The sequence below is a fragment of the Erysipelotrichaceae bacterium 66202529 genome (assembly GCA_017161075.1).
GTDB lineage: Bacteria > Bacillota_I > Bacilli_A > Erysipelotrichales > Erysipelotrichaceae > Clostridium_AQ.
This window is the reverse complement of sequence record CP046174.1, coordinates 749,729-865,071: the sequence shown is the minus strand read 5'-3', so window position 1 is coordinate 865,071 and position 115,343 is coordinate 749,729. Positions and strand designations below refer to the sequence as shown.

The window sequence follows — 115,343 nt, the reverse complement described above, 5'->3', positions numbered from 1 at the left end:
TTTTCCATTGTACTTTTTCGCAGCCTTTACAGCTCCCAGAATGGTCTCATCATTACTTGCTCCCAGCACGGTAACGATATCTGCTCCTGCCCGGAATGCTGTTTCCGCTTCCAGCTCTCCTGCATCCATAATCTTTGCATCTGCCAGAATTTCAATGTCTGGGAAATGCTGTTTAAATTCTCTCACCGGGCGCATACCTTCCTCGATGATAAACGGTGTCCCAACCTCCGCAATATCAACACTGCCCTTTGTTTCCGCAAGCAATGTCATGCACTCATCGAGTGTCAGGGTATCCAGTGCCAGTTGTAATTTCATAATCCTAGTTCTCCTTTACCATAATCAGTTGTCCGACCTCGCTCACGCACTCCTGCTGTCCCTCCTGCAGCTCGTTGGTAATCATGACATCATAGTCTGAAAACTTTGCGAACTGATATGTGGCTGTCTTTGTGAATTTACTGGAATCACAAAGCAGGATGTTTTTTCTGGAATGCTCCAGAATATGGCGGTTGACTTCCGCATGCTCCATGGAAAAGGTCATTGGCCCATCCATGTCCATAAAGCCGTCACAGCCCATAAATGCGATGTCGATCCGAACCGTATCAATAACATTGGTGGCATAGTAGCCGACAAATGCACGTCCTTTTTTCTGAAGCTTTCCACCTGTCATAATCAAATCCAGACCGCTGTCGCAGATAATATCCGCAATCGGAAGGGAATTGGTCAGTACGGTGATGTTTTTCTTCAGACGAAGCAGCTTTGCCAGCTGCAGACAGGTACTTCCCGGATCCATATAGACAATGGCATCATCCTCAATGAACTCCAGAGCCTTGCGGGCAATCAGCTGCTTCTCCAGCGTATGCTCCTGCAGCTTTACATCGAAGGGAAGCTGATAATAGGCATTGCGTACGACAGCACTCCCATGCTTTTTCGTCAGCACACCGCGCTCCTCCAGCACCTTGAGATCCTTGCGAATCGTTTCCGTTGTCACATCCAGCTGCCGGGCCAGCTCCCCGACCCGTACCCGGCCTTCACCGAGAACCCGCTGATACAGCGCATTGCGTCTTGCCTCACTTGCCTTTGACATGCACTTCACCACCTTTGCACATGGTTAGTGTACGTTTTTCTCTGCATATCGTCAATCTGATTTCGCAGATTTCCAAAAAAAGAAGCATAAAAATTTGGTTTTAAGACGAAAAAAAGCCAAAAATCGCAAAGTTTTGGTTTTTGTCCTTTGAAACATAATCTTTTTTGTTGACTGTGCTATAATACTCTTGGTTTAAAGGAGGAAATCGCATGAATTCTTTTGACTTACATATGCATTCCTGTTACAGCAATGATGGTGAATTTTCACCGGAGGTGCTGATACATATGGCCAAAGAGGCCAAACTGACAACGATCGCTTTGAGCGATCATAACACACCGAAGGGAATTGATGAAATGTGTTCCTTTGGAAAAGCTGCAGGCATCCGTGTGATTCCTGCTATGGAGTTTGATACGCTGTTTGAGGAGCTGGAGGTCCATGTGCTCGGCTATGGAATCGATTATACACAGCCGTATTTTCAGGAGCTGTATGCCGTATTGGATGAACGCAAGAAGGCAGTGCACTTAAAACGGGTGGAAAAAATAAAAGAGGTTTTCGACCTGGATATCGATGCACAGGCGCTGTTAAAGCAGTATGCAGGGAAAAATCCGTTTCCGGATATCGTCCATCACATCATGGAGCAGTATAAGGATAAAGAGGAATTTAAGGAGTATCAGCCGGGCGGAAGACGCGCTGATCCGCAGCCGGTAAATTTTTACTGGGATATGTGCAGTGCCCAGAAGCCGTGCTATGTCCGTGTGGAATATCCTTTCCTAAAGGATACCGTACAGCGAATTCACGAGGCTGGGGGAATTGCCGTTCTTGCACATCCCTGGCTGAATTTCTATCAGGAGGAGGGACGCCTTGAAAGGGCGTTAAAAGAAGGCATTGACGGAATTGAGGCCTACAGCAATTATCATGAACCAAAGCATAACCGCTATTATGACAGCTATTGCAGAAAGCACGATGTCCTCATGACCTGCGGCAGTGATTTCCACGGTAAAATGAAGCCGAAAATCCGTATGGGAGAATACGGCTATGAAAAAGAGGATGGAGAGGAGCTTCTGCAAGCCTTTCTAAAGCGCCTTAACCTGCACGACTGACAATTCCATTCAAGAAGCACGAAACAAAAGCAGTCTGTATGCAGAGAAACCATTTGAATCCAATCGTGCTACGCGATCAGCAAGCTATTATAAGCCTTAGCTGCGTATACTCAGTTTTCCAAGAAGAGTGCGCAGCTTTTTCTTTTTCTCCTTAGGAAGGCTTTTGATATAGGCAACAAAGTGAATTTGCCACGCCTGTTCCTGTTCAATTTCTGCCAGATAACGCTCGTCAAGCTTCCATTCCTCATGAAAATTACCACCCTGGGGATGTAACAGCTTCAGCACAACGGCAAGCTCTTCAATCGAAAGCTGTGCAAAATATACAGCGTATTCCCCCTCCATGAAAATATCATTCTCCAGTAAATCCAGCAGATCATATGCGCTGAGCTTTTGTGTATTCAGATATTGTATTTTATCCTTAAGATCAAGGCGCTGCTGCACCTCATCAAGCAGCTTTAGAAAATCATCTTCCTCTCTCCCCTGTGTCAAATCTATCGTATAGCTGTCATTTTCTTCCTCGTCATAGATAAACAGTGCATAATCATCATAGACAAAGACCTGCAGCTGTGACAGAAGCTGTTCCTCAAACAGCATTAGATATTGTGCTATTTCTTTTCCGATCGCAGTTTCTACAGCAAGATTTGCCTGATGAACGGCCTCCTTTAGCGAGCAATGCTGCAGAATAGCGCGCAGACGTTCGATATCCTGTCGACTAAACAGCAGTGTCGCATGTTGAAACAGCACCAAAGAGGCAAACCAAGGATACCAGAGAAGCTCACACAAATTCAGGCTGAGATATGCAACCTCCACTCCCTTCTGCCGTTCATATCGTCTGATAAATTCCGGAAGTTCTTTACGAAAATATTCACAGAAAGAATGCTCCAGGGAAAATCGTTTCAGATAATATTGTACCAAATCTATCCCATCCAGGTGATACATATCATGAAACAACGGTATACCATCCACCAGCGGATAGTCCAGATCTTCCAGGGTATGGCTGTAGTACAAGATCCCTTCATAGGCAGTTAGCTGCTTCAGATATGCGGGAAGCTGTTCATCCAGGATGCTGTTGTAGCGCTCATTCGCAAACGGAAGCCGTTTTCTACGTAATTCATAAAATAGATTTTTAATATCCTGTTCCTTTTCCTGCAGGATAAGGATGCCGCGTTCAAAGACCACATCTATATCCAGTGTACAAAGCGCCCCAAGCTCCTCCTGTTCAAACCCCTGCAAAAATATATAGCTGATGGTATCCAGAATACGCTTGTAATCACGGCTGCTTACAGAAGTACTCTGCCTGTGATTTTTCAGCAGCACAAGCTCCTGTGCCAGATGTGCGCATTGTATCAATAGATATTCTTTTCGTGCCTCACTGATTTTTCCTGTCTGAACAGCTTCCTCCAATAAGGCATAAAGTGTACTGTGCTGTACACCCTTAACGAATACATCGTTCATGCTTCCTCCTTCCTGCTGCGCAGATGCTGCATGACAGCTTTTGCGAGCTTTTGATCAATTTCCCCATGATGAAGAAGGTATTCCTCATATAGTATTTCACAGAGTATTTCATCCGATACCTGCCAGTCTATACTGCTTCGGATATGGTAATACAGTACAATGCTCTGTTGAAACAGGGATAGATACGTTTGCTGTGCCATATAGGGAGAGTTTAAAAACGGCTTCAGGATATCAAAGATACATTCCCTGCGTGTTTCCACCCAGCGATATCGCAGCAGTGCCATTTGTTGTACCCGATACAGCTCCTTCATTTGTTCATTACTGAGTGTGAATCCTATGCAGGCAAGCTCCTGCTTCAACTCCAGTTCCCCCTCCTGCAATGCCTTCAGCGTGTGTTGTTCTCTCATTCGCATACCTCCTAAACAATGGTGTCTATTAGATATACCATAGGCGGCATATGCATACAAGACTGGAAAAATCCGCCGTTTTGTGGTATGATAAAGCTAACGATGAAGGAAAAAGGCATACGAAGGTATGTTTTTTTTGTGTTCCTGATAAAGCTGACGGGAATACCGTTTCATATGGAATTGATAAGGGAAGCTATCATTTTTTATATAATCCGGGTAATTTCTGTTTGATGTGTGGAATACATTACATAAAGCCTTACATTTTTGTGATAGTGGAATGCTTGTGAATATGGTATAATGTACATGCTGTTGGGAAGGTGCGAAACATTATGAAACATTTACCAAATATACTGTCCGTAGTAAGAATCGGCTTGTCATTTCTTCTACTGGCTCTGATAAAGCATACAACACTGTTTCTGATTGTCTATCTCATTATTGGGATTACGGATATACTGGACGGCTGGCTGGCAAGAAGGCTGCAGGTGCAAAGCGCACTGGGTGCACATCTTGATTCCATCGGAGACCTTGCTTTCTATTGTATATCACTGTACATTGTATTTTTTCAGATGCAGTTAAAAATCATGAATCTCATATCCATGCTGGTGCTGTGTGTCTTTGTGCTGAAGCTTGCGGCTTTGCTGTTAACCAGGTGGAAGCATCATATATGGGCAAGTATGCATACGATTGGCAATAAGCTGACCGGATTGCTGCTGTTTCTGCTGGTGCCGCTTTGTGTAATTACAAACAGTCTGCCACTGATTCCGGTGGGGCTGGTCATTGCCTGTTCCTACCTGGCGACATTTGAAGAAATGCTGCTCATCCTTTCACGCAACACCTATGATATCAACACAAAATCTCTATTAAAAAAATAGAAGGGCCTGCAAGAGGCTGCTGTATACATATCCACTGCCATATAACAGGGCTCATATCGGCAACTAGACGATTTCTTATATCGTCTTTTTTGATTACATCGCCATGGAGCTGTAAAAGGTGTTCTTTTTACGCAATCCTTATGAATACTGTTTTGGGATGCATTACTATGGCGCTGTAGAAAAGTTAAGGTGTTTTTTTTCATACGCTTTATGAGCACCTGCTTTAAAGCTGCACAATATTTATTTCTGGATACAGCAGCCTCGCTCTGTGCTTCCTTTTTACATTGGAACATATATGCATAGCGGTTAGTTTACATATTGTACCTGCAGACGCTCCTTTCCTATATTTGGATTTAGCTGTATGGTTACCATCAGACAGCCGCAGAACGAGCTGCACCGTCTGTATCCATTGTCCCCTGTGCAGAAAAAAACTCCTGCCTTATTTTGACGGGAGTTTTTTACTCAACCTATGATAATATACCGGATATAGAAAGAGCTTGTATAATAATCTCTATCTGTAACGCCCGATATTATTCCGTATATCTTTTTATTCCGAATCACTGTTTTCTTCTTTATTCATAAGAAACAGCTGTACCTTATGAATCCTCTTATATTTAACTTCCTTGACCTGGAATCTGATATTTTCCCATAGAACCTCTCGTTCCTCTCCATCCTCCGGTATCTGTCCGATCAGATCCAGCAAAAAGCCGGATATCGTTTCGTGATTGTCATTTTCAAGATGCAGTCCAAGCTCCTCATTGATATCATCGATCGGCATGGCACCATTCAGCATATACGTAGACGCATCGATTTTCTCAATCTGCATTTCGTCTTCCTCATCGTATTCATCCTCAATGTCTCCCATGATTTCCTCAACGAGATCCTCCATGGTGACAATTCCGCTGAAACCGCCGTATTCGTCGATTAAAATAGCGATATGCTGATGCTTGCTCTGCATTTCCCGAAACAGATCATCAATATTTTTACTTTCCAGTACGAAGAACGGCTTTCGCAGAATTTTCGAGATGTCCACGTGATCAAAGCCCTTGCTTCTCGCTTCAACAACAAAATCCTTGATATTCAAAATACCGATGATATTGTCGATAGAATCACGATAAACAGGTATACGGCTGTAGCGCATTTCCAGAAGCTCCTCGAGGTATTCGCTCTGCGGATCATCAATGTCAATGCAGAATACCTCAGGTCTTGGTGTCATGACCTCCTCAGCCAGAATATCATCAAAAGCAAATACGCTGTCAATCAGATCGGCTTCATCCTCATCGAAAATTCCACTCTCCTGCCCGCTTTCCACCATGGAACGTATTTCTTCACGGGAAAGAGATTCCTCGACATTCTCATCCTTCATGCCAAACAGACGTAATACAAACCGTGTTGACCAGGATAGTATACTGATGAACGGCGATGCTATTCTGGAAATAATGAGAATCGGCTTTGCACAAAACATGGAATAGGTCTCCGCATTCTGCAGGGCGATCCGCTTTGGAACAAGCTCACCAAATATCAAGGTCACGAAGGACAGTAGTATTGTCACAACCACCATAGAAATCGTCTCTCCGTAGGGAATCGACCATGCCTTCAGTACCATGCCGAGACGAACGGATATTCCGGTGGCAGCACTGGCGGAGTTGAAAAAGCCAGCAAGCGTAATTGCGACCTGAATCGTGGATAAAAAGCTGGTTGGTTCCTGAAGAAGCTTTTCCACAAGCCTTGCCTTGCGGTTGCCCTCCTCAGCAAGTCTGTGAATTCTGTTTTTGTTTACAGATACGATAGCCATCTCACTGGCTGCAAAGTAAGCGTTGATCAGTGTCAATATGACAATTAGCAGCAGCTGCAGTGGAATGGAAGATTGCGCGGGGTCTGCGTCCATAAAATAATATCTCTCCTTTTCTGTTATGAATTTGATTGCTATTGTATCAAAGACCAACAGATCTGTAAAGAGGCAATCCCCGTTAGAATTGTAAATTTTTTATAAATTGCCTGATTTCCCGTCAGCCAAGGATCATACGGGCGTTCATACCGGCATACAGAAGTATGCTTATTCCATATCACATCGATGATTTCTGACGGTTTTTCCAAGCCTGTGCCAGGATATCCTTTAAAACCAGCATGGCATCTTGTTCTGTCCAGCCATAGTCCTGTTGCAGCTTATCCAGCATGGCGCATAACCTTTGTGCATAAAAGGGAATATCCACAATACTCTGATAGGTAAGCAATATAGGATATTTTTGTCCCCATGCCTTTGTCCAATCAATTTTTTCTTCCACAGATTCATTTGTTTTTTCAATAATTTCCTGAATTTTATTTTGTTCAAGGTCAAAATCAATTAAATCATCCAGTGTCATATTGTAAAGAACCGCCATTTTTTTCGACTGACAAATATCCGGTACTGTCTCATCCGTTTCCCACTTTGAAACGGTCTGCCTGCTTACGCCCAGCTTTTCTGCCACTGCCTCCTGAGAAAGTCCGCTTTTTCTTCGTGCTTGAAATAAACTGTTTCCTAACTTCATACAACATTCCTCCTTATTCATTTACAGCCTTATTATATCGTTTCACAAAAAGAAGTTCCACCAAGGAAAGCTGTCAAATATGCTCCTATTTTTAACACTTGCTTTTGGCATTTTGCTTCTTCGTAATTACAAAGAGCTTTTATGGAATACGTGTTACATGAAATAAAAAACAACGCTCATCATAACACGCTTTTCTCATATGTCTGCAATTCCAGTTCAGGCTGAGGAATTTAATTTCCATCTTGTTTCATAAAGCACTCCTTTTGAAAGGCTCTTTAGCTTATATACAGAAAATGGAGCATTCTGAAATCAGAATTGCTCCACGGTTTCTCTATTCAGCTTATGGATGATTTCAACCGCCAGCTTAACTGCATGGTCATAATCCTGGTATGCCAGGATACCATAAGAGGAATGTGCATAACGCACCGGAACACCGATAACAATCGTTGGAATTCCGTATTGTGCAGTATGTGTAATGCCGCCATTGGTTCCGCCGCCTTTTCTCACACTTTCCTGAACGGGTATCGCGCATTCCTGTGCCAGATCAAGAGCAAATCGCTGAAAGCGCGGTGAGGTGATCATTGAACGGTCAAAATGACGCAGCATCGGCCCTTTTTTTAAAGCACTTTGTATCATATAGTCTTCTTCAAAGCTGTCATCCGCAGGACAGCCCTCAAAACAAATAACCACATCCGGCTTCACATTATTCATGACACAGGTCATTCCGCGTTCACCGACCTCCTCCTGAGAGGAAAGCGTCGCAGTTACGGTATTGGACAGTGACTGCTCATGCAGGCGTGCCATGGTTTCCACAACAGCAGCACAGCCGATTCGATTATCAAACGCCTTTCCCATAAATATCTGATGCTCCTCATCATATGTACAGGCTACGGCAGGGACAACGGGTGCTCCGATACCGATGTGATAGGTGTCCTGAACCTCCTGTGCGCTCTGTGCACCGACATCGATCAGCACATCCTCAAACCCAAGCGCTTTCCCCTGTTCGGATGCATTCATAAAATGCACCGGCTTGCTGCAAACAATACCCGGTATGAGCTTTCCATCTCTGTTTTTAATCCACACCTTGTTGGCAATGATATTTTTTACATCCCAGCCGCCGAGGGGTAAAAAACGAAGCAGACCATTCGGCTTCACAGCCTGTATGATAAAGCCTACCTCATCACTGTGCGCATCCAGCATGATGTTCACACCCTTGCCGGTATCTTCCTTTCTCGTCAAATACAGATTGCGCATATGATCCTCTTTGCACACACAAAATGGAGCTGCTTCCTCCTGTGCCAGTGCTACCACATCATCCTCAAATCCGCTTGGCCCAAAGGCATCAGAAAACTGTTTAATTCTATTGATTTGTGTCATAAATAATCTCATCCTCTTTTCTCCTCCATATTATAGCAGAGAATAGAACAGACTTCATCAGGAATCCCTACTTCCGCATCTAAACCGAAGGCTTTTAAAACAATGAAAAGATTTAGCTTCTGCATACTGCCATTGTCCACACCTAGCCCCAACATCCAAAGGCGGTTATGACACGACCATCGTAAAAGCCATGAAGAGTGAAAGCTCATAGACGATATTGCTTTCCACAGAGCTGTTCCTTGCATTTGCTATAAGTCCTTTTTCATTTTCGTGCAGCAGCCTTGCTCCTTCTGGTGATAGAAAAGAAATGAAAATTCTATATATAATAAAAAACCCGTTTTACACGGGCTTACTTGCTTTACTGGCGCCTTAAACAGGACTTGAACCTGTGACCTGCCGGTTAACAGCCGGATGCTCTACCAACTGAGCTATTAAGGCACTTCTTTAGCGCTTAGATATAATATCATAAGATTCCTTGTTTGGCAAGATAAAACAGCAAATTTTTATAGATTTTTTGCGTTAGAATGGTTGCATAGCTGATTTGAAAAAATGAAAAGGTGGAATACGATAATGCTGTACAAAGCATCATAACAATTTGCGATCTTTCCAGTTATTGAGATTGATGAATATAATGAGTTTTTATATATTTTTCACAGTCACACAGAAAATTGTAAGCCATCTTCATAGCCGAAAACGAGTTAGGAATGTGTAAAAACGGTAAGCCTTCCATGAAGCGATGCTTCTACCTTCCATTCCCATACACAAAAGCTTCTGTGAAGCACAGCTTTATGTTAAAAAAACGTAAGCATGTAACCGATATTTCAACGTCATATCAACCTTATTATTTCAACAAGATAACACGCAATGCCATACAGAACAGGATTTCCATCCAGAAAAAAAACAGCGGTTTCCCACTGTTTAATAGCCACCCTCACTGGTTTCTCTTTGCATCAGCTTTACGCCTGCACTTGTACCGATACGGTCAGCTCCTGCTTCTATCATTTTTTCCATATCCTCATAGCAGCGAACTCCTCCGGCTGCTTTCACAAGGCAGTGTCCCTGCACCGTGTCCTTCATCAGCTTTACATCCTCAGGCGTTGCCCCGCTTGTAGAGAATCCGGTAGATGTTTTAACAAACGCCGCACCAGCTTCCACACAAAGCTCACAGGCCTTTACAATCTCTTCCTTTGTAAGAAGACAATTTTCCAGAATCACCTTTACACAATTTCCTGCTGCAGCCTCAACAACAGCCTTCACATCCTCACGCACAGCATCATAATGCCCTGCCTTCATTTCACCGATATTCAAAACCATGTCAATTTCACTGGCACCATCCGCAATGGCATTGGACGCTTCAAATGCCTTGGCTTTTGTACTCATCGCTCCCAGCGGGAAGCCCACAACTGTGCAAACCTTCACATCGCTGTCCTTCAACAGCTCTGCACATGTTGAAACCCAATAGCTGTTTACGCATACACTCGTAAAATCATATTCCTTTGCTTCTGCACATAATACCGCAATCTTGTCATACGTAGCATCAGCCTTTAAAAGCGTATGATCAATATACTTATTCATTTCCATAAAATATCCTCCTGTTGTATCTTTCCAATGTACTTTTAGTATATCATGGAAAGGACAGAATATGAAGTTCATTTCTCTTCATCACATATTACAATTCCTGGTCTTCCTGAATGCTGGCATGATAATTTCGCAGCCAGTAAACACGTACAAAGGGATCCTTTAGAAAATATGACAACAGGCGATAGAGCAGCACATAGCGCAGAAACTCCAGAACCACAAGCACTGTCCAGGATATCAGCTGATAATTTTGTGTGTTAAATATATCAACAAGCTGCGGTATGGTAAGCAGCAGACGAATGCCCTCCATGATCCACATTACAGGAATAATCCAACGGCTCCACGGCTTATACAAAAACAGCGAGACAACCGGCAAAGACCAGATCAGAGCGGAAAACAGCGATGCCATAAGCAATGTTCGCTGCATAAACTGCATCCCCTGAACATCATTGATATAGTAGCGCAAAAGAAACAGCAGCAGATATAAAAGTACCAGCATGCCGTACTGATACAGAAGAAGGGCAAGTGAGCACGCACGGATACGATTACGAGCACGCATATCCACACGCCGATCATGCGGAATCCGTGTGTCTGATGGAAGGGAAATGATTGGTTCAGCTTCTTCCTGTGGTTCCGCTATCCTTTTCCATATACAAATAATTTGCGAATCCCTTTGAAGCTGCCATGCCACATACAATACAAGGACAGCCTTGCCGATTACAAGCGCGGCAAACACAAGGCGCAGAGGTGCATGATCCTTTGTAATTGAAACCTGAAATAGTGAAATCAGCTCATATACAGTATATATATTCATGATGGAAAAAAGCTGAAACAAAAGCCTGCCAATTCTCCGACAGCTCCATAACATGCGGACCGGCAAAAACCAGAACAGCATAATACCAGCATGAAGAAGAAATCCAGGCAGAAAAGAAATACGGGTATCCTCCAGCATCAGCTTTACCAGGAAATAGGAAAACACCGTGTAAATGATTAAAAATATTACAAACAGCAACAGGATCATACGCAAATGCCGTATTCCAGATTTGCGCTGCTGCTTTTGTTCCTGCATGGATTTTACACTTTTCAAACATATCACCTGTACTTATTATACAGGGAACGTAAGGATTTTGTATATAATGAACTGATTGGTATTTCGCTTTAATCTTTCTGTATACCATAAAAAAACAACAATTTATCTGTAACATCCACTTGTCGGAGTTAAAGAGCTGTCTTCATCCTTTTATGCTCGTTATACAGATATGCCGTTGTTTTTATTTGCTCAGCTTTATACTTTTGTTTTTTTATTTTCTATTTTTTAAAAGGAAAATCTTCAAGATCTGAAGGATTCACAAAGATCGGATTTGGTTTATCAAAATAATTGGAGGTATCCAGATCCCAGGCGTTATGGGTATCTCCTTCACCAAAGTCTTTCATTTCCGTATGCGTTGTAAGAATATGCAGCAGATTTTTTAACGTATCCATTGCCTTTTTCGCACTGTCCAGCAAATAGGAGAAGGCTTCATCCGCTCCATCATCCTGAATATAGCGAATCAGCTCCTCATACAGGTGAATCTGTTTTTCCTCAAACTGCATATCACGCATTACAGCTGCAGTCAGATCATTATTGACATGATGCTGGTCTTCCTCTGCTTCTGCATGGCAGCAGCACGTATCATCCTCTGACTGACACGGCTTGATAAACTCAAATACAGGTGTATCATCATTGGATTCATCATAATAGCGGTCATCCTCTCCGTGCATTTGATGTATTACACGGCTAAGTACCTCCATATCACTGATCTGACGTGCTCCCAAACGCATAAATATATCATGAAAGGTTGGATTATTTATCATAAAGCTTTGCCGTATATAGACAGAGGCCTGCTTCAGACCACTGCTGCAGCCCTGTAGCTGCCGGTCTAGCAGTAAATAATATTTCATATCCGGTCGTGTAATCTGTACCTCAAACGGTAGTTTTGTATCATAAATAAACATAAGCATTCCTCCAATTTCTACCGTTAGTATGGAAGCATTTCTGTGGATTATGCTATAATAGTGAACGTAAAAGGAAGGTACGTATATGAAAGAAATCAAACTGCATACAAAGCTCACAAAAAAAATTACGGTGGAAGAAAGCATGCTGGCATCACATGTAGGAAGCGGAATCGTAAATGTCTATGCAACACCAATGATGATTGCGCTGATGGAAAATACAGCCGCCTCCTGTCTCGATCAGTTTCTGGATGAGGGGGAAACAAGTGTCGGTGTCATGATGAATACGACCCATGATGCTGCGACTCCTGCCGGTATGGAGGTTGAGGCAGAGGTAGAGATCACTGCTGTTGACCGCAAAAAGGTATCCTTTCATATCATCGCAAGAGATGCAAAGGATACGATTGGTACGGCACAGCATGACCGCTTCATTGTTAAGAAGGAGTCATTTGAAGCACGAGCTCTCAGTAAGCTGGAGAAATAAAGAAAATATGCGCATAGCTGATACAGTGTACAGAATGCGCATATTTTTTATCCCAGAGCACGCAGATAGCGAAGCTGTATTCTTTTTATGATAGAGGACTGCCGCATTTTTCTTCTAATCTGCTTTTGTGCATATCCATAGACCAGAACCTCCTGTTCCTTTTTCATCTGATGAGAGGAATACAGGGCCTCCTCACATAAAAGACGTATAGGCTTGTGCAGCTCATCCTCCTTCATAAAGCTGAGGAGATAACGATAGCTGTGACAGATTCCCTTTTTCGCATCCGCCTGAAGACATTGTTTCTCTCTGTATGCAATGCGAAGACGTCGCTGAAGGATGTAGGATAACACGGTGAGCAGGACACCCAGTCCCACTGCGACTGCTGTTCCAATCGTTCCTGACGCTGCTGCCTCATTCCCTGCTTCCGTATGCTCCTGTGGTGTTTGTGAATTCGTTTCTTTCGGTTTGGATGTATTGCTTTGCGAGGTGGTATTGCTTCCCTGCTGCTGACGCGTAACGGTTGTTTGCGAAGAAGCTGAGCTTTCACTTTGAAAGCCCGGTGTTACCTCTACCGGAATCCAGCCCTTTTCAGAATCAAATATTTCCACCCAGGCATGAGCGCTCTGATCAGGTACTGCGATGCTGCCATCCGTCATCTTCCCCGCCTGAAAAGCGAAGCCCTCTGCATAACGTGCGGGTATTCCCATATACCGAAACAGCATAACTGCTGTTGTAGCATAATGAACACAATATCCCTTCTTGTTTTCCTTCAGAAAAAATTCCACAAAATCTCTGTTATCCGGCGTTCTTCCCGGCTTTAGCGTATAGCTTGCTGTATCTGCTAAATAGGTACAGATTTGCTCCTGTATTTCAGAAATTTGTGACGGCTCTATATCCTGATACGGATATATGTTATCAAACAGCTTGGATAATTCGGATGGCACCTGCAAATATTCCTTTGCGACAAATGCAGTATAGTCATCCTGTGCCGCTGTTGCAGTTCCCGTCATGTTTGTGCTGGAAAGCTCATATGCCGCATACTGCATCACATCCTCATGATCGCTGCGATAGGCATCATACCACGGGGTTGTCTCAGGCGATACTGTTTTCATGAGATACGGTGTCAGAGCATAGCGCTTCGACGCACGGTGATCCTCGATTTCTAGGTGCATCAGCGCTCCGGTTTTCTGCAAAATCTGAGTAAAGGCGGGATTTTTCTTATCCAGCCAGGTATCTACACTGCCCCAGTCATAAGCGTTCAGCGTCTCGTAGCTTGTTTCTGGAAGGGATTGCCAGCGATTATCCTCATAGCGTGCCCCGCTGTAGCTTTTCAAATAGATTGTCCCCTTTGCATCTTTAGAGCGAACGATCAGCTGTGTAGCTCCAGTGTATAAACGATTTGCGGCTCTTCCAAGATCTACCTCTCCATCCTTTTCATCCGCATGCGTCAGAGTATAGGCAATTTCATCCACCCGCTGCAGCAGGCGTTCTCGAAGGGTGCCGCTGGAGCTTCTTATTTCATAGGAATCCGGCGGTGTGATCAAAAATGTAAAGAATACACAGAACACACTCAAAACAAGGGCACTCAGACGGACATAGGATGTATTGCCGTTTTTGGCACCTTTCCGCGATAGCAGCAGGGTAAGCCAAAAGACGATCAGAGGCATGGCAAACAGCCAGGGAATTGGTGTCTGATACAGCAGAACAAAAAAGACTGGCAGAAAAGAGAGCATGAACAATGCGAAATAGTGACGGCTTCTCCAAAAGGCCAGCATTCCGCAAAACAGCCAGATGCTTACGTATAGCAGCAGCCAGGTCACCTGAAGCTGGCATAAAAAGGCAGTATCCGATATATCATATGGATAAAAAACATAACCGCTATAGGTATGGTATACATCCGTTATCACATTATAGGCAATATGTCCTCCCTCCAGCAGTACAGGAAAGCTGAATACGCCTGCCAAAGCCAAAAGTCCACTTAATAAAAGGATGCTTTTCTTTTTCCGATGCAGTAAAAGCTGGTGAAATACAAGCAATGCGAGCAGAAGCACTGGCAGATACAGCAGCCAGAGAATCTGATCCCAAAAAGGGAAGGAAAAGAGAAACACACCAAAGCAGGACAGCATTCCCATCAGAAGCAGCAGGCTGGAAGCTATATTTTTTTTCATACGCTGTTCTCCTTCACCATAAGGGAGACGAGTGTCTCATTTAGACACAGACCATCCGCAAAGTCGGATGTGCCCTCGCAAACGCGCGGCATCGCAAGGAGCTTTCGCAGAAAGCTATCCATATCCTGTACCGTACGCAGCTCTATCTGCTGGAATCCATCCGCCGCCTGCCAGCTGATATACAAGCTGTTTTGTGCATTCACCTTCAAACAGAAGCCACAGCTGACGGATAAAAGACGCTCACAGGCAGCGATATCCTGTGGAAAGCAAAGATGCAGGTGCAGACTGGAAGCTTCTTCCTTCTGAAATTCCCGAATCATCGTTTTTTTCAATCGGTAGCTTGCCTTAAAATGTATATGACGCAGAGGCTCTCCCTCCTGATGCTCCTTCAGCTCATAGTCACTGCCGGGCATACCGGCTGACCGCTGCCGTGCTTCCTTTGCTACTTTCTGATAGACTGCTTCTGTTACCGGTACCGGTTGCGGAAAGCGGAAGATCTTTGTTTCCTCATGCAATTTTGTTGTTCTTCGATACAGTCCCAGAAGGTCTCTTGTTTGAAGCTTATTCAGCTGTAAATGATACTGGCCGCTTCCCATATCCGGAGCCTGTAGCCTTTTCGTATTATGCTTTAAATCCGTTGTCACGGATTCGCTTGTTTCATAAAATCCATTGTGCCAAAGACCGTTCACATGGATACGGCTGCAAAACAACAGAGGAAGCGCTGAACTGATACGAAGCTTTCCCCCTTCCGCATAGGGCTCCACATGTATTTGTATTAAGCGGTTTCCAACCAGAAACAGAAGCAAACTGAGGATTGGCAGCATTAGCAAAACTCTAAGCAGCAGATAGTAGATATAACCGTCTACACTCACCCATAACAGGGCATCCAACAACAGCAGTGACAGATAAGCAAGCCAGGAACGGATCATAGTCCCTTCCTTCTGGTGTGCGGCGGCTGTATCTGCTGTAGAATTTCCTGCAATGCTTCTCCTGCTGCGGCGGCATCTGCCGTATGTGTCGGCTGCATAAGCATACGATGTGCAATCGTATCGATAAACACCTGTTGAATATCCTGCGGTACTACATAATCTCGTCCATGCATGAAAGCACAGGCCTTGGACATATCCATAAGGGATACTCCGGCTCGCGGACTTGCCCCCCGATAAATACGGCGGTTATTTCTGGTTGCCTGCAGCAGTTGAATAATATAATGATACAGCGAATCATGCACAAACACCTCTCTGCATGCTTTCTGCATTTCCAAAATCTGGGTACGCTGCGCCACTCTTTGTACGGTATAGCTTTCCGGTTTTTGCTTTCGTTTTAAAATTTCAATTTCATCCTGCTCTGATGGATAGCCAATCTCCAGACGGATCATAAATCTGTCAAGCTGGCTCTCGGGAAGCTGCTGTGTTCCGGCAGAGCCGTAGGGGTTTTGTGTCGCAATTACCAGAAAGGGCTGTTCCAGCTTCATTGTGACACCATCTACACTCACGCTGCCCTCCTCCATGACCTCAAGTAATGCAGCCTGGGTTCTAGAGGAGGTACGATTGATTTCATCTGCGAGAAACAGATTGGTGAATACTGCGCCTTTACGAATGCGTGTTTTCCCGGTTTCCGGATCTATTACACTAAAGCCGGTTACATCCGCAGGCAGGACATCGATCGTAAACTGCATCCGCCGGCAATCCAAATGCATGGCATCCGCAAACGCCCTTGCAATCGTTGTTTTCCCCACGCCTGGCATATCCTCCATCAAAATATGTCCGTTGGCAAGAATTGCCATCAGTATTTTTTCGAGCAGTTCATCCTTCCCGATAACCGCTTTTTTCACTTCCTGTAAAATAAGTTCGCTTGTTCTCATCATTTCTCCCTTCGGCAGCCTATATGCTAAACATGACCACCTATAAAAACATACATATATCTTAATTGTATACAATGGACTTAGCTTCAGGTCAACAAAAGATTTCTTAACTTTTTATGAAGACTGTAATATTTTAATGCACAGACTAATCACAGTATTCGATATATAAAAAAATACCGCAGGAGAGGAAGCCACTTCCTACTGACTGCGGTGTGGAAATTTATTTGAATTCACGGCGCATGCATTTGACATCTTCCTCCTGCATTCCCAGCTGACGCAGCGTGACCTCCTGCTTTTTAGGACAGGCGAGCGGCTGGATCATATAAGAACACAGTGTACAGTAACCCGGAGATGTACTTCTGCGGATGCATTCATAGCTGCATTTACGAATACAGTTATCATCCACCCACAAGGCCAGCTGATCCAGTGCATTGGTTGCCAGAAAATTGGCACGCTCCTTCGGTATACCGGCATCCAGCAGGTAGCGGAATAAAATATCTGCATAGGTCAGAATATATTCCATCAGAAAGAAATTTTCCGCATTGTTTTTCTGCATACGCTTCGGCCACAGAGCAAGCTTAATATGATTTTTTATGTAGCGCTCCTCATCCACATGCTGTCGTGGATTTTTCAGGCAATCGTGCGGGCATTGCGCACATTTATATAGAAATTCTCCCATGGTTTTTAATAACTGAAACTTAAAGGTTGGAAAATCTATCGTTACATTAAATTCCTGTTCTATTTTAGGAAATGCCTCCGCACACATCGTAAGGGCGGCATCTACGGTTTCTGCTTCAAATACTCCTAGCTTTGTAATCGGCTGGGGTAAAAACATCATTAAATCCCTGCTGTTTAAATATTTCATTTATCATCACCATGCTTTATGGTACACTATTTTCATATAAAAAGAAATACACTTGAAATAATTTTTGAGACTTTATCGTTCTATGGATGGAGGAGGCGATGAGAATGAATTCCATGTTTCTGATTTTCTATCTGTTTTTAAATACAATCGGCGGTTATCTGTTTGTAGAGGCTGCCCCAGAGAAGGCATATCCTGATATTGCCAGAATCAGTCAGGATATTAGGATAAGCGAGTCAGGCGAACTGCGTGATGGAACGATTTGGTTATCATTTTTAAAGGGACTAGATACGGCTTCCGCCTCGCGTGTTTTGCTGGTGATGCCTGATGAAGCGGATATGCTGCTTACGTATGATGCGGTAAAGGAAACCTATACGCTGAAAGAAATGGGCGGTAAAGGTAAAGCAATCACATATAAACATTTGATCCGAATGGATGGACAGCGTATTGCCGATATGACCTTTGATAATATGGTCATATGCTTTGCAGAGAATCCTGCTGATTTCTGGTACTGGTATGTATGTGATGATATTGATGTTACACCAAAGGAGCTATATCGTTATCCGGATAAGGCTACAGCTCACCTGCTGTTTACAGTAAGAAAAGCGGATAGCCCGTTATAAAGCAAAAGCATTTTCGGATAAAAAAAGATTCCGATCGCGGTGATTGGAATCCTTAAAGTTTTCACATGGTGGAGCGTATCGGGATCGAACCGATGACCCCCTGCGTGCAAAGCAGGTGCTCTCCCAGCTGAGCTAACACCCCATGTATATTTAAATTCGATGGTGGGCCTGAATGGACTTGAACCAACGACCTCACCCTTATCAGGGGTGCGCTCTAACCACCTGAGCTACAGGCCCGTTTCCATCGAATGCTCATATATAATACCACTACTTTTTTTGTGTGTCAACAACGTTTTTATCATTTTCTTTTTTTAATTTCACTTATGAAAATAAACACTTATAGAATGTGCAGATATCCTATAAATAAAGTATGATCAATGCAATGGTTGAATAGCTGTTTATCGAAAAGCTGTTCCATTGCTTACTTACAGTATCAGGAAACAGGCTCCTTTCCAGCCCTCCCTTATATAGGTTAAGGAATTGATTAAACGGGATATATACTTGTGTGTTGGACAATATGTCTTTTCATGGTGTCCACGCTATGCTCTCTGCTTCTTTCTTATATCCGGCGTATAAAAAAAGAGAATAAGAATTCTGCTGGTATACATACAGTGGCTTCTATATTCTCTTATTTAAATCATTCAGAGCCAGGAATGTAGTAAAGCTTTTGAAGTATTATATAGATAAGGTTTCATCTATTTTTCAGGAATGCTTTAATTGATAACCTGGAAAATTATGAAGATTAGGACAGCTAGAATACCTATTACAAGCATTCCTTTGGCATACGCGATCCATGACTTATGCAATTCTAATAAAGTCTTATTGTCTTCATTCAATTTTTTAATCAGCTTTTTCTGTTCTTCATTCATATTATTCACCTTCTTTTTTATATTCACGTATAATTTATGATTTTCCGCTTGTTGTTTCTACAAGTACTAATACAGCTTTATCTTCATCGCCGATACGGAGTGGACTTCCGGAATCACTGGTTTTGTCTTTTGAAGGATAATTTACATGATCGCATAGAATTCCATTACCCTATGAGTAATTCTGACAACGTAAGTTTCCCGATTAAGATTTTCCTTTTTGCTTTTCCATATATTATATATTTTTAATGCGCTGTATGAAGGATCTGCAAACAGTTAGAGAAAAGTAAATTGGAAGCATTCTAGAATACCTGATTTTCCTCAATTTCTTAATTATTTCATATTTTCACCGCTTTCTTATTTTTCTTATCTATCTTACTTAAAGTATATACTGTAGTACTTAATGAAACAAGCCTGTTTATAATGAAGTAAATAGTGTATAATTATAATTATAGGGAAAATGAATCTTTTTCACATATACTCATTGCCTGTATTTTAAAGTCATTATCTCCTTTTTTATCATAAGTATCTCCTATTCAGATATATGATTTTTCTCCAGATGCAAAGACACAAATATCATTTTCTCATTGTCCATTATGCTTTTAGTTTCTTCCATAATATCAATAATTTTGTTCTGTGATACCACGTATTATTCCTTATATAGAACTTCTATTTTCTTTATATATTTTTCTGATTTGTCGAATCCCTTGCTTATTACGACAAGACCTTTATCTCTATAATATCTTATCCGGATGCTTGCGGATTTTTTTATCAGCTGAGTGATGGCTTGGATATAGTTATTTATTACTAATACTTTACAGAAATGGTTCAGGATTTTATTTTCTGAATATATACTGCTTCCGCTGGAGTATTCGCTAATAAAAAGGTTACAGGCTAAGCTGATATACATTCCATTCGCATTGATATGCCATTTCATTTTATCATTTTAAATATTCTCACCCAAAACAATCAGCATGTCCCCTTCAGCTTCTCAACTAAACCTGAGCTATCAGCTTGTTTTTTTTCGATAAGAGCTTATCTATTTTTCGGTCAAACCCATTTCAAAGGTTCAGGAAACACAAAAAAACTACTAGATATCGTCTAGTAGCTTATCCGTTTAAATATGGTGGAGCGATACCTTACTAGGTCGAACTCTTACCAACTTAATTCAGTAAACTTGTTTGCACATCCACATACTTCTTCGTTTACCTCTGTATACTAAAATTATATACCCTTTTCAATTTATTGCAATAGTTTTTTTGCAAATTAAGTACTTTTTCAAAATGTGCTTTTTCATTTCAGTAGACTGGGGCATTTTTTCTACATCATTTACTAGATTTTTTGTCTTTAAATACTATTGAAATGATGAGGTTTAACGATGTGTCAACAATAATTTCAGTAATATATTCATCTATATATTGTTTTTTACAACCGTCTTCCATGTTGTTCCACTCCTCCATACTCATACCGGATGCTTTTTCCAACACAGTTAGTCTATTTATTGTTTTCTGTTTTTCTCTTTCAATATTACCGATCATACACCCGTATGTGCGTCCATCAATTCGATCGTTAGTAAATTCTATAAAGATTTCTCTTGCCTTACTATCCAATGTTTTTAAACGATTGGATATCTTTGAAATTTCTTTATTTTTGTTTTGACCGTTAGCAAAAATCAGTATCCTTGGAATCGTTCCTTCAATAAGTCTATCCTGACTGATTCTTTTTTTGCATTTTGGACAAGTGTAGTAATAATATTTCTTATGCCCATTTCTTAGTTTCTTGTTTGTACTTTTTCTTTCGCATACATCACCACAAACATCTTTGATCTTGTTACCGAAATAATACTTATTCGTATCTGTTTCCTTATATCTTTTATATATCATCTTTCTAGCTTTATCATATGTCTGTTTTGTAATGATTCTCGGAATCGAATATTCTTTATCTAGATATTCAACGATACCGTAATTTAGTTTTCGTAATAGTAATCTTCGAATAGTCTCCGATTTTTTTTGAAAGTCCGGAAATTCTTGTGCAGCTTTACATTCTATTTCCTTCATGGTACTTCCACTAATTGCTAGATCAAAACAAAATATCAAAAATGATGCTTCCTTTTCATTTACATGAGGATATTTATTTTCATCCAAAATCCATCCAAATGGTATCTGTCCAAAAGGGTATCTTCCTTCTTCCAGCATTTCTATTTGCGTATCCACTACTCTCTCCCGGATGGTTTCGCGTTCCCATTGTGCAATGATAGCTAAAACCCCTACAAGAAGTCTTCCGTTGGCACTGTGTATATCTAAATTATCAACGATAGCCTTTAATTCACATTTTTGATCAATAAAGAATTGCAATAATTCATATGTATCAATTACATTTCGAGCAAGACGATCTAATTTATAGATTAAGATTTCATTGACTTTCCCTGCTAATATATCAACTAACAGCCTTTGCATCGCCGGACGGTTAAGATTTTTTGCACTATACCCATCATCTACATAGAACTCTACATCATTAGGGTCGATACCTTGATTTTTGAGTTGACTCTTGATATTTGCTATCTGTACATCGATTCCAAATCCGGAAATAGCTTGTTCCTTAGTTGACACTCTAGCATACGCAGCTCTTTTCTTTGATCCTAAATCTTGTTCTTTTGATTCTCGCAATTTGATAAGGAATTTTGTATCGATCGTTCCATTGGTCGGAATGTTATTTATACTATTTTTTCTTGATGTTATATTCATTTTTTTGTCCTCCTTTGGCATCCAGAGGACAATATCAAAACGAAAAAAAAAGAACATAATATCGTCAGATAATATGTCCTCTTTCTGCCTATATCAAGTCTTCAGGAAGTATGTGGATAGTGTACTATTCCTTCACTCTTAACAGAGGCACTTTTATAATAGCATTATTCCTATAAAATGTAAATATGAAATGTTATTTGCTAATATCTAACACCTGAATATTGGATGAATCGAATAATGAAATATCAAATTGACCTTCTTTCTGAGTTTCTACTATAACACCATAATCCTTGAATTTAAGTATAGATTTAAAAGAGCATTCTCCACCTGAGCAAGACGATAGTCTGAATATATCAACACCTTATCTATTTCTTTATTATGTGCAAGCTGATATATTCAACATATACCAGGCCGCTGAAGCGTATTTCCCTTTGCTACTTCTGTGATTTCCTTTGCAATCATATAACCTTGTTGTTCTGCATTTTTCTATATGTATCGCTATGTTAAAATGCTGCTCACTTTGATTGGATACCCTATTATATATTACCACTCTAGTCTGTATATCATTGCGTTCCTACAATTATCCTCCAAATCAATTATTTCACCCCTTGCTTATATCAAAACAAAGAGTAACTAGTTCTTTTATTATATTACGTTATATAGTATATGCATAACTAATATTAGATTTCCTGGTCATTTCTTACTAGCATATAGGAAGGAGCTGATTTATTCTTTGTAGAGATACATCATAATATGTTTCATTTTTTTCAAATCCAATAAATGATCGGTGAAGCTTTACCGCAGCTGCTCCTGTCGTACCAGAACCACTGAAAGGGTCAAGGATCATATCTCCTTCTTCAGAAGAGTTGAGCACTAGGTCTTCTATGATCGCTTGTGGTTTTACAGTTGGATGGCCATATAGCGTCTTATCTTTTTTATTCGTAGGTGTGATCCAGTATGTGTGACCTCTTTGGTATGTAGTATGTAATCGTGCGGATTTCCGAAAATATAAGCAATACTCTTTATCGTTTAGATAATTTCTGCCACAAGCCGGAATCGGGTTCGTTTTGATCCACACCAGGATATCATAATTACATCCGTGTTCTTTCACGAAGAAATCAAGATAGGGGATGATCTGTCGGCGATTACACCATATATAAATATTAACTGTCTTTAGCACTCGAAGAAAATCGTCCAGTATGGAAAACTCTATACCGGAAGTTAGATCATCCGCAGATAGCTCCCTTATCACAGAATGATAACTTTTTCCGATATCATTTCTCATACAAGATGTATATTTTGTATCGATGTCATAAGGTGGATCTGTGATAATCAGATCCACACTTTTATCAGGCAACTTCTTGATCTCCTCGTAGGCATTCCCAAGGATCAATCTCATATTTTCCATTTCGCTCACTTCCTTTACGGATATGTATTATAGCTCTAATCTGCTGGAATGTGCAGAGTTGTTATTTTACATGTTTACTGTATGATAGACTCCTGTTTATGTATATATCATTTCCGGATAAAATGAAAGATTATTACGATATAGCTGCTTCGTTATCTAGCACAAAAAAAACACCTAATAGGTGTGATTGAGTTTTTTTAATTATTTAGGCCTTTTGTGTTGAATCACCTTAAATATTGTGTATAATATAGATGAAGATGATCTTCTCCACAATAGTGAAGATAGATTATTCCTGGTTCAAAAGCGATCGCCCTAAACCGTGGTAAAGTTTAGAGGGCGATCACTTTTTTATTAGCTTCACAGTTTCTAATATAACTAGTATGATCAGAAAGCTGATATATAAGTCAATATTCAAAATGACCACCTCCGAACTATTCACTGAAAGGGTTCACAGTCGAAGTGGAATAATCTATCTTCGTATAAAATTATAGCATATATTTCACAGTTGAGATACATATAATGTAATGTTTATCTCAACTGTGACTTTTGTTACTTATATCTACTTATTTACTGAGCTGCGCTATCAATCGGTTACATAGTATAATCAACCACCGTTTCCATGTAGAGGATGATTCCGGATGCAAGAATTCTTCACGTTCCTGACAAGCAATCGCATGCGCAGGATTTTTGTTGCTTTCTATTTTCTGCAGTACGATCCTTTTATTCATCCGGTACACATAGCGAAACTGCGACCAGAGTTTTTGATGCATCCGGGCAGTAGGGCGGAGCTGCTTAGGGATCTCTTGAATCTTTGTCTTTCCTAATACGACGCTGAATAGATGTGTATGTATGATAGAATCGATCTCTGTATATATGACGGCTTCTTTATAAAAATGCTTGGCTATATGATCCAATGCCATCTTGATCGCATAGGCTTCGCCTTTCTGAATATTCTTTACATCCTTGAGGTACTTCGTTTTGGTATGAATCCGGATATGATCATCGATATAGATCGCACTGACGAGGACACCATCCTTTAAGCTGGCATCACAGAATATCTTTACTGCATAAGAACCTTCCTGAAGCAGTTCCTGCTTCGTTCTATAATACTTATCGACGGCGTTCATATAGTTCCTTCATCATGGCAGCTGCCCCATGAGTTTATATTGTACATCTTCATGTAAAGGCAGCGTATATATAGCATCCAATGGATGCTGCGTTACATCCTCATAACCTGTGACCAATAAGTTAAAATCGATCCTGTCTTTATTGTCCCGTATTTTTTGTATTAAGAGTCGCTTTGCATTCCGCATAGTACAAACAAACAATACACGGTAGTCGATGACATCGAGAGATAGAGCCTTTGCATGCAGTTCTTCATGAATGACACGACGATAGGATCTTATCTTTTTTTCAGCTAATGTCTGTGTGGGATAAGATCTTTCCAGTTCCACATATACCAATACGGATGAAGTTTTTGTTTTATCCTTCTGTTTGAATATCAAGATGGCGTCCGGGCGATTAGAAGTATCTTCCAGATATGCCTCCTTTTCATTCAGTATCTCATCTACATACCAGTTTGAATTCCCATCCTCATATTTAGACTGGATGATATCACATACGGTGGCCACTTGTACCTGGTGATACATGTAATAAGGACTGTAACTCAAAAATGCTTTTGTATTGTCCTTGGCCTCATATCCCATATCTTCCATGTACTGGAGGCCTCGTTTCCCTAACGTAACGATCTTGTATCCGGTTCGGAAACTTGCTGTATGGTTCGCAGGTATGAATGTCCGTTCTATGATCAAGAAGTCATGCAGAGCCAACTGTAGGATACGCCTTTCAATCGTATCCTTTTTTCTACCTTTATAAGCAAATAATTGTATATAGTCCATATCCACGAATCCATGTTTCGCTATCCGAACCATCAGTTCGATATCATCATCTAAGATCCTTGGTTTGTTCTTGTTTCCCATTAATGATTCCTCCTTTAGTTATCATAATAATAGTTATATAAGAGTAATAGTAACTATATCTATACAGTAGTATCAAATAGTATATATAGTTGTATCATGAGATAGATATGTATGAGGATAGAGTGATTTAAGGTTCTGATATAAGGCATAAAGCAGCGTTCCATAAGGTTGTTATAGTTTATATTATTTTATAAGGTAAAATAAGGTAATTTCTAAATCTTTCAATGTGCAAATAAGCCTTTAAATAAAGGGCTTTAAGGCAAAAATATATGACATATATCGAATATATATAGGCATAGTGGTAGGCATAGCTCTCGGCACAGTAACCGGCATAGTAAATACCGCTGTTTTTTATTCTACATCGACATGATGAACGGCAAGATAGCGAGGATGAAGATGATCGCATAACAGATAGTGATGGCCGTCTGTATCCTGCCGTAATATCGATATCCACCATATCCCAAGATAGCACAGATGAATACAATCGTAAGTCCTCCGACTTGCTCAGCCTGCAATGCTTTCCATGTATCCCGGAATACCTGCTGCACGCTCAGCAGCAGGTAGGAATCACTGATCCTTGTCATGAACTGAAAGAAGATGAACAATCCAAGGATCGATGAGATCAGGATCACCGGTCGGCGTTGTCCCTTTTGGAGGAGCTGCGATATCTTATACAGTAGAAATCTTATCCGTCCCATTCTCCATCACCTTTCTTTCGTCTTTTTATTTTACGGAATACGATCTTTTCTGCATCTTCCTTCGACAGGAAGTCACGCCGCATCAAGCTGCGTGCTTCATTGCGATTCTTTTCGATATTCATCTCTGCCTGTACGTTCCTGCCTTCGATATGTGGTACAACCTTACCGGCATTATACCGATATGGCGGATCCACTTCTACGAGTACCGTTTTTGCGATACGGTTATCTTCTGTAGATACATATCCGATCCGGTCGGGAAGTCCCTGCAGACCATCGATATCCGGATGGCCGGGAAGGTTTGCGGACATACGCACGGCTCCATCACGCCCCTGCCGGAAGGTCACCTTCGTACCGGCATTCCCAAGGATAGCCTTCAGGAAGCCTTGCTGGAACTGTTCCAGATATTGTGTCATCGGGATCAGTGCCATACCACCTTTCCTCAGCTCCGCCAACCAGCGCTCGTAGATATCGAACTGCACCTTATGACATTCATCGATGAAGGTCAGATGCAGACGTGAATTATCCGGACGCTTCAGACCGATCAGATAATATTTTAAAGAAATATATCCGACGATGATCCGTAGATCATTGTCATTGAGACCTTTCAGATTGAATAAGATGATATCACCTTTTTCGATCCATTCACGGACCTTGCGCAAGCCATCATACTTACTATGCATACCGAACATGAGCTTCTTCTTCGGTGTATTGATGAAAGGATCGGTACGGTTCAGGATGGGATCTACCTGCTGTTTATCGAAGCGTCCCTTTAGGAAGGCACATGCATCATCCGCATATACATTATCCTTCAGTCGCTCATACAGTCGCTCACGCATCGTTTCATTCTGAAACATCTTCGGGACATCCATGATCGTATGCTCCTCTTCATCCAGCAGGATCGTATTGATCGCACTGGTGATCATACGGTCTACCTGTACAGTGACTGCGGAACCGAACAACATCCGGAAATAGTCCAGGATCTCGGTAGAGGGGACATCCTTATTCAATAAGGAGATAGGAAAGATACAATCCTCATACCCAAAATCGATATAATGGATCTTTTCACGCAGCTTCGTGATATCATGACCATCCGCCTGCAGCTTCAGCATCATATCGATGACGCCCAGCACACTGGTCTCTGCAGGATCGAAGAACGTGAAACCCGGTATGTTCTTTTTCCCCTGTACGATGGATGTCAGGATATCGCGCATCATCTCCTCCGCAAAGCTAGATTTTCCGGAACCGGTCTGTCCGGAGATGACCATATGTTTACGCAGCTGGAGCTGCTTCAGAAAGACCACACGATCCTGCATCGGATGATAGACATGTCCGCATTTGATCCCGGACGCAAATTCTTCCTCCTTCAATGTCCGCTGACCGATCTCAAGTTTGTGTATCCGTTTCAGGATCTCAAGATCCTTCTTATTGTAGAAGGTCGGGATCTGAAACAGGTTCATCAGTTCGTTTCCTGTCAGTTTGGAAAATTTATAAGTATCCCGATAGATCGCCCGAAGCTCCTTTTCTCCTGCTGTCAGGTTGATGATCGTATTCGTGATCTCCAGGATCTGGTTTCTCTGGTATCTCGTCTTTCCGGATACCTTGATCATCACCTGCACATCGACATCCGTACTCACGCCTCGTAACATGCTCTTCGTTGCACTGAAATTCTTTTCGACACTGAAATCGATCGTGATCCTCGTCTTGTTGCGCATCGTCCCCAGGATGAACAAGAAGATCTGATCATCCCGGAAGGTCGCAAGGCTCTTTTTCGTATCTTTCTTCGCATGATCCAGCACATCATCCGTAAACAAGGTATGTACTGTCGTATACGGCGTGAGCGGTCTCACCGCTTCGAATACGTTCGCCTTATCCTGGAACATGTTCTGCAGACTGTTCAGGACGAGCCCATTCTCTCTTTCATCACTCACCTGTAAGTAGAAAGAGATCATCCCATCCGTTTGATCCTTACCGTCGCAATCGATGATGAAGCGATAATCCAGGATACAGTTTGGATCGAAGAGCTTCGATAGACGATCTCGCAACGAGCGACGCCTTTTCGTTCCGGACAATGTCTTCAAGAACATCCGCATCGTATCTACCTGGAACTGATGATCATATCTTGGTAATATCTGATATAACATTCCGCATTCCTCCTAACACCTATATCTCTCCAAGAGGAGTAAGCATCCGTTCTCCATATCCCAGGATATCGTCCGGTGTGAGCCATTCCGGTTTCTTTTCAGGAGGAAAACTCTCATACAAGGCCTGCATGATCTCAATCTGTTCCCATTCATCATTGGCCCAAAGGTCCTTGGCATTTCGGTTGCCATATCCCAGATAATAGTTACAGTCCTCCACCATCCGGGAGAGGAGCTGATAGCGGAACGTCTCATCATGTTTCAATATTTCTTCTAGCACCATATCTTCACCTCATCTCAATAAACTCGTTTCGATCGACCATGTCACGAAACGATATGATCGCATCTGCATCGCTTATGAAGTCGAAACTTTCTTCTACCGGTTCACCATCCGGAGATTTGATCCAATAGGTCAGCGTACCGAATGGATCCATGCCGGAGCGCAGGATGTATCCCTGATATTCATCCACGAGCTTACCGTCTGCCTCCATGATCATCTCCAATTCTTCCACATATATCTTTTCTGTAAAATGGCCATCACCAAGGATCCCCTCCACATACTTGCGCCACCTTTCTTCTACTTCCTTCATCATGATGTCCCAATATTCCTGATACAGGGTCTGATACTGTTCCTCGTATTCCTCACTTTCCATAAGGGCACATCTTTCCAGGGCATCTTTCCAATATCCTTCGCTCTCTTCCATCTTTTCCTGTAGTTCATATAAACGATGGATGATGTCCGCTTTCCTTCCTGTCATATCGGATCCTCCTCTTACTTTTCATAGAAGCCGTTTCCCAGGCTGCTCTCTTCTACCATCTTATAGATCCTCGCTTTCCCATCGATCCACTGTACACGCATCCGGACCAGATACCGGCTCGTATCGTTCCTGTCCGCATGCTGTGTCTGTGCAGTGTAGATGACATAAACTTCAAAGTCATCATCGGCTATCCTGTCGATAGCGCTGTCCATCGATGTGACTTGTGTTTCTGTCGTTTCTTCTTTCTTGATACGTTTACTCTCTCTTCGCATGGCCGCAAGCTCTTCCTTACTCAGATCCGGTACCAGTGACTGGTACAAGTCGTCGCTGAGAAGTTCCTTGACCGGTTCGATACGATCCAGGAAGATATCACTGCTGCGGCCTTCGGTCTTCACTCTCACGAAGCGTTCTGCTGCGCTCTTACAAGCCTCTTCCACATCATTGGGAACATCCGACTGAGGAGATGGCTCCGTTGTTAGCTTTTTCTGTATCGTCGTACTGCTCTGCTGCGAGCTCACCTTCGTTTCCGATGGCTGATTCATCCATAGAAATGCTGCTATCACAGCTATGAGGATCCCCATAGACACGATCGTTTTCTTTTCCATATGTAGCCTCCATTATTTGAATTTGATGTATGTTTCCGGATCCACACTACCTTCTGTCGTTGCGATCACAGGGGTTGAGAAATGCATCTCCATATGTACATGGGATGCTGTCGAATTTCCAGAATGTCCCTGGCTGCCGATCCGTTGTCCTTTCTTTACGCTCTGTCCTGTCTTGACGTCCACATCCTTCATATGGCAAAGCAGGATATAGAGTTCTTTTCCTTTATACTTCATCTTCAGCTGGACAAAGTTTCCGGCACCGGCATAAGCACCACCCGGACACATATTCCCAAGGTATCCTCCATCTGCAGGACAGCTCGAGGATGCCTGATATACCTTCGCATCACCGGGAGCGTAGATCGATGCACCATAGGAGCCATCCAGATCGACACCATAATGGAAGTCACCGATCGATGGTCGATTCCCATACCCACTGGTGAGCGTGTAGCCCTTCAATGGCGGGATCAGGGTACCGTCCCCGCTGATAAAATCCAATGCGTCATAGTAGGACATCACCTTATCGGCATAAGGAGGATCTCCATAGACGCTCCATCCGGTCTTTCCCTTCATGATATCGGAAAATTCCTGTGCTGCTTCCAGTGTCCATCGTCCACCTTTTTCACGATCGATCCATTCGATGAATCCATTTCCGAAATTATATCCGCCTAATGCCACCCGGATGCGACCTTCATCGGATGCATCCTTGACCTTCGCCCTTTTCAGGCAATCCTGCAGCTCTTTGATCCCGCAGCGGATCGAGTAATGCGGATCCTTGATCCCATTGGGTATCTGCGGATATTTTTTGTTGAACGGCCCTTCCGATGCCTGCATAGGATCACCGCCTGTCCCACCGGATTCTACCTGCATCACTGCCAGGATCAGATCCACATAATCTTCCATGCCTTCGAGCTTGGCGATCTTGGACACATAGGGACGATAATATTCGACGGAGGAACTGAGGTTGTTTTTGGGCGTCTCATTCCCATCTCTCACACCACCGCCAAGGAACATCAGAAACATCATCATGATAATGATAAGGGGAAGGAAAAGGAGAAGGAGCTTCTTAATCGTCTTCATTCAGGAGGTTCTCCTCTTCCTGCGGCAGTGTATCCTCTTCCGGTTTTGTTGAAGCCTCATGTTCTGCTGGCACATCCTGTTCGTTTATCGGTCCGATCTCTTGTCCTCCTTCGACGACATCCGTTCCTGCAGGCACACTGTTTGGATCATCCGGCTGCTGCGTAGCTTGTGTAGGTTCTGTGTTCATTTCTACTTCTGTGCTATCTTCTATGGAAGCTGACGATGTCTCTTCCGCTGTTCCTTCAGGATCCGTATGGTTCGCAGCTTCTGTAGGAATAGGATCATTATCCGAGCAATCTTTCAGATCATCTTCTGTTTCAGGATCCACTGTTTCCGGAACTCCTTCCACATCTGAGAGATCCGGGGCTCCTGCATCCTCGATAAGATCATCGTCATCGTCCATATCGATATCCGACATATCTTCTTCCGACATATCCACTTCATCGCTCAGGTCTTCCTCTTCCTGCGTTTCTGCACTCATGTTCTGTATGTCAGCTGCATGTTCTTCATCGAATGGTTCACCATCTCCCGGATCCGTTTCCTGTGCCCCACCATCGATGTCTTCCTGTGTCTCAGAAGTCATTTCATCAGATCCTTCTGTTTCACTCTCTGCTTCTGTAGGCGCACCCTCACTACTTGTGTCCGGACCAGCCTGTCCTGCCGATTCACTGGCACCATCTGCAGGTGCTTCCTCATGATCCGCAGAGTCCACATCATCCTGTATATCGTTCGAATACATATCGGGATCTTTTTCATCTCGCAAGGCGTCGTCATCATAGCTGCTATCATATGGATCATCATGATCACGAAGATCACGATCATCACTTTCTCCATAGCCACCTGTGCCACTGCCGTTTCCTTCACCGCCACCATCAAACGCATCACTTTGTGAAGCAGAGCCTTTCAACTGTCGGTACGTCGACATCGGAGAGGAGCCCAACAGCATTCCTTCTGCCACGATCTTCCCATCTTCCATCAGCTTTGACATGATCGTCGGCAGATTCTTGATCACGAATCTGAGCAGGACGATGAGGATCACATCGACTGCCAGCATGAGCAGGACACTGTAAGCGGATATCTTCGTGCATAATTCTACCAGGAAGAACAGCGCCATACTGAACAGGATATCCGCAAAGATCGTGACCATGCACCATAGGAGCCTGTCTGTGAACCATTGGCGAGCTTTTCGTCCATGCTTGAGCAGCCACCAAATGAGCTGATACACACTCAATCCCAGAACGATATATTTTGCGGCCTTTACAGCTCCCAAGCCGATACAGATCGCTGCGATGACGATACTGATCGCTCCACGATGTACTAACAAGACGAAGGAGAGTCCCAAGACCCGCATTGCGGAACCACCATCATGCGTGATCACATGATTTCCGAACTTGTCATATTCATCCTCCGCATGATCTTGTGATGGATCGTTCAGGAGGCGCTGTACTCGCTTTTCTACCTTTTCGATAGCATCCTTATCGTCCGATCCGGCGATCTTCGCAAGATCTGTCGTACCGAAATGTCGTACCATGAACGGCTGTTTCTGCAAGATATCGAAGATGTTCTGCTTGTTCATGATCTCCGGATCTTCCTTTTTTTCTCCGAATACGAAAGTTTCCGTCAACATCTGTGTTGTCACTTCCTCAAACCCATTTGCAATCTTGCGTCCATTCTGACCGATGAAGGTGATGAAGGTCATCGATAGGAAGGCGGTAAGCACGATCTGTACGATCTGTTGCCATCGCACGATCCTGGTAAAGTCTTTGATGAGCTTATACAGGATAGAGGACAATGCAGCTATCAGGAGCACTTTATTGATCCAGGAATCAGGATCGCTCCAATCGAAAACGACCTTGTCGATCATATCAAAGATCCCCTGTATGACGGTCCCCAAAAAGCTGGAGGATACCAGGTTATAGATCGTCAACACGAAGAAGGTGATCACGAACCCGATCATTTCCAGAAGCAGCGTTATCAGATTCATGAAACATGTGACGATGGAATCCCCATCAAGCAGGTTGAGCCCTTTGGTCTTCGCTGTCATACTGGAATTATAGAGATTCTTGATATAATCCCGGTCCATTTCTTTTTTTCTCGTATCTTTATCTAAACTGAGGATCGCATCCGAGAGAAAATCAGAAGTATTGGTATCTGCCTTTTCTTTATCGTTCTTCTCTGCTGTCGTCTCTCCGGGAGAATTACCGTTGCCGATCGCTCCATCCATAGATTCCGCATGGATCCCTGTCGGGAACAGCAGCAGGAACAGCAAGCTCAGGATGGTGAGGCATCTACGCCACCTCATGACTCCGTCTCCTGTTCATCGATATCCTTGAAGGTGCGGAAGGCATCCGAGAACATCGGAAGGATCGCCATCTTCGTCAGGCACTTTCGGTTGTTGTAATCACAGTATAAGAAATTGTGTTGCTTTGCCTGGTCGACACCTTCCTCCTTCGTTCGATCCTGCAGGATAGCGGAAAGCGTGGAATTGCCATCCAGATCGAAATGGCACAGAATACGCTGGATCTCGTCCTTGCTCTTCATATTGCCGATGAAGAACTGCCCGGTATTGTTGATGATGGAATCCGGAAGATCGCTCCAGTTCTGCAGGATGATCAGCATATCACACAGCTCCGATCTTGCGATCAGATTGTTGTTCACCAATACGGACATACCACCCGGGACTGTCGAATACAGTTTTGCCTCATCGAACAGCATCGTCTTCGCTTGTCCTTTGTACATACGCAGGAACATGTTCGTGATCTCATTGACCTTTCCCAGGATGAGGGAGAAGATCCGATGTTCCAGATTTCCGGAATCATAGCTATAGGTGCCCAAATCTCTGGAATACACAGGCATCTTCGCGAACGTGATCAGATTGAAGGGGCGATCGAGACGGAACACCTTCGAGATATCGGTATCATCGTCCCCGAAGAACAGGCGGGCCATCGGATCATTGCGCAGGGAATACAGACTGCGTGCAAGCTTGGGATCCCTGTTCATCATGACATCGACCAATCTTCGCATCGTGATCCGTGTCATCTTTCCACTGTTGATCGCTTCACTCAGTTCCATATATGCTTCATCGACCTGCATCAGATCGATCTCCTGCTGTGGATTGATGGCACGCACCAGGGCGATGATATCATTCTTGGCCGCTGCCAATGCATCTAAGGGAGAATCCGGATGTAATAGGAAGGCATCGAACATACCGTTTGGACAAGATGGATCTCCGATGATGAGGTGCGAGGTCAGATCACCGAATCGATCCAACAGCTTCACGAGCTTGTGACGGTCACCTTTCGGATCGACCAACAGCAGCCGGTGCCCATAGAAGATCATGGAGAGGAGTGCAAAGTAGTTGGCGATCTGTGATTTCCCGGAACCGGTCTCTCCGACAAAGGCCACCGTAGAGGAACCTGTCTGCGTCAATCCCTTGATCGGAGCCTCGATATCGATCCGTACCGGCAGGTCTGCAGGTCTCGTATATGTGAGCACGACTCCTTTATCTGCTTCTCCTATGTATAAGCCACCGAAAAAATTAAAATGCGCAAAGTACAAAACATCTGTTAGATTCACATACCGGTAACAGCCGTTCTTGTATGGGAATAGGTGTTCCGCAAGCTGTTCCTGTTCACCGATTGCATACGTCAATTGGATCCGTTTCCCTTCGAATCTCTTCTGCAGCTTGTCGCTGCGCTTCATCAGCATGTCCTGCGTATTGGCACGGATGCGTAACATCATCTGCCAGCGGATCTTGGAATCTTCGATCGATGGATCCACATCTTCTCCGATCTTCGCAAGCTCGAAGGCTTTCTGTGCTTCCTTGTCCTTTCGTCCGCTGCTCTGCCAGTAACGGCGTGCATTCTTATGGATCTCCTCACGTTTTCCGGTCATATTGCTCTTGAAGGTCTGCGTATGCTCCAGGTCGAACTTGATGATCGTGTCGACAGGGAAGGTATAGAGCTGGATCTCATTGACCGCCACATTCGCACGATACCCATCCTCCAATCGATCCTGGATGAGTTTATCTGCGATGAGCACACGGGAATACAGTTCACGGAATCCACCTTTGTTCTTCAGTGTCTGATAATGATATTCCAGCTCCGTTGCCTGCGGGATCGTGTAATAATCGGATATCGGTATCTCGATCGGGATCGCCAGATAATCATATAGATGCTGTATCTCTTTCTTGTCCGGTCGTTCCACACTCAGATCCATAGTCAATTTCTTGTATATCTGTTCATCGATGACCTCACTCAGATCGACCATCCGCTTTTCCAACGGATCGTCGTTCTTGCTCAGCCAACCACTCAACCACTTTTTCTTCAATGGATCACGGTTGTCTGTAAAGCATATGTGTATCCGATAGCGATACTTGATACCACTTGTCAGCTGCGCTTTGATATCCTTCATGAAGGAGCGATACAGCTTCTCTGTCTGTGGATCACCATTCGTCTCATATAACGTCTTATAATGCTCTAGGATCCCCTGTTCATCGATGCGCTGTGGCAGGATATAGATCGCTCCCGGCATATTGACAGACAGGATCTTACGATGCAGGTTGTCGATCAGCGTCTGTAGCTGATGATCAGATGCATACAGGCTATTCATCGGACGGATCTCATAGTGATAACAGATACATTCCTTACAGTAGACGATGTTTCCTTCTCCATAGCTGTAATAAGGTTCAACGTACACACCGATGCACTCTCCCTTCTTTTTCTTTCGATAATCTATGTGTGTGTCCTTGGGAATCGTACAGGATGCGATAGTTCTTCACATCCCGATAGTAGAACGTGATCAGCTTGTTCTTGCGGCTCTCCCGGTCGATCTCGGTCAGGAACATCACAGCACCGATCTCCATTACCGCAGCGATCCCGATAGACAACAGGATCCCCAAGGATCCGAACAGATGATACGCAGGGATACCGATGGGGATCAGTGCAAACAACAGACCGCCCAACATCACGAGCACCATCAGCCAACCGTTCAATTCGATCCCGATATAGGGGATATACAGCTTCTGCTTGTGTGTCTCGACAGCCGTATAATTATAGGCGCTCTTCATGATGGTCCTCTATATCTTGATACCTACGAACCGCAATGCTTTCAGGACGAGATCCCATATCCATGTGAGTGGTTTCGTCAGGAATGAGATGATCGATGACGGCTCTATCTGAGCGATGATCGTGAAAGCGACCAATACGATGAATCCGATGAACGCTTCATCGATGACAGACTGCCATTTTCCACCCGTGCGGCGCAGAGATTCTTTTGCGCTTTTCAACAAGAACACCATGAGCGCCACGAATATGATGAGCAATACCAAATAATAAAAGACCTTGAAACCATCTAATTTTGTAAAATCCATACCTAATACTCCTCCTTTGAAATGATCTTATTCGTTTTTCTATCGAACAGGAAACGCACCGTACGTTCCTGTTGGAATAGTTCCTTCGTTTCATAGCGGACGATCACATCTGCCTGTATCTCATCCTCATTCTGTATGGCGGATTGTAGACTGACGAATACCGGTTTCGTATCCGGATCCAATGGTTTCAGCGTTTCCGGATCCTGCATCAGGAGCCGTGCCTGTTCCAGATCAGCGGCATAGGTCGTAAAGAACAACTGGATCGTATTCGTGATCTCCTGCTTCTCCTGTTCCGTACAGTCCGTTCCCTTGATATCTTCTTTTTCTGTCTCCAGTCCTTTTTTCATATCTTCCTTCATAGCAGCTGGCGCAGTTGATATCATCGAGATCGGACGATCCACGATATAGTGACCATCTTTTTGAATAGAACGTATCGCGATATATGCCGTTTGTCGTTTACTCTTGCCTTCGTCGTCTTTCAGATCGAGAGATACTCTGGCATAGGATGTGAGCCGGCCTTCCTCTGTATCGGATGGCTCCACCTGATATACTTCTACGGTTCCTACCTCGGCACGCTTGATCTTTTGATCATAGGATACGTTCCAGCTTCCTCCGGTCGTGAATTCCTGTAAGAACTGCTGACTTTCTTCATCCTGGGGATATTTATAATAGTTTTTTATATAATCCTCCAGGAAGCTATAGTCGTTCACCGCTACTGCAGGCGTTATGTCCGGTCGTTCCTGAGCAAGGGAACGGAATCCTCCCAGCAGACCGATACCTACGATCAGATACAGAACTGCTTTCTTCAATCGCACGATACGCCGTTGTCGCTTCATCAGCTTCTGTAGATGTGCTTCCAACTCTTCCTCTGTATGTTCTACCTGTTGTCCCTCATTTCCTGTGTGCTCTTCTATGCCCTGATCCAAGTGCTTATGCAGTCGCTTGAACAGCATCTTCCTCACTCCTTCCTATCATCCTTACATCGTTTCTATTGGCAGATGTACCAGTCACTGGTACATCATCGTAGGTCGAGCCGATAGCCTGTATAGATACCGGCATCATCCTGTAACACATCACACTGGTACCTCCTTCCACTTGCGACTCCTGCGGCATTACATTTCTCCTGTGCTGAGGAGAAACTCTCTCCATTGGCAAACAGCCATGTCTGTACGCCGATCGATGGGGCCGGTTCCTGTGGCTTCTCTGCTTCAGGATCCGGAGCGGAGCCTGTAGTCGTATCTTGTTCTTTCGGCGGCTGTGTAGTTGATGGTCGCTCTTCCTTCTGTGGATGCTGTGGCTCCTTTTCCTTCGGCGCCTCTTCTTTTTCTTTGACGATGAGCCGCAGCTCCTTCGTGGCAGTATGACCGCTGGAATCCTTGACCTTATAGGTGATCGTATAGGTACCGGCTTTCTTCACATCATAGCTTCCACGGATCGATACGTCCAGATCACCGTCATAGTCACTATAGGCTTTCCTTACATAAGATCTTGCATCAAATACTTCCTTCACATAGATCTCGACCTTATCCTTTTTGAGTTGAAGGACAGGTGGTTTCGGCGCCACCACCCGGATCTCCTTCATGAACTCTTTTTGTCCTCCATCCTCTCCCACAGCGATATATAAGAGCTTCTTTACCCCCGGGGATGAGGTGTCGATCGTCGGATATAGGATCTTCACAGATGTCGTGGAGCGAATCAGATCGACAGGTTCGATCTTCTCGTTCAGTTTCACCTTTTCCGTATCCTTGAATGTGATCGACAGGTCATCTTTATCTGCCGGTTTCGGAAATAAGAAATACCAACATCCCAGGCAGATCAGTAAGACACAAAGGATGAATGTCATATACTGACTTTTTCTCACTGTGCCTCATGCTTTCTATGAAGGAAGAAGACAGTGGCACATGCGGATATGCCAATCAGGAAGATCCATCCGACTATATCCGTATGGTCGCCGGTATTTGGACCGCCAGACGTCGGGAGCGGTCTGTCAGGGAAGATGATCGTACGCAGCTTATCGTCACCGTTGACCCAATTATCATTGATCGTTACCTTGATGACTTCCTTAGATAACTGATATCCGGCAGGAGCTTTCGTCTCTTTTACATACACTGTCCCATAGATCAGACCATCGAACACTGCTATACCACTCTTTGGATCTGTCTTCTCCGCTTTGATGATCTTCGTGCAAGCTGCATCGGAATACAGAGTAAACTCAGCTTCTTTTAAAATGCTCTTATGATCATAATAATCGACTTTCCGCACGTTCAATGCCGGTAAAGGCGCATGTTTTGGGAATACTTCGATATGATAGTTCATCTGCTTGGCGGTCTCATCCCACATCGGGACGCTGATCAGTGTCGGCTGTATCGTTTCATAGCCCGCCTGATTGCTCACATACAACAGATAGACGCCTACCTCCAGATCTGTGAAATCCACGATTCCCTGCGCATCTGTCCGCTTTGCCTGTAATGGGCTCTTGACCAATGGACGCAATGTATCTGCGGCCTCCTGTAACCCTTCTGCTGTTTTTATGTCGTTCATATCCACACCTGCAGAACGATACAGATCATCAAGTACATAACTTCCGTCCTTTATATCTGCGACACGTGACAATGAGAGTTCCACCCCTTCTCTGGATAGTCGATCTTTCGTTTCTTCAAGTTCCACGTGTATGCTGCCCTTCTCCTGAACAGAGGGATCGGGTTTAAGTTCGATTTCCTGTGCTTGTATCGGCTTGATACAACATAATGACAACAACGATAATGTCATGATGCGAACTATCTTATTACGCTTCTTCATGTTCTTTTGACCTCCTTTTTCTATAATGATAGATTTCTTTTCCCAACAGGAGCGTGATGATCACAAAGGGTGCTGCCGTAAAGATAAGTTCTCGTATCGACATTATCGATCCCTGGATCGATTCCTTTTCCTGTTTCTCATAAGCTGCCCGTTCTCCTGTTATGAGCAACCTTTTCGTATTGATCCCGTATGGCGTACAGGTGATGAGCGTCACGAGGTCTCTTCCTTCCTGTATGCTCAGTTTATCGATATCATCCGGATATGTCGTTTGGATATCGCAGATCCGATAGGCCAGCGTCCTGCCGAGTACATCGATGTAGAAGAGATCGCCTTTTTCCAATTCATCTAATCTGGTAAATAGCTTTGATGATGGAAGACCACGATGTCCGCTCAATGCCGCATGTGTACTCTCACCACCGACAGGAAGACTGCTGGATCGAAGATGTCCCACACCTTTTGATAGGACGCTCTCACTCACACCGTGATAGATAGGAAGATCGACACTGATCTTTGGTATCTCGATGCGTGCCATGACATCGCTGTCCTTCAATCGCAGCTGTTTTTCATAAGCCTTCTCTGTCAGATACTTGTCACTGATACCTTGGATATAGTTCCCCTGCGTTTGAAACAATATATCGTTATAGGTATCTGCCGCCTTCAACAGATCTTCCACCTGATCTTCATTGCGTCGTAGCACTTTGGTATATGTCTTCAGGGAATCGGACTGTACACTTCGCTGATACAGACCACTCACTATGGGATAGCTGCAGATCAGAAAGCCGACGAGGATGATTGCTATGCTCCACCATCGTCTTCCGGATCTTTTTTCACGCTTCATTTCCCATCATCCACATGGCTTCTCTTTCTGTGGATACCATAACCGGCGATCATCAGCCCTGCCCCAAGAGCGACCATGACGATCGTCAACTGTGATCCTGTGACCGGTAGTTTACTTCCTACTTTGTTTACTACCGTTAGATTCATGGAACCTTGCGTCGCATCTGCCTCCAGTTTATTATCTTTTTCAGAAGTTGCACCATCATAGAATTCTTTAAAATGAGCAGTTGCCTCCAGCTTCTGCAGGATCTTATCCGTTGCGCCTTCGCCGGCTACGTAGCTGTTTCTATCGTTCGTATAGGTCGGTCTTACCGTCAATACGATCGGGTCCAATAATTTCCGGTATCCATCCGGTGCTTCTACCTCCGAAAGGTAATACACACCCTGATCGAGACCATAGATCGTGAAATTGCCATCCAAAGGTGTGACGATCTCGACGGCTTCATTCGGCTGTGTCCCACCGTCATGATCATTACCGCCTACAGCATCACGGTTGATCACGTTATAACCGTCAGGAGTACGTTTCAGATATACTTCCTTCGTACAGTCCGCATCGCTGTACAGACGGAATCTTGCGTCCTTCAACGGTGCGTCATGGTCATTGACCTTCGATACGTTCAGCTTATAGGTGAAGCACACGACCGTATCCCACGGTGTCTCTCCGGTCTTTCCGACACCATCCGCATCCGGATCATTGGAGAACTCCAGCTTCACACTGTTCTCGAAGCCCGGTCTTCCAGTATCCTTGGCAGCCTCATCGTTCAGCTTAGCATCATAGCGAAGGACGATCTTCTGTCCATAGACGTTCTCCTTGTCCTTGTTCATACCTTCCGGAAACTCGCGGTCTACGATCTTCTTCAGGTCTTCGATCTCTATCTTGAACGTCGTTCCTCCTACATTTTCCAATATGTTGTATTCGCTGGGATCGACATCATAGGTCTTCTTTCCATCCATGATCTGGATCTTTACGGTATCCGGGTCAAAGGTCAGTGCTTTATCCATCTTGTCATGGAAAGCAAAATAATACGTGTGATATCCATTCATATCCGGTACAGCTGTATCATAACGATACGGAACGGTCTGACCGATCTCGTAGTCCGCGATATCGTTCCATCCATCTGCGCCGATCTCCTCCTTATGGTCATCCTCCTGTATCTTCTTCGTGATCGAAGGATAGTCGGATTTGATCTTTACAGCAGCATTTGGATTAGCCGTATTCACCATACACAGAGAGCTTGCGGAGTGCGTCCCTGCATTATCGGATATCTCATCGGTGATGTAGTATCCGAATTCCAGACCGTCGAAACGGATATTGCCGTTATCCATCGTTTGCGTGACATGGATATCGGTCCCTTGTTTCTTCTGTGCACGCAGCTCTGTAGTGATCTCTTCGATGAAATAGCGGAATTCGCTGTATCTTCCTTCCAACTTCTGTTCTGTCACAGCACCTTCCACCTTATGATTGTTTAAAGACTGGATGTAGTCGACTGCTTCATATTCCGTCACATCCTTTGCCGGTTTGTTCAGGCGTTTCCCGATGACCTTCTGCAAGACATCCTGATAGGCAGGTGTCCAGGTATAGTTCACACTTTCCAGATGCGCTGCGTTCTTTACAGAGAACAGCTGATACAGACGAAACTTCTTTCCTATGAGCGATTGTCCTTCATTCGCTTCGATGGTGATGGCGGCACCGCCTTTCTTCAGGTCTACGATACCGCCCGGCGTCGTGATCTCCTGAGCTGCATGGATCACTAGACTAGTGATGGTCAATGCCGGAAGTGCACCGGATAACAGCATCCCTGTCGCCAGAGCAGGGATCCCCAGATATTTCATTACGTTCTTTTTATTCATTCTCTAACTCCTCCTCGTAAGCTTTTTCTCCCTAAGAACATCAATCCCATGCCTATGATAAACATCGGGAACATGAGATCACTGCCTGTTTCCGGCAATTTGATACCTACCATATTCACGATCTCCATATGCACGACTCTTGCTTTCTTCGTACCCTCGATGCGGATAGCACCTGTCGTGACCGTATCTTTCGGTGTATATTTCTTACCGTCTACCCATAACTCGAACAGGTCATTGACCGGGGAAGAGACGGTCTCGATCTCATAGATATGAGGCTGTTTCGTATCCGGATCTAATGGGATACGGTATCCATCCGGTGCTTTCGTTTCTTTGAGGTAATACTTCGTTCGATCCTTCAGACCTGCAAAGCTCAATACACCGTTATATGAGGTTCTCTTTGCGACTACTTTCGTACAGGCTTTATCGCTGTATAGTGTAAATTCCGCACCGTCCAACAGCTGCTTGTGGTCGTTGAGCTTCGTGATCTTCAACGTGAACGGAGATACCTTGTCACTCACGGTTATGATGCCGTCGAATGCATTTGTCTTCTGGAAGGTAATGCCTGTATTCGTCAGGTCTGTTAGTACCTTGACGCCCCCACCGGATAACACTTCAAAACGTACTTCGGTAGGATTGATATCATAGCCATCCATGACAGCCTTTTCTTTGAGCTTGTAGATGCCCGGACGAAGACCGACGAACTGGATGGAGCCGTTCTTATCTGTTTTTATTTCTGAGGTAGTTCCATTCGGTTTTGTGAATGTGAAGATCGTATTTGGGATATTCAGCTTAGGTTCTTCCTGGACCTTATGGATCCGCAACTTGATGATATCCTCAAGGACATTTTTTGAAACTGTGATGACACTGGTCGTTTGTGCTGCAGGATTGATCGTCACATCATATGACTTAGGATCCAGGCGGTATCCCAGACTGGCCTTCGTCTCTTTCAGGGTATATTTTCCCAGGTAGAGACCTGTTTTCGTGGCATTACCATTCTTATCCGTGGTCAGCGTTGCGACCAAAGCGCCTTTTTTATATTTCACGCTCTGATCGGCAGGATCCAGGATATTTTCCTTCGCTCGTAACTCATAAACAGCGCCCTGTAGCGTTGCGTCTCCCTGTGGTTTTTTATTCGTCTTACTATCTGCCTTGGATAACTTCAATGTACCGGACTGGCGTTTATCTGTGCCTGTCACGGTGATCGTCTGATTGTGATTACTGATCGTGACAGGATATTTCGTCTTATTGAGCGTATATCCTGATGGCGCAATGACCTCTTGCACATAATACTCGCCAACACGCAGATACCCGGACATGGAATACCCGGATGCCTTCGTAACGAGGCGCTGGAGCTCCTGACCTTGTTGGTTGAAAATCGCATACGTCGCACCTGCGACTTGTTTCTTGGAATCCGTATCGACCTTACGGATCTGGACACGACCTTTCTTCCAATCATTACGAGCGGTGAAAGAGGCCGTCTTATTGGAAGATACACTTACCTTATGGATCGTCTTGTCCAGGATCAGATGACTTGGTACAGCACTCTCCTGCACATAGTAAGTCGCAGGGGCAAGGTCATTTACAGTGACAGTACCGTTGGAGCCTGTTTGGTAGGTTCCGATCGGGGAGGACATATCGGCATTTTTAGATACCTTGAAGGAAGTGTTCGGTACTAGATTTCCATCTTCATCCTGTTTCATGATCTTTAATGAACCATATTTATTTACTTTTATTTTCAATGATAATGGAATTGGATCTTCACGCAAAGGTACTACTATATCTTGACCTCCGGCTTTTCTATGTACGAGTGATTGACCAACCATTTCCGGTTTGATTTTATTTAAACTATATGTGCTGTTTTCACTTGCACTAGCACTGGCGGTAATCGTTAATTTATTTCCACTACGTTTTGCTGTTATTCCTTTCGGAATACTTTCTTTACCTTTGAAATCCTGCAGGACGTTATTGGTGTCTGTCAGTGTAGTACTTTCACCGGCATTCAAGGTAACAGTTTTCCCATTGAAGCTAGGGCGTTTTGTCATATTCTTGATCATCTCGTTGACTTCAGCTTTTCGTTTCTCGTAATTCGGAACATTATGGTCCGTAGGTTTATATCCTAGATATTCCCATACCATCAGCTGACCAACTGCATAATTCCACTTGGATTGGTTGGTGTTGACATATGCGTAATACCAAATATCGGCTATACGATCAGCTTGGTACTTTGATACTGTATAACCACTCCAACCATTGATGACCTCCCAAGGCTCACTACATACACCGACACCTTGTTCGACATGGATCTTTTCAATCTTTTGATGATCGAACCATGCGGTATACGCAGGATTATCTGGATTGTGCGCTTGTCCACTATGCCAGTATCCGGTATCTTCCAGGTTTGTGACATTGGCTTTGATTGTTATCGTGGATAACATATTAGATCCACATAGCAAGATCGAAGCGAATATCATGATGATACTTTTTAATTTCTTCCGCATCTTGTTTTCCTCCATAAATTTTCACACATTTTTGATATAGGCATTACTCATACAATGTCATGTACGAAACCTTTTCCTGTATTCGCCTTACGCTGCGAGCAGCTGCGAGCCATATCTTACCTTGTAGTAATTCATATGGTCACCTCCAATAAAAAAAGACGAACCTCTGTCCGTCTTGATTTTCTATTAACAAAAAAGAAGCGATATTTTCGCTTCTACATTATTTAATACCAATATACACTCCACTTTGGATTTGGATCTTTGAATACGTTTTCTTCATATCCTTCTACATAGCTTATATTGCATGTGCTGTAACCTAACCCAAAATAAGGACTATTTTCATCGGACGAATTATATATTTCAAACGCCCAATTATTTGCTTCCTCTTGTGTGTCAAATATCGGTGATTGCATAGAGATAGGTAAACCTTGCTTTCTACCATCATATGTGATATGCGGAGCTGAAGGTGCTGGAGCAGGTGTTGACGGCTTTGCCTGGGAAGGAGCGGAACTCTGTGCTCCATTGGAACCGTGGGAGCTTCCGGTATTCGCAGTGCTGCTTCCTTGTCCTCCACTTGTCCCTGCATTTTGATTACCTGTAGATGGAGAGGATGTCTCTGATCGTTGTCCAGCATTATTGTTATTCTGGGCTGCTTCAGATTTCTGTCCTTCCGTAGTTGCCTTTTCTTTTTCCTTTACGATGACTTTGAATTTCTTCTCCGTCTTGTTTCCGTTCACATCAAATGCTTTTACAATGACTTCGTAAGTTCCGGCTTTCTTTGTGTTTAATTTTCCTTTATCAATGTAGTAGCCAGATTTTTTCGTTTCTTTATCGCTGTATTTCAGAGTACCATCTATAGGATCCTTTACTGATTTAACATTGTCTTTCAGATCAAGCTTATCACCTGCAGTGATCGTGACATTATCCTTCTTCAGTACAATTTCAGGTTTCTTCGTATCTTTAACTGTGACCTTGATTTCCTTTTCTATAGTCTTATCTCCATTACTGAATGTGACCTTCAGTGTCTGGTCTCCGAGTTTCTTCGCATTAAAATCCTGTACTTTATCTACTTTGATATTTTTATCAGATTTTTTTGCGTCAAAGAGTTTATTGTTGTCGAGCTTATCGCCATATTCCACAGTCAGCTTGTCTGTTATCTTTACCTCTAGCTTTTTACTACATCCTGTCAATACGAGTGCTGCCACTGCAGCGATACTTAGTAATTTCTTCATAATAGTTTCCCTCCACTTTTTATCTATTCTTAGTATATCACTATCGTAAGGTGATAACAATTACATATACCCTTCGATATCTCTTTTTATATTAAATTCCTATTTGTTGACCAAATGTATCATTTTCACTTGCGCCTATCATGTACCAGTGACTGGTACGATTGCCTTGCATTATTCTAGCTTTTTCTTTCCTATCTGTTATAATTATAAGCAGGTCGTATCCCACCTTGTAGCCGATCGTAGAGGCCTGATCCATGCATACAGTAGAACTTCTTTATTACATTTTACTCTCATGTTTCTACGATCGTCCAGAAGATGGGATATTGAGGAAAAGAATCTCGACTTTTTACAGTACTGACTGATTTTCACAATTTCATCTGTTTCCGAGAACGATGATGTATTCCGGGAACATTAGCATGATTTTCTCCGCTCCGTATGTTGATTCCTATGTTTATGCCGAGATATGGCTCATGACACCTTTTCATATGAATGTCCGAATGTACCAGTCACTGGTACATTTTTTTACATGATGATTGTATAAATCGATAAAACATTGTACATATACTTCTTTTTTTCTATTAACGTATATGTATTCACACACTACCGTATTTCATGTGCTATAATCTTATTGTTTCATATTTCCTATCCTGTAGCTGGCGGTAGAGAGTTGATTATCTAAGCAAAGTCATCCATATACCATGATTAGATTTATGATTACATTTCTCCCTTAACTCTCTACCGTCCACTTCAGGGTACATATGCAGACCTTATATCCTGCAGTCGGTGACAGATCGTCGATTTTGCCTGTTCTGATTCTGTCATCGACTAGAGGGTATAAGTTTCAGCTAATTCTCACTCATATAACAGAGTCTATATGAGTTTTTTACTTACTCTCCTTCGTGGTGGCTACGCTTCTCCGTATCTGCTTTTCCTAGCAGATAACAGAGGAAGGCAGATAGATTGATGACCAGAAATATGATCAGACTTCTTGCTTCTTCCATTTACCTATCTCCTTATGATATTTACGCCGTAGCTTATAATAGGTAGATAGAGATATATGTAACTGTTCAGCAGCATCTGTTGCTGTTATTTTATTTTTAGATTGCAGATATGCAAGCTTCAGGAATTTCTTACTACAGCGGATTGCAGGCCGCCCAGAATGGACACCATTCTGCTGCGCGTTCTGTATTCCGATACGCTGCTTCTCCCTGCGTGTCATTTCCTCTTCAAAGACGTGTTCACACGCTTGTATCAAACATACGAATGGTGCCAGCATTTCCTTATCGATTTCTTCAACAGGCAGTTGTTCATAGCACATCTTTGCATTTGGTAATGCTTTTGATAATTCTGTATAGGTTTCGATCCTCATGTGATTCCTCCTTTCACTGTAACCTCATCTATAAAAACCGATATACGTTCCTGTACCACTCACTGGTACATCCTCTTAGAAATTCGTCGTTAGATCCTTTTTTACGAATTCATCTAACGATACCTGAAAGAAATCAGCGAGCTTCAAAACTACTTCTATCCTCATATTCTCATCATGTTTCTTAGATAATATCTGAAGCGTATTCGTGTTGATACCTGTTTCTTTTGCAATTTTTCTAAAGGATAGATCTTCTCTAAATTTTAGATAATTAAAATTTTTTTGTAGATACATCATACTCATCCTTTCTGTTTTGAAAGCTGTAGCGAATTACACGACTATGATCTGTTGTAGAAGCCGGCAGAGAAACGGAACTGATGTCATCTCCTAGTAGAAAGGAGATGATGTTTATGGAATTTTTAATTTTGTAAATATAATCTTATTGATTATCAGGACTCTTATTGAGTTATATAAAATTTCTAAGAAGTAAGATATGATTCATATTAGTTTTTTGGTTTTCATAAGTATCAGTTCAAATTACAGTTCTTATCTCAAAATCCTTGAGATGTACAGACTGTAATCGTTCCTCTGTCGGCTTCTACAACAGATTTTTTGTACCACTCACTGGTACATATTTTGAATTATGTATTTTTCTCTAGATCTTCAAGATCTATTTTAACCAATTCATCTAGACTTACATTTAACAATTCAGCAAGTTTTACTACTATCTCGATACGCACATTATTTTGATCACCATTACTTACTATATTTATCGTTTCTGTACCACATTTGAGGAATGATCTGATATCTCGATAAGTAAGATTATTTTTCTTTTTTAAATAATTGAAGTTTTTTTGTAAATACATTTAAAATCCTCACTTTCCATGATATACTTTCTTAATGAACAAGTAATTGTTCATTTCTGCTGTTACAGTCGGTAGGGAATCTGGACAGATATCGTCTCCTGTAGAAAGGAGCCGATGATTATGGAATATTTTGATTACATAATTAAGATCTTAACAATAGTTTCTAGTATTCTCGCGATTTATAAATCTTATAAAGATTTATAATCTCGGTAGTAATGATTCACGTTGAGGCTCTGTCCATTTCCATAGCACTTATTTTACAGAAGATGAGGCTATGGTGATTCTCTGCCGACTGCAACAGCAGATTTTTTTGTACCAGTGACTGGTACGTTTATAATGACAATCCTATCCTCTCCATTTGAAAATACAAATAAGAAACAGGTGTTTTCGTGATAGGCAGAGTAGACATGAGCCTTTTTGTTTCCCTTACGATATAGAATCTTTTCCAAAATATCATATGCACGTACTCCTTTCTTTGCTGTACCAGTCACTGGTACACTTGATCTTTCGTTGTTTACTGAGATATAGAGGAATATGGATAAACGATAGGTTCCATAGCTTTCGACAGAGATTTACATATCGAAAATAGAAGGAAGATAAGGAATATATGATAAAGGATATCTATGTTTCCGATATCTGCTATGAATAGATATACGACACCACTGATCGGCAGATAGGGGAGCATACGAAGGTATTTATCTATATTGGTAGATTTCTTTGTACACATCCACTTCGTGCATTCTATCAAGGCGATGATCACCGTGAAGCAAACAAACAACGCACGACAGACTTCGAATGAGAACATGTACGTTTCTTTGCCGAATGGTGGGTCCATGACGATCTGCCACATGATCTTCATGAGCAGATAATTCATCGCAAGGTGTGCGATCGTTTTGCTTATGTTGACCATATGCAAAGCAACTTCATAGTTTCTTCTTTTCCTTTCAGATATCTGAGCGATCAGCTCTTTTCGGTCCACTGCGTATAGCTCTCGTATGATCGTGGCCACATCGATCGCTACACTTACGATTGCTTTTTTTATCCTGCAGGATATATCCGTTCTGCGATTTTTCATTTCTCCTCCTTATGTGTCCCCATGTTGTGCACGACCTTGTACCAGTCACTGGTACAAAGATATAGGAATTACGCCTCTTCACAGACCAGACCTAATCCTTTCATCAATGTATCGATCTCTCGTTGGATCTTTTGAAACTGTGCATATTCATCACGGAATTCGACTCCATGGAGTTTCGACTCCAGTTTATCCATGTTATTGACGATATCCGTCATGATATCTTCGATCGTTTCAACAGGGATCGTATCTGTTATGCTGTCCCATGCTTCACTTTCTAAGGCTTCATCATCCTCCGTATCCTTCCTTGGATCTACATCCTCTATATCGATTTCTTGGATTTCGTCGTGTTCATCATAATAGAGCTGCTTTTCGATTGGCTGCTCTTCCGCATGCTTTGCTTCTTTGTAGGACTCCACCGCTTTCTTACTGTAGGTATCATGTTCGTTTAGAAATCGGCGTTGTTCTTCTTCATCCAGATCCACCAGTGTCGCGGCGGCATCCAGAGGTAGTTCTTCTTTCCGGATGCTTTCTCTGACTTCCTCTGATGCATGATTCAGGATCTTCTCATAATTGGCTACCTGGGATTTCTTCAGCCCCATCTCACTTGCGATGATTGCCTGGATACGCCCCGGGATGTTTTCGCCGGCCTCCTTCTTTGCTTTGTATATCTCTTTCAGTTCCTCGACAGCTTCCAGTTTTTCGGCATTCGTCAACGGATCATTTTCCATATTGTTCAAAATCAAACGTTTTCGTGCGTCTATATCGCTCATCGTCAAGACCTTACAGGGGATATATTCATAGGTCATATCTCCATGTTCGATATTCCGCAGGATCGCAGAATATCGGCGTTCCCCTCCGATCAGTTCTACTTCGTATCTGTCATTTTCTATCTTTCGTACCAGAAGGTTATTTTCCAGACCGTCCTCCCGGATATCTTCGGCCAGTTCATCGATCCTTCGCAATTCACGATTCCTTTGCGGTCGCTTTATCTTCGTGTAATGGATATTCATGATGTGATTGTCAAAGCCCAGTTTCTTTCCTGCAGAGCTTTGCATGAACTCTCCGAGGATGCTTTTTTTCGCCATATCATATCACCTCCAGTATTTCTTTTGTGAGCCTTTCGTAGTCTCTGGCAGCCTTCGATGTATACCGGTAGCGATAAGAGAGCGGCGCATGATGCTGCCTTGCTCTTCGGACCGGTATCCGATTCTCCCGGATATAGGTGTCGAAGCATAATGATCCGATATCCTCTTTCAAAGCTGTGAATAGATTCTCTGCATATTTACTTCTGTCCACCATCGTTGCCAGGACCCTGCAGCGGATGCTTTCCCCAAACAATGCCATCAGTTCCCGGATCGTCGTCATGACGCCTTTCATTGAATCATCTTCAAGCAAAGTAGGGATGATGACCAGGTCACTGATCTTAAGTATTTCTGCGGTGAGCTTATTGAAATAGGGCGATGTGTCGATGATGATGTGATCATAATCCTCTCGGACCGGTAATACCTGTTTTATCAAGATATCATCTTGTACCTCTGTACTGGCGAGATAATCATTCCCCGGCAGGATATCCAGATCTTTGAACCTTGTTTTGTAGATACACTTCCGTACCGGCATCCATTCCAGCATCCCAATGACGGTGCGGCTATACTTTCTACTCGTCAGCCCTTCGGTCGCATTGCACTGTGGATCCAGATCGATGAGCAGCACCCGCTTACCTTTCAGTGTGAGGTCATATGCTAGATTCTTAGCAGTTGTCGTCTTTCCACTGCCGCCTTTTCTGTTTGTTATTGCGATGATCTTATTCATTTCTGTTTCTCCTCTTTACGTTTTTGTTTTCGTTTTCGTTGTACCAGTGAGTGGTACCGCTAGACCCGTTTCTCTATTTCTATGAATTGCAGCAGCTTCTTGCTGTTTTTCTTTTTGGAAGGGGTCACCTTACTTTCTTCCACGATGATATAATCCTCCCGGATCTTCTTTAGGAGCTGCGTCCTTTCACTTTCGTGTACGAATTCTAACCGCAGGATCATCATGTCCTATCTCCCGCAAAACGTGGTACGAAGTATCCGAAATCATGTGATGGAAAATCATCCCGGACGATGTGATTCCGGATGCCGCAAACATCATGTGCGAAGTTGAAATCATCTGCGGCCAATAAGTCATCCCAACGTACGTGGAACGTCTCGTCTGCACTTTCAAGATCCATCATGATATCGAGAAGATCCTCCTCCATCTGTATGATCTGCATCTCCTTTGCACGCTCTATGATTTCTTCATATACTGTCGTTGTTTTCATGTGTGTGAAACCTCCTTATTCCTTATCCCATAGACCCAGCTCTTGCGCTTTCGCTTCTTTCTCTGCTTTTTGCAATCTGTCGGTATATGTATACTCATCGTATAGGTACGCTACTTTGGCGTATCCCTTTCGTATGAGCTGTTCCTGCAATAACTTATCATCCACGAATACCCAGGCTAGATTTCTTCCATACTTATCGGTCTTTTCTTTTTCATATTCCAAACGGATCTCTTTTGCGCTGCTGAGGGCATCACATGTATATCGGCTTGCTTCTTTGCCATAGGGTTGTACCGGCGTGTTTGGCTTTTTCGTCTCCGGTGTATCGATGGCTAGGAATCGCACCGTCGTATCTTGCCCATCGATCATGAAATGGGCGGTATCGCCATCCGTACATTTTGTCAGCTTCACGCCTTTCTGTTCCAATGGCTGCAGTTTCTTCAACCCGGGTAATGCAGCTGAGAGTATGATTGCCGATACGATGATGATACGTCTGATATTTTTCTTCATTTCCGTTTTTCCTTTCTATTCATGACGCTTTCACCTCTTCCAAGCATCTTGGAAGGTTTCCCACATGAAGTGATAGACATTATGCAATCCTTTTTGTCGGATCCATTTCTGCATTTCGATATGCTGTGCATATCCGACACAGCCTTGATGTAAGTAGCACAACATATGAAATACAGCTGTTATCTTATGTTTCCGCATAGGCATCTGACGAGGTAGGTCGTTCCGCTTTTTCCTTCCCCGCTATGATCGATCGTGAGGAACTCACAAACGTAACCCTCTTCCTGTAGGAGGGGCAATAATTCATCTCCGAGTTCTTTTGCGACCTTCCTTCCGATGGCACAATTGCCGTATCTTTTCAAATGTGATAGTACCCATGCAGGGATCCTTCCTGTTTTTGATTGCTTCATATCACACTACCTCCTTCTCCTGTTTCATCCAGTTCGAACAGTGACTCACTCATAACAGAAGTTTCCAAGGATCTCACTTAGCATCGCTTCCAGACGATATATATCCCTCGTCATCTTTATCTGCACATAGTCGATACTGTCGTCTTGTTTTGGCAGTTGTTTGAAACATTCTCGCAGGTGATACTGTAATTCCTGTTGATGTTCTTTCGTATAGCTGCGTAGGCGAGTTTCCACATCCTTCCACGAGATCTTTTCATATGTACAGATGCGTTCCAGATCATTACAGCTGTTTCCGTATCCACCATCAAATTCGATACCATCATGTTTGTTGATAAAAAAGTGTACACACTCATGATTTCGATCTTCCAAGATCACGCCATCCTCTACCATCGTTGCTTTTATCCATTCAAAGTAAAGAGGAACATACCGGAAAGCTTCCTGTATGCAGCGCTTCTGCGCACCCGATTCCGCGTGTTGGAGTGCTTCGGCTTCTGTCAATGGGGTCGTATGATGCGGGTATAACGCCTCATTGCGTCGCTGATACCACTGTTGTGCTGCTTCCGTCTCATCATCTCCTCCACGATGCTCATCGGAAGAGACCAAGTCGTATACGAAGGATTCCAGGAGTTCGGAGACCAACTGATCGTGCTGTGCTGCAGCTTTTACGAGCTGTTCTGCCTCTGTTGCTGTAAGTCTTAGTTTTATACTGTATTCTTTCATGTTCTTGTCCTTTCTTTCGTTTTCGTCAGCAAGGGGATGCCCCTCGAAAAGATATCGATTGGGGGAAAATTATCGTTGTAATATCCTCCTGAAACACCCCTGCACATATATCTCAATGCTGCCTATTTTTTTGCAACTCCTTCATCTCTGCGCATCCGAGAACATGCGTCACGGCTTGATTTCAGCCGTTTTAGGAGTTGTTTCCTCGATATCTGTTACAGGCGTACCTGCTAAAATAACGTATTTCTATGGCCCTCGTTTCCGCTTGTGTTTAGGTCACGGACACATCCAGATCACGCACTAGGTAATCCAGGGCAGTCTGTGCATACCCCATCCATTTTTCAAGCTGTTGCTGCCTTTGATAGGTGAGGCGTAGCCGATAGTCATCGGTTTCTTTTCTTTCCTTCAGCCTATCCATGTAATCTTTTAATAAGATCTTGAATCTGGAGGGATTCTGCTTGATATGCTGCAGGTCCCTCGTGACTTGAGATCTGTCGACCGCAAGGATATCGGCGATATCCTTGTTCTTCAGATGATGTACGTTCTTCAGTTCACATACTCTCGTTCTCCTTTCCAGGATCTCCTGCTGTTTGGGTGTTAGATTCGTCAGTGTATTCTTGCGTTTCCTTTTGGCATACTCTGATTTCTTCAACCATTTCCGTTTGAGCACTTTTAGTTTTTTCTGCTCAGTCATCGTGATGTTCAATTTTGCGATGATCTTCGCGATCGAACATTTGTGTCTCCCCGGTGATGGCCTGCAAACAGTTTCCACTTCCTTTTCAGACAAGGGCTGATGCATCTCCTTATTCAGCTCCATAGCAAGGTCGACCGATTCCTTGATCGTATATCCCGACCAGACGGCTCTTTCTCTTACAAGATATAGCAGCATCTCTCGGTATCCTTCATACTGGCCGTTATGATTCCTTAGGATGATCAGCTTTCGCATGTCTTCATAGAAATCTTTAAAATAAGGTTTCCTTGCCGATATGTCCTTTTTCACTTCCTTCTCCGGCTTTTTCTTCTTTTCCTTTTTCTTCAGCCGATGTTGCTTGACCTCCTCCTGTGACCAGGGGAGCATTTCAATGAAATCCTGGATACGGTAATCCGTATCCTCATACTGCAGGATCCTTACCTGTCTTCCGGATTTACTGTTGATCGTACCGGGTAGTCGTATCACCTGCGTGATGAGCATCGCACCGGCATCGATGCATAATTCTTCAAAACGGATATAGAACGCCTTCATGATGGCTCTGTAGAGACCTTCCATATGGTAGGAACAGTGCTGGAATGCATAGATGACATAAAGACCACGACCGGAATCCATGACAGCAGTCGGAGGGAAGGGAAGCTTGTCCTTAATCTTCTTTTTATAAAATCTTTCAGCTTCCCAGTCCATAAACCTGTCATCCTTGTAATAGTCAAAATCCAATACCATAGCATTGATATGTCTGACATTACTGCCTGCTTTCTTAGGCTTATAAAAGCTATTGAGTGAATAATAGACATCTTCCGCTTGAGCAAACATCATTTCTTCACATTGGTCCAGAAAGATAGAGGTCTGTAGCATATGATCATACATACATCGTTTTCCTTTATCCATCCGGATATGTTCGCAATCCTTTAGCAAAGCTGTCGCACCGGCCGGAGTGATATGCAGCTGCTTTACGGCCGTTTGCATATCCATACCTTTACATAAAAGAGACATCAGCTCTTCCAATCGCTCATACCTCGATTTTTCCTCCCAAGTGGTGAGGATGGAGGAATAACAGGTATCATCAGCACCGGCATGGATCTTTTTGATGAGATCGATTGCTTCCATATCTATTTCCCACTGTTCTGTCCGATTTTATAAGCTGCAGTACAGGCAATGATTACACCGAGACATATCAGTATAAATGAGTGTAAATTGAATTCATCCTGCAACAATGCAAGAAAGAATGTCTCCATCACTGTTATCACATATAAAGGAAAAGTATTGTACAATGTTTCTTCATTTGTTTTTGAAATCATTCTTGGTTTGAAAAAGATATTTCTCTTCGCCATGTTATCTACTCCTCACTTTTCTCTTTGTTTTTTAACCTTCCAATTCATCTCTTTGCATATCAATTCAGATACATCAACATGCACTCCTTGTTTCTCCAGTTGTTTCATTGCTTCGTTGATGATCCGTAAAGTAGGGGAGTATTTTAGCAATGACAAGGAGTCTGCTTTAAGTAGAACACCATCATCAAATATGTATTCCAGTATAGGTGTGTTAGCAACAGCAAGTACACAGATCCTAACTACGGCGGCTTCCGGAATAGCAACACGAGCTGCGAGCTGTCTTATCTGTTCATATTCTTTACTCGTAACATAATAGTGGTATTGCTTTCTTCTTTCTTTTGTGGTTTCCATGCTTTCCTCCTTTTTTCAGATAGAAATAAAAAAAGCACTGTATACAGATGTAATAGTCTGTTTACAGTGCTTCTTATAGTAACTTTTCCCAATTTTATGAAAAAAGTCGAACTCTATTAAGATATGAAGTTCGACTGAATTTGTCATGGTGGAGCGTATCGGGATCGAACCGATGACCCCCTGCGTGCAAGGCAGGTGCTCTCCCAGCTGAGCTAACACCCCATGTATATTTAAATTCGATGGTGGGCCTGAATGGACTTGAACCAACGACCTCACCCTTATCAGGGGTGCGCTCTAACCACCTGAGCTACAGGCCCATTTCCATCGAATGCCTGTTAATAATATCACATTCAGATAATGATGTCAATATATTTTTTATATTTTATTTCATACATTTTTCTCTAATGTTATGTTTTACAGCCTCTACCATTTCTATGGAATTTAATAGATACCAGAAAAACAAGCAGGATAACAATCTAATTCCCAGCAAGCTGCTGTGTCTACGTTCTTATTTCCTGTTTTATAAGAGCTGTGCATCATAATCCCCTGATAAATTGGCCGTATACTAACGCCATGACGTATACTAACGCCATGATATATATGATGTGCTTCTTAGATCATGCTTGAATAATCTAGCAATAGTTGCAGTATTTAGATACTTTTCGTATCTTCATTTATTGCTTTTTCTTGATTCATTCATCGTAAAAAAATCTTCGTTATCATATTCATACAAACAGGAACATATGAAATTCATCTAGAACCGAACAAAATGAATATCATCGTTCTTCATGCATCTCCTGTTTAACGTTTAACTTATTGCTGTTCACGCTGCAAACAAAAGCATACTGTGCTACGCCTAGTGTCTGCTGCCTACCAACATAATCACAAGACTGAAATTATGCTATTATTATAAGAAACACAGGAGGATAACGACATGGATTATATAGAGGCATTTCAAAAAATCGATAGCTTTAAAACTTATTTGATTGAGGAGGAAAAAAGTACTCTTACGATACAAAAATATATCCGTGATGTGACAAGACTTTTCACGTATCTTTTTTCTGAGCAAACCCTTTCAAAACAGCTTATTATCGCATACAAGGAAGAGCTTATGAAAACCTACACCTCAGCCAGCATTAACAGTATGCTTGTTCCTGTTAACTGTTTTCTTTCCTTTATCGGTTTAACGGAGTGCAGGGTAAAATTATTGAAAATACAGAAACGCACCTGCATTGAAAAAGAAAGAGAGCTGACAAAGAAGGAATATTCGCGTTTGCTGCAGGCCGCGCTCAACCAGCACGATGAGCGGTTGTATCTCCTTTTGCAGACAATCTGTGCAACCGGTATTCGTGTATCTGAGCATAGCTTCATCACTGTTGAGGCTTTAAAGTGCAGAAAAACAACAGTTCATAATAAAGGCAAAACACGAAATGTCTTTTTTCCTGCAAAGCTCAGACAGCAGCTTTTGAAATACTGCAGAAAGCTGAATATTAAAACAGGATGCATCTTTATCACAAAGACCGGAAAGCCCTTGGATCGCAGTAACATATGGAAATCCATGAAAAAGCTGTGCAGAGTGGCAAATGTCAGTAGCCATAAAGTATTCCCACATAATCTGCGGCATCTATTTGCCTTTACCTTTTACAGTATGGAAAAGGATGTTGTAAGACTGGCTGATATTCTGGGTCATTCCTCTATCGAAACAACCAGAATGTATACGATGACAAGCTTTCAGAAATATGAAAAGACACTGTCCCGTATGGGTCTGGTGAAGCTGCAATGCTGAAAAATACCACATAATATGCATTATGTGGTACAGGATTATGACGGAAATAGCGGATATCCTGCAGGCTATCTGCGTTTGTACGGTAAAATATCAAGCAGTTTGGAAAGCATGAAGCGCAAAAAGAAATGCATGCAGATTTGATGAAACTATGGTAAAATATACAGGTAGAGAAGAAATGAGAGGATACCACATAATGCATATTATGTGGTACAGGTCTTTTCATATGCAGCGCTGACAGCATCATCAGCCTGGAAAGGAACAATCATGAGGAAAAAAGCATACCGTTTGCATATATCATCAATGCTCGCTATCCTGCTTGCGACAAGCTGTTTTTTCATCATGGCAAGACCCTCCCGCACACATAAGCTCCTCATCATTCCTGAATTAGAAGAAACACAGACACACTCTCTGCTTTCTGTGAAAGTGCATGGTAACGGCAGCTTTTTTGATGGAAAAGCCTATCGTAAGGAAGGGACTTATGTGTTGACAAGACACCGGCGAAAACTATTTTCCCTGTTACCGGATAATGGCTGTGAGCTTGTGCAACTTGTATTGAATGATGAAAAAATCCCAGCAGCCAACACAGATGACAGGCTCATTATATCCGGCTCACAGAAGGAACAGCAGCTCATTTTATATTTCAGAAAAACTCCCTAGCAGAAGACTGAGTACATTCTTTATATACATGCCTTCTCTGTGGCTGTTTCAACTGTAGCCATCATCAGTGAAATATCCCTTCCCCATAAATTTTATAGACTACATACGCAAACAATGTATCAGGAAAGAAAATTAAAGTATTCCAGGATGCTGTCATACAAGGTCTGCGCCATCTTCTGCTGATACTCATCCGTTATCAGCTTTGCACGATCCTCAGCGTTGGAAAGGAAGCCACATTCTACCAGCGAGCCAATTTTTTCTGCGTTATTGAGAATATAATAATCTCCCGGCTTACTTGTCATTTTTGTTTGTGTCAGCGCACGCAGATGCTTCTGCAAGATATCCGCAAATACTTTTGACACTTCATTCTTTGGCGCATAAAATGCCTGTGCTCCTTTTACGCTGGTATTGGGATAGGAATTTAAATGAATACTGAGAAATAAATCTGTTTTTTCCTGGTTAATCAGCTCCATACGTTTTTTCATATCCTCACGCTTACGGTTTGTGGCATTCTCACTTGCCAGATCATAGGCGCCCTCCCGTGTCATGGTAACATGCGCCCCTCCTGTTTCCAAAAGCTTTTTCAACTTCTGCGCAATTTTCAGATTGATTTCCTGTTCTTTTGCCTCATTGCTGCGCGCACCGTCATCCTTTCCGCCATGTCCCGGATCTAAAACGATTTCCACACCATCCAGTGCATGAAAAGCGCGTTTGGCAGATACAGAGGTAATATGCGATAAACAGAGGGATGCTGCCAGAATGGTACAAAGCAGCCCTGCACCAAGCAGGTATTTTTTTCTTTTCATTATCTTCACCTTTTCAAGTATATGTAATGTTAATCTTAAAAATAATCTTTGCCGTGAACTTTTTGTTCTGCAATGCTAAGCAGAAGGGCAATTGACCCGATACCCCGGACATTTGCGGCATACGCTGTAAAGGAGGTGATACTATCACAAAAGGATATGTCATGGTACAAGCCATGGAGGAAACTGCACAGCCAATCTCAAATGCACGCGTTAGTGTCTTTCACCGGGACGAACGTGGTTCTGTATTTATCATGGATTGTATGACAGATGAAAATGGCAGAAGCGAGCGTATCGCTCTGGATGCTCCGGACAGTGCACATTCAACTGATATCCATTCACTGACACGTCCCTATGGGCAGTATGATATTCATGTTGCCAAGGAGGGGTATGTGACAGAAGTACGAAATGGTGTACAGATATTCGCAGAAACAGATTCAACACTAACGATTGTCATGCAGAATGCCGATGAGCAAAGCGTAAGTAATATACTAGATATTGGAGAGCATCAGCTTCATGAGGGAGGAGGTTGCCGCGCATGCTAGAAGAAATCATACTTCCTGTAACCATCACGGTTCATTTGGGAAGACCGACAGCAAGTGCGGAAAATGTAACTGTCGGCTTTGTGGATTATATTAAAAATGTCGCTTCCAGTGAAATCTATCCAACCTGGCCGTATGAGGCCTTGCGTGCCAATATCTGGTGTCAGATGTCCCTTGCCTTAAATCGGATTTATACAGAATGGTATCGCAGCAGAGGATATTCATTTGATATCACCAACTCTACAGCATTTGATCAGGCATTTGTACGGGGACGCAATATTTATGACAACATTGCGGCTGTTGTGGATGAGGTCATGGGGGATTTTCTGAAAAAGCCGTTTTACCGGGAGCCTTATTATGCCGAATATTGTGATGGTAAGATTGCACAGTGTCCGGGTCTAAAGCAATGGGGAACGCTGGATCTGGCAAACCGCGGGTATGACTCCTATAGAATCATACGTTATTATTACGGGGATCAGATGCAGTTTCTGGGAACAGATAACTGGCAGTATAATACGCCCTCCTATCCGGGCTATGCCTTGCGTGTGGGAAGCAGTGGTGAGCCGGTTTTCATCATTCAGGAGCTGTTGAATGCTATCGCTGTCAATTATCCGAATATTCCTCTCATCTATCCGCCGGATGGTATCTTTGGAGCACAGACGGAAAGTGCGGTAAGAACCTTTCAGCGTCAGTTTAATCTGACTGCAGACGGCATTGTCGGACAGTCCACCTGGTATTATATCTCACGCATTTATGTAGCTGTGCGAAAGCTGGCCGAGCTTGGCAGTCTGGGAAGACTGGAAGGATATTTCACAGGTCTTTGGACAGGAAGAGTACTTCGGCAGGGAGATGTCGGCATCGAGGTTCAGCAGCTGCAGTATTTCCTTTCCATCATTTCACAACGTTATCCATCCATTCCCTCTGTAAGTATTGACAGCCGTTTTGGGCCAGGATTGGATCGCGCTGTGCGTGCTTATCAACGGGAATTTGGGCTTGCAGTAGATGGGCTGGTCGGACGCTATACATGGAATTCCATTTATGAAACCTATGTGGCAATCGTTGAATAAAAAAAGCTATTCCTTAACCTGAAATGAACCCCCTAATTTGGACAGCCAGAAAAAGGAGGTTCATTTCGCCTTCCGTTATTTTCTTTTCGGCAGCTACAGGTACTTATTCATTCAGCAGCCTGCGGGTAACCTTACCTTTGGAAGCATTCAGATAGGCTCCTTTGGATACCTTCAAATACATTTTTTGAGCATATGAATATTTGCTATATCCTTTTGTGATACAATCAATTTCAGATATAATCACAGCATTCCCCTATTCCTGAGATACTAATAAAAAGAGATTTCCATCGCGTGCTGATATAGCAACAGCAGCTTCTGAAAATCTCTTGTTTTTGTATTCTCTGTAGGATGACACCCTCATCCGGCATCTGCCTCTAAAATTCTTTTTTCTTCATAATACGACAGCTGATCTGATAGGATATCATTAGAAAAGTGATAGAGAAAATCGCGATGGCTGCACCAATCTGAACCATATTCAGCATACTCATGGATGTGAGCAGGGTATCTATGTCAAGATGCAGTACTTCAACAAGCTTGATAATCCCCATACCACCGATTACGGCAACACCGACAGCTAGCAGCAACGCAACTCTGCCTCGCTCTCCGCCAAATTTCAGTTGTACCGGTATCATAACAGATGCAAACAGAAATATCATACAAATAAACAGCAAATCCACCGGCAGCCATTCCATAATTCCTATCTGCGGGCTTCTTATGGCAGTCAAAATACCGGAAAGAATAACAGATATACCCCAGGCACAGCCTCCCATCAGTATGGAAAACATATATTTTTCCTTTACATAGGCTTTTCTTGCGAAGGGCATGGTGAATAAAAATGCATAGCCGTTGTCATATTCATCATAGCTGATCGTACTCAGCACAAACATGGACGCAATCATGGTGAAGTAGCTGACAACAAAGCTTGAGTCGAATTCGGCAAACAACATAGCAACAGCCACAAACAGCATGATAAAGAAGAAATTCTTTTGATTCTTCATGAGCTTTATATCCTTAATCAGTAACCCTTTCATATCTGTTCACCTCGTATCATCATCATAATCACATCATCAATAGAGCCTTTTTCCACCGTGAGCTGTGGATAATTCTCCATATAATACTGCTTTTGATTCGTCAAGGCAGCCCAGCCATATGACTCCCTGCGGCGGCGCAGCAGATAGCGCTTATCTAGCTCTGCATATTGTTTTTCATCCATCTTCAGTAGAGCATAATCACTCAATAATACATCGGTATCCTCATGCATGACAATAGAGCCCTGATGAATCATGTACAAATCATCACACAGGCCCTCCAGATCGGAGGATATATGAGAGCTTACCAGCATACAGGCATCCTCATTTTGTTCCATATACTCACGCAGCATATCCAGCAGCTCATCCCTTGCGACAACATCCAGACCCGCTGTTGGTTCATCCAGAATTAACAGCTTCGCATGATGTGATAATGCAAGCAGTGCCTTCAGCTTAGCTTTCATTCCTGTGGAAAATTCACGCAGCTGCTTATCCAGCGGCAGAGCAAATCTCTGGCATTGCCGCAGAAATTCTGCCTTTTCAAACTGTCTATACATATTGTCCATAACTGGCAAGATATCCTTAATGTTCAGATATCCGCTGAAGCCGGAATCGGATAATACAACACCAATGCTTTCCTTTTCCTGCAGGGTTATATCCTGTATCGGCTTTCCAAATATTTCAATGTCTCCGCCATCTATGGAAATCAATCCCAGAATGGCTTTGAAGGTTGTACTTTTTCCAGCACCGTTCTGTCCGATCAATGCACTGATTTGTCCCTGTTTTAATTCCAGACTGCAGTGCAGGGAAAATGCACCATAATTCTTTACAACATTTTGCAGTTTCAACATAATCATTCCTCCAGTAGCAGATGGAACAGCTCCGATAATTCGCTGTCCTCCATCCCGCATCTTCTGCCTTTTTGAATGGCCATGTCCAAATCGGCTTCGATTTCCTTTTTATGCTCCTCCATCATCAGCTCCCTGTTCATGCCGGCTACATATGTCCCTTTGCCGTGAACTGTTATCACAAACCCTTCCGCTTCCAGATTATCGTACGCTTTCTTAACCGTAAGGGCGGATATTTTAAGATCTTTTGATAAAGAGCGAACAGATGGCAGGATATTGCCTTCCTTCAGTTCCTCATTCAGGATCATAGCTTTCATCTGTTCCATTACCTGCTCATAGATCGGGGTCATGGAAGAGTTGTTTATAATGATTTTCATGAGATACCTCCTCTGTTCATAAACAGTATATAACAGTATATAACTGTTGTCAACTGTTATATACTGTTTATTGCAAAATGAATGAAGTTTATATAATTCAAATATGGTTTTCTGCTTCTGAGATATAATCAGTTTGATATTCCGATAGTGCTTGCACATGTCAAGCAGGCTGATGGATTCTTTTGCTTCTCTGTAATGAAAGCACGTTTTACTGAAAGACAAAGCATCCTAATTAAACAGCCCTATACTACAGCTTTATCCAGGAAGCACGCAGTCGCATATCAGCGAATCACCTTATGGATCAATTACTATTGTTATCTGCAATTCCAGGTCTTTTACTGTGCTGACTGTTGTAACGTATCATATACATTCATCGCGTCCAGTATATGATATGGCTTTGTTTCTGCAGAACCTGCGGCATGAGCACTGACAAACAGCCATGTCTCATTTCCTATCTTCGCCTGAGATGCCAGACATAGACCGGCAGCCTTGGTATATCCTGTTTTCCCACCAAGAATTGCGGTATCGCTTAACGCATGCTGATCCATTGTCGAGCGCATGGTGGAGTATATTGTCATCCCTTCCGAATGTTTGTTGCTGGGGGCCATACTGTAATAAGGGGCATGGAAGGCTTCCGTAAACTGAGGCAGCTGCAGAGCGGCCTTCAGCAAAGTCGCAATATCGCTGACACTGCTGACATGCCCTTCTTCATCAAGTCCTGTACAGTTGTGAAATCTGGTATTCTTCAATCCGAGACGCTGTGCCTGTACATTCATCTCTGCAACAAAGGCATCTTCACTTCCATAAAGAGTGATTGCCAATGTCATACAGGCATCGGCCCCACTTGGCAGTAAGGCTCCATAAATCAAATCCTCATAGGTTACCTCCTCATTCCCTATAAAACCGGCCATGGATGCCTGCTCTCTTTCCAGCTTAGGAAATATAGATGCCGGTACCTGTACGGTTTCCTGCAAATTTTCTATATGCTGCAAAGCTGTATACACACTCATAAGCTTTGTCAATGAAGCCGGAGCTATTTCATCTTCCTCATTCTGATGCAGCAGCACCTTTCCATCCCTTTGTCTAATCAGAATATAATTTTTGCTGTACAGCTTCTTTTCCAGTTGCAGCTGCTGGTTTTCCGTATGTATTATCGGCTTTTCCTTTTCTCCACCCGATAACAGCGGCATTACAGCATAGGATAAAGCCGTTACCAAAAGCCCTGCGAGCAGCAGCCTTTTCAATCGTTTCATAGCATCAGCTCCTTTACAGCTCTATTGAACCATACTGTGCTTTGACAAATAAAACTGACGGCTTAACACTTTCTTAAGCATCACTTAATATGAGTTGCGCATTGGTAAACGCAATTACAATAGTCTTATTTTTCAATGCAGAGCCTCTACATGCAAAAAAACACCCGCAGGTGTTTTCGTATACTGTATAGGGAAGGAAGAACGGATATCGGTGATTGCCATTGCCATACAGTCATATGCCTGTATGCTTCATCCAGAATTTTTTATCAATCACGTTGAAAGGCTTATTGAGCCTTGAAGAATCTATCGGCTGCGTTTGTATCTGCAGCATAAATTACAGAAAATATGGCAGCTGGCATTTCTCCTACAGCTTTATGATTATGCAAAAATATATTCTCTACAGTTCAGTTATTATATCGGGGAAAGAAGTTTCATTCATGATTGTACAGCTGTATGCTCCTCTACAGACGGATGCAAGGGAAGCTCGACAATAAAAACCGTTTCCTGCAGATTGCTTTGTGCATATATATGTCCGTCATGTGCTTCTATTATCTCCTTGGCGATTGCCAGACCAAGACCGGCACCTCCGGAAGCTGTTGACCTTGCCTGATCCAGACGATAAAACTTCTCAAAAATGATATCCAGCTTCTGTTTTGGTATTTCATCCCCCTGATTAAGAAACTTTAAAACCGTATTGGTTTCATCACAGGTAACCTGTACATGAATTTCTGTATTCGGATAACTGTAGGATATGGCATTTTTCAGTATATTATTAAAGGCTCTTGCAAGCTTATCCGCATCGCCATAGCAGACAGCTCCCTCTGCAATATCCAGATGCAGCTGCTTATGCTGTGCTCTCAGGATAGGATAAAACTGTTCCTTAAGCTGCTCCAGTAGAAAATCCAATTGTAGTTTTCCTCTGGATATAACAATATCATGCAGATTAAATCGCGTTATATCAAAAAACTCATCAATCAATCCCTCCAGCCTGTCTGCTTTATCCAGTGTAATCCTAAGATAGGCTTCCTTTTGCGGCTGTGGTATATCCTTTACATCATTTAATAAATTCAGATAACCGATGACGGATGCCAGTGGTGTTTTCATATCATGTGCCAGATAGGAAATGAGATCATGCTTCTGTCGGGTTTGTTTTTCCAGCAAATCAAGCTGTTTCTGTTCCTTTGCCCGTATCTGCAGCAGTAAAGCCTCGATACCGCCATATCCTTCCGGAAGGTAGAAATCACGCTCCTCCAGAAACTGATGCAGTGCTTTTTCCACCGCCTTTTGCATATCCTCCTTATGTTGAAAGGCTGCTTTTCTCACCTGGAGTCGTACAATGATAATGCAGCCGCCGACGGTAAGCATTGTCAACAGAAAAAGCAGAAGCTTGATGCGGCTCCAGTCCGGCGAAAGATACTGATGCAGGACTCCGGTTGTATCTGTGTACTCCTGCATATAAAAAAGCTGTTCTGATAAAAATTCAAGAAAAATTCCATTCCCTAGCATATCCGCAATCAGAAATAAACCACCAACGGCAGCCGCAGCCGCAAGCAATATCCAAGCTGTCCGTTTCACAGTGAATCCCCCAGCTTATAACCAACACCCCACACATTCTGAATATATCGCGGATGCTCCCCACGATCATGCATCTTTTCACGGATATGACGTATATGCACCATCAGCGTATTGTTGCTGGAGGTCAGATATTCCTCCTGCCATATAGCAGTATAGAGCTCCTTTGCACTGACAACCTTTCCCTGTCGTTCACACAGATACCAGAGTATGCGAAATTCTATCGGTGTCAGAGATACATCCTTTTCATTCAGCCTGCATATATGCAAGTCCCGATTCATAACAAGTCCTAAATAACTAAGCTCCTGTGCTTTTTGCTGTACGTTATAACGTTTATATCTTCGCAGCTGTGCCTTGACTCTTGCCACAAGCTCCAACGGCTGAAAGGGCTTGGTCATATAGTCATCCGCACCAATCATCAGGCCAGTGATTTTGTCAATATCCTGTTCCTTTGCCGTCAGCATGATAATTGGCCAGGTATGCTTCTGCCGTATGGTTTTACAAATCGTAAAGCCGTCCATATCCGGCAGCATCACATCCAGAATAGCCAGATCATAGGTATGCTTTTGGATATTTTGCAGTGCCTGTGTACCTGTATAGCATACGTCCACATCATAGTTTTCATTTTTCAGATAAATCTCAACAAGACCGGCAATTTCCTGTTCATCATCCACAACAAGAATATTCATATGTATTCCCTCTCAATTCTTTTTATATTTATCAGCTACATTATAGCAGAGGGTAACTTATAACATCCTTACATTTCACTTAATTTAAGATAAATCATCGCTAGGTATCTTGATACCTTCTGCTTTATTTGTGTATTTTTACAATATTATCCATAAGAGACAGGAGCCGACATGAAAAAAGAGAAAGCTGCAGCCCATAGAGCCACAGCCTCCTGTTTGTATGTAGAAATTTCGTATACTTCAGCAGCTGGTAATAAAAGTCGCTTTGTTAGCTGAAGGATGCAGTATATTTGAATGTAAAATCATCACCGTCTTTAATTTTCAGACTGCTTGCGGCATCGCAGCTTCCTGCCGCTTTGCAGGATTCGTTGTTTTCTGATTCATACAGCCACCATGGTCCTTTATTGAAATCCTTGGTTTCGACACCCTTCAATCCCATGATAGTCTTACCATACTGACCATCCTCCATGACGACATCCAAATCCTTCGCTTTTTCCAGAAAGTCAGCTAGTGTTTCCGTTTTTCCTTCAACACTAACATCCCCACTAAACAGCTCCTTATTGTTTACCTCATCCTTAATGGTGATTTTCAGAGTCGTACGCTCTGTATTGTCACTTACAGGCTCCTTCTTTTCACTTTCCTTTGTTGAGCATCCGCCAATCAGCAGTATGGCAGATACCAATAAAATCTTACATAGCTTTCCCATTTTGCAATCTCCTTTCCAATTGTTTTAAGACAGCCGCAATCGGTTTATAACATACCCCACACAATGCCATGGACATACCTCCCTGAATAAGAGATGTCTTTAATCCCAGCAGCATATAGATCAGTGTTATTTTATCCGATATAAGCATAAACGGCAGTTGTACCAGCTGACCTGTCAGAAATGACAGAAATCCGCAGGTGAATACCAGGACAAAAAAATGTCTGTTCAGAAAATTTCTGCTGCAGCCCACAATCAGACTATACAGCGGGTAAATCAGACAGTACATCAATGACCATGGAGTGATCCCCTGCATACTCAGATTCAGTATGGTAAATACCACTGCCCCCAGGACAGCCTGCCTTGTCTGAAATATCATCGCAAATAGCACAATGGTGAATGTGATGCATTCCAGATATAGAATGAATGAAAATGATGTAAACACAACTGCTTCAATCGAAGCGATAACGGCTATAAAGCACAGCTCTCTCGCTTTCATACATATGACCTGCTTATAAATTCCCTTTCCAAAAAACCGTCATGTTTATTTTCATACAGGCACAACATGAAAAAGGTGTTAGAAAGCAGGTTCATGAAATCGAACAGAACGGCTTCCACCGTTTTCCCTTCCTGCTGTATCCGATGCATAATGCGTATGACTGCTTTGGTTTCCGCACGAAGTACATGCAGATAACTGGCACCGATACAGCCATCAGGCAGGACAAAATGATCCATATGCATGCTGTAACGTGCATAAAGGATGTTCAGCTTCTGTAGCTCTATATCTCTTATGGCACAATTACCACGTATGGATCCATTGGCGTGATAAATCATTTCCATGAGTTGAAGGAGATCCTCCTGTGGAATATGACGAATGTGATGTCTGGCGACGGACAGCATGGATGCCAGTCGATCGGTAGCGATTTCGTAATCACACAGGTTGCTTTCTTCCTTCAGAAAAGGATATGCACAATATTCAACACTCATTTTTTTACCCTCACTTTCTTTACGACAGCGGGTAGAAAACATATTAAAAAATCTATATTCTCCACACCCAGCAGAAAACTCTGTTTGCATAACAGGCAAGTCTCCCGGCTTAATTTCATCCTACTCTCCACCTTCTCATACCTGTGTGGTACAATGGTCACTGGATTTCGTCCATATCACGGTTGCTGGGGCAGCTGGAGCTGTTCGCTTCCATTCCTTGTTCGGTATTTTCATACACCTGTCATGCTTCTTTTCATTCATTCATTCTCTATTATATAGGTACAAGCGCCTTCTGTCTATAGAAAATGCAGGTTTGTTTTTTACCTCTTAATGACTCGACCTTTTATTATGCAAGCAAGAAAAATGCAGAGAAATGTTCTGCTTTCAGTATTTCTTTTATCAGAATAATGGTTGTTTATGCTTCGATTACTCTATACGATGTTTCGAAGTATTGTGATGTAAAGCTCATTTATGATCTGTCTTTTGAAAATAAAAGGAATAAAGCATCTTTAAGCAAACAAGTCTGCTCAGACGATAATCTATTCCTTTTCATCATATATATGGTATGCATACATACCCTTTTTAGAGTCATACATGGAGGTGTCCACCTTTTGGAATAGCTCCTGATAGGTAGTTCCATGTTCAGGGTAGTAGCTCACGCCAATGCTTACTGTAATCCTGTGGGTGAACTTAAACTGCTTCTGTTCCTCAGCCCAATGTCTGCGAAATTCTTCTATAATTTCCTCAAGTGTATCGCTTTCCAGATGCCTGGAACAGTAAATCAGAAATTCATCACCGCCGATTCTGGATACAATATCCTTGGGAAAGGTCTTTAACAGTGCCTGTGCCAGGGCTATTAAAATCTGATCGCCGACAGGATGTCCATACGTGTCGTTATAGGATTTAAAGTGATCCACATCCATCATGAGAATCGTTCCTTGTTCATAGACCCGCATCTGTTCTTCAATAGATTTCTCACAGTAATAGCGGTTCATCAGCTTCGTCAGATAATCATGGTGGGAATAATAGATAACAGCCTTATTGCTTTCCTGCAGCTCTCTTGTTTTTTGTGCGATTTTCTCACGCAGCTGCTCATTACTCTGTTCAATCAGCCGTTTTGGGAAAAATTCATCGCTGCTCTGATTGATATCCGGGACAGACTGATGCACATGCAGAAGCTCCCATCCATCCGTTGTGTATTTCAAAATGACTGTAAAGCGAAAATGCAATTCATAATTGATACGATCCCTGGCATCCTCACTTACATCCAGTTCTCCAAACACCAGATAGGTATCTTCACTTAACTGCCTGGAATGTATGTCCTCATGTTCGATTATAAAGCTTCCATTCCACTGCTTTTCTTCTTTTTCAAGAGAAGACGCAAATTCCTTCAAGGAATATGAAACCTCATGCTTTCCTGTACCAATCACACTGATTTCTGGGCTGAAGTAGCCACCACGTATCTCATAGGTGCGTTCTTCCAGATACATATGCCAGAGAAAATGGCAGAATTGTTCTGCTTCTGCTGCTGTATTCATAACCATCCATCCTTTATATTTATACTCTTATTATACACGTTTCCATCTGTGGTCGCCATCCCCAAAAAGTAAACATTTAGGTAATCGACAGTACACATTCTGCTTGAAACAGGTGATTTTAATCTTGATAAGAAAAACAAATATAACCATTTTTTCAATATCAGCAGAGTTATATCATTACTTATTTTATGTTTGGAAATGAACGCATCTACATTATTCGATCATGAGCTTTTTTTAATTCCCAAGGGAAGTATAGCTTTTTTCATCCAACGGCATCGTATACGGCTTTGCCAGCTGCCTGACAAAAATATCTGAAGCTCATATGAAAAAGAGAAGCAGAGATAGACTCTTCCCTGTAGTTGGATAATTCATCAGTTATACACGCACAAGAACAGTTAAAGTTACGGAATAGGTTCCAGCATTTTCATATTAAAGAATAATATTAAGGCATCTTAGCTCTTAAAACGGTGGATTAGAAGCACGAAGCTGATATAGAATTCAAGACGATGTAGTGAAGCTCTGCTTCAAATAATTACAGTATCCTGGTTCATGTGAGAAGCTTGAAGCGCAGCTGCATACTTTATTTTATAACCTGTTATAAATGTGTTTAAATCAGAATGCCATTACAGTGATCCAGCTCATGCTGAATAATCTGTGCACAAAAGCCCTCATAGGTTTTGATTTTTTTTCTGCCGTTAGCATCAAGAAAGGATACTTTGATTTTTTCATAGCGTGTTACCTTTTTCTGTGTATCATGGCATAGACAGCCTTCTTCTGCAGTATAGCGTTTATTTCCCGTTTTTATAATAACCGGATTCAGCATTATCACATAGTTGCCGCCATCCTGAAATATGATAATACGTTTTAGTACACCAATCATGTTTGCCGCCATTCCCACACAATGATCTGCATGCGCCTGCAAGGTGTCCAGAAGATCCTGCATCGTTTGTAAATCTCTTAGCGTGGCATCTTCACTGCGGCAGCTGAGTAAAAATGGGTCTTTCACAATATCCCTAATCATATATATTCCTCCTATTTTTTTAATTCGCATGTATTATCTCAGAAACTTTGGATATTGGCAATTTTTTCAAAACATACCGCTGATTAAAGTAGCTGCTATAAGCCCTGCCATATCAACCTTTCCCTCAATTTTTCTTCATACAGATGCCTTTCAAAGGAATTTTTACTGTATTTGGCCACAAGCGTTTATAACAAGAATCAAATTCCAACAGAATAGTAAACAACAGCATATACTGATACAGTGTTTGATGACAAACTGGTTTATATGTGATGAATATATAAAAACTAATATACTAACAAATATTAAAAAGACCTTGTTTCTGTTTGAAAAAGCATCTAAGATAATGAGTAGATACACAGGGAGGCGACGCTATGCAGAATATGCAGCATTATTATGACTTTTCTGGACAGAAATTCGGATATCCTTTAAGTCTGAGCATAAACAGCTTTAAACGGCAGGTTTTCTCCAGACAATCAAGTCTGGAAATATCTTATGTATTGAGGGGATGCTATGAGGCAATCACAGAGAATTTCACAGCTACCATAAACGAGCACGATATGGTCGTCATCGCTCCTAATGACATTCATATGATTCGACAGAATGAAGATTCAGATAATGTCATTCTAACACTGCATATTGATTTCTCCAGATTTGCACCTGCCATGGTCGGCGATGTGGAAAATGCCTTTGAATCAATGATCTGTACACGAGCAAAGAATTACCGGTCACTTTGCCGAATACGGTCTAAGCTTGGAGCACTGGTATCTATGCTGCTTCAAGGAGAAAGCAGCATATTTCAGATGAATGCCATCATGATGGAAATCATTTGTATTGCCGGTAATCATCAACAATATCCGGTTGAGCGATTGCCTCTGCAATCCATTCATCATGAGAATTACATGAAGGCGATTCAGTATATTGACCTGCATTATCAAAATGAGCTGCATTTGGAGGATGTGGCACAAACACTCTCCTTCAGCATTTCATACACCTCCAGGTTGTTCAAAAAATATACCGGAATATCCTTTGTTAAATACCTGGCCTATGTACGAATTCGCGCTTCCCTGGAGGCTTTATTGGAAGGCAAAGATTCTATTGAGCAAATAGCAGCAAATTGCGGTATGCCCAATTCCAAGTCCTATACGATTGCATTTCGAGAATTATACGGTGTTGTTCCAAGTGATTACCGCAAAAAATTCACACATAATTTGAAAATAAATGAGAATAAAAGAGAATCGCGTATGATTTTTGATGAGGAGCAGCGGCGTCTGCTGGAGCATCTTGTGAAAGATACACAGGAACTTCTTTATGAAAATGATGGTATGAAAATCATGCAGAAGGATGGTCATATTCTGTGTCATATACGAAACGGGCATACCGCAAAGAGTATCATAACGCAGACAAATGAGGAAATTATAGTGGAGGTCATAAGAAAATAGTTTTCCAGTGACCTCCTTTTTTTGTTCTTTTTTAACTATATAACAATATAGCATAAGTAAAATAAGATAAAAAAAGCCATATGTCATCAACTGATGTCAGCGATTACATTTTGCATTCATGATAAAATATAAGTAAAGGAGACGTAGTTATGAATACCTATACACATTTATTTTCACCTGTTGCAGTTGGGAAAACAGCTGTAAAAAACCGTCTGTTCATGCCTCCGATTTCTACAAATCTGGCATATAAGGGCTATGTTACAGACGAATTGATCAAGCATTATGAGGCCCGAGCAAAAGGAGGGGTCGGTTTGATTGTTACCGAGGTGACAACTGTCGAACCGACTTATATTTATCTGCCTGGCGACATGTCGATTCACGATGATTCCTTTATTCCGGGATGGAAAAAGCTGACAAATGCAGTACATCAATATGGTGCAAAAATTCTTCCGCAGCTATTTCATCCTGCCTATATGGCCTTTCCTATACCCGGGACACCACGATTGATTGCACCTTCCAATGTTGGGCCTTCCTACGCGAAGGAAGCGCCAAGACCGGTAACCATTGAAGAATTACATATGATCATCAAGCAGTTTGGTGAAGCGGCATTCCGCGTAAAGCAGGCAGGTGGTGATGGTGTGGAAATACATGCCGCACATGCGCATGGCCTGCTTGGCGGTTTTTTGACTCCGCTATACAACAAGCGCTGTGATGAATATGGCGGGGATATCAATGGTCGTCTGAAGCTGACACTGGAAGTCATTGCAGAGGTACGTAAAATGTGCGGGGATGATTTCATTATCGATGTGAGGATTTCCGGTGATGAATATAGTGATGGCGGATTAAACCTTGATGATATGGTATATGTATCCAAGCAGCTGGAAAGAGCTGGTGTGGATATGTTACATGTATCAGGCGGTACGACCATCAAGCGTGGAAGTGCCATTCCTGCTGCAGGCACCAAGCCTGGCGCACATGCACATCTGTCTCAGGAAATCAAAAAGCATGTAAGCATTCCAGTAGCTACAGTAGGGCGTATAACAGAGCCTTGGATTGCGGATGAGCTGATTGCAAATGGTAAAGCAGATATGTGTATGATTGGACGTGCTAATTTGTGCGACCCTGAATTCGCCAATAAAGCTATGCATGGACGAGATGATGATATCCGCCCATGCATTGGATGTCTACGCTGTTTAAATGGCATCATGTTTGGTAAACGGGTAGCATGTACAGTAAATCCTTCGTTTGAATTAGAGAATGAAGACACACTCAAGCCAGCAGAGGTCAAGAAAAACGTTCTAGTGATAGGAGGTGGACCTGCCGGTATGGAGGCTGCCTTTGTAGCAAAGCAAAGAGGACATCATGTAGTTTTATGTGAGCAAAGCGATATGCTTGGTGGTTTAATGAAGATTGCATCTGTACCGATAGCCAAGCAGGATTTAGCAAGAGTGATCAAATATATGAGCAGACGTCTTAATCATGCTGGTGTAGATGTGCGTTTACATTGTAAAGTGGATAAAGATATGCTGCAAAATGAATTCTCCGGATATGAGGTCATTGCCTGCAATGGGGCTGCTCCTTCTGTTATCAAAGACTTTACGAAATTTAAGCAATGGGCGACAGCTGATGATATTTTGGCAGGTAAAGCCTTCCCAGGGAAAAACATTGTAATTCTTGGCGGCGGCTCTGTAGGTTGTGAAACGGCAGATTATCTTGCACCACTTGTTTATGACCGCTATCCTAGAGATCGCAATGTAACGATATTAGAGATGACAAAGGATATCATGGCAACAGAATCCGGGCCTGGGCGTAGCCTTCTTGTACAGCGTTTGATGAAAAAAAATGTACAAATGCTTTGTAATGCCAGAGTTGAAAAGGTCGAAGAAGACAAAATTTATTATCTGAAGAGTGGAAAAACAGAATGCATTACAGATGCGGATACGCTGATATTTGCAATCGGTTATCATAGTGATCCTACAATACAGGAGTTGCTGGAAGAATGCGATATGACATATCATATGATTGGTGATGCTGCTCATACCGGTACAATAAAGGACGCCATTCATAACGGTTATGAAACAGCTCGCTGTATCTAATTTATCTCCTGATTTTAGCTTGTTGTAGCATTCGCACTCCATAATACGTATATTACAATAGTAAAAGAAGGACTGTATAGAAAGCGTATGCTTATCATACAGTCCTTTCTTCTATTCTTATTCAGATTTCTCCATCCTATTTGATGATTGGATCAGTGTCATCATAGTCTTTTAATTGTGGATAAATATTGTTATATGAGAAAATCCAAATAAAGTATTATTATGCAGCACCTATTGTTTTCTTAAAGCTGTATGCTGTGTGCTTTTCTATTGATGTATATGACTATATCATTTTTAATTATGTAAACTCTAAATCAAAAAAAGTATTACAATGATTACCATAATCATTCACCTTCATATATCCATTTTAATTGTAATCATCTGAAGACTCTTTGCAGCTTCTATATCTGCAGCAACCAACTGACTTCGCAGTTCCTCTAATACAAGATAAAATAAATATTTCATTTCACTCACATACAATTGCTCATCCTTGTTCCTCATAGCATATCTGAGTATATCAAAAATATGAATCAGCAGTTCTTTATAATGTCCGGTATTCAGGTGACACACAAATGGATACACCCATAAAATATGCTGTTTCAATTCCTCAAAAATCCCCTTTAAGCTGTTTTGATTATTTACACTCATAATGGAATCACAGTATTCACATATCAATCGAATCCAGTTTATAACGTTATTGGAAGCTGTAGGAATCCCACTCTGAGTCTTTTCAAAATACTGTACCATGCTGTCAAAGGACAGCGAAGTAAATGTTTGACAGGTCAATTGCAAAATATGCAGACACTGCATCCCTTCTATAACACGTTCTCTCACACCGGTATCTTTCAGTATCTCATGAATTCTATGCTCATCACATTGAATAACCTTCATGCCTTTTCCTCCGATAGGCTCAATGACACCAGTTGCCTGCAAAATCATCATAGCTCTGCGTAAAGTTGGTTCACTTACCTGATAGATTTCACAGAGATCCAATACACGAGGAAGCCTGCTATTTACAGGATAAACCTGATAAATGATATCTTTCAAAAAAGCACTTGCGACATTATAAATAAGTCTGGGCCGTCCCCGATATATATTCCAGCGAAAGTCAACTTTTTCTACAGGGGTTTGTACAGGTATTCTATCATATCGTTCCTGTGTTCGGCGAGTATCGAGCAGAAAATATTGCCTTATAGCTTCATACAATTCCTGATATGTTAATTTTCTGTAATAAGCTGCATCAATAAATGCATGTGTCTGCTCTTTATCCTTAACCGCCGTTGTACCGTTTAATTCAAATGTTTTCATATTTTCATAAAAAGACAGTCTGCCAAATAAGGCGATTTCTGTATACAGACTGTAAATCAAGGGATTTCCAAATACAGACAGGATTGTTTCTACAAGCTCCATTGCAGATTTTTCACCTTGCGTCATTTCGATGCTTTCATGTATAGCAGCACATTGTTTTTCATCCATTTGATAAAGAGCTTGAGTTAAAAGGTCTGGAAGCAAAGCATTACGGACTTCGCATAAATCCTGTACAGCTTCCTTTCTAGCTAGAAAGAAATGAATACAGTTTTCCATATAATCCTGTTCATTCAATCCCAAGATAAGACGTGAGTGTCTGCCCCGTGACATCTCTATATAATGATTTTCTTCCAGAAGCTTAAAGGCATGTATGACTGGGCGTCTTGACACATGAAAACGTTCAGCAAACTGAGATATTGCAGGGAGTTGTTCTCCCTGTCGAAAGATTCCAAAAAGAATCGCTTCTACAATGTAATTGTATATCCATTCATGCAGACTTATTTCTTCCTTCATCTAATCATCCTCTCCAAACTATACGTTTCTTCCTTTCTATCTTACCACACCGTTGGCGTCGCCACAAACGCTTTTACATAAGTATTTATCTTTGATTATAGAATAATGACTATTTACTTAATTAGCATTAGTATACAGGTATATAATAAAATAACCCCATACTTTCTTAACAGGTGGCTGTGTGTAAAATACTTTATAGTATACAAAAGACTTCATGAGAGAGGCTTCATTGCCATCCAATGATTCCTGTAATGCCCGCAAATATCATTTGAAAATGCAAGTATTGTCGCTTTGTAGAAAAGCATTCAAAATATTACTATGCTAATACCTACAAGAATACCTTTGTTCTGCCTTTTATAACCTAAATGCATATGACGAAAAGATTCGAAATCATGCACGCCGTAAATTTTTTTGGTGTTTTATGAATGTATGAAAACAGTGCGATGGAATGTATTAAGCACTTTTATAGAAATAATTTACCATTTTCCCCAGCAAGATCATTACAGCTACGCCATTCCTCACTATTGATTTCGATAATGTCATGGATATTTATAACCTTATCTACAATCTGGATAAGGCGCAGATATTCTGGATCAAATTTGGATACCATCCCTTCCACTTTTACATATTCCTGCTGATCATAATAAATAATTTCTACGATTTGTCCAAGTTTCACCTGTTGAAGCTTTCTATTCAGTATTTCACACGCATCACTTGACAGCCTCTTTCTATCAACGACTACACGCTCTTTACATTTTAAGTAATCTCGAAAGCCTTTCAGGGTATCAAATGGTAAGAATAACTTTGCCCGTGCTGCATGTTTTTGCTCATTCCGCATTATGTCCACCTACTAATTTATTACGCGAAACTGTAGTCGCTTTATTCAATAAATTCATACCCTTCAAAACCACGTTTTTCCCAAATTTATGCTTAATATCAATTAGTGTATGCAGTAGCTTCTTCTCTTTTTCTAAAGCATCATAATCTGTAAACAAATCGAAAGTTTCATACGCCTCATCCACAACATTGCCAAAGCTTATCGTCAGCATATGTATGAGCTCACCACGGTTCACCGTATCCATATAAAGCTTTATGTATGCATCAAGAAGCAGCGCATAGGAGTTCGTAATATTCGGTAATTTTTTTGAGCCTCCCGTTGACGTTACATTGTTGGAACAATAACCGACATATAAGCTAATATGATTGGTGGCACAATGCGTTTCCACCAGATTCTGTACATTTAATTCTACCATCTCCTTCAGAACAAGCAGCGCTTCATTATAGTTATAATCTTCAAATAGTATCTGACTATTCGATAATGAATTTATTTTTGATTTATAGGCTTTTATTTCTTTAATCGTCGTTGGCTCTCTACCCCATGCATGATCTATTAAATATTCAGCATTTACACCAAATTCCCGGTAAAGCAAGCGCTGATCCAAATGAGCAATATCATACATATCACATACACCGTATTTCTGCAAACGTTTAGAAATACCTCTTCCAATATGCCAGAAATCAGATAGAGGTTTATGATGCCACAAGGTTTCTTTATAAAGTCTTTCATTTAATATTCCCAAGTTATCTGTACTATGCTTTGCGGTTATATCCAACGCGATTTTTGCAAGATAGAGATTGGTTCCAATACCTGCAGTTGCTGTAATACCGGTAGTAATGTAGATATCTTCGAGTATCTTCTTTGTCAGATTTTTTGCATCGATGCCATACAGTTGAAGATAATTACTTACATCAAGGAAGGCTTCATCTATGGAATAAACGTGAATATCCTCATGTGAGACATATTTAAGATAAATACCATATATATCAGCTGAATAACGCATATACAAATTCATGCGCGGAAGTGCAGTTATATAAGAAATATGTTCTGGGATTTCAAATATTCTACACCGGTTATGAACGCCTTGTGCTTTTAACTTCGGGGTGACTGCTAGGCAAAGTGCGCCTCTTCCTCTGGAAGGATCTGCGACAACAAGATTGACCGCAAACGGATCAAGCCCTCGCTCAACGCATTCGACTGATGCAAAGAAAGTTTTCAAATCAATACATAGGAACGTCCTATTCATATCATCACCGCCTCTTTACTAAGAGTATATGCCAATAAGTTGCAATTATCAATATCAAATGCAACAAATTTTTAATTTTTTGTATTTTTTTATTTACTTGTTGCAAATATTTGCAATACGAATTATAATGGTGAAAAGAGGTGAATCACTATGCAATTAAAGGACTTATTAAATGAATACAAAAAACGTATGAATGTAACAAACGATTATATAGCAGAACAGGTAGGTGTTAATAAATCAACAGTTTCACGGTGGATGAAAGAAGATACACGAGTAATGAAACCTATGGTGATTGAGAAGCTTTCTTATCTGCTTGGAATAGATGTGGAATCCTTACTGAAAGGATCTGATCGATTTGAAAAGCCTGTCCTTGGCACCGCAAAAGCCGGATATGGGCTGTATGCTGAAGAAAATCTTACCGGTTATGAAGAAGTATCAAAAAGTGATTTTTACCGTGGTGATTATTTTCTCCGTGTCTGCGGAGATTCTATGACAGGCGCTCACATTCATGATCAGGATTTGATTTATGTCAAGCAATGTGATGATGCAGAAAGTGGTACTATTGCCGTTATTTTGATTGCAAACACAGAGGTCACCATCAAACGGGTCATCAAAAAGGATCATCTTCTTATTCTTGAAGCAGCCAACCCTGCTGTTCCTGCCCGGTATTTCACGTATGAGGAGGTACAGGAACTCCCTGTAAAAATCATTGGAAAGGTTTTATACAGCCGCTCGGATATCGCGTAGTCTGTTAAAAATGCATTTTTACTAACAGTATAAAAATATTTCTAACATCATTATTTCAGCTTATCTCATCATAAATCAATACCTAAAAAAACAGTGCATAGATCATCATTTCATGGTTCTTTTATAACAAAGACAGGATTATTCACTTTTCAATATCGTCTGAATGCTAATGATTTGTAGCCATTCATCAGTACTGAAATAATATTTTCTAAATACAATCCTTATTCTTTTAAGCTGTTATATCATATCGCATGTGATATCCATACAATACAACACCTCGACGAAATGAAGTTTTTCTATATTTGCAGGATTATGCTTTATGTATACACAGCACACAAAGTCTTAATACACATATAAATAACATATAAGCTTTTAAAAGCATCTCATATAGTCATGTCTATAATACCTAACGATATAATACCTTTTGCATATATACTTTGCCATTGACTCTGCCATTAGGGGAGACTATATAATGAAAATGAATCATAAATTTCTATAAGAGAAATGACAAAGGAGTACACAATGACAAAACAGAACAGTATCGTGATTAAGGGATTGCACCAAAACAATCTGAAACATGTAGCGCTTAAAATTCCAAAAGAAAAAATCGTTGTATTCACAGGAGTTTCAGGGTCCGGTAAGTCAAGTATTGTATTTGATACGCTTGCCGCTGAAAGTCAACGGCAAATGAATGAAACTTACACAGCTTTTATACGTAGCCGATTACCAAAATATGAAAAACCTAAAGTAGATTTTATTGATCATTTGAGTGCATCTGTAATTATTGATCAAAGCAGACTACAGGGAAATGCCAGATCCACCGTAGGTACAATCAGTGACCTGTATTCAATGATGCGTTTATTGTTTTCGCGTATTGGTGAGCCGCATATCAAAAGTGCGTCCAGTTTTTCATTTAATGATCCTGCCGGTATGTGTCCGAAATGCTATGGTCTAGGTAAGATTGTGGAACTGGATTTACGCAAGGCATTAAATCAGGATAAATCATGGTGTGAGGGGATGGTTGACTTACCAGCGTTTCATCCTGGAAACTGGTATTATCGCCAGTATACAGAATCCGGATTATTTGATGTAAATAAAAAGCTGAAGGATTATACAGAGCAGGAATATAATCTTTTACTATATGGAGCGTATAAGCGTGGAGGTAAACGTTTGAATAAACGTATTGAAGGTATTCATAATCATTTTTCCAGACTCCTGATCAATCGTGACCATATGAATTCATCTGATATTTCAAAGAAGCGACTCGATGAAATGACACAGGAAAGAGAATGTCCACTTTGTCATGGCCGGCGTTTACATGAGAATATATTATCATGCAGAATCAATGGCTACAATATAGCTGAGCTATGCGAAATGGAGTTTCTGAAATTACGTGATGTTTTACTAGATATCAAAGATACAAGAGCTGAAACAATTATCGAAAATCTGATAGCCTCATTAACACGAATGATTGATATCGGCCTCCCGTATTTAAGCATGAACAGAGAGTCCTCCACATTATCTGGGGGTGAAGCACAAAGGTTGAAACTTGTACGCCATATGGGAAGTTCTTTAACAGGGCTTACCTATATTTTTGATGAACCCAGCACAGGTATGCATCCCAGAGATGTGTATCGTATGACTAAGCTGCTGAGAAAATTAAGGGATAGAGGGAATTCCGTTCTGGTAGTTGAACATGATAAGGATGTGATTAGTATTGCTGATGAGATAATTGATGTAGGCCCGTTTGCTGGGAAAAATGGAGGACAAATCATGTTTCAGGGAAGTTATGAGCAGCTTCTGTGTTCACATACATTGACTGGACAGGCAATGCGAGAACAGGTCAAAATAAAAGAACAGCCAAGAATACCACTTAAATATCTCCCCGTCACGGATGCATCAATACATAATCTGAAACATATCTCCGTTGATATTCCCCTTCAGGTTCTTACAGTAGTGAGTGGTGTTGCAGGTTCTGGGAAAAGCTCATTGATTCGTGATGTTTTTGCAAAACAATATAAAGACCGTGTAGTAATGATAGACCAGTCTCCTATAACAGCAACAGGAAGATCTGCCCCTGCCACATTTCTGGATTTCAGCAATGATATTCGAAAAATTATGGCTGTGGAACATCAAATTGATGTTGGCATGTTCTCCTTCAACAGTAAAGGAGGCTGTCCCCATTGCCATGGAAAGGGTGTCGTAGTAACTGAGCTTGTTTTCATGGACCCAGTAACCACAAAATGTGAAATGTGTGAAGGAAAGCGTTATAGTGAAGAAGCTTTATCCTATCGCTATCGTGGAAAGAATATATCTGAGATCATGGAGCTCTCGGTTGAGGAAGCTTTAAAATTTTTTTCAGATCATTCCAAAATATACAGAAAGCTACAAACGTTATCAGAGGTCGGCTTATCCTATCTTTCGCTTGGTCAGCCGCTATCGACACTTTCCGGAGGTGAGCGTCAAAGAATTAAGCTTGCAAAGCATTTAAAGAACAAGGGAAATATTTTTATTCTCGATGAACCCACCACCGGTCTTCATGCTTCAGATATTAAAGGTATTATGAAGCTTCTGGAAGGTTTTGTAAACCGAGGAAATACAGTTATCATAATTGAGCATAATCTGGATGTACTGAAGCAGGCAGATTATGTTATTGATATTGGTCCAGACGGTGGCACCAACGGCGGTGAAATTGTGTTTATAGGAACCCCCAGACAGATGCTCGAAAATGCAGATACAATTACAGCGCAGTATTTGAGAAAATCATGTGCTGTATGAATGAAAGCAGAATCCGGTAAGACGCAAACTTATATTCACTTTTAGATATTTCTGGTCAGGATATATGAATACCAGCTACCTATATTTGAGGGCTTTTGTATCCTTCAGTGCTTGCATGAATGTTCACAAAATTTATATAAGTATTCAAGCGCAAATGTACAAATTCTTTTTCTGAAGTGCAAAAACAAATGTTAGACAAGCTTCCAAAAATAACTCTCTGCAGATTCCATGTCCATAACCTCCTTCAGCTATCTAACATAAAAAATCCGGAACATTTAAGCATCTGCAGCTTCCGGATTTTCTTCAGCATCACTAATCACGACAAGGATAAGAAATGAGCAAGGATTCCAATCACCTCTCCCAGGATAGTTGACATAATCAGCATTGGTACAACTGATTGCTTGTCATCTTTAGAAACAATAATTACCATAGGCAGTGCCAACACTAATCCTATCACTCCTCCCTTCAACCACCATGTAAGGCCAAGTAAGTCCATATTCACTACGATAAACGGTAATGTAAAATAAAACACGAACGCTGATAGTACGGAATATTTATCGAGCTTCATTTTTATCATCGGCAATACATCAATCGCTCCAATAACGATTCCTAACAAACAGGTTATAAAAAATTTTTCCATAATTCCTCCTTATTTTCCTACATTAAATTAGACGGAGGATGAAATATTTTGTGACAGCATTTCATGATTTTTTATTATGGAAGTTCTCATTGTGTTAACAATAATAAAAAAGGGCATCAATTATCGTTAATCAATGCCACTCATAATTATTTGGATTTTACACCCTCCAGCAAACTCTCTTTCTCCTTTAAAATAGAAGCTGCTGCTGCACATGCCGGACAGTCACAATAAATTGCACCATTCTGTTTGATCTCCTTTGCATGCTTCGCTATATGAGCCGCCTGCTCAGCTCCAAAAAGCTGTTTTCCCTGATCTGACTCTGCCAATCCTATCAAATCGTCAATTGCAACAATATCTTCTTCCAGCTCTTGAAGAAATGCTTTTGTTGCTTCCTCTATGCGATCTGTTCCTGCCGCGTCCAGCCATGCCTGTGCTGCAGCCTTTGCCTCGGCACTACATGTAATTGCATTCATAAGCTCCTGTGTCTTTTCTGTGATGTAATTCATCAATTTCTGATCCATATCATACCCTTCTTTCTTGTTATTATGCTTTCATTATACATCGTTCTTTTTCAATTGTCATTTCAGCAGTTCAGAAAATCAGAGAAAATCCTATTTGCATGTAAAACTATCATTATGAATCAATTAAAAAGCCTATATACATAATGAAGCATCTGTTTCATATGAAGCCTTCAACATTAGCTGTATCTGATTTAAGATTATATATGCGTTTATGATTTCTTTCCCTACTCCGCAGATTTTACTTTCACAAGCCTGAGAATCTTAAAAAATAGATCTCATGAAGTTATATCAACCTGGCATATCACACAAAGCTATGAAAGTGAAACCCAGCATAAAAATCATCCGTTTACAACTGTTCGCATTATGAAAAATTTATGTTATAATACTTTCATGTCAAATTTTAAATTAAAGCTTTTAATATATTTCGCAGCAGTTTCTGCGAGTGCGCTGCTGATTTCAAATCTGGCAGCAGTTAAGCTATGGAATTTTTTTGGTATCGCAGTTGATGGAGGTGTGGTAGTGTTCCCGATTACGTATATCATCGGGGATTTGATTGTTGAATTTTATGGGAAAAAGAACGCCAAAAATATTATCCTAGCCGGATTTTTTATAAATATACTTGCAATTATTGTATTCTATATCGTGATTGCATTACCACCCTATGACGGTTGGACTATGCAGAACGCACTGGCAAGTGTGCTTGGATTCACACCACGTATTATTATAGGATCACTAAGTGCCTATGTTTGTTCAAATATCTTAAACAATTATATTTTCACAAAGATGAAAACCGGAAACGGTCTGTTCGCTTCCAGTTTTATCGCCCGTGCTTTGGGTTCTTCCGCCTTTGCACATATTATCGATTGTGTCATATTTGAGACAGTTGCCTTTATTGGTGTTCTAACCTTTAAAGAATTTTTGGCACAGGCAGCATTTGCCTATGTTATTGGAATTGGCTTTGAGATCTTGTTCTCACCAATGGAAGCATGGATTGCAGAAAAGTTAAGAGGTAAAATGACAAATGACGAAGTATAAGAATAACAACACATTTAGTTTTGAAATTACAAAAAGGATTCCAGGTAAGCTTGGACGCGCCGGTATCATACACACACCGCATGGGGATATTAAAACTCCTGCATTTATGTGCGTTGGTACAAAAGGCGAAGTAAAATTTGTATCCATGAAGGATATGTATCAGATAAATGCACAGGCCATGCTTAGTAATGGATATCATTTACGGAATACTTCCTTTGAAATTGCTGATAATGGAGGACTAGCTCAATGGTCAGGCTGGGATGGCCCGACTTTAACGGATTCTGGTGGTTTTCAAGTTATGTCACTGGGCTCTGGAATGGGTAAAGTTGTCAGTATGAAACGGGAAAATGCAGTAATCAATGCAGATCCTAAGGATCGTCTGGCTCACGTAAGTGAAGATGGTGTCAAGTTTCATGATCCCTTCACTGATGAGGAGGATTTCATAGGCCCTGAGGAATCTATGCAGATACAGTGCCGTATTGGTGCTGATATCCATATGGCGTATGATGAACTGACATCCTTAGCCGATAGCTATGAATATAACGTTGAAGCCTTGGCTCGAACAGAGCGCTGGGCTATTCGTAGTCTGGAAGAACATAAAAAGCATTGTGATGATCTTGGCTATCATCAGTCCTTATATGGAGTTTTGCAAGGAGGACGCTGGGAAGACCTGCGCCGGTCAACCTCCAAAAAATTCGCTAACATGGATTTTGACGGCTATGGATTAGGTGGAGCATTTCTAAAGGAAAGTCTTGGTGAAATTTTGCGATGGTGCTGCGAGGAGCTTCCGGAAACCAAACCACGGCATCTGCTTGGTTTATCTCATCCTGATGATATCCTGATTGGAACTGAGATGGGTGCTGATACATTTGATTGTGTAGCTCCTACGCGGGAAGCAAGACATGGGAAGCTATATACAAAATACGGTACCTTCAATTTAGCGAAATTCACAGATAGTCCGCTGGCGATTGATGAGAATTGTGATTGTCCTACCTGTAAAGCCGGCTGGACACGTGGGCAGCTTCGTGTATTGTGGAAATCAGAGAATAGTGAAGATAGAGAAAAATATTTCAACCTGGCGTCCATGCACAACTTGCGCTTTATCATTCGCCTTACAGAGGATATACGAAAAGCCATTCTTGAGGATCGATTCGAAGAATTTAAAGAGAGCTTTTTGAAAAATTATTATCCCAAAAAATAAATATACCACATTAAGGAATATGTAGAGCATTCATTTGCTCTACTGTATTCCTTTTTTAACAGCCTTCCTGTATAGATTTCTATACCCTTTCTAAATCTATTCATGAAACCAACAAAAAAACCCCATAAAATGGGGCTTTCGTGTGTGTACATAAATGTACGTGAGTGTAGAAAGTATGTACTTTCTATCTCTTTGAGAACTGAGGTGCACGACGTGCCGCTTTCAGACCGTATTTCTTACGTTCCTTCATACGGGAATCACGTGTTACAAATCCTGCTGCTTTCAATGCAGGACGGTAATCAGCACTAGCTTCCATTAAAGCACGTGTGATACCATGACGCATTGCACCAGCCTGACCTGTATAACCTCCACCTTGCACGTTGATTTTAATATCAAACTGACCTAAAGTTTCTGTTAATTCAAGTGGTGAACGAACAACCATACGTAAAGTTTCCAGTGGCAAATACTCCTCTAATGTTTTACCATTAACAGAGATGTTACCACTACCCGGAGTCATAAAGACACGAGCAACAGAAGTTTTACGGCGTCCTGTACCATTGTAAGTTACTGTATTTTTCTTAGCTGCCATTTCTTATTCCTCCTAACCCTTGATCTTCAGCTCTACTGGTTTCTGAGCTGTGTGTGGATGTTCACTACCTTCGTAAACAAACAGATGTCTACGCATTTTGTCACCCAGTTTTGTATGAGGCAACATACCGTAAATAGCTCTTTCGACCCATTCTACAGTATAGTTATCCTTCATAACACGTGCTGTACGCGTACGAAGTCCTCCTGCATAACCAGAGTGGTTGTAGTATTTTTTAGTGTCCAGCTTGTTTCCTGTAAGTTCGATTTTGTCAGCGTTTGTAACGATAACGAAATCACCACAGTCTACGTTTGGTGTGTAAGTAGGTTTGTGTTTACCTCTTAATACTGATGCTACTTCTGTAGCTAAACGACCTAATGTCTTACCCGTTCCGTCAACAACGTACCAAGTACGTTCAACTTCAGCAGGTTTTGCAAATGTTGTTTGGCGCATGTTGATATCCTCCTATGTAGTTTCCGGGGCTACAAGGGCATAAGTGCCTAACTAATATTCTATATTCAAACCCGCATTAAGTCAACATTTATTTTTCTTTTTTTCAGCATTTTTCAGCTATGTTTTTAAAAGAGACTATTCTTCCTGCCATTATGATAAATGCCAACAAAATCACGGTATTTGCCAGTATCATGATCCATCAATCTGCTGTCTCTTCTGCTCGTATTACCAAATTGCATTTCTTTACTCTATAATTTCAATATAAAGCGATTCTTCAGATTTCTGCTTGTCGTAAAATAAAAAACAAAACCATATCCAACACTTATACATTTCATCTTTAAACAATCCTTATTCACTTAATCCTCATTCCACCTGGATCACACAACAGAGAACCATATATGCGAATTATATGTGCGATCTGCTTATGTTTATTTAATTTCATTATTTACATGCCCCTCTACAATCATTTCTGTTGATTTATTATGATGATACATCCGCCATTCGTCAATGAAACAAAAGAAATTCATAATCATACACTTTGCTGCAATCAATATGATTAGGGTTATTACTGCATCATATTTTTCTCACTCATCCATTAAGAAACATGACGGTCTGCTGTCTATTACTCCAGGCTTTGATGATGTCCCTAATGATTTCTTCAAATAAACACTGCCTATGCTCATAACGTAATATCAAAATTACATCCACGCACCTGCATAAAAAAACAGAAGCACTTCAAAATAGCGTGTCTCTGTTCTTTTCTAAATATCAATCCAGAATCTGTACGCAGATTCCCAGTGTACCCGGGCCGGTATGCACCCCAAGTACTGGTGAAACCTGCTTCATGATAAATACATCGGTCCCAGGAAGTCTATCCATAATACAATCACGAATTTCTTCAGCAACCTCCTGCGCATCTCCATGCATAATCGCAATATTATACCGATGGTGCCCTTTCGCAAACTCCAAAGCTAAATCCTTTGTTTTTGTTATGGATTGCCGTCTTCCCCTTACCTTGGCAACTGTATAATAAATACCTTCATCATTACAGGAAATAATAGGCTTCAGATTTAATGCATTCCCAAAAAGAGAAGCAACCAGACCAATTCTGCCGCCTTTCTGTAAATACTCCAGTGTCTTTACAACAAAGAAAACCTTACACTGCGCAATGCCACGCATAAGCTTTTCTTTGATTTCTTCAAAGGACAATCCTTCTTCTATATAACGGGCTGCCTGTATTGCATGAAAACCACCACCAATCGAGATATTCTTTGTATCCATAATAAAGACATCCAAATCCGGTATCTGATCCGCAATCAGATGAATCATATTATTTGTTCCGCTGAGGCCACTTGATAAGGTAATTGCAATTACCTTTTCATACCCGTCAGTGCGTATTTGATCAAATATCTGATTGATTTGCTCACCATTAGGCAGCGATGTCTTTGGCACCTCTTTTTCAAGTCCCTGATATACCTGCTCCGGTGTAATATCCACGCCATCCAGATACTCAGCATCCTTATAAATAACCTTTAACGGTATAACATACATATGGTACTGCTCAACAAATGTCTGAGGAACATCGCAGCAGGTATCGACGAGGACAGCAATTTTTTCTTTATTCATTAGACAACCTCCTGTTTCTAAAGAACGAAACTAAATTCTCATATTACACTTACAGTATAATATAATCACCATAATTAGTCAATCTAGTTTTTATAACTATTTACTTCTAATAAATAAGGTATCCCACTCCTTCATGAGATACCTGTCACTTTATTTGCTTTTCCTTTGCGTTAATCCAATTCAAACTGACCCGTATAAAGCTGATAATATCTTCCTTTATCTGCAAGCAGCTCATCATGACTTCCACGCTCAATGATTTCTCCATGATCCAGAACCATAATCGCATTGGAATTACGCACAGTAGATAGCCGGTGTGCTATAACGAAGACTGTCCGGTTTTCCATCAGACGATCCATCCCCTTCTCAATCAGCTTTTCCGTACGTGTATCAATCGAGCTTGTAGCCTCATCCAAAATCAATACAGGAGGATTGGCAATAGCAGCCCGAGCAATGGCCAGCAGCTGTCGCTGTCCCTGTGAAAGATTGGCTCCATCGCCACTTAGCATGGTATCATACCCCTTTGGAAGCCGCTTGATAAAGCTATGTGCGTTCGCCAGCTTGGCAGCCTGAATTACATCATCCATATCCGCATGCAGATTACCATAACGTATATTATCTGCGATCGTTCCGGTAAATAAATGAGTATCCTGCAATACAATGGAAATAGAGCGGCGTAAATCATCCTTACGAATCAGCTTTACATCAATACCATCATACGTGATACTGCCGCTTTCTATATCATAAAAGCGATTGATCAGATTGGTAATCGTTGTTTTACCGGCACCGGTACTGCCTACAAATGCGATTTTCTGACCGGGCTTCGCATACAAATTGATACCCTTTAAAACAGGAACGCCTGGATCATAACCAAAAATCACATCATGAAAACGCACATCCCCACACAGCTCAACCAGATCCACACTGCCATCCTCATGCGGATGCCGCCAAGCCCAGTGTCCGGTATATTCCTGACATTCATGAAGGCTACCATCCTCATGTTTACGGATACGCGTCAGCGTTACATGTCCCTCATCCACTTCCTCACATTCCTCCATCATATCGAAAATACGCTCTGCACCAGCCATGGCAGCCAAAATAAAATTCAGCTGCTGCGTAAACTGATTGATTGGCATAGCGGTCTGCCGCACATATACAAGATAAGAGGCTAAAGCCCCCAGCCCGATTTCCCCACCTATCGCAAAGAAGCCGCCGATACATGCAACGATCGCATAATTGAAATATGAAATACTGACAACCGTTGGAATAGTTCTTCCCGAATACGTTAACGCCTCCGTGCTCGCCTCGCGCAGTCGCTCATTTCGGCGCTCAAACTCCTCGTAGTTCTGTTTCTCATGATTGAATACCTTAACTACCTTTACACCATCTACCATTTCTTCAATAAAGCCGTTCAGCTTTCCCATCGCAGCCTGCTGATGAGAAAAATAATATTTGCTCTTCTTACTGAAATACTGAATCATCAGATACATGATCACCATAAAGACCATGACAATCAGTGACAGCTTCCAATTCAGAATAAAAATAGCAAGCAACGTTCCTGTTATCATTACAAAGCTTTGAATCAGATTATCAAAGCAGTTATTCAATGCATCCTGTACCGTATCTAAATCATTTGTAAAATGGCTCATGACATCCCCATGCGTATTCGAATCAAAGAAACGAAGCGGCAGCTTCTGCATTTTGGAAAACAGATCCTCCCGAATTTCTTTAACAATGCTTTGTGCTGTATGTGTCATCAGCTGCTTATATATTGCTGTACACACTACACCACCTGCATACATGAGTGCCATAAACAAAATAGCTGCTGCCAGACCGTCATAATCATGTGGAAGTATATAGTTATCTATGATAGGATTCAATAGATAGGTTCCATACAGATTTGCACCTGCACTAACAATTACCAGCACACCGACAAACAACAGAGCAAATGTATGATTACCCAGATAACGAAGAAAAGTCCGTATTGTTTTTTTCATATTCTTCGGCTTTTTGCCTGTGATCTGCCTTGCCATTATAGACCAGCTCCTTCCTGTTGTGAGTAATAAATATCCTGATAGATTGGATCCTGTTCCAGCAGACTCTCATGGGTACCAATCGCATGAATTCTTCCATCATCCAGAATAATGATTTGATCAGCATGCTGAACAGAGGTAACACGCTGTGCAATAATGATTTTCGTCGTATCCTTTAAGGAAGCAAGACCTTCCCGGATACTGGCCTCCGTCGCCGTATCCACCGCACTTGTGGAATCATCAAAAATTAAAACCTTTGGTCGCTTCAGCAATGCTCTGGCAATACACAGCCGCTGCTTTTGCCCACCGGAAACATTGACACCACCCTGTCCAAGATCTGTATCATACCCCTTTGGAAAGCTTTTAATAAACTCGTCTACGCAGGCAATATGACATGCCCACGCAATATCCTCATCGCTCGCATTTTCATCTCCCCACAACAAATTATCACGAATCGTTCCACTAAACAGTGTGTTTTTCTGAAGTACCATGCCTACAGCATCGCGCAGATGTTCTACGGGGTATTCCTTTACACTTCGCCCATCAATCCTGATTTCTCCATCACTGACATCATAGAGTCTTGGTATCAGCTGAACCAGGGTTGTCTTTGCAGAGCCAGTTCCTCCCAGGATGCCAACCGTACTCCCCCTGTCTATATGCAGTGTGATATCACTTAATACATATTCCTCGGCATCCTCCTTATATTTAAAATACACATGGTCAAAATCTATTTCTCCACCCTGTACTGCCGCAGCTGCCTGGGGAAGATCACGAATATCCACTTCCTCATCCAAAACCTCAAGGATACGCTCCCCACTGGCAATCGATCTTGTCAGCATCAGAAATACGTTACTGATCATCATCAGGGAGTTTAAAATCTGTAATACATAGCTTAAAAATCCGGTCAGCTCCCCAACCTTCATCGTTCCTGCAAAAATCATGTTACCGCCAAACCAGATAATACATACAACTGTCGTATACATAACCAGCTGGAACAGAGGTAAATTCCATACAGAGGTGCGAAATGCATGCTCACTTGCTGAACGCAGACTGTTATTGACCTTCTCAAACTTCTCCTCCTCATAGCTGCCGCGCACATACGATTTCACAACCCGGATAGCATTCAGATTTTCCTGTACAATGGTATTCACCTTATCAATGGATGCCTGCATTAAACGATACAGCGGGCCGACTTTATGCACAATGATAAACAAAGAGATGCCCAGAATCGGAATAGCTATCAGAAATACGATGGCGAGCTGAGCATTGATGGTAAAGGTCAGAAAAAGTGCAGTAAGCAGCATTACAGGTGAGCGGACAATTGGGCGGACGCCATTGCTGATTGCTGTCTGCAATATGGTCACATCACTTGTCAGTCTGGTAATCAGTGAGGATGTGGAAAAGTGATCCGTATTCGCAAAGGAAAAGCTCTGCACCTTCGCAAATTCATCCTTGCGCAGCTCTGCACCAAAGCCCTGTCCTGCAGTTGCGGCATAACGCGCATATAAGATTCCCAATACCAGCGCAAGCAGGGCACAGATAATCATCTGCGCTCCCTTGATCAGAATGTAATTTTTATCTGCATTTGCCACGCCGACATCGATGATATCCGCCATAATAATCGGTATAATCAGCTCAAAGACAGTCTCCGCAACAACACAAAGACAACTGATTGCCAGATATTTTTTATATCGGCTCATATAGGGCCACATTCGTTTTAACATCTGTTTTTCCTCCTTGCTATTTTATTCCAGTGTTTTACCAGTCAGATTATGATACATTCTTCCCAGATATTCCCGGAACTGCTCTTTTTCTTCTTCGCTGAAGCCCTGCAGAGACTCCTCCTCGACCTGATGGCAATGTGTTTCCCAGGCCGTCAGCGCCTGTTCTCCCTTAGGAAGAATCTGCATGGAAAGCGCGCGCTTATTGGTCTCCACAACATGGCGCTTCAGCATTTTTTGCTCCTCCAGATTATTAAGTATACGGGACACTGTCGCACATTCCACATCACAGGCTGCCGCGATATCCTTCAGCATACAATTCTTGTTTGCTGCCACATACCGTAAGACCTTTGGCTGACCAGGAGATAAACCAAATTCCTGCATATTCTGGCGAATCCGGTTTCTCTGTGCATGAAATGTTTTAAACATCATAAAGTGAAATGCTGTTTTCATACTGCCACCTCCATTATTAGCAACCTAATTATTAGCATACTAAATATACTGCTTCCATGCAATTCTGTCAATGCCAGTCTCTGCTCTTTAGCCCCTATCAACAGGTATACGCTGTGCATAGTCCAATAACCATGATGATTTATATGCACATACCAAAATAATGCGCAAGAAAAGCTCCTCCTTTACGCTATTGTCATACAAGCTGCTTTCATTGACATTATCACCCTCATTTCATTTGTAGGTATGTTAACAAAACCAACAGCTCTTTTGTATTCACCCTATTTGCATATTATTGTAAGTCTAGCTGATATCCTTTATATACGACTTTTCATCAGAGCTGCTCTTTTTATATAAGGCTTTACATTCAGAATATGCTCTTTTCACTATATGTTTTTCATGCTGACCTCAGCGCTTTTGTTCCTATATACCCCAATATATTTCAGAGTAGTTGACAAACAGGCTTATCTTCCCTTCGATTATCAAAAAGCATGTGAATAAGGCACAAAAAAAAGGATGCTCTTTTTCTGCAATCTGAAATGAACCCCTTTCATTTGGTTGTCCAAATAATTGGGTTCACTTCAATCTTGTCTACAGCAACAGCATCCTGGTAAAATACAAGTTGTTATAAAATGATTCATATCATACAGTTTGTATATTCGCTCTTACGTATACATTGTAATAGAAATAAATCAGCGGATATTTATATAAAAACAGAAATTATCAGCATTCCATGTATATGATGTAAATAAACGGTCTGTGAGCATGCATGTATGCATGACAGCAAATTGATTAGATATCCACTCTTCTTTTCACCTTTTTTTCAAATGCCCTCCACGCCCTTTTTATACATATAACCTGCGCTTCTCTGTCCTTTATTTCTGAGGTTTACTCTGCTTACCAGCGGGATTTTGTACAGCCGCACGATATCCGTAATATGTAATCACAAAATAAGAGCCGTAGATCAGCAGAACAATTCCCCCTGTCATCAGATTGGTTTTCCACATATCCTGAAGTCCAAACAAGAAGGAGAATGCATTGGATACCACGGGAACTCCCACCATCGCATGAACAACAGCAAGACTTAACGGAAGCATAAAATATATGGCAATCTGTCCGCATATGGAACGGTTAATCATTCGCTGCGGTGTACCTATTTTACGCAGAATATCATAGGTAGTCTTATTGTCATCCGCATTACTCAGCTGCTGTAAAGCAAGAACTGCCGCACTGGATACCAAAAATACAATTCCCAGATATAATCCGATATATATAAACAGCATTCCGGAGCCAAGAGAGCTTTCCTTCACCTCATCACGGGTAACTCCGGAATAATGATATCCCGCAATCGCAGACTGCCTTGCATACTCTTCAAGATTCTGCTTCACGGTCTCATTGTACCTGCTTATTTGTTTTTCCTGAGAAAGATTGATATTCCAGTAGGTACGGACGGGCCTTTGTCCCTGTAGTACTGCGTCCGGAACAACAACCGCCAGCATGATATCCGGCATATACCCTGTACTCAGCATACTCACTTCGTTTTTCTTATCCGTGAGCGTCAGCTTATCATCAAAAACGGTTACTGCTTTATGCTGTTGAGAGGATGCTGTAAAAGCATCCAGAATATCCTTTCTTCCACTTATGAAAAATGCTTCATCCTCTGCTAAGGAAACACGTTTCTTTCCCTGTGCTGCCATAGCTTTATTATAATCGCTCAAGGATACATAATCCAAAGCTGCATCCTGATACAGTGTATCCTTATCTGCCCCCTGCATGAGAGGAAGAACCGATTTCAATGTAGTCTTATCACCATATACATTTACCTGATTCCATTCTTTGCTATTGTTAACCATGAGAAGCCGCATCATATCCTGTTCACTGATTACCTCATCCTGCATGTATGTATACATATACGGTGTTGTCTGTTCTACACTTTCCAGCAGTGTATGATGCAGGGAGAAGCCGCAGGAGAGAGCACCGATAGCCAGCAGAAGCATCAGACACACAATCCCCATCGCTGTACTCGCAGAGCTGATCTTTGCATTGATTTGCCGCAGTACGACCATGTGCAAATCACGGTAATAGGTTCGTTTACTAAGACGGATAAATTGAATAAGAAAGCCGGATAAGGACACAAAAAACAATATTGTCCCAATCCCTCCGATCAACAATATCGGAAGCAGCATAACAGCAAACATCTGTAATGAAGCGGTCGCCATGTAGTAAGCAGTACCAAGGAGTATAAGAGAAAGCAGAAGAACAAGAACTGAAATCCACGAGCTGCGCATTCTTGTTGTTTCCATCTTTTTCTTTGCCTGGAGGAGATCAATCAGCTTTACCTTTGCAATGACTCTGGTATTCAGCAGCATAATAACTATGAAGATCACGGTGAATGACACGATTGTGGATACTGCACTCGATAACGAAAAAATAAAGTGAAAGCTTACAGCAACCTGCAGCATACCGGCACTGAAAAGTCCCAGCAGCCAGGAGCAGAGAATCCCCAACAAAAGCCCGCTCAGCAGAGAAAGCACACCGACTGCCATTGTTTCATAAACCAGAATTTTCGATATATCCCGCTTTGGCATCCCCAACAGCATATATACACCAAATTCCTGCTTCCTTCTGCGAATTAAAAAGTTATTGGCATATAAAATCAGAAAAGCCAGAACAATAGCTACAAACACAGACAATACATTCATAAATTGCCCCACTGTCTGCAGCACCGTCGATTGTGACGCATTCAGATTTAAAATCTGTTCCTGTGCAGAAAACGAATTAAACGTATAAAACAAACATACAGAAAACATCAGAGTCATAAAATAAACAAAGTAATCCTTATAGCTTTTCTTCACATTGCGAAAAGCAAGTTTTGAAAATTTCATACCAGCACCTCATCTCTAATGAAATTATAAAAAAATCATCAGCTCTGTGCCATGGATGTCCCTTACATTCACCTTTCATAATTGTAATACTAAAGCATTTCCGTTTCACGTTCCATTCGTTAAGCATCCGTTTCCTTGTCATTAGGATACTGATACCATTCCTTTTCTGCCATGAAAGGATTTCAGATTACTATATGGTATACAGGCATAAATACTGCAAAGTAATTAAAAAAAATAATCGTCATAAGGCTCTCACTCACTTTTGCGTATAACAAAAAAGAGATTTTAACACCCATTGACCTATATCCAATAGCTTTTAAATCCCTTAATCTTTCAATCTCCATGTTCGTATAGGTGCTTTTATGATAATAACTTTGTACAAAATCAACATGCTTCCTCACGCTTAATCCTGCACGAATCATCCCAGAAGATACTTATTCTCTCGATTCGCTATCTGTAAGGGTATCAATTTATACTTGACATAACCGCCAACAATTAGTGGTTCCTGTTCACAATGCACTTTCGCTTCTTCGCAATTATTTGTTTTCAGAGTATACATCCCTGCCATTCCTGGATTCCCTTAACGTACACCGCAGATTTCTAATATTTCATCAATGTTTAGCCATCTTATGGGATTCACATGCCCCATAACTACCTTTTTATTGGTCTGTGATAGCTCCAGCTTTTCTCAAGCATTCCTATATACATATACGTAACCATATGAACCCTCTTTTCTGATTATGAATATAGATATATCTTACCAGATAACATGATATTACACAGCTTCGATTTTCAAATAGCCGATAATATCCTCAAAATCAATCTGCATCGTGTCATAAAACGTTCCCTTATAATATAAAGCAAAATGGTTTCTTTCCTTCCCCCGTACTGTAACAATGCAGCACTTTGGTAATACAAATGCCGTTTTATTCGTATATGTAAGCTTATCCTCATGCGCAATACCAAAATAATTCAATGCCTCTATCACCTTGGAAAAGGAGCATTGCCATGCCTTTGCCTGCATAAAAGCTATGACCTCTTCCACAGGCAGTCCTGTAAGCATAGCGATACAGCATTGTCCACAATATCCTGTTTTGGAATACGTAACCCTTTCTATATGGTCAATTTTGCGTATAGGATTTTCTATTGTATAGGGACTGTCATGATTGATTCGTGTTAGCTCAGGTATTATTTCAAAGGAAACATTTATGTCGCGGTCACAGGTAATGCTATGTGCGACAGCCTTTGAAACAGGAATCACATAAAAGCCGCTCCCTTTTGGAATCAGCCTGCATTCAAACATAGCTTCCTCCAGCATAACCCTTACAGGAATAACTCCTTTTTTATTGCATTTCTCATATACATTGAAAGGAATTCTGATAAAATAACGATTTCCCTGTCTGTATATACGCTCCGCGAATGCATATTCCATCCCTTATCTACCTCCTGCTCTGGCTGAATCAGTCTTCACATCCGGCTTGTCTCACAGCCTGCCTGAAATTTACTGAAGTATATCAGATTCGACGGGCATGCAAATCATAATTGACCTGCCAGCTGCCATCATCCTGTACCATAACATCCTGCCAGTGAAAGCTTTGATCCGCAATTTCAACAAACACCCATTTTCTTCTTTCATCCTCTGTATTGGTAAGGACGATTTTATTATCAACCTTGTTGGCTTCAAACCGCATTATTTTCCCCGTATAGCCATAGGCGATATCCCAGGCATTGGTAGCCGGATTATAGATACGAAGCGTAGTTCCATATTCATAACCAGGTAATAGAATTACATCTTGAATAGCCATTCCATCTAAAATCCAGGAGAAATGCCATTCCCCTTTCAGCACCTTTAATGTTTTACAGTCGATATACTCAATGCTCCAGCTTCCAATCAGCTTTTCAAAGTAATTAGCCTCCGAAGGTAAAGCGCTATTTTTTCCATCACATGTCAATCTATTAAAAAAATTATGCACGAAGCGTCCTCCTCTCATAAAACAGTAATTTCAGCATAGGTGTCCACGATTTCCCTACGCATTATACAAATACAGCTGCTGCGTATCACTGACTATCCAGTAACGGCTGATACATCATCATGGCATGATTCTCAGCTACCATAATTTCCTCCAGCAGCGTTCCTTCCTCAGACAGTGTGAGCCGATAGAGCTGGTTATGTCGGCTGTAGCCACCCCACCATTCCCTGCGTATTTCATGATTACGCTCAATGACTTCATAATGCACCTTTAACGGATTAAGCATTCTCCATTCTCCGTGCAAATATGTTTCTCCCACATGCAGACATAGCTGAAAGGGCTGCTCACTCGGATTGTAGATCATCAAATCGCCATAGGGATAAAAGCAGGTAGCACCGCTTCCAAAGGGCTGTGTCCGGTTAGCGTCCGGAAACACATCATAACCGTGGCGATGCCGTTCGACAATCTCCAGCGGTGTATGCAGCGTGATCCAGAACAATAGATTTGACAACTGACACAAGCCTCCGCCAATGCCGTATACAATCGTACCATCCTTCAGCATCATACCCTTTTTATATCCTTTTGCCGCTGACGGCTTCCCTATTATTTTCCAATAGCTCAATGTCTCCTTAGGATTTATGATTACCTTGTCCAGCTGCTTCACTGCCAGACGCAGATTCACTACTTTATTTTCCTGATATACTTCTTCCTCTTTTGTAAGATTCCGTTTCAGCAGACTCTTATGGGAAAAACAGACAATGGGATACGTTTCCTTTTCACATTTCAAGGCAAACGTTCTGTCAGAGGTATACCAGGATATATATCTGCGCCATGTATAATACCAGCCTCCCAGCATCAGGCGAAAATCTGAACGTTTTTTTGTACGCAGATCATTTTTTTCATTTATCATAACCGTACTCCTTTTCCTATAGACGATGATGCTTCCTTGAATTCAAATGGCTGCTGTTATTTAAGCACCGTCATGATACAGGCACGAAATAAACCAAGGAATGCGATACCACAAAGCGTCCCTGTAAGCAACCTCCTGCAATTTGTCGATGGCCGTATTTCTGCCGCCTGCAGGCCCCAGTCCGCAAGCATTAGCAGCAGGAAGCCTCCATAAATGTACAAGGGTAATGTTATGGAACAAACCCACATGAAAATACCGATGGCATAACCGAGGTATACCCCGCAGCATCTGGCACAGACCGGACACTGGTAGCCATGCACAAAAAAGCTGCGCTCCACCTTTTGATGGCAGGAATGAGAAAACAGATGCATCAAAAAAAGCCAAATTCGCTGTGCCTTCATCGGTTAAATCTGGCACCGCAGTCATTACATATACAGATGGTTCTTCGCCGTTCCCCATCAGCACAGCACAATCCGCAAAGCATACCGATCGGGCCAAAACAAATTGCCCCCAGAATGCCGCTTGGCAAATCATAGCTTTCATTACTGCGTTCTTCAATAATTCTCAGATTTCTACTACCGCATTTGGGACAGCAGACATTATCATATTCTTGATGATACATATGGTTACCTCCTGATGAGACACACTCATTCTCTGTTACTGATAAAACTAATGTAAACCTGCACAATCCTGTATGTTTTTGAATTGCACTCATGATATTCATATGATAACAGTTATTTGTTTTCTGAAGGAAAGTGCTGATGGAAATCAAAGGCTCTGTAGCACCGGTGAAATATCCGTTCAGCTAAAACTGCTTTTTAAATATACAGGAAGCAGAGCTCTTTTGCTTTCATACCGAAATCGCCAGTACCGAATATTTTTCGCTATCGCGCAACATCCGCTATCTAACCGCTATACATAAGTACCTTCTGCTTCCATTGTATAGGATAATGGACAAAAAGAAAAGAGGAAAGTTCATTCCTCCATCTTGGTGGATAGTTTATGATACTGTCTGTCAACTGAATACAGTAAGATTGGAGCTATGCTATATCAGAGGCAATATATCCGCTAGATTCCCTGTCTAAGCAAAATAGGAAAACGGCAGATACAGAAGACCTTTCAGCAATTATCATGTCCTATCGTAACCTTGTCATAGATAAGAAAATCGTTTATATATAGCAAAATAGCAAAAATCATACCCCAAGCTATTAACGGCTAAGGGATTTGCATACATACTGCAAAAATAAGCATATTCTGTAGTTCTCTCATAAGCCCTTAGGCAGCTATGGTTTCCTTCTGACTCCATCTTTGAACCGAGGAAACACGCTGTCCGTTTTTCTCATCCGTAGTCGCAATCAGTGTCGCATCCGCAACCTTGCTCAGATTGGATATCTTATCTGTAGGCGTTACGATGATTGCCTGAAAGCCAAGTGATTTCAACAGATAGATGCACTCCTCTATACGCTCATTATCCATCTTGTCAAAGGCCTCATCGAAAATTGCCAGCTGCAATCCGTCATTTCCTGCATCATATACACTGAATAAAGAAACAAGCACAGCGACATAAAACGGAGTCTGTGTTTCTCCGCCGGAGCTGGAGCCAATCGTTGCACGCAGCGAATTTCCATTATCCAGAATATCAAACTTCAGATATGTGGTGAAGCGTGAAAGCATCTGTACCTCTTTTTGCAGCTCCTGATATTTCTTCGGATCCTCCATGGAAGAAAGAGAGGAAATTTTATCAAACAATTCATGAATGAGCTCTTCATTTTCCTCATATACCTTTGTATTTAACAGATTGTGACCGTTTAGCTCCTTATTGGTAATCAGATTGTAATACTCCCGGTAATCCTCATTACAGGTACATACGAACTCATAGCTGGAGCGTCCGAATTTATGCTTTCTGATGGAACGGTTCAGGCGGTCAATCTGTGTCCGTACATTTTCAATCTTACTGTTAATGGCACTGAAGAAGTTATTCTGAAAGCATTCATAGGCCTTCTGCTCAGCAAGCGCACATTTATCAATATATGCCTCTACTACATTTTCAGAATGCTTTTCATACTCCCGCTCATAATCATCGCACATAAAATTTGGATTCAACGCAATGCGGAAGGTATCGTTGTAATGTGTTTTTTTCGTAATCAGTTCCACCTTGGACAGTTCCATATGATTATTCAACTCACGCAGTGCTTCCTCCAGCTGCTTCTGCTTTCTGCGTATGGCATCCACTGCCGTGACGGCCGCAATCGAATTCGGTATGCCATTTTCCGGTTTCTTTGCTTCCTGAAGACGCTGCTGTAGCTCCTGTATGCGGGAATTGCATAGCTTCATGTCGTCCTCCAGCCTGTGGCGGCGGCTTCCCTGCTCCACCTGCAGCATGTAAAGCTCATTCTTCTTTTTCTTTGCTTCCTCAATCTTTTGATCCAGCACCAGCAGCTCCTGCAAGGATTCCGGTGTCTGCGCAGCACGCAGCTCTTTAATTTTGTGCTCCAGTGCTTCCACATCCTTTGCCTTGTGTAAGCCGTCCTTTAACTGACGGATGAAGTCATCACTGATGATCTGCTGCAGGTGCACGGCCTGTAATATCTGTGTGATTGCTTCCAGCTTTTTGCATGACGCTGCACTTTTCTGAATCTGCAGTATCGTTTCCTGCAGCTGCTTTTCAATGGAATCCGAGCCGATGAATGGTACCTGATACAATGCCGGATTCATATGGGATACCGCATATCCGCTGTACAGCATACAATCACTGGTAATGCTTACCGGATAGCTTCGCAATGTGTCTTCTTCCTCACAGCAGACAACCCTGCCCAGCAGATACTCCACATAGGGCGCTACATCCTTTCGCTCAACATGAACACAGTCATACAGCGTTTTCGCATCCGGGCGTTTTCCTGGCTTTGCTTTGGCGATATCCACAATGGAATAGGTATGTATGTTTTTTTCTTCTTTGATCGCACGATAAATACGGTAGGCATCCATAAAATACTCTGCTTCCACCACCAGATTCAGCTTCTGGTTATGGATATAGCCTTCAATTGCATTTCTCCAGCTTTCATCCTCAATACGGAACAAATCCGCAAGTATGCATACCTCCACAGGTCTGCCAACCTGCTGTGCCAGCCGCTTTGTTAACTCCTGCTTTAATAGAAGAAGCTTTTGGGGATAGGTCTTTCTTCCTGCCTCCAGCTCCTGCCGACTTGCGCGAAGTGCGGCAAGCTCCTCCCTCTTTTCCTGCAGCGTATTGTGCAGACTTCCGCGAACAGAGGCTATCTGCTCCTCAATTTCCTGCATTTGTGTTTGCAGCTCAAGATAGGCTTCCAGATCAAAAGCTGACAGCTGCTGTGCCGCATGGATGGATTTTCTTACGGCCAGCTTCTTGGCGGATAAATCAAAGGCTTCCAGCTGTAATGCCTCATAATCTTCGATTTCCTCCAGCTGCTCCAGCTGTTCTTCCAGAACTTCCCCCTTCCGTATCAGCTGCTGCTGAACAGCCGCCGTATCCGTTTTCAAAAGATTTTGCTGCTCCACATAATGCTGTATCTTTTGCTCCAGAATATCTGCTTCATTATCCTTACGGGCATCCCGCAGTTCTTCCATATCCTTCTCAACAAGCTTTCGCTGCTCCTCGGTTTCCTTTGATTGCTGCATCAGCTTCTGATATCCCCTGGTATAGGCTTCATACTGTGCAGCTGCTTCCTTATGCTCCAAAACCATACCGTGATATTTTGCAGCCTCCTGCTCGATACGCAGCGTATCCAAACGCTCCTGTTCCCTGCAAATATCCGTATACTGCTCATGAATTAGGGATAGCTGTTCCTTTTTTTGCCGAACGGTTTCCAGTTGTTCCTTCATCTGCCGGTAATCCTTAATTTCCTCCTGCATTTCCTCCAGGTTCAGGTCTTCCTCCTCCTGACAGACATTCTTTACAATAAATTCCGAGATATTCATCATCGGAGTATAGGCTACTGCCATCTTGAATACATCAAAGAAACGCTGATCCTTTATCAGCATCCGCTGACGGAAATAGTTTTTATAATCCAGATGTGTCGTAAACATACGGCAGCTGCGATCCTGAAAGCTGTCCAGCAGCTTTCTCATACGCCGGATATCAAACACGGTTCCCCCATCCATAAAGCAATGCTCGGGAATCGGCTGATTCATCATGTAATAGCGGTGCTCCAGCTCTCCTCGCGTTGGCCCGCTAACATCAAACACGATACCAAAGCAATATACATTCTGCTTTTCATCCTCAAATTCCATACACAAATGCGAGCTGAACATTCCTTTATCGCGTTTAAAGGTACCATCTTTATATTTTCCTTTTAAATAACCCATCAGATCCCTGGTGGTTTTATCATTTGCTGACTTATTGAAAATGGAATTATCCGTACGCCCCAGTATTACCAGCTGCATGGCGTCAATTAAGGCAGACTTCCCCTCTCCGGTTTTCCCGCTCAGAAAGACGATATCCTCAAAGCTCAGAATCGTTTTCTCGTAATACAGCCAGTTGATCAGCAGCATCCGCTTCAGCTTCATCGTCTTCCTCTCCTTCCTCATTTCGTATCTTCATCAGTATTTCCTCCACCCGCTTTGGTGTCAGAACACAGGTGATATAAGGTAACACCCAGATCAGGTCTTCCTCTCCCTGTGCATATTTCTGAATAATATTCAGTCTCTGCAAAGATTGCAATGCCGCATGCACCTGCTGCATAGGCGGTCTGGCATTTACCATGGCAAATACATCCACCAAAAGCCGCAACAGCTCATTGACTGAAATACGAATCGTCAATGATGCATCCAGCTCCAGCATTTTCTCTTCATAATAATTGCGAAGTATGAGCAGCAGCTGTGTTTCCAGCTTTGTCAAACGGTAACGGCAAGCGCAGTCCTCACGTTCATTGACAAGATAAATCATTCCCATATAGGAAGATCGTTCCTTATATAGCAGCCATCCCGCAAAGCGCAGATATTCTTCAAAGCAGTCCCAGTGATCATTGATAAATACATAATCTGCATTTCGCTCCTTCTTTTCAAACTGCTTGATTTTCGCATACTGATAGATACAATTTTCTGCGAGAAGTATATTCACGATCCGGGCAAATTCCTCCCGATCCTTCAAATCCAGTTGTTCTACTTTCATTTTGTTTCCTTCCTTTTAATCAACAGATTGGGATATTGAAAATTCCCCTCTGTAATGCCCTCCTCATGATTGGGCAGCAGCGTCGCATGTACATCCATCTTCCGATCACGTCCATACACATAGACCAGAATGGAGCGGATATAGTCATCCATATCTCTGACACCGATATCCTTCAGCTTACCGTAAGCTTCTCCCTTCAGCTTTTCCGCATAATAGGCGGAGATGCTTTCTCTGGTAAAACGGGAATAGCGGTCAAAGCCAATGCGTTTTTCAAGCTCCTCCTGATTCTGCGTCCCCTCCTCAAAGGCAAAGGTCATGACCTCGCGCTCATCCCTGCGCGTGCGCCGATGAAAGGTATACACCTCATCACGTTCCATATAACGCGTCTGCTGAGCATTGATTGTTTCACTAACGAGATCACACATTTTCTGCGGTTCTTCTTTCATATGATGCAGCAGCTCCACAAGCTTTCCCTTTAATCCCTGATCACTATTGCACAGATACATGATTTTCTGTTTTGCGAGACGACGGTAGCCTGCATCGCTGTCTACCAGCTGTGTTGTCAGGGTTTCCACAATGTAGAGATCGTTATACATGGAATACAGCATATCCTCTATATGCTTTCTGGCTGTATCCCGACTGGATACACGGTAATGACTAACAGCACTGTCAACGATTTTCTCTTTCAGAGCTTCTTCCTGTAGCAGGGCTTCCAATATGGTTGCGACAGGATTCTTGAATCGCTTCAGGCTATCCTCGACAAGTGTGGGAAACACATAACCCTCTACAATATCCCCATAGTATACATCAAAAAAATCATGATAAATTCTGGTGGATGCCTTTTTCACCTGAATTGCATAATAGTCCCGTATTCTTGCATTCGTCTGTTCCAGTGTCAGAATCAGCTCCTTGAAATCCGCATAGGCATTACGGATATGCTGGTAGCTATCCTCTATTTTCACAGGGTCTTCCATATCCTTCAGGGAAGCATGAATACGAATCAGATAACCAATCTGTTCTCGTTCCTTGATAATATCATTCACAAAGGAAATAAACACACGGCTATGATATGGCAGGGATACCATTTTTTTCATTGTGTCCATATGCAGATCAACATGAATCCACGTATGCTTTTCAAACAGCCGCAATAGAAACTGTATATCGCGTCCATACACATCCTTTTCCTGACGAAGCTCTTTTTCTATATCACTGTATTCTGCTTCCTCCCGGAAGTCGATTTCATATTTTCGATCCTGTACATAATCCTCCAGTAAATCCTGAAGCAGGGCGCGCTCCATGCTCATGGTCTGATTACGGTAAATACACGTATGAATCTGCAGAAGCAGATCAACATAAATATCCCGGTTCTTCGATACCAGTATGGTAAAGAAGGAGGGATCCATTTTTTCAAATAAGGACATGTCAGCCCACCTCCAAAAACATTCGTCCTTTTATTTTACTATAAGAGAGGTAAAATATCCATGACTTTAGAAGCATGAGATAAAATAAAAACAGTGTCATTCTGTTTTACACGTATGAAAAAGAAGCCGGCAATGGCAAGCTCTGTAATCGTTGCTGATACAGAAATAAAGGCTATTCACATTGAGATATCTACTGAAGCATATCATCAGAGGAAATATCGACTGCATGCATAGAAAAGAGGTTACTTTATACAGACGCTTATCACTTCAGAATACAGGTATAGCATATAAGACATAAAAAATGTAAAAGAGGAAGGAATCGAATGTGTTTCTTTCTCACTTTCAGGCACGCGACGAGATATGAAATACAAAAGGATTGATAAACCTTGTATATAAATTCACAATTCACATATACCCGAATGTCGAGATAAAACCATACATCTCTGAAGCCTTCCTTTTTCAGATAAAGCAATTTTACACGTAGGCATTCTTTTCTATATGCAAGCGCCTTACAGGTTTATTTATGCGGTAATAGATGCAAAGCACGCCTTTATCACCATAGTTCCATAACAAAACATGGAACAGTAACGGAAGTGAACCTCTTTTGCTTGGTTATCCAAGTTTTGGATTCATTTCATACCCTTGTCCCATGTTTTTTAAATTTATGATATGTCCTATTCTACCGATTTCAAAGATTCCACCATCGGTATTTTTTTCAGCTTGCGATACATCACAAGATTCACAATAATGGCAAATACCATTGTAATCGCTACAGAATACAGGAAGGACAGCTTTTCAATATTCCGTCCAAACATCACCGTATCCAGTTCTGCCAGCGACATAATCAGGGAATGCAAACCAATTCCCAGCAGCAGTCCGGCAAGTGCCCCTATCAGTGTGAGAAATATGTTTTCCCTATATACATAAGCGCTCACCTCTTTGTCATAAAAGCCCAGTACCTTGATGGTCGCAATTTCCCGAAGCCGCTCAGAGATATTCACGTTTGTCAGATTATAAAGAACAACAAATGCAAGCAAGCCCGCCGAGATAATCAAAACCACAACGATAAAGGAAAGCGATGATATCGTATCCTGGAATGATGCTGCAATTCCCGAATAGAAGGATACAGAATCAATGGTATCCTTTTTCATAAAGGCATTGCCAAGTGCCTGTTCACTCTTTTCCGTACTATCCTTTAAGATTGCAAACATACCGGTACTTTGCGGGGTTTTGTGATATACACTCTTATAATAAGACGGTGTCATATACAAAATATGTCCTACATAATTTTCTGTGATAGCAGCAATCTTCACATTCTTTTTCACGCCGTCACCATTATCCACAGCGAACGTATCGCCCACCTTCAGATTTTTATCCTTTGCGATTTTCTCTGTGATAATCGCACCATCATTGTTTAAGGTAATCGTATCACCGGCGCCTCGTTCACGCAGGGATACATAGGTGCTGAATGCTTCGATATCCTGCGGCACATACAAATCAATTCCCTTATCCTCGCCCTCATCCGCATAGAAGCCGTGATATACAGCCATGGATGTAGCTGATTTCACACGGGAATCCTTTTGCAGCTCCTTGAGGTCATCCTCCTTCTGACTCAGTGTATCCTCACTTTTATATGACATGGTCACATCGAATTTAAAGATATCGCCATACTGCTTCGTGGCGATTTCACCAATAGAATCCTGGATACCGAACCCGGCAACAAGCAAAGCACTGCAGCCGCTGATTCCAATTACCGTCATAAAGAAGCGCTTTTTATAACGGAAGATATTCCGAGCTGTTACCTTGTGTATGAAGTTAAATCGTTTCCATATAAATGGTATTCGCTCCAGTAAAATTTTCTTTCCGTTTTTCGGAGCCTTCGGACGCATCAGCAGGGCCGGTGTTTCCACGAGCTCCTTATAGCATGCCGCAATAGCTGCCGCCACGGTAATCAGAGAAGCCAGACCAATCGCAAGAGATGCAAGCCCTATATCCGGCTGCAGCTGAACACTTGGCAGCGTATACATAATCCCCCATGCATTGAATATCACCGTTGGAAATACAATCATACCGATGACAGCACCAAAGCCTCCGCCAATGATACTGGCAATAGCCGCATAGGCCACAAACTTCATCGCAATATCTGGCTTGGAATAGCCAAGTGCCTTCAGCGTACCGATTTCCTGACGCTCCTCATCCACCATCCGCGTCATGGTAGTCAGACATACCAGCGCCGCAACCAAGAAGAAAAACAACGGGAACACCTTCGCAATCGCGCCCATACGGTCTGCGGCACTTCCATAATCCATATAGGAATAATGCGAGTGGCGATCCAGCACATACCATTTTGGTGTTTCCATACTCTTGATATCTTCTTCTGCACGATCCAGCTTTTCCTTTGCCTCCTGCAGCTTGGCCGCGCCATCCTTTTCCTGCTTTTCCAGCTCCAGCTTCCCAACAGCAATCTCCTTTTGTCCGCTGGTAATCTTACTCTGAGCTGCTTCACTTTCTTTTTCCGCTGTAACTCTGGCAGATGCAAGCTGCTGCTTCCCTGTTTCAATCTGCTGCTGGGCTGTATTGATTTGTGCTTCCAATGCAGTCAGCTGTGTTTGTCCCATATTCACCATTTCCTGCATGGTTGAAATCTGTGTTTCCAGCATATGCAGGGTAGGCTCTGCCACCTGACGGGATGCCTCCAACGTCGTTTTCTTTTCCTGGAGCAGCTGTTTCTCCAGTTCTGTAAGACCCGGCTCCTGCAGCTGTGCATCCACCTTGGCAATTTCCGCATCCAGAGAAGAAAGCTGTTCCTTTGCCTGAGCAATCTGCTTTTGCAGCTGCGGCAGATTTTCCTCCAGCTTTTTCTGCTGCGTGTCCAGATAGCTTTTTGCGCTGTTGTATTGTGCTTTCAACTGCACCAGGGTCTGCTCACTTTGCTGCAGCTCTGCTTCCTTTTCCTGTATCGTTCGCTGTGCACTGCTTTTTTCAGCGTTTAATGTTGCCTGTCCAACCAACAGCTCATCTCTTGCATTTTCCAGCTTTTGTTTGGCATTTTTTATTTCTGTTTCATATTTCGTCTTATTCTTTTCATATTCCTTACGACCTGCCTCCACCTTGGCGAGTGCTTCCTTCCTAATATCATCAAAGCGTGCCTGTGCCCGTTCCTCCCCTAAGGATGTGATGGCTGTCTTTTTGGGGTCAATGATATCAAAATATGCATCCGCATAGGAATTCGTTTTTTTGGCATTATCGATTGTGACATAAACCTCTGTAAAATATGAGGATTTAAAATTTGTATCCGGAATAACCGCATAATTATCAATACTGCCGCTGCCAATGGAGGAGCTTCCCTTCTCATAGGAAAGATAATACGGCATAGTTACTTCACCGACGATTTTATAGGTGGTGCGTTTCAGGCTTTTACTGAGCTTTTCATCCGTTCCGCTCGTAAAGCTGATGGTTTCACCGATTCTGGAATCTGTCCCCTTGATATTCGTATACTCAATTACACATTCATCCTCATGCTGCGGAAGCCGCCCCTTGATCAGACGCATTTGATTGATATAATTCTTATCAGATGCTTTTGCGTGCATGGGATAGGATAACAGCTTGTATACACGCTGCTGGTTATTATGCGTATTCAGCACATCCATGCTGTAGCTGCCATAGACACCCGCTACACCATCCACAGCCTTTATTGCGGATACATCCTCCTTTGTCATACCGATGGTGGACATAATCTTCAAATCCATGAAATTATAGTCATCGAAATAGGTATCCGCAGTATTTTTCATTACCGGCACACTATCACGTACCCCGGCAAAGAAAGCAACACCGATGCCGACGATGGCAAAGATGGAAAAGAAGCGTCCGAAGGATTTGCGAATTTCGCGCAGAGTATCTTTCAGAAGAGCTTTCTTTTTCATGTCAGTATTCAATCCTTTCCACAGGCAAAGGATGTTCATTGATGGTGATGCTGTCAATTTTTCCATTGCGCACCTTAATAACCTTATCCCCCATCGCAGTAAGCGCCAGATTGTGTGTGATTACAACCACACTGACGCCACGCTGGCGGCAGGTATCCTGTAAAAGCTTCAAAATCTGTTTGCCGGTATTGTAGTCAAGCGCACCCGTTGGCTCATCACACAGCAGCAGCTTGGGATTTTTAGCAAGTGCACGCGCAATCGCCACACGCTGCTGTTCCCCTCCGGAAAGCTGTGCCGGAAAATTGGAGGCGCGCTCCTTCAAGCCAACTGCTTCAATAGTTTCATCGATATCCAGCGGGTGCTTACAAATCTGAGTTGCCAGTTCGACGTTTTCCTTAACAGTCAGATTTTGTACGAGATTATAAAACTGAAATACAAAGCCGATATCATAGCGCCGATAGGTTGTGAGCTGCTTTGCATTGAATTTGCTTATTTCGGTTCCATCCACAAAGATATTTCCGCTGGTTGAGGAATCCATCCCGCCCAGTATATTTAAAATAGTACTCTTTCCTGCACCGCTGGCTCCGGCAATCACAACAAATTCCCCTTTATCTATCGTGAAATCCACACCGGCGAGAGCCTGTATTTCCACTTCCCCCATTTTGTATATTTTTTTCACGTTCTGAAATTCAATATAAGCGCTCATACCGGTTCCTTCTTTCTTCTTTTCTATATTATACTAGAAATATTTATGAGAAAACAGCCATTTTCAGTAAATCAAAGCTTTTCTTTTTTCTTTGATTTGCGTTTACCAGCGAAACGGTAGTATCCTTCGCTGATCGATATTTCCAAGCTTTGATCTGTACGCTGCTATTTGGCTGTATGCCTTTTATTGGGCTATGTTTATTCTGTAGAAATAGAGCATAGAGTCTAATTCATTTTCTATCAGAACCACGGTAAAGCAGCCAGCCTCCTTTTGCTGTATTTATAGGGATATTTCCTGTTCACATACCAGACAGTAGGTTCTATACTCCACGCTCTTACCCATTTGCAGAATATGGATATTGAAGAGTACCAAACAGGAAGTGATTATGAGTCCACTTGCATATGAAGTAAGAAAACAGAATCCGTTTCCTAAACGTGGATACTGAATCGTACCGAACAGGATGCAAAGCATTATACGTTGCATATCCTTTTGTCCCAATTATATATATAAACCAGCTGGCACATGGTAATCGTCTATACGGTATAAAATTGCTATTCGTTGTCTGCTATCATACAAAGCATTGTACAGCTTTTCATAACGTATCAAAATTAAGGAAACTCTCGTGTTTTAGCGAAGCTTGCCGTTTTCTATTGACGAATTCACTATCTTGTTTTACAATATAGCTGTAACTTGTATAACAAGATAGTGAGAGGTGATGCTATGCTTCCCAGTCAAATGATGAAGGGAATCCTGGATAACTGCATATTGATTGTGATTGCACAGGAGGATACCTATGGGTATGATATCTCTCAAAAGCTGCAGGCGTATGGCTTTTCTGATATTTCAGAGGGTACCATATATCCACTGCTGCTGCGGCTGGAAAAGAATGGATGTATTTGCAGTGAACTGCGAAAATCATCCTTCGGTCCAAATCGGAAATACTATTCCATAACCGAAGCCGGACGCAGGGAGATACAGGCATTTTTGAAGCATTGGAGGGAATTGCAGCAGAGTGTTGCTGCATTGACAGGAGGATATGTATATGAATCGTAATCTGCATGAGCTGCGTAAGGAAAATAACCGGCTGGATGAGGCACTGTGCAAGGACTACCAGTCGCTGATGACGGATATCGTCTGTTATCTGCGTGGAGCAAACATCAGTGAACTGCAGCAGGAGTCTGTACGCTATGATTTAACTGTGATGCTGCTGGATGCACAGCAGAAGCAGCTGCCATTGACAGAGGTATTCCCAAAGGACTATAAGGCATTCTGCGATACCATCATTGCAGAACTGCCCCCACGTTCCAGACGCGAAAAGCTGCAGGAGCGTTTGAATATCGCCTGTCTTTTGTTTGCTGTGCTGGGTGTTATCAATCTGTTCATATCCCGCGATGGGATACAGGCGCTTTTAAAACTTAATATCAAAGCCACATATTCCCTTTCCTTATCTACACTGCTGCTGGATTTCCTTCTGGCGATATGTGCTATTGGTATTGTGCTGTGGATTTGCCGCAGCAGCTTTGAAAAAAATGAGAGGACAGTGCAGAAGTACGCAATTTTACTCTGGCTGTTTGTCCTTGCTGCCAGTGTTGTCTGCATGATGCTGTTTCAGAATATCATACTGCTTCAGTTTCCAATCTGGCTTCTTATCACCACAAGTATCTGCTGCTATCTTCTGCATCTATTTTTAGAGCGTGCACCGCATACAGGAGCAAAACGATGACCCCAGAACAGCTGTCCTTGTATGCTGATTGTGCAAGCTGCGTTGGCTTGTGCTGCAGAGCGCTTTATTTTTCCAGGCTGGATGGCTTTCCACAGGATAAGCCTGCCGGAGTAGCCTGCCGCAATTTATGTGAGGACTATCGCTGCCGCATACATGCCACGCTGAAGCAGAAGGGCATGAAGGGCTGTCTTGGCTATGATTGTATCGGGGCAGGACAGGCGGCAGTTAAAAAAGGGGTATCCCATGATGCAGATCTATTTGCTGTTTATTTGAAGCTTTTTCCATTACACCAGATGCTATGGTATTTGTGTGAGGCGGTGCAGATGGAGGAAACAATCTCCTTTCATAAACAGCTTCATGAACACCTGCAAACCATACAGGCTGTATGCGCTCAGCCCTGGCAGGAACTGCTCACCTGTGATTCAGAGAAGCTGCATAAGCAGACAAGCGAGCTGTTAAAACAGACTATCGCACAGAAAAAGCTTCGTCAATACTTCCACAGTGACCATTTGATCGGCAAGCGGCTGTCCAAGCGAAAGCTCAGAAATGCCGATTTCACTATGAAAGCACTTATCGCTGCGGATTTTTCCTGCTGTGACCTGCAGGGCGCCTGCTTCCTTGGCAGCGATCTTCGCGATTGCAATCTATCCGCAAGTAATCTTCGCGGCTGCTTTTTTCTGACACAGATGCAGATCAATAGCGCGATTGGTGATGCACAGACCAGACTTCCCAAGCATTTGCTGCATCCCACCCATTGGCTCTAATGTGCAAATACGTGTAAGGAATCGTCCAAAGATTCCTTACAAAAGCACAAAAAGGGATTACGGGAGGTAATGACAGTATTCCTTGCAGATTGCGAATCCCTACAGGAACATAAAACAGGAGACCTAACTTCTGTTACCACAGATTACAGGGTCTCCTGTTTTCTTATCCTTACATAGACACACAAGCTAAACACGCTATAAATAGGCAGGCAGAAGGCTTATATCACAGACTGCTTTCAAATGCCTCCAGCGTCATCGGTCTTCCGAAAAAATATCCCTGAATATAATCCAGCCCCATGGTTTTCACCTTATCATATTCTTCCTGTGTTTCCACACCCTCCAGCAGGACGCGGATATTTACATCATGGCACAGGCGGACAACAAAGCGAATAAAGGTCGCATCAAATTCACTTGTTAAAATATCCTTCATAAAAATACGATCTATTTTCACAATATCGGCAGGTGAATTTTTCAATACGCCCAAAGAGGAATATCCGGTACCGAAATCATCCATAGCGATGCGGATACCAATTTCTCTGATTTCATGAAATATCAAACGCAGCTCCTCTCCGCTTTTCACCATATAGCTCTCTGTCATTTCCACAACAATATTGCCGCTTGGTACTTGATAGCGGTGCAGCACATGCTTCATAAACGATGGAAAGCCTTCATCACACAGCTGCAGATAAGATAAATTCACACTGACACAGAAATCCGGATGCTTCTTCAGCCACAGCGCACATTGCTGAACCGCGGTTTCAAAAATCCATTTCCCCGCAGGAACGATCATTCCGCTTTTTTCAAGCAGGGGGATGAAGGTCATCGGAGGAACATTGCCATACATACTGCTGCTCCATCTGGCAAGCGCCTCTGCCCCGATGATTCTTCCGCTATTCGCCTCCACCTGCGGCTGATAGTGCAGCTGAAAGCCTTCAAAATCATGCTCGATACTGTAGCGCAGCTGTTCAATCATATCCAGCTCCTGCAATTCTGTTTCCGACATTTCCTTTTCATACAGAGTCAGTCTGTTTTTTCCATTGCGCTTACTGATTTCCAGTGCATAGCCAACATTTTTCGTTAATGTCATCATATCGTTGGCATCCCGTGGAAAGGCTGCACAGCCGGCAGAAACACTGCAATGATATTTTTTCCCATCCAATACGCGCTGATGGGACAGCTCCTGCTGTAAATGCTGATAAAACGTCATGATTTCTTCTTTATCCGTACTATTTCTTATCAATACGATAAATTCATCCCCGTCGTTTCGGTATAAACGGGCATTCTCTGGCAGGACAGACTGGATAAGCTGTGCTGTTTTCGCCAGTACCTCATCTCCAAATTGATGATTATACAGCTTATTGATACTGGAAAATTCATCCAGATCGAGCATGATCATAAAGAATTGCTCCTGCTTTGCGATCATCATTTGCAGCGTGTCCTCCAGCTCATACTTATTAAACTGTCCGGTCAGATAATCTATTTTATTTTTACGTCCGAGATTCGTAATAATTCCGGCAAACAATGCAGGCTTGCCATCCTCATCACGCTCCACATATCCCCTGCACCGCAGCCAGACCCATTCTCCGTTGCGGTTTTTAGCGCGATATTCAACATTATGCCTGTCTACACGGCCATCGGCAATCTCCTGGTTTCCTTCCAGAAACACAGTCTGATCTGCCTCGTGAATTCTTGCGCCCCATACATTAGCGGCATCGTGTATGATTTCAGAAGGCAAATCAAATTCCTCCACCATTGCGGGTGAATACCGGAAGCAGGAGGGATCCTCTTTCATATTACACACATAAATATAATCATCCGTACTCTGCATCAGCGCACTCAGAAGCAGCTCTTTGTCATAGGTAAACTGCCGTACTTCCTGACTTTCATGATATGGTCGGCTGAAAAAGGCAGCTCTTGATTTCTCCATATGATAACGGCGTTTGGACAGATACATTTCATCGTCTGCCTGCATGATGATTTTTTTCAAAGAAAGCTCTGTATCCGGATCAATCTGAATCAGACCAAAGCAGAAGCCGATTGTATACGAAAATGCCTTACTTTCCTGCTCCAGCTCGCGCAAAATCTGAAACAGCTGCTGGCTTGCCTCCTTCTTGGACAGCGACTGATAAACGATTAGAAATTCATCCCCTCCAAGACGGATTGCGAAATCCTCCGCATTGAGATACGCACAGATTTTTTTCGCAGTTTTTTGTAATACCCGATCACCTTCCTGATGACCGCAGGCTTTGTTTATAATGCTTAGATCATTGATATCCAAAAGTGCTGTAAGAAATGCCGTTTCCTTCTTCCTGTTTTCACAAATACAGGCCGCAAGAAGCCGTTCTCCTTCTTCCTTGTTCCACAGTCCGGTTAAATGATCCCGGCCGCTGTCCGCAAAAGAAGTATCCTGAGATACTGATATTTTACGCATAGACGTCACCACCTTTACGCTTCTTCTACCATTGTACAACAAAAAACTGGCAAAACAAAACTAAAACTGAAAAAACAGCCATATACTGGAAGGAAGTCTGTTTTCTATATTCATGCTGCTGAAACTGATCAATCATTGATATGGTATGCAATATCGCCAATAGTTACATTCCATATCACATAAGCCCCAATAAGCAGTAGGATATACAGTGAAAGTAAAACGATGCGGCATTCATCCTTGTTGTATAGCCGATGCAGTTGTTATGCTTTACCTTATGAATGTCTGTTCCTCTCTACTTTTTCAGGTACTGTGAAGCATGCTTTTACCGTTTCATGACAAGTTTTCAGGTAGTATTACTGCCCATTTGCCTGAACCGTTTACCTCCGAATGGAAACCGCAATGCAGCTTATGCTGTATCTGTTTTCCGGTATCGTTTCATAAAATACAGAAATGTTTTTTTCTAAAGTTAACAACCAGCATGGAAATGCTTACCTGTGCGTGTTAAAATAAGAGCAGAAATGAGGAGGTGCCTTATGACAGATAAAAAGAAACCATGGATCATTGGAGGTGTAGTTGCGGCTGTTGCTGTGATTGCTGTTGTAGCTTTTCTGCTGCTGCGCGGCGGATCAAAGCCGGAGTCTGTATTAAATGAGTATACTGATCTGCTGAAAAAAGGAAATTACAAGGAGATGTATTCTCTGATCAGCTCAGATGCAAAGAAGAAATGGAACGAGGATGATTTTGTAAAGCGCAATAAGAATATTTATGAGGGTATCGATGCGACGGATTTCAATATGGAAATCAAAGACAGTAAGGATGTCGATGCCGGAACGGAAATCAGCTATCATATGCGTATGAAAAGTGCGGCGGGAGATATCTCCTTCGACAATAAAGCGACGATTGTCAAGGAGGATAAAGATTACCGCATCGCATGGGACAGCACACAGATTTTTCCACAGCTGACTGACAGTGATAAGGTCAATGTTTCCATTACCGAGGGAACAAGAGGCTCTATTCTGGATCGTAACGGAAACGCACTTGCTGAGCAGGGAAGTGTCTACCAGGTCGGTCTAATTGCCGGCTCTATGAAAAATGAGAAAGACAGCATCACTGCCCTGGCAAAGGAACTTGCAATTTCTGAGGACAGTGTGAAAAAAGCACTTTCCGCTTCTTGGGTACAGGACGATATGTTTGTTCCGGTGAAAACCATTACGAAACAGAAGCGTGCGGATATTATAGAGGCTCTGCGTAATATTGAAGGTGTATCTGTACAGGAGGCCACAGGACGTGTGTATCCATATGGAGAAATGACTGCCCACCTTACCGGTTATGTGCAGAATGTCACAGCCGAGGATTTGGAAAAGCATAAAAATGAAGGCTATACTACTACAAGTATCATTGGAAAAAGCGGATTGGAGAGCATATATGAAAGCAAGCTGAAGGCAGTCAGCGGCTGCAAGGTCATCATTGTGGATGAAAACGGAGATCTGAAGGATACCGTTGCCGAGCAAAAGGCAAAGGATGGACAGGATATCCGTACGACTATTGATATTGATGCGCAAAAAGCTGCCTATGAAGAGGTGAAAAACGATGCCGGCAGTGCTGTTGTTATGAATTCCCATACCGGTGAGATGCTTGCCATGGTCAGTATGCCTGCTTATGATCCGAATGATTTCGCTATGGGTATGGATACCAAGACGTGGGATTCTTTGAATAATAACAAGCAGAAGCCGCTGCTGAATCGTTTTGTTTCCACCTATTGCCCTGGCTCCACCTTTAAAGCAATCACCGGAGCTATCGCACTGGATTCCAAAACGATTACGTCAGAAACCACCTTCGATAAAACAGACAAATGGCAGAAGGATAGCAGCTGGGGTAAAAATTATGTGACTACGACACAGTCCTATTCCGAGCCGAGTAATCTGAAAAATGCCTATATTTATTCCGATAACATTTTCTTTGCACAGGTTGCGGATAAGATTGGTACGGAAACCTTTACAAGCTATCTGGATAAAATCGGATTTGGTAAGCAACTGGATTTCCCGTTTACGATTGCTAAGTCAACGTATGGTGAGGAGCTGGAAAATGCGCAGAAGCTGGCGGCCACCGGCTATGGTCAGGGAGATCTGCTGATTTCCCCTATTCATTTAACCAGCCTGTATACTGCTTATGTTAACGATGGAAGCATACTCCAGCCATATCTGGTGTATGAGGATGGAAAAGCAAAAACCATGGTGAAGAATGCATACCGTGCGGATACTGCGAAAACAGTGTTTACAGATTTGCAGGCCGCCATGTCAGGCTATGGTGACAATCCAACAAATGCCGCAGGAAAAACCGGAACGGCACAGGTAAATGACGGAAAGCAGGAAATCGGTTGGCTGAGTGCAGTGAATGATAAGATTGCAGTTACAGTTATGATCGATGATACCAAGGATATCGGTGAAAGTCATTATGTCATTCCAAAGGTGCAGCATAT

Annotated in this window: 101 protein-coding genes, 5 tRNA genes and 1 riboswitch (2 of these 107 running past the window's edge); of the genes, 18 read left to right on the top strand and 88 right to left on the bottom strand. The window is 42.2% G+C overall.

Annotation, left to right across the window (positions count from 1 at the left end; genetic code table 11):
* Positions 1-315, bottom strand: partial view of a 3-hexulose-6-phosphate synthase gene (gene hxlA / locus GKZ87_04070; GenBank protein QSI24740.1) — the 5' portion only. 312 nt of this gene lie to the left of the window's left edge; the window shows 315 of its 627 coding nt (coding positions 1-315); the start codon lies at positions 313-315; the stop codon falls past the left edge of the window.
* A gap of 4 nt (positions 316-319) precedes the next feature.
* Entirely contained in the window at positions 320-1,084 is a 765-nt protein-coding gene (locus GKZ87_04065; GenBank protein QSI24739.1) for a DeoR family transcriptional regulator, read from the bottom strand.
* Positions 1,085-1,293: 209 nt separating this feature from the next.
* On the opposite strand from GKZ87_04065, the gene GKZ87_04060 reads away from it, so the two are divergent.
* Complete coding sequence (locus GKZ87_04060) at positions 1,294-2,184, top strand: PHP domain-containing protein (protein QSI24738.1); 891 nt, start codon at positions 1,294-1,296, stop codon at positions 2,182-2,184.
* 96 nt (positions 2,185-2,280) lie between these two features.
* Here the strand turns inward: GKZ87_04060 and GKZ87_04055 are convergent, their stop codons facing one another.
* Positions 2,281-3,639, bottom strand: coding sequence for a hypothetical protein (locus GKZ87_04055; protein ID QSI24737.1), 1,359 nt, complete (start codon positions 3,637-3,639; stop codon positions 2,281-2,283).
* A complete protein-coding gene (locus GKZ87_04050; GenBank protein QSI24736.1) occupies positions 3,636-4,046 on the bottom strand; it encodes a hypothetical protein in 411 nt (136 codons plus the stop codon). The genes GKZ87_04055 and GKZ87_04050 overlap by 4 nt, the downstream gene beginning before the upstream one ends.
* Before the next feature lie 329 nt (positions 4,047-4,375).
* Between GKZ87_04050 and GKZ87_04045 the strand changes: the two genes are divergently transcribed.
* Complete coding sequence (locus GKZ87_04045; protein ID QSI24735.1) at positions 4,376-4,918, top strand: phosphatidylglycerophosphate synthase; 543 nt, start codon at positions 4,376-4,378, stop codon at positions 4,916-4,918.
* Positions 4,919-5,465: 547 nt separating this feature from the next.
* Here GKZ87_04045 and GKZ87_04040 read toward each other — a convergent pair.
* The 7 genes from GKZ87_04040 to GKZ87_04010 form a co-directional block, all read right to left on the bottom strand.
* Positions 5,466-6,806: a DUF21 domain-containing protein gene (locus GKZ87_04040; GenBank protein ID QSI24734.1), complete on the bottom strand. Its 1,341-nt coding sequence runs from the start codon at positions 6,804-6,806 to the stop codon at positions 5,466-5,468.
* A 178-nt stretch (positions 6,807-6,984) separates the two neighbouring features.
* Complete coding sequence (locus GKZ87_04035; GenBank protein ID QSI24733.1) at positions 6,985-7,446, bottom strand: helix-turn-helix domain-containing protein; 462 nt, start codon at positions 7,444-7,446, stop codon at positions 6,985-6,987.
* Between the two features lie 309 nt (positions 7,447-7,755).
* The gene (locus GKZ87_04030) at positions 7,756-8,823 is read right to left on the bottom strand and encodes a M42 family peptidase (protein QSI27876.1); all 1,068 of its coding nucleotides are present in this window, start codon (positions 8,821-8,823) and stop codon (positions 7,756-7,758) included.
* 362 nt (positions 8,824-9,185) lie between these two features.
* Positions 9,186-9,261: transfer RNA gene (locus tag GKZ87_04025), tRNA-Asn, on the bottom strand.
* Between the two features lie 480 nt (positions 9,262-9,741).
* The gene (gene deoC, locus GKZ87_04020; protein QSI24732.1) at positions 9,742-10,404 is read right to left on the bottom strand and encodes a deoxyribose-phosphate aldolase; all 663 of its coding nucleotides are present in this window, start codon (positions 10,402-10,404) and stop codon (positions 9,742-9,744) included.
* 88 nt (positions 10,405-10,492) lie between these two features.
* On the bottom strand, positions 10,493-11,497 hold the full coding sequence (locus GKZ87_04015; GenBank protein ID QSI24731.1) for a hypothetical protein: 1,005 nt from the start codon (positions 11,495-11,497) through the stop codon (positions 10,493-10,495).
* Positions 11,498-11,709: 212 nt separating this feature from the next.
* Entirely contained in the window at positions 11,710-12,396 is a 687-nt protein-coding gene (locus GKZ87_04010; protein QSI24730.1) for a hypothetical protein, read from the bottom strand.
* Between the two features lie 85 nt (positions 12,397-12,481).
* On the opposite strand from GKZ87_04010, the gene GKZ87_04005 reads away from it, so the two are divergent.
* Positions 12,482-12,877 (top strand): dihydrolipoamide acyltransferase, encoded by a 396-nt coding sequence (locus GKZ87_04005; protein QSI24729.1) that lies wholly within the window; start codon positions 12,482-12,484, stop codon positions 12,875-12,877.
* A gap of 47 nt (positions 12,878-12,924) precedes the next feature.
* Here the strand turns inward: GKZ87_04005 and GKZ87_04000 are convergent, their stop codons facing one another.
* From GKZ87_04000 to GKZ87_03985, 4 genes are all read right to left on the bottom strand, one after another.
* Positions 12,925-15,045 carry a transglutaminase gene (locus tag GKZ87_04000; protein ID QSI24728.1) on the bottom strand — a complete coding sequence of 707 codons (2,121 nt, stop codon included), beginning with the start codon at positions 15,043-15,045 and terminating at the stop codon, positions 12,925-12,927.
* On the bottom strand, positions 15,042-15,974 hold the full coding sequence (locus GKZ87_03995; protein QSI24727.1) for a DUF58 domain-containing protein: 933 nt from the start codon (positions 15,972-15,974) through the stop codon (positions 15,042-15,044). The genes GKZ87_04000 and GKZ87_03995 overlap by 4 nt, the downstream gene beginning before the upstream one ends.
* Positions 15,971-16,909 carry an AAA domain-containing protein gene (locus tag GKZ87_03990; GenBank protein ID QSI27875.1) on the bottom strand — a complete coding sequence of 313 codons (939 nt, stop codon included), beginning with the start codon at positions 16,907-16,909 and terminating at the stop codon, positions 15,971-15,973. The genes GKZ87_03995 and GKZ87_03990 overlap by 4 nt, the downstream gene beginning before the upstream one ends.
* Before the next feature lie 220 nt (positions 16,910-17,129).
* Positions 17,130-17,747, bottom strand: coding sequence for a hypothetical protein (locus tag GKZ87_03985; protein QSI27874.1), 618 nt, complete (start codon positions 17,745-17,747; stop codon positions 17,130-17,132).
* Positions 17,748-17,878: 131 nt separating this feature from the next.
* Here GKZ87_03985 and GKZ87_03980 point away from each other — a divergent pair, with 131 nt between their 5' ends.
* Positions 17,879-18,394, top strand: a complete 516-nt coding sequence (locus GKZ87_03980) for a hypothetical protein (protein QSI24726.1) — start codon at positions 17,879-17,881, stop codon at positions 18,392-18,394.
* A gap of 66 nt (positions 18,395-18,460) precedes the next feature.
* Here GKZ87_03980 and GKZ87_03975 read toward each other — a convergent pair.
* The 37 genes from GKZ87_03975 to GKZ87_03795 all read right to left on the bottom strand — a co-directional run bounded on the left by GKZ87_03975 (position 18,461) and on the right by GKZ87_03795 (position 55,203).
* Positions 18,461-18,536 (bottom strand) — tRNA-Ala (locus GKZ87_03975).
* Positions 18,537-18,554: 18 nt separating this feature from the next.
* A tRNA-Ile gene (locus GKZ87_03970) sits at positions 18,555-18,631 on the bottom strand.
* Between the two features lie 1,954 nt (positions 18,632-20,585).
* Positions 20,586-22,004, bottom strand: coding sequence for a hypothetical protein (locus GKZ87_03965; protein ID QSI24725.1), 1,419 nt, complete (start codon positions 22,002-22,004; stop codon positions 20,586-20,588).
* 703 nt (positions 22,005-22,707) lie between these two features.
* Positions 22,708-23,412, bottom strand: a complete 705-nt coding sequence (locus GKZ87_03960; GenBank protein QSI24724.1) for a site-specific DNA-methyltransferase — start codon at positions 23,410-23,412, stop codon at positions 22,708-22,710.
* A gap of 563 nt (positions 23,413-23,975) precedes the next feature.
* Entirely contained in the window at positions 23,976-24,539 is a 564-nt protein-coding gene (locus GKZ87_03955; protein ID QSI24723.1) for a hypothetical protein, read from the bottom strand.
* A 12-nt stretch (positions 24,540-24,551) separates the two neighbouring features.
* Positions 24,552-25,391 (bottom strand): hypothetical protein, encoded by an 840-nt coding sequence (locus GKZ87_03950; GenBank protein QSI24722.1) that lies wholly within the window; start codon positions 25,389-25,391, stop codon positions 24,552-24,554.
* A gap of 356 nt (positions 25,392-25,747) precedes the next feature.
* Positions 25,748-26,089: a hypothetical protein gene (locus GKZ87_03945; protein ID QSI24721.1), complete on the bottom strand. Its 342-nt coding sequence runs from the start codon at positions 26,087-26,089 to the stop codon at positions 25,748-25,750.
* A complete protein-coding gene (locus GKZ87_03940) occupies positions 26,077-28,230 on the bottom strand; it encodes a DUF87 domain-containing protein (GenBank protein ID QSI24720.1) in 2,154 nt (717 codons plus the stop codon). The genes GKZ87_03945 and GKZ87_03940 overlap by 13 nt, the downstream gene beginning before the upstream one ends.
* Positions 28,231-28,249: 19 nt before the next feature.
* Positions 28,250-28,510 carry a hypothetical protein gene (locus tag GKZ87_03935; protein ID QSI24719.1) on the bottom strand — a complete coding sequence of 87 codons (261 nt, stop codon included), beginning with the start codon at positions 28,508-28,510 and terminating at the stop codon, positions 28,250-28,252.
* Positions 28,511-28,514: 4 nt separating this feature from the next.
* On the bottom strand, positions 28,515-28,985 hold the full coding sequence (locus tag GKZ87_03930; protein ID QSI24718.1) for a hypothetical protein: 471 nt from the start codon (positions 28,983-28,985) through the stop codon (positions 28,515-28,517).
* A gap of 14 nt (positions 28,986-28,999) precedes the next feature.
* The gene (locus tag GKZ87_03925) at positions 29,000-29,590 is read right to left on the bottom strand and encodes a hypothetical protein (protein QSI24717.1); all 591 of its coding nucleotides are present in this window, start codon (positions 29,588-29,590) and stop codon (positions 29,000-29,002) included.
* A gap of 12 nt (positions 29,591-29,602) precedes the next feature.
* Positions 29,603-30,667 (bottom strand): peptidoglycan DD-metalloendopeptidase family protein, encoded by a 1,065-nt coding sequence (locus tag GKZ87_03920; GenBank protein QSI24716.1) that lies wholly within the window; start codon positions 30,665-30,667, stop codon positions 29,603-29,605.
* Complete coding sequence (locus GKZ87_03915; GenBank protein QSI24715.1) at positions 30,654-32,969, bottom strand: hypothetical protein; 2,316 nt, start codon at positions 32,967-32,969, stop codon at positions 30,654-30,656. The genes GKZ87_03920 and GKZ87_03915 overlap by 14 nt, the downstream gene beginning before the upstream one ends.
* Entirely contained in the window at positions 32,966-35,365 is a 2,400-nt protein-coding gene (locus tag GKZ87_03910) for a hypothetical protein (GenBank protein QSI24714.1), read from the bottom strand. Before GKZ87_03910 ends, GKZ87_03915 begins: the two co-directional genes overlap by 4 nt.
* Positions 35,355-35,735, bottom strand: coding sequence for a hypothetical protein (locus tag GKZ87_03905; protein QSI24713.1), 381 nt, complete (start codon positions 35,733-35,735; stop codon positions 35,355-35,357). Before GKZ87_03905 ends, GKZ87_03910 begins: the two co-directional genes overlap by 11 nt.
* Positions 35,736-35,744: 9 nt before the next feature.
* Positions 35,745-36,038: a hypothetical protein gene (locus GKZ87_03900; GenBank protein QSI24712.1), complete on the bottom strand. Its 294-nt coding sequence runs from the start codon at positions 36,036-36,038 to the stop codon at positions 35,745-35,747.
* Positions 36,039-36,040: 2 nt separating this feature from the next.
* A complete protein-coding gene (locus GKZ87_03895; protein ID QSI24711.1) occupies positions 36,041-36,991 on the bottom strand; it encodes a hypothetical protein in 951 nt (316 codons plus the stop codon).
* A 65-nt stretch (positions 36,992-37,056) separates the two neighbouring features.
* Positions 37,057-37,899, bottom strand: coding sequence for a DUF5011 domain-containing protein (locus GKZ87_03890; protein QSI24710.1), 843 nt, complete (start codon positions 37,897-37,899; stop codon positions 37,057-37,059).
* Positions 37,896-38,837 carry a hypothetical protein gene (locus tag GKZ87_03885; protein ID QSI24709.1) on the bottom strand — a complete coding sequence of 314 codons (942 nt, stop codon included), beginning with the start codon at positions 38,835-38,837 and terminating at the stop codon, positions 37,896-37,898. Before GKZ87_03885 ends, GKZ87_03890 begins: the two co-directional genes overlap by 4 nt.
* The gene (locus GKZ87_03880) at positions 38,824-39,675 is read right to left on the bottom strand and encodes a class C sortase (protein QSI24708.1); all 852 of its coding nucleotides are present in this window, start codon (positions 39,673-39,675) and stop codon (positions 38,824-38,826) included. The genes GKZ87_03885 and GKZ87_03880 overlap by 14 nt, the downstream gene beginning before the upstream one ends.
* Positions 39,672-41,525, bottom strand: coding sequence for an isopeptide-forming domain-containing fimbrial protein (locus GKZ87_03875; GenBank protein QSI24707.1), 1,854 nt, complete (start codon positions 41,523-41,525; stop codon positions 39,672-39,674). Before GKZ87_03875 ends, GKZ87_03880 begins: the two co-directional genes overlap by 4 nt.
* Complete coding sequence (locus GKZ87_03870) at positions 41,522-44,023, bottom strand: hypothetical protein (GenBank protein ID QSI24706.1); 2,502 nt, start codon at positions 44,021-44,023, stop codon at positions 41,522-41,524. Before GKZ87_03870 ends, GKZ87_03875 begins: the two co-directional genes overlap by 4 nt.
* Positions 44,024-44,247: 224 nt before the next feature.
* Complete coding sequence (locus GKZ87_03865; protein QSI24705.1) at positions 44,248-45,255, bottom strand: flagellar biosynthesis protein FlgM; 1,008 nt, start codon at positions 45,253-45,255, stop codon at positions 44,248-44,250.
* A 979-nt stretch (positions 45,256-46,234) separates the two neighbouring features.
* On the bottom strand, positions 46,235-46,624 hold the full coding sequence (locus tag GKZ87_03860) for a recombinase family protein (GenBank protein QSI24704.1): 390 nt from the start codon (positions 46,622-46,624) through the stop codon (positions 46,235-46,237).
* 638 nt (positions 46,625-47,262) lie between these two features.
* A complete protein-coding gene (locus GKZ87_03855) occupies positions 47,263-47,487 on the bottom strand; it encodes an XRE family transcriptional regulator (protein ID QSI24703.1) in 225 nt (74 codons plus the stop codon).
* Positions 47,488-48,001: 514 nt separating this feature from the next.
* Positions 48,002-48,562, bottom strand: a complete 561-nt coding sequence (locus GKZ87_03850; GenBank protein QSI24702.1) for a hypothetical protein — start codon at positions 48,560-48,562, stop codon at positions 48,002-48,004.
* Positions 48,563-48,630: 68 nt separating this feature from the next.
* The gene (locus GKZ87_03845; GenBank protein QSI24701.1) at positions 48,631-49,647 is read right to left on the bottom strand and encodes a hypothetical protein; all 1,017 of its coding nucleotides are present in this window, start codon (positions 49,645-49,647) and stop codon (positions 48,631-48,633) included.
* Position 49,648: 1 nt separating this feature from the next.
* Complete coding sequence (locus GKZ87_03840; protein ID QSI24700.1) at positions 49,649-50,371, bottom strand: AAA family ATPase; 723 nt, start codon at positions 50,369-50,371, stop codon at positions 49,649-49,651.
* 220 nt (positions 50,372-50,591) lie between these two features.
* Positions 50,592-50,858, bottom strand: a complete 267-nt coding sequence (locus tag GKZ87_03835; GenBank protein ID QSI24699.1) for a hypothetical protein — start codon at positions 50,856-50,858, stop codon at positions 50,592-50,594.
* Between the two features lie 15 nt (positions 50,859-50,873).
* A complete protein-coding gene (locus GKZ87_03830) occupies positions 50,874-51,365 on the bottom strand; it encodes a thermonuclease (GenBank protein QSI24698.1) in 492 nt (163 codons plus the stop codon).
* Between the two features lie 179 nt (positions 51,366-51,544).
* Complete coding sequence (locus GKZ87_03825) at positions 51,545-51,772, bottom strand: hypothetical protein (GenBank protein ID QSI24697.1); 228 nt, start codon at positions 51,770-51,772, stop codon at positions 51,545-51,547.
* A 45-nt stretch (positions 51,773-51,817) separates the two neighbouring features.
* Positions 51,818-52,492, bottom strand: a complete 675-nt coding sequence (locus GKZ87_03820; protein ID QSI24696.1) for a hypothetical protein — start codon at positions 52,490-52,492, stop codon at positions 51,818-51,820.
* 271 nt (positions 52,493-52,763) lie between these two features.
* A complete protein-coding gene (locus tag GKZ87_03815) occupies positions 52,764-54,311 on the bottom strand; it encodes a hypothetical protein (protein QSI24695.1) in 1,548 nt (515 codons plus the stop codon).
* A gap of 2 nt (positions 54,312-54,313) precedes the next feature.
* Positions 54,314-54,535, bottom strand: coding sequence for a hypothetical protein (locus GKZ87_03810; GenBank protein ID QSI24694.1), 222 nt, complete (start codon positions 54,533-54,535; stop codon positions 54,314-54,316).
* Between the two features lie 12 nt (positions 54,536-54,547).
* Positions 54,548-54,886 (bottom strand): hypothetical protein, encoded by a 339-nt coding sequence (locus GKZ87_03805; GenBank protein QSI24693.1) that lies wholly within the window; start codon positions 54,884-54,886, stop codon positions 54,548-54,550.
* Between the two features lie 146 nt (positions 54,887-55,032).
* Positions 55,033-55,108, bottom strand: a tRNA-Ala gene (locus GKZ87_03800).
* A gap of 18 nt (positions 55,109-55,126) precedes the next feature.
* A tRNA-Ile gene (locus GKZ87_03795) sits at positions 55,127-55,203 on the bottom strand.
* Positions 55,204-55,820: 617 nt separating this feature from the next.
* Between GKZ87_03795 and GKZ87_03790 the strand changes: the two genes are divergently transcribed.
* Positions 55,821-56,672: a tyrosine-type recombinase/integrase gene (locus GKZ87_03790; protein QSI24692.1), complete on the top strand. Its 852-nt coding sequence runs from the start codon at positions 55,821-55,823 to the stop codon at positions 56,670-56,672.
* 200 nt (positions 56,673-56,872) lie between these two features.
* Here GKZ87_03790 and GKZ87_03785 read toward each other — a convergent pair whose 3' ends face one another.
* Complete coding sequence (locus GKZ87_03785; protein ID QSI24691.1) at positions 56,873-57,049, bottom strand: hypothetical protein; 177 nt, start codon at positions 57,047-57,049, stop codon at positions 56,873-56,875.
* A 40-nt stretch (positions 57,050-57,089) separates the two neighbouring features.
* Here GKZ87_03785 and GKZ87_03780 point away from each other — a divergent pair, with 40 nt between their 5' ends.
* Positions 57,090-57,329: a hypothetical protein gene (locus GKZ87_03780; protein QSI24690.1), complete on the top strand. Its 240-nt coding sequence runs from the start codon at positions 57,090-57,092 to the stop codon at positions 57,327-57,329.
* A gap of 119 nt (positions 57,330-57,448) precedes the next feature.
* On the opposite strand, the gene GKZ87_03775 is transcribed toward GKZ87_03780, so the two are convergent.
* Positions 57,449-58,138: an N-acetylmuramoyl-L-alanine amidase gene (locus GKZ87_03775; GenBank protein ID QSI27873.1), complete on the bottom strand. Its 690-nt coding sequence runs from the start codon at positions 58,136-58,138 to the stop codon at positions 57,449-57,451.
* A 158-nt stretch (positions 58,139-58,296) separates the two neighbouring features.
* Between GKZ87_03775 and GKZ87_03770 the strand changes: the two genes are divergently transcribed.
* Both GKZ87_03770 and GKZ87_03765 read left to right on the top strand, forming a co-directional pair.
* A complete protein-coding gene (locus GKZ87_03770) occupies positions 58,297-58,677 on the top strand; it encodes a carboxypeptidase regulatory-like domain-containing protein (GenBank protein ID QSI24689.1) in 381 nt (126 codons plus the stop codon).
* Positions 58,671-59,741: a spore cortex-lytic protein gene (locus tag GKZ87_03765; protein QSI24688.1), complete on the top strand. Its 1,071-nt coding sequence runs from the start codon at positions 58,671-58,673 to the stop codon at positions 59,739-59,741. The genes GKZ87_03770 and GKZ87_03765 overlap by 7 nt, the downstream gene beginning before the upstream one ends.
* A gap of 374 nt (positions 59,742-60,115) precedes the next feature.
* Here GKZ87_03765 and GKZ87_03760 read toward each other — a convergent pair whose 3' ends face one another.
* From GKZ87_03760 to GKZ87_03710, 11 genes are all read right to left on the bottom strand, one after another.
* Positions 60,116-60,772: an ABC-2 transporter permease gene (locus GKZ87_03760; GenBank protein ID QSI24687.1), complete on the bottom strand. Its 657-nt coding sequence runs from the start codon at positions 60,770-60,772 to the stop codon at positions 60,116-60,118.
* Complete coding sequence (locus tag GKZ87_03755) at positions 60,769-61,620, bottom strand: ATP-binding cassette domain-containing protein (GenBank protein ID QSI24686.1); 852 nt, start codon at positions 61,618-61,620, stop codon at positions 60,769-60,771. Before GKZ87_03755 ends, GKZ87_03760 begins: the two co-directional genes overlap by 4 nt.
* Positions 61,621-61,622: 2 nt before the next feature.
* Entirely contained in the window at positions 61,623-61,994 is a 372-nt protein-coding gene (locus tag GKZ87_03750) for a GntR family transcriptional regulator (protein ID QSI24685.1), read from the bottom strand.
* Positions 61,995-62,329: 335 nt separating this feature from the next.
* Complete coding sequence (locus GKZ87_03745) at positions 62,330-63,247, bottom strand: D-alanyl-D-alanine carboxypeptidase (GenBank protein QSI24684.1); 918 nt, start codon at positions 63,245-63,247, stop codon at positions 62,330-62,332.
* 435 nt (positions 63,248-63,682) lie between these two features.
* Positions 63,683-64,822, bottom strand: a complete 1,140-nt coding sequence (locus GKZ87_03740) for a GHKL domain-containing protein (protein QSI24683.1) — start codon at positions 64,820-64,822, stop codon at positions 63,683-63,685.
* Positions 64,819-65,508, bottom strand: a complete 690-nt coding sequence (gene vanR, locus GKZ87_03735; GenBank protein ID QSI24682.1) for a VanR-ABDEGLN family DNA-binding response regulator — start codon at positions 65,506-65,508, stop codon at positions 64,819-64,821. Before vanR ends, GKZ87_03740 begins: the two co-directional genes overlap by 4 nt.
* Before the next feature lie 268 nt (positions 65,509-65,776).
* Entirely contained in the window at positions 65,777-66,214 is a 438-nt protein-coding gene (locus GKZ87_03730; protein QSI24681.1) for a DUF4430 domain-containing protein, read from the bottom strand.
* Positions 66,198-66,710 carry a cytochrome B gene (locus tag GKZ87_03725; protein ID QSI24680.1) on the bottom strand — a complete coding sequence of 171 codons (513 nt, stop codon included), beginning with the start codon at positions 66,708-66,710 and terminating at the stop codon, positions 66,198-66,200. Before GKZ87_03725 ends, GKZ87_03730 begins: the two co-directional genes overlap by 17 nt.
* Positions 66,707-67,198, bottom strand: coding sequence for an ATP:cob(I)alamin adenosyltransferase (locus GKZ87_03720; protein ID QSI24679.1), 492 nt, complete (start codon positions 67,196-67,198; stop codon positions 66,707-66,709). The genes GKZ87_03725 and GKZ87_03720 overlap by 4 nt, the downstream gene beginning before the upstream one ends.
* A gap of 76 nt (positions 67,199-67,274) precedes the next feature.
* Positions 67,275-67,455, bottom strand: a riboswitch (cobalamin riboswitch).
* A 282-nt stretch (positions 67,456-67,737) separates the two neighbouring features.
* Entirely contained in the window at positions 67,738-68,736 is a 999-nt protein-coding gene (locus GKZ87_03715) for a diguanylate cyclase (protein QSI24678.1), read from the bottom strand.
* Between the two features lie 607 nt (positions 68,737-69,343).
* Complete coding sequence (locus GKZ87_03710; GenBank protein QSI24677.1) at positions 69,344-69,757, bottom strand: peptide deformylase; 414 nt, start codon at positions 69,755-69,757, stop codon at positions 69,344-69,346.
* Positions 69,758-70,128: 371 nt separating this feature from the next.
* Here GKZ87_03710 and GKZ87_03705 point away from each other — a divergent pair, with 371 nt between their 5' ends.
* Both GKZ87_03705 and GKZ87_03700 read left to right on the top strand, forming a co-directional pair.
* Positions 70,129-71,196, top strand: a complete 1,068-nt coding sequence (locus GKZ87_03705) for a helix-turn-helix domain-containing protein (protein QSI24676.1) — start codon at positions 70,129-70,131, stop codon at positions 71,194-71,196.
* Positions 71,197-71,345: 149 nt separating this feature from the next.
* Positions 71,346-73,292: an FAD-dependent oxidoreductase gene (locus GKZ87_03700; protein ID QSI24675.1), complete on the top strand. Its 1,947-nt coding sequence runs from the start codon at positions 71,346-71,348 to the stop codon at positions 73,290-73,292.
* Between the two features lie 354 nt (positions 73,293-73,646).
* On the opposite strand, the gene GKZ87_03695 is transcribed toward GKZ87_03700, so the two are convergent.
* The 3 genes from GKZ87_03695 to GKZ87_03685 all read right to left on the bottom strand — a co-directional run bounded on the left by GKZ87_03695 (position 73,647) and on the right by GKZ87_03685 (position 77,197).
* Positions 73,647-75,113 (bottom strand): GntR family transcriptional regulator, encoded by a 1,467-nt coding sequence (locus tag GKZ87_03695; protein QSI24674.1) that lies wholly within the window; start codon positions 75,111-75,113, stop codon positions 73,647-73,649.
* 463 nt (positions 75,114-75,576) lie between these two features.
* Positions 75,577-75,951 (bottom strand): hypothetical protein, encoded by a 375-nt coding sequence (locus GKZ87_03690; GenBank protein QSI24673.1) that lies wholly within the window; start codon positions 75,949-75,951, stop codon positions 75,577-75,579.
* On the bottom strand, positions 75,941-77,197 hold the full coding sequence (locus GKZ87_03685; protein QSI24672.1) for a DNA repair protein: 1,257 nt from the start codon (positions 77,195-77,197) through the stop codon (positions 75,941-75,943). The genes GKZ87_03690 and GKZ87_03685 overlap by 11 nt, the downstream gene beginning before the upstream one ends.
* Positions 77,198-77,347: 150 nt before the next feature.
* Here GKZ87_03685 and GKZ87_03680 point away from each other — a divergent pair, with 150 nt between their 5' ends.
* The gene (locus GKZ87_03680) at positions 77,348-77,944 is read left to right on the top strand and encodes a LexA repressor (GenBank protein ID QSI24671.1); all 597 of its coding nucleotides are present in this window, start codon (positions 77,348-77,350) and stop codon (positions 77,942-77,944) included.
* Between the two features lie 522 nt (positions 77,945-78,466).
* On the top strand, positions 78,467-80,722 hold the full coding sequence (locus tag GKZ87_03675) for an ATP-binding cassette domain-containing protein (protein ID QSI24670.1): 2,256 nt from the start codon (positions 78,467-78,469) through the stop codon (positions 80,720-80,722).
* Positions 80,723-81,038: 316 nt separating this feature from the next.
* On the opposite strand, the gene GKZ87_03670 is transcribed toward GKZ87_03675, so the two are convergent.
* Entirely contained in the window at positions 81,039-81,362 is a 324-nt protein-coding gene (locus GKZ87_03670; protein ID QSI24669.1) for a hypothetical protein, read from the bottom strand.
* A 146-nt stretch (positions 81,363-81,508) separates the two neighbouring features.
* Positions 81,509-81,883 carry a molecular chaperone Hsp90 gene (locus GKZ87_03665; protein ID QSI24668.1) on the bottom strand — a complete coding sequence of 125 codons (375 nt, stop codon included), beginning with the start codon at positions 81,881-81,883 and terminating at the stop codon, positions 81,509-81,511.
* A gap of 390 nt (positions 81,884-82,273) precedes the next feature.
* Between GKZ87_03665 and GKZ87_03660 the strand changes: the two genes are divergently transcribed.
* The gene (locus GKZ87_03660) at positions 82,274-82,918 is read left to right on the top strand and encodes a queuosine precursor transporter (GenBank protein ID QSI24667.1); all 645 of its coding nucleotides are present in this window, start codon (positions 82,274-82,276) and stop codon (positions 82,916-82,918) included.
* On the top strand, positions 82,905-84,119 hold the full coding sequence (tgt, locus tag GKZ87_03655) for a tRNA guanosine(34) transglycosylase Tgt (protein QSI24666.1): 1,215 nt from the start codon (positions 82,905-82,907) through the stop codon (positions 84,117-84,119). Before GKZ87_03660 ends, tgt begins: the two co-directional genes overlap by 14 nt.
* Before the next feature lie 184 nt (positions 84,120-84,303).
* On the opposite strand, the gene rpsI is transcribed toward tgt, so the two are convergent.
* From rpsI to GKZ87_03570, 17 genes are all read right to left on the bottom strand, one after another.
* A complete protein-coding gene (rpsI, locus tag GKZ87_03650; GenBank protein QSI24665.1) occupies positions 84,304-84,708 on the bottom strand; it encodes a 30S ribosomal protein S9 in 405 nt (134 codons plus the stop codon).
* A 12-nt stretch (positions 84,709-84,720) separates the two neighbouring features.
* Positions 84,721-85,158, bottom strand: a complete 438-nt coding sequence (rplM, locus tag GKZ87_03645; GenBank protein ID QSI24664.1) for a 50S ribosomal protein L13 — start codon at positions 85,156-85,158, stop codon at positions 84,721-84,723.
* Positions 85,159-85,926: 768 nt separating this feature from the next.
* Complete coding sequence (locus tag GKZ87_03640) at positions 85,927-86,784, bottom strand: DegV family EDD domain-containing protein (protein ID QSI24663.1); 858 nt, start codon at positions 86,782-86,784, stop codon at positions 85,927-85,929.
* Between the two features lie 170 nt (positions 86,785-86,954).
* Positions 86,955-88,814 (bottom strand): ATP-binding cassette domain-containing protein, encoded by a 1,860-nt coding sequence (locus tag GKZ87_03635; GenBank protein QSI24662.1) that lies wholly within the window; start codon positions 88,812-88,814, stop codon positions 86,955-86,957.
* Positions 88,814-90,538 carry an ATP-binding cassette domain-containing protein gene (locus GKZ87_03630; protein QSI24661.1) on the bottom strand — a complete coding sequence of 575 codons (1,725 nt, stop codon included), beginning with the start codon at positions 90,536-90,538 and terminating at the stop codon, positions 88,814-88,816. The genes GKZ87_03635 and GKZ87_03630 overlap by 1 nt, the downstream gene beginning before the upstream one ends.
* A 21-nt stretch (positions 90,539-90,559) precedes the next feature.
* On the bottom strand, positions 90,560-90,988 hold the full coding sequence (locus tag GKZ87_03625; GenBank protein QSI24660.1) for a MarR family transcriptional regulator: 429 nt from the start codon (positions 90,986-90,988) through the stop codon (positions 90,560-90,562).
* A gap of 872 nt (positions 90,989-91,860) precedes the next feature.
* Positions 91,861-93,870 (bottom strand): FtsX-like permease family protein, encoded by a 2,010-nt coding sequence (locus GKZ87_03620; GenBank protein QSI24659.1) that lies wholly within the window; start codon positions 93,868-93,870, stop codon positions 91,861-91,863.
* A gap of 775 nt (positions 93,871-94,645) precedes the next feature.
* Positions 94,646-95,302 carry a DUF1905 domain-containing protein gene (locus GKZ87_03615; GenBank protein QSI24658.1) on the bottom strand — a complete coding sequence of 219 codons (657 nt, stop codon included), beginning with the start codon at positions 95,300-95,302 and terminating at the stop codon, positions 94,646-94,648.
* An 82-nt stretch (positions 95,303-95,384) separates the two neighbouring features.
* On the bottom strand, positions 95,385-95,861 hold the full coding sequence (locus GKZ87_03610; GenBank protein QSI24657.1) for a hypothetical protein: 477 nt from the start codon (positions 95,859-95,861) through the stop codon (positions 95,385-95,387).
* A 67-nt stretch (positions 95,862-95,928) separates the two neighbouring features.
* Positions 95,929-96,750: a vancomycin resistance protein gene (locus tag GKZ87_03605; GenBank protein ID QSI24656.1), complete on the bottom strand. Its 822-nt coding sequence runs from the start codon at positions 96,748-96,750 to the stop codon at positions 95,929-95,931.
* A gap of 56 nt (positions 96,751-96,806) precedes the next feature.
* Positions 96,807-97,151 carry a DUF2085 domain-containing protein gene (locus GKZ87_03600; protein QSI24655.1) on the bottom strand — a complete coding sequence of 115 codons (345 nt, stop codon included), beginning with the start codon at positions 97,149-97,151 and terminating at the stop codon, positions 96,807-96,809.
* Entirely contained in the window at positions 97,148-97,372 is a 225-nt protein-coding gene (locus GKZ87_03595) for a hypothetical protein (protein ID QSI24654.1), read from the bottom strand. Before GKZ87_03595 ends, GKZ87_03600 begins: the two co-directional genes overlap by 4 nt.
* A gap of 653 nt (positions 97,373-98,025) precedes the next feature.
* Positions 98,026-101,277, bottom strand: coding sequence for a hypothetical protein (locus tag GKZ87_03590; protein QSI27872.1), 3,252 nt, complete (start codon positions 101,275-101,277; stop codon positions 98,026-98,028).
* Complete coding sequence (locus GKZ87_03585) at positions 101,228-101,896, bottom strand: DUF4194 domain-containing protein (GenBank protein QSI24653.1); 669 nt, start codon at positions 101,894-101,896, stop codon at positions 101,228-101,230. The genes GKZ87_03590 and GKZ87_03585 overlap by 50 nt, the downstream gene beginning before the upstream one ends.
* Complete coding sequence (locus tag GKZ87_03580) at positions 101,893-103,317, bottom strand: hypothetical protein (protein QSI24652.1); 1,425 nt, start codon at positions 103,315-103,317, stop codon at positions 101,893-101,895. Before GKZ87_03580 ends, GKZ87_03585 begins: the two co-directional genes overlap by 4 nt.
* A 674-nt stretch (positions 103,318-103,991) precedes the next feature.
* A complete protein-coding gene (locus GKZ87_03575; GenBank protein ID QSI24651.1) occupies positions 103,992-107,240 on the bottom strand; it encodes an FtsX-like permease family protein in 3,249 nt (1,082 codons plus the stop codon).
* A 1-nt stretch (position 107,241) separates the two neighbouring features.
* Positions 107,242-107,946, bottom strand: a complete 705-nt coding sequence (locus GKZ87_03570; GenBank protein QSI24650.1) for an ATP-binding cassette domain-containing protein — start codon at positions 107,944-107,946, stop codon at positions 107,242-107,244.
* A 720-nt stretch (positions 107,947-108,666) separates the two neighbouring features.
* Here GKZ87_03570 and GKZ87_03565 point away from each other — a divergent pair.
* Genes GKZ87_03565 through GKZ87_03555 form a run of 3 tightly spaced genes read left to right on the top strand, consistent with a single transcriptional unit; the run spans position 108,667 to position 110,433 of the window.
* Positions 108,667-108,999 carry a PadR family transcriptional regulator gene (locus GKZ87_03565; GenBank protein ID QSI24649.1) on the top strand — a complete coding sequence of 111 codons (333 nt, stop codon included), beginning with the start codon at positions 108,667-108,669 and terminating at the stop codon, positions 108,997-108,999.
* Positions 108,989-109,669: a hypothetical protein gene (locus tag GKZ87_03560; GenBank protein ID QSI24648.1), complete on the top strand. Its 681-nt coding sequence runs from the start codon at positions 108,989-108,991 to the stop codon at positions 109,667-109,669. The genes GKZ87_03565 and GKZ87_03560 overlap by 11 nt, the downstream gene beginning before the upstream one ends.
* Positions 109,666-110,433 (top strand): pentapeptide repeat-containing protein, encoded by a 768-nt coding sequence (locus GKZ87_03555; GenBank protein QSI24647.1) that lies wholly within the window; start codon positions 109,666-109,668, stop codon positions 110,431-110,433. Before GKZ87_03560 ends, GKZ87_03555 begins: the two co-directional genes overlap by 4 nt.
* 223 nt (positions 110,434-110,656) lie before the next feature.
* On the opposite strand, the gene GKZ87_03550 is transcribed toward GKZ87_03555, so the two are convergent.
* A complete protein-coding gene (locus GKZ87_03550; protein QSI24646.1) occupies positions 110,657-112,864 on the bottom strand; it encodes an EAL domain-containing protein in 2,208 nt (735 codons plus the stop codon).
* 533 nt (positions 112,865-113,397) lie between these two features.
* Between GKZ87_03550 and GKZ87_03545 the strand changes: the two genes are divergently transcribed.
* A protein-coding gene (locus GKZ87_03545) for a penicillin-binding transpeptidase domain-containing protein (GenBank protein ID QSI24645.1) crosses the window boundary here: on the top strand, positions 113,398-115,343 show its 5' portion. It continues 19 nt past the right edge of the window; the window shows 1,946 of its 1,965 coding nt (coding positions 1-1,946); its start codon is at positions 113,398-113,400; the stop codon falls past the right edge of the window.

Excerpts from the sequence above, each read along its gene's own strand:
- GKZ87_03960 (QSI24724.1), bottom strand. The coding sequence starts at position 23,412 with ATGGAAAATATGAGATTGATCCTTGGGAATGCCTACGAGGAGATCAAG.
- deoC (QSI24732.1), bottom strand. The coding sequence starts at position 10,404 with ATGGAAATGAATAAGTATATTGATCATACGCTTTTAAAGGCTGATGCT.
- GKZ87_03880 (QSI24708.1), bottom strand. The coding sequence starts at position 39,675 with ATGAAGCGTGAAAAAAGATCCGGAAGACGATGGTGGAGCATAGCAATC.
- GKZ87_03565 (QSI24649.1), top strand. The coding sequence starts at position 108,667 with ATGCTTCCCAGTCAAATGATGAAGGGAATCCTGGATAACTGCATATTG.
- GKZ87_04045 (QSI24735.1), top strand. The coding sequence starts at position 4,376 with ATGAAACATTTACCAAATATACTGTCCGTAGTAAGAATCGGCTTGTCA.
- GKZ87_03690 (QSI24673.1), bottom strand. The coding sequence starts at position 75,951 with ATGCGGAATGAGCAAAAACATGCAGCACGGGCAAAGTTATTCTTACCA.
- GKZ87_03550 (QSI24646.1), bottom strand. The coding sequence starts at position 112,864 with ATGCGTAAAATATCAGTATCTCAGGATACTTCTTTTGCGGACAGCGGC.
- GKZ87_03620 (QSI24659.1), bottom strand. The coding sequence starts at position 93,870 with ATGAAATTTTCAAAACTTGCTTTTCGCAATGTGAAGAAAAGCTATAAG.
- GKZ87_03725 (QSI24680.1), bottom strand. The coding sequence starts at position 66,710 with ATGAAAGCGAGAGAGCTGTGCTTTATAGCCGTTATCGCTTCGATTGAA.
- GKZ87_03915 (QSI24715.1), bottom strand. The coding sequence starts at position 32,969 with ATGAGGTGGCGTAGATGCCTCACCATCCTGAGCTTGCTGTTCCTGCTG.
- GKZ87_03925 (QSI24717.1), bottom strand. The coding sequence starts at position 29,590 with ATGGAAAAGAAAACGATCGTGTCTATGGGGATCCTCATAGCTGTGATA.
- GKZ87_04030 (QSI27876.1), bottom strand. The coding sequence starts at position 8,823 with ATGACACAAATCAATAGAATTAAACAGTTTTCTGATGCCTTTGGGCCA.
- GKZ87_04050 (QSI24736.1), bottom strand. The coding sequence starts at position 4,046 with ATGAGAGAACAACACACGCTGAAGGCATTGCAGGAGGGGGAACTGGAG.
- GKZ87_03900 (QSI24712.1), bottom strand. The coding sequence starts at position 36,038 with ATGGATTTTACAAAATTAGATGGTTTCAAGGTCTTTTATTATTTGGTA.
- GKZ87_03850 (QSI24702.1), bottom strand. The coding sequence starts at position 48,562 with ATGAAAAATCGCAGAACGGATATATCCTGCAGGATAAAAAAAGCAATC.
- GKZ87_03980 (QSI24726.1), top strand. The coding sequence starts at position 17,879 with ATGAATTCCATGTTTCTGATTTTCTATCTGTTTTTAAATACAATCGGC.
- GKZ87_03765 (QSI24688.1), top strand. The coding sequence starts at position 58,671 with ATGCTAGAAGAAATCATACTTCCTGTAACCATCACGGTTCATTTGGGA.
- GKZ87_03575 (QSI24651.1), bottom strand. The coding sequence starts at position 107,240 with ATGAAAAAGAAAGCTCTTCTGAAAGATACTCTGCGCGAAATTCGCAAA.
- GKZ87_03640 (QSI24663.1), bottom strand. The coding sequence starts at position 86,784 with ATGAATAAAGAAAAAATTGCTGTCCTCGTCGATACCTGCTGCGATGTT.
- GKZ87_03825 (QSI24697.1), bottom strand. The coding sequence starts at position 51,772 with ATGAAGCAATCAAAAACAGGAAGGATCCCTGCATGGGTACTATCACAT.
- GKZ87_03830 (QSI24698.1), bottom strand. The coding sequence starts at position 51,365 with ATGAAGAAAAATATCAGACGTATCATCATCGTATCGGCAATCATACTC.
- GKZ87_04005 (QSI24729.1), top strand. The coding sequence starts at position 12,482 with ATGAAAGAAATCAAACTGCATACAAAGCTCACAAAAAAAATTACGGTG.
- GKZ87_03745 (QSI24684.1), bottom strand. The coding sequence starts at position 63,247 with ATGAAACGATTGAAAAGGCTGCTGCTCGCAGGGCTTTTGGTAACGGCT.
- GKZ87_03660 (QSI24667.1), top strand. The coding sequence starts at position 82,274 with ATGTCAAATTTTAAATTAAAGCTTTTAATATATTTCGCAGCAGTTTCT.
- rplM (QSI24664.1), bottom strand. The coding sequence starts at position 85,158 with ATGCGCCAAACAACATTTGCAAAACCTGCTGAAGTTGAACGTACTTGG.
- GKZ87_03815 (QSI24695.1), bottom strand. The coding sequence starts at position 54,311 with ATGGAAGCAATCGATCTCATCAAAAAGATCCATGCCGGTGCTGATGAT.
- GKZ87_03630 (QSI24661.1), bottom strand. The coding sequence starts at position 90,538 with ATGTTAAAACGAATGTGGCCCTATATGAGCCGATATAAAAAATATCTG.
- GKZ87_03935 (QSI24719.1), bottom strand. The coding sequence starts at position 28,510 with ATGGTGCTAGAAGAAATATTGAAACATGATGAGACGTTCCGCTATCAG.
- GKZ87_04065 (QSI24739.1), bottom strand. The coding sequence starts at position 1,084 with ATGTCAAAGGCAAGTGAGGCAAGACGCAATGCGCTGTATCAGCGGGTT.
- GKZ87_03585 (QSI24653.1), bottom strand. The coding sequence starts at position 101,896 with ATGAAAGTAGAACAACTGGATTTGAAGGATCGGGAGGAATTTGCCCGG.
- GKZ87_03615 (QSI24658.1), bottom strand. The coding sequence starts at position 95,302 with ATGGAATATGCATTCGCGGAGCGTATATACAGACAGGGAAATCGTTAT.
- GKZ87_03845 (QSI24701.1), bottom strand. The coding sequence starts at position 49,647 with ATGGCGAAAAAAAGCATCCTCGGAGAGTTCATGCAAAGCTCTGCAGGA.
- vanR (QSI24682.1), bottom strand. The coding sequence starts at position 65,508 with ATGAATATTCTTGTTGTGGATGATGAACAGGAAATTGCCGGTCTTGTT.
- GKZ87_03695 (QSI24674.1), bottom strand. The coding sequence starts at position 75,113 with ATGAAGGAAGAAATAAGTCTGCATGAATGGATATACAATTACATTGTA.
- GKZ87_03810 (QSI24694.1), bottom strand. The coding sequence starts at position 54,535 with ATGGCGAAGAGAAATATCTTTTTCAAACCAAGAATGATTTCAAAAACA.
- rpsI (QSI24665.1), bottom strand. The coding sequence starts at position 84,708 with ATGGCAGCTAAGAAAAATACAGTAACTTACAATGGTACAGGACGCCGT.
- GKZ87_03700 (QSI24675.1), top strand. The coding sequence starts at position 71,346 with ATGAATACCTATACACATTTATTTTCACCTGTTGCAGTTGGGAAAACA.
- GKZ87_03920 (QSI24716.1), bottom strand. The coding sequence starts at position 30,667 with ATGAAGACGATTAAGAAGCTCCTTCTCCTTTTCCTTCCCCTTATCATT.
- GKZ87_03995 (QSI24727.1), bottom strand. The coding sequence starts at position 15,974 with ATGATCCGTTCCTGGCTTGCTTATCTGTCACTGCTGTTGTTGGATGCC.
- GKZ87_03715 (QSI24678.1), bottom strand. The coding sequence starts at position 68,736 with ATGAATACAGCAGCAGAAGCAGAACAATTCTGCCATTTTCTCTGGCAT.
- GKZ87_03635 (QSI24662.1), bottom strand. The coding sequence starts at position 88,814 with ATGGCAAGGCAGATCACAGGCAAAAAGCCGAAGAATATGAAAAAAACA.
- GKZ87_03670 (QSI24669.1), bottom strand. The coding sequence starts at position 81,362 with ATGGAAAAATTTTTTATAACCTGTTTGTTAGGAATCGTTATTGGAGCG.
- GKZ87_03600 (QSI24655.1), bottom strand. The coding sequence starts at position 97,151 with ATGAAGGCACAGCGAATTTGGCTTTTTTTGATGCATCTGTTTTCTCAT.
- GKZ87_03730 (QSI24681.1), bottom strand. The coding sequence starts at position 66,214 with ATGGGAAAGCTATGTAAGATTTTATTGGTATCTGCCATACTGCTGATT.
- GKZ87_03750 (QSI24685.1), bottom strand. The coding sequence starts at position 61,994 with ATGAAAATCATTATAAACAACTCTTCCATGACCCCGATCTATGAGCAG.
- GKZ87_03855 (QSI24703.1), bottom strand. The coding sequence starts at position 47,487 with ATGTATTTACAAAAAAACTTCAATTATTTAAAAAAGAAAAATAATCTT.
- GKZ87_03945 (QSI24721.1), bottom strand. The coding sequence starts at position 26,089 with ATGGGACGGATAAGATTTCTACTGTATAAGATATCGCAGCTCCTCCAA.
- GKZ87_04010 (QSI24730.1), bottom strand. The coding sequence starts at position 12,396 with ATGTTTATTTATGATACAAAACTACCGTTTGAGGTACAGATTACACGA.
- GKZ87_03720 (QSI24679.1), bottom strand. The coding sequence starts at position 67,198 with ATGAGTGTTGAATATTGTGCATATCCTTTTCTGAAGGAAGAAAGCAAC.
- GKZ87_03835 (QSI24699.1), bottom strand. The coding sequence starts at position 50,858 with ATGAAAACAACGACAGTATATGAAGAAATCATAGAGCGTGCAAAGGAG.
- GKZ87_03555 (QSI24647.1), top strand. The coding sequence starts at position 109,666 with ATGACCCCAGAACAGCTGTCCTTGTATGCTGATTGTGCAAGCTGCGTT.
- GKZ87_03785 (QSI24691.1), bottom strand. The coding sequence starts at position 57,049 with ATGATGAGGAGCTTATGTGTGCGGGAGGGTCTTGCCATGATGAAAAAA.
- GKZ87_03595 (QSI24654.1), bottom strand. The coding sequence starts at position 97,372 with ATGTATCATCAAGAATATGATAATGTCTGCTGTCCCAAATGCGGTAGT.
- GKZ87_03790 (QSI24692.1), top strand. The coding sequence starts at position 55,821 with ATGGATTATATAGAGGCATTTCAAAAAATCGATAGCTTTAAAACTTAT.
- GKZ87_03950 (QSI24722.1), bottom strand. The coding sequence starts at position 25,391 with ATGGGAAACAAGAACAAACCAAGGATCTTAGATGATGATATCGAACTG.
- GKZ87_03965 (QSI24725.1), bottom strand. The coding sequence starts at position 22,004 with ATGAATATAACATCAAGAAAAAATAGTATAAATAACATTCCGACCAAT.
- GKZ87_03870 (QSI24706.1), bottom strand. The coding sequence starts at position 44,023 with ATGCGGAAGAAATTAAAAAGTATCATCATGATATTCGCTTCGATCTTG.
- GKZ87_03705 (QSI24676.1), top strand. The coding sequence starts at position 70,129 with ATGCAGAATATGCAGCATTATTATGACTTTTCTGGACAGAAATTCGGA.
- GKZ87_03865 (QSI24705.1), bottom strand. The coding sequence starts at position 45,255 with ATGAAGAAATTACTAAGTATCGCTGCAGTGGCAGCACTCGTATTGACA.
- GKZ87_03710 (QSI24677.1), bottom strand. The coding sequence starts at position 69,757 with ATGATTAGGGATATTGTGAAAGACCCATTTTTACTCAGCTGCCGCAGT.
- GKZ87_03955 (QSI24723.1), bottom strand. The coding sequence starts at position 24,539 with ATGAACGCCGTCGATAAGTATTATAGAACGAAGCAGGAACTGCTTCAG.
- GKZ87_03605 (QSI24656.1), bottom strand. The coding sequence starts at position 96,750 with ATGATAAATGAAAAAAATGATCTGCGTACAAAAAAACGTTCAGATTTT.
- GKZ87_03840 (QSI24700.1), bottom strand. The coding sequence starts at position 50,371 with ATGAATAAGATCATCGCAATAACAAACAGAAAAGGCGGCAGTGGAAAG.
- GKZ87_03665 (QSI24668.1), bottom strand. The coding sequence starts at position 81,883 with ATGGATCAGAAATTGATGAATTACATCACAGAAAAGACACAGGAGCTT.
- GKZ87_03560 (QSI24648.1), top strand. The coding sequence starts at position 108,989 with ATGAATCGTAATCTGCATGAGCTGCGTAAGGAAAATAACCGGCTGGAT.
- GKZ87_03805 (QSI24693.1), bottom strand. The coding sequence starts at position 54,886 with ATGGAAACCACAAAAGAAAGAAGAAAGCAATACCACTATTATGTTACG.
- GKZ87_03885 (QSI24709.1), bottom strand. The coding sequence starts at position 38,837 with ATGAAGAAGCGTAATAAGATAGTTCGCATCATGACATTATCGTTGTTG.
- GKZ87_03610 (QSI24657.1), bottom strand. The coding sequence starts at position 95,861 with ATGAGAGGAGGACGCTTCGTGCATAATTTTTTTAATAGATTGACATGT.
- GKZ87_04040 (QSI24734.1), bottom strand. The coding sequence starts at position 6,806 with ATGGACGCAGACCCCGCGCAATCTTCCATTCCACTGCAGCTGCTGCTA.
- GKZ87_03940 (QSI24720.1), bottom strand. The coding sequence starts at position 28,230 with ATGTTATATCAGATATTACCAAGATATGATCATCAGTTCCAGGTAGAT.
- GKZ87_04035 (QSI24733.1), bottom strand. The coding sequence starts at position 7,446 with ATGAAGTTAGGAAACAGTTTATTTCAAGCACGAAGAAAAAGCGGACTT.
- GKZ87_03895 (QSI24711.1), bottom strand. The coding sequence starts at position 36,991 with ATGCTGTTCAAGCGACTGCATAAGCACTTGGATCAGGGCATAGAAGAG.
- GKZ87_03590 (QSI27872.1), bottom strand. The coding sequence starts at position 101,277 with ATGCTGCTGATCAACTGGCTGTATTACGAGAAAACGATTCTGAGCTTT.
- GKZ87_03680 (QSI24671.1), top strand. The coding sequence starts at position 77,348 with ATGCAATTAAAGGACTTATTAAATGAATACAAAAAACGTATGAATGTA.
- GKZ87_03905 (QSI24713.1), bottom strand. The coding sequence starts at position 35,735 with ATGAAGAGCGCCTATAATTATACGGCTGTCGAGACACACAAGCAGAAG.
- GKZ87_03625 (QSI24660.1), bottom strand. The coding sequence starts at position 90,988 with ATGAAAACAGCATTTCACTTTATGATGTTTAAAACATTTCATGCACAG.
- GKZ87_03860 (QSI24704.1), bottom strand. The coding sequence starts at position 46,624 with ATGAGGATCGAAACCTATACAGAATTATCAAAAGCATTACCAAATGCA.
- tgt (QSI24666.1), top strand. The coding sequence starts at position 82,905 with ATGACGAAGTATAAGAATAACAACACATTTAGTTTTGAAATTACAAAA.
- GKZ87_03820 (QSI24696.1), bottom strand. The coding sequence starts at position 52,492 with ATGAAAGAATACAGTATAAAACTAAGACTTACAGCAACAGAGGCAGAA.
- GKZ87_04000 (QSI24728.1), bottom strand. The coding sequence starts at position 15,045 with ATGAAAAAAAATATAGCTTCCAGCCTGCTGCTTCTGATGGGAATGCTG.
- GKZ87_03760 (QSI24687.1), bottom strand. The coding sequence starts at position 60,772 with ATGAAAGGGTTACTGATTAAGGATATAAAGCTCATGAAGAATCAAAAG.
- GKZ87_03770 (QSI24689.1), top strand. The coding sequence starts at position 58,297 with ATGGTACAAGCCATGGAGGAAACTGCACAGCCAATCTCAAATGCACGC.
- GKZ87_04055 (QSI24737.1), bottom strand. The coding sequence starts at position 3,639 with ATGAACGATGTATTCGTTAAGGGTGTACAGCACAGTACACTTTATGCC.
- GKZ87_03985 (QSI27874.1), bottom strand. The coding sequence starts at position 17,747 with ATGATGTTTTTACCCCAGCCGATTACAAAGCTAGGAGTATTTGAAGCA.
- GKZ87_03930 (QSI24718.1), bottom strand. The coding sequence starts at position 28,985 with ATGACAGGAAGGAAAGCGGACATCATCCATCGTTTATATGAACTACAG.
- GKZ87_03675 (QSI24670.1), top strand. The coding sequence starts at position 78,467 with ATGACAAAACAGAACAGTATCGTGATTAAGGGATTGCACCAAAACAAT.
- GKZ87_03570 (QSI24650.1), bottom strand. The coding sequence starts at position 107,946 with ATGAGCGCTTATATTGAATTTCAGAACGTGAAAAAAATATACAAAATG.
- GKZ87_03755 (QSI24686.1), bottom strand. The coding sequence starts at position 61,620 with ATGTTGAAACTGCAAAATGTTGTAAAGAATTATGGTGCATTTTCCCTG.
- GKZ87_03580 (QSI24652.1), bottom strand. The coding sequence starts at position 103,317 with ATGTCCTTATTTGAAAAAATGGATCCCTCCTTCTTTACCATACTGGTA.
- GKZ87_04060 (QSI24738.1), top strand. The coding sequence starts at position 1,294 with ATGAATTCTTTTGACTTACATATGCATTCCTGTTACAGCAATGATGGT.
- GKZ87_03875 (QSI24707.1), bottom strand. The coding sequence starts at position 41,525 with ATGAATAAAAAGAACGTAATGAAATATCTGGGGATCCCTGCTCTGGCG.
- GKZ87_03685 (QSI24672.1), bottom strand. The coding sequence starts at position 77,197 with ATGAATAGGACGTTCCTATGTATTGATTTGAAAACTTTCTTTGCATCA.
- GKZ87_03990 (QSI27875.1), bottom strand. The coding sequence starts at position 16,909 with ATGAGAACAAGCGAACTTATTTTACAGGAAGTGAAAAAAGCGGTTATC.